The organism is Streptomyces venezuelae (genome assembly GCF_008642335.1).
Taxonomy (GTDB): domain Bacteria; phylum Actinomycetota; class Actinomycetes; order Streptomycetales; family Streptomycetaceae; genus Streptomyces; species Streptomyces venezuelae_F.
The window spans coordinates 6,359,396-6,474,738 of sequence record NZ_CP029191.1; the positions used below are offsets into that span (position 1 = coordinate 6,359,396).

A 115,343-nucleotide genomic window follows, 5' to 3' on the forward strand; every position below is an offset into this window, starting at 1 on the left:
CGTCGCGTGCCAGAGGGAGGCGAGCAGGTGGGTCTTGCCGACGCCGTACCCGCCGTCGAGGTAGATGCCGCGGGGGCCCGCGGGGGCGGCCGCCTTCTTCTGGAACCAGCGGCGCTTGCCCGCGCCGCTGGCGTGCGCCCCGCCGAGCCCCGCCGCGAAGCCGCTCAGGACGCGGACCGCCTCGGTCTGGCTCGGCTGGTTAGGGTCCGGGATGTACGTGTCGAAGCGGGCCGTCTCGAAGCGCGGCGGCGGCACCATCTCGGCGACCAGCCGGTCGGCGGGGACGTGGGGCTCGCGGGCGCACAGCGACAGCGGAGCCACTTCGGCTATGGGGTGGTGCCCGGAGGCGGCGGAGGACGACACGGTTCCCCAGTTTAGGGGGCGTGCAAGACTGCGGACATGCGACGCCTGTTCCCTGTGACCGACCAGACAGCCGACGTGACCGACCGGACACATGATCGGACAGCCGACCGGACACATGACCGGACGTCCCCTCGGACGGGTGATACGGACGACCGGGAGTGGAGCCTCGACGAGCTGGCCGAGGCCTACGCCTACCCCGCGGGGGAGACGACCTGGCTGCGCGCCAACATGGTGTCCACCCTCGACGGCGCGGCCCACCACGACGGCCGTTCCCACCCGATCTCCGGCGCCACCGACATGCGGATCTTCGGCACCCTGCGCGGCCTCGCGGACGTCGTGATCGTCGGCGCCGAGACCGTCCGGAAGGAGGGCTACCGCCCGGCGAAGGCACGCGAGGTCTTCGCGCGCCACCGTGCCGACGCCGGACAGACGGAGGCGCCCGCCATCGCGGTGGTCAGCGCCGGGCTCGACCTGGACTTCTCGGTTCCGCTCTTCACCTCGCCCGTGACGCCCACGCTCCTCGTCACCGGGGCCGCCGCACCGGCCGACCGCATCGCCGCGGCGGAGCGCGCGGGCGCCGTCGTGGTGGTGGCGGGGGAGGGCGCGACCGTGGAGCCGGAGCGGGTGGCGCCCGCCCTCGCCGAGCGCGGGCTCACCCGGCTGCTCACGGAGGGCGGGCCCCGGCTGCTCGGCCAGTTCGTGGCCGCGGGGGCACTGGACGAGCTCTGCCTGACGGTGTCGCCGATGCTCACCGCGGGGGACGCGCAGCGGATCGCGGGCGGGTCCGCCCTGAAGGACCCCGATCAATTCGTACTGACGTCCGTACTGGAGGAGGCCGGGTTCCTCTACACCCGATACCGTCGAAGCTGACAATCGGCGGAATCAGCCGTTCCGTTTGGCTTCGGCTGGGCACACTAGATCTCGCAGACCCCGTGCGGGCACGGGGCAGGATGGTTTCCGCAAGGGCCTCAGGAGGGCCCACGGATGAGAAGGGCGCCTGGCGTGTTCACAAGCGTATTGATGATCGAGAAGGCCCTGACGTCCGCCGACGTGGAGTTCGTCACGACCCTGCACGGCGACGAGCCCATCACCTTCCACGTGCTGCTCCAGCCGCGGGGCGACCAGGCGGACCGGCTGCTGCGCGCCATCGACGACGTCGCCCTCGGCGAGCTCGACGAGGCGGCGCGCGAGGGCGAGACCCCGGAGGGGCAGGACGCGGCGGGCTTCGGCGAGCGGGCGCTGCAGGTCTCCCTGACGGCACTGCGGGCGGCGGGCTGCGCGGCACAGGGGCAGCTCATCGAGAACCATCCGCTGGACGCCCTCAAGGCGCTGGTCGCCGAGGCGGGCGCCGACGAGGTCATCGTCCTGACCGACCCGCACTACGTGGAGGAGTTCTTCCACCGCGACTGGGCCTCGCGGGCCCGCCACAAGGTGGGCGTCCCCGTCCTGAAGCTGTTCTCGCACAGCCTGGCGGACGAGAACTAGCCCGGAGCCCGGCGGGGGCCGGGTGCCTCGGGCGTCGTGTGCCGCGGGAGGCAATAGGCTGGGGCCTTCTCAGTCGTCGTACCACCAGGGGAGACACACGCATGGCACCCGGCCTGCCCCAGTCCATGGCCGACATGGACCGACCGCACTTCATCGGCATCGGCGGCGCCGGAATGTCGGGCATCGCGAAGATCCTCGCGCAGCGCGGCTCCCGGGTCGCGGGCAGTGACGCCCGCGAGTCCGCCACCGCCGAGGCGCTGCGCGCGCTGGGCGCCACGGTCCACATCGGCCACGACGCCGCGCACCTCGCGCCCGACGCGACCTGCGTCGTCGTCTCCTCCGCCATCCGCGAGGACAACCCCGAGCTGGCCCGCGCCGCCGAGCTCGGCATCCCCGTCGTGCACCGCTCGGACGCCCTGGCCGGCCTCATGGAGGGCCTGCGCCCCATCGCCGTCGCGGGCACCCACGGCAAGACCACGACGACGTCGATGCTCGCCGTCACCCTCGCCACCCTCGGCCTCGACCCGTCGTACGCGATCGGCGGCGACCTCGACGTGCCGGGCTCCAACGCGCTGCACGGCAAGGGCGACATCTTCGTCGCCGAGGCGGATGAAAGCGACCGCAGCTTCCACAAGTACGCGCCCGAGGTCGCCATCGTCCTCAACGTGGAGCTCGACCATCACGCCAACTACGCGTCGATGGACGAGATCTACGAATCCTTCGAGATCTTCGCGGGCCGGATCGTCCCCGGCGGCACCCTGGTCGTCTCGGCGGACCAGCCGGGCGCCGTCGAGCTGACCAAGCGCGTCCGCGACCTCGGCGGGCTCAAGGTCGTCACGTACGGCGAGTCCGAGGACGCCGACCTGCGCATCCACAAGATCACGGCGCGCGGCCTGACCAGCGAGGTCACCGTCCTCCTGGACGGCAAGCTGCTCACCTTCACGGTCTCCGTGCCCGGCCGCCACTACGCGAACAACGCCGTCGCGGCCCTCGCCGCGGGCATCGCCCTCGGCATCCCGTCCCGGAACCTGGCGGGCGCCCTGAAGTCGTACACGGGCGTGAAGCGCCGCCTCCAGCTCAAGGGCGAGGCCGCGGGCGTCCAGGTCATCGACTCCTACGCCCACCACCCCACCGAGATGACGGCCGACCTGGAGGCGATGCGATCCGCCGCCGGCGACTCCCGCATCCTCGTCCTCTTCCAGCCCCACCTCTTCTCGCGCACCCAGGAACTGGGCACCGAGATGGGCCAGGCCCTCTCCCTCGCCGACGCCTCCGTGGTCCTCGACATCTACCCGGCCCGCGAGGACCCGATCCCCGGCATCACCAGCGCCCTGATCGTCGACGCCGCGCGCGAGGCGGGCGCCGAGGTCACGGCCGTCCACGACAAGGCGGAGGCCGTCCGCGCGATCGCGGGAATGGCGAAGCCCGGTGATCTCGTTCTCACCATGGGAGCGGGCGACGTCACGGACCTCGGCCCGCAGATCCTGGCCGAGCTGTCGAAGTAGGCCGAGCTGTCGAAGCAAGTCGAAGTGAGGGGAAGGCACCATGTCGTACGACGTCGAGAAGCCGGACGAGCAGTGGCGGGCGGAGCTGACCCCTTCGGAGTACGCGGTGCTGCGCCAGGCCGGCACGGAGCCCGCCTTCGTCGGTGAGTACACGGACACCAAGACCGAGGGCGTCTACTCCTGCCGGGCCTGCGGCGCGGAGCTGTTCACCTCCACGGAGAAGTTCGAGTCGCACTGCGGCTGGCCGAGCTTCTTCGACCCCAAGGACACGGACGCGGTCGAGCTGCTCCAGGACACCTCGCACGGAATGGTCCGCACCGAGGTCCGCTGCGCCCGCTGCGGCTCGCACCTGGGCCACGTCTTCGAGGGCGAGGGCTACCCGACCCCGACGGACCAGCGGTACTGCATCAACAGCATCTCGCTGCGGCTGACGCCGAGCGAGGGCTGAGGCGCGAGTGTAAGGGTCGGCGCGCTCCGGGCGCGCCGACCCCCCGACGTTCTAGAACGTCAGCTTCCAGCTGTTGATGTACCCCGTGTCCTGGGACGCGACGTCCTGGGCGCGGAGCTTCCAGGCGCCGTTGGCGGGCTCGCTCGACGCGTTGACCGTGTACGTGGCGATGATGTTGTCCGCCGAGTCGTTGCTGCTCGAGTTCTTCAGGCGGTACGCCGTGCCGTCGGGTGCGAGCAGGTCGAGGACCACGTCGCCGCGCCAGGTGTGCCGCACGTCGACGTCCACCTTGAGGGTGGCGGGGGCGTTGCCGGTGCGTCCCGTGACGTCGACCGTGGAGGTCACCGCGGCGCCGTTGTCCGGGATGGCGACGTCCGTCGTGTTCTCGTACACGTCGCCGGGCGGCACCGTGGTGCCCGCGCCGAGGGTCCAGATCGCGTGGGCGATGGCGTCGCTGTTGCGGTCGAGCGCCGTGTCGTTGATGTTCGACGTGGTGTCGCAGGACGAGTGGTAGCAGCGGTCGAAGGCCTGGCCCGCCGTGCCGCCCCACTTCTGGGCCTGCGCACTGGACTTGGCGCGCTCGGCGCCGGTGAACAGACCGCCGACCGGGATGCCGACGTTCGCGAACGGCGCGTGGTCGGAGCGGCCGTCGCCCTCCGTCTCGATCTCCGTGGGGACGCCGAGCCCCGCGTAGTAGTCCTTGAACGTCTTCTCGATCGTCGGGTCGTCGTCGTAGACGAAGTAGCCCGGGTTCGGCGAGCCGATCATGTCGAAGTTCAGATAGCCGCTGACCTTTGAACGGTCCGCGGCGGGCAGGTTGTTGACGTAGTACCGCGAGCCGACCATGCCCAGCTCCTCGGCGCCCCACCAGGCGAACCGCAGGTGCTTCGTCGGCTGGAGCTGCGCCCGTGACACGGCGAGCGCGGTCTCCAGGATGCCTGCCGAACCCGAGCCGTTGTCGTTGATGCCGGCTCCGGCCGAGACGCTGTCGAGGTGCGCGCCGGCCATCAGGACCTGGTTGGCGTCACCGCCCGGCCAGTCGGCGATCAGGTTGTACCCGGTGGCGCCGCTGGACGTGAACTGCTGGATGCGGGTGGTGAATCCGGCCGCGTCCAGCTTGCCCTTCACATAGTCGAGCGAGGCCTTGTATCCGGCGCGCCCGTGGGCCCGGTTGCCGCCGTTGGCCGAGGCTATGGACTGGAGCTGGGAGAGGTGCGCCTTGACGTTGGCGAGCGGTATGTCGGGCGCCGCGAGGGTGGGCGAGGGGGCGGCGGGCGTGGCGATGGCGGGAGCGGCGGTGGCGAGCAGGCCGCCGATGGCCAGGGCGGCGGCACCGACGGCCGCACGTCTGAACAGGTTCATGTGTGGGGCTCCGTATTCCGAACAGCGTGAGGGACGGAACGTGCGAGGCGCCCTGCGACGCGGGTTGCCGCGGGGCGCCTTTGGAGCTGTGCGTGCTGTGCGTTGCCTGATGTTGAGGGGCGGACGACCCACGGTCAAGGGCGGAATCCGGTCACATGACGGTCAGCCACGTCCGTTTTCCGGACACCTCTGCGGGGGTGCGGTTCGGCCGACGGCCGTCAGAAGAAGACGCCGCACCTCAGCAGCACATTCGCGTACGGCCGTGCCTCACCGGTCCTGACCACCAGACGGGCACCCGCCGAGAGCCCCTTGAGCTCCTCGTGCGGGACGAGGGCGAGCGACGGGAGGCTGTCGCGCAGCAGCCGGTCCGTTTCCGGATTCGCCTCGCGTACTTCCTGTGCCGCCGTCCCGCCCTCCACCACCAGCTCGTCGAGGAGCCCGTCGAGTACCTCCGCGAACGACGGGACCCCGGCGCGGAACGCCAGGTCCACGACGCGCGGGCCCGCAGGGATCGGCATGCCCGCGTCGCAGACGAGCACGGTGTCGCTGTGGCCCAACTCGGCCAGCGCGCCCGCGAGATGGCGGTTCAGGATGCCCGACCTCTTCACCGGGACGGGCCCTCCTCCGGAACGGCCTCGGCGAGCTCCGCCGCGGTCGGGTAGGAGTCCTGCGCGCCCTTGCGCGTGACCGCCGCCGACCCCACGCGGACCGCGTACGCGACCGCCGTCGGCAGGTCCTCGCCGAGGCCGAGGCGCCAGCCGAGCGCCGCGGTGAAGGCGTCGCCCGCGCCGGTCGTGTCCACCGCGTCGACCTTCGGGCTCGGCACCCGTACGGCGCTCCCGGCCGAACCCTCCGCGGCCAGCGCGCCCTCGGCGCCCAGCGTGATCACCACCGAGCGCGGGCCCAGCGCGAGCAGTCCGCGCGCCCACTCCTCGGGCGAGTCACCCGCGTCGTCACCGAGGATGACGCGGGCCTCGTGCTCGTTCACCACCAGCGGATCGCACGCCGCGAGGACCTCGTCGGGCAGCGGGGCGGGCGGCGACGGGTTGAGGACGAAGCGGGAGCCGGGGCGCAGGGCGCGTACCACCTCGGCGACCGTCTCCAGCGGAATCTCCAACTGGGTGGAGACCACCCGCGCCGCCGACACCAGGCTGCCCGCCGCGCGGATGTCCTCGGGGGTGAGGCGCCCGTTGGCGCCGGGGGAGACGACGATGCTGTTGTCGCCCGACGGGTCGACCGTGATCAGCGCGACGCCGGTGGGCGCGCCGCCCACGAGGACGCCGACGGTGTCCACGCCGGCCGCCCGCTGCGCGTCCAGGAGAAGCGTGCCGTGGGCGTCGTCGCCGACCCGCGCGAGCAGGGCGGTGCGGGCGCCGAGGCGGGCCGCGGCGACCGCCTGGTTGCCGCCCTTGCCGCCGGGGTGGACGGCCAGGTCGGAGCCGAGGACCGTCTCGCCGGGCGCGGGGCGGCGCTCCACGCCGACCACCAGATCGGCGTTGGCGGAGCCCACGACCAGCAGCTCGTAGTCGTCGTTCATGGGTAATTGTTCCTGCTTTCGTACGATGAGGTGCCGATGTGACGGTACTCGGTGTGACCCCCGATCGGTGGACGGCGGTCAGTGGCCGTCCATCAGTGGCCGTCCGTCAGTGGCCGTCGGTCAGGAGAAGTCCTTCACGTTCTTCGACGTGACGACCTTCACCGGCACCTTCACCGTCCCCTGGACCTTCTTGCCCTGCGAGGCCCGCACCGCGTTGCGCACGGCGATCTTCCCGAGCTCCTTGGGCTGCTGCGCCACGGACGCGTACAGCGTGCCCGCCTCGACCGCCTTGAGCCCGTCCGGGGTGCCGTCGAAGCCGACGACGGGGACGGACTTGCCCGCCTTGTCGCCGAGCGCCTTGACCGCGCCGAGCGCCATCTCGTCGTTCTCGGCGAAGACGCCGGTCACGCCCTTGTTGGACTGCAGGAGATTCGTCATGACGTCCAGGCCCTTGGTGCGGTCGAAGTCCGCGGGCTGCTTGGCGACGACGTCGATGCCGGGGTACGCCTTGATGCCCTCGGCGAAGCCCTGTCCGCGCTCGCGGCTCGCGGAGGTGCCGGGCGTGCCCTGGAGGACGACGACCTTGCCCTTGCCGCCCAGCTTCTCGGCGAGCGTCTTCGCCGCCAGCCTGCCGCCCGCCACGTTGTCGGAGGCGACGAGCGTGGCGGTCTCCGCCTTGTTCACGCCGCGGTCGGCCGCGACCACCGGGATGTCCTGCTTGTTGGCGCCCCGCACGGCGGGGCCCGCCGCGTCGGAGTCCACCGGGTTGACGATGATCGACTTCACGCCCTCGCCGGTGAAGTTCTGCAGCTGGTTGGACTGCTGCGACGCGTCGTTCTGCGCGTCGGTGACCGTCAGGTCGACGCCCGCCTTGTCGGCCTCGGCCTGCGCGCCCTCCTTCATCTGCACGAAGAAGGGGTTGTTGAGCGTGGAGAGCGACATGCCGATCTTCGTGCCCGTGCCGGAGGAGCCCGAGTCGAAGAAGGAGACGGCGCCGACGACGGCCGCCACGACCACGGCGGCGACCGCGTACTTCACCGCCTGCGGCCCCTTGCCGCGTACCCCTCCCGCCGTGCCCGACGAGGCCCCCGGCGTGGCCCCGGCCCGTCGCCGCAGCGTGTCGAGGAGGACCGCGAGCGCGATGACCACACCGATCACGACCTGCTGCCAGAAGGCGGACACGGAGAGGAGGTTGAGGCCGTTGCGCAGCACCGCGAGGATCAGTGCGCCGATGAGCGTGCCGGACGCCTTGCCGACGCCGCCCGCGAGGCTCGCGCCGCCGATGACGACCGCGGCGATCGCGTCGAGTTCGTAGCCCTGCGCGGCCTGCGGCTGCGCGGAGACGAGGCGGGAGGCGAGGACGACACCCGCGACGGCCGCGAAGAGACCGGCGAGTGCGTAGATCACGAGCTTCTGCCGCTTGACGCGCAGCCCGGACAGGCGGGCCGCCTCTTCGTTGCCGCCGATCGCGTACATGGAGCGGCCGATGAACGTACGCCCGAGGACCAGCGCCGTGACGAGACCCATCGCGACCATCACGATCACCGGGACGGGCAGCCAGCCGCCGATGGTGTCGCCCAGGTGGGAGACCGAGTCGGGGAACGCGATCGGGCTGCCCTGCGAGATCACCAGGGAGAGGCCGCGGGCCACCGACAGCATCGCGAGCGTCGCGATGAACGGCGGGAGTTTCCCGTACGAGACGAGCAGGCCGTTGACGAACCCGCACGCCATGCCCGTGGCGACGGCGAGAACGACCGCCAGCCACACCGGCAGGCCCTGCGACGTCGCCGTCCAGGCGAGGACGGTGGCGGACAGCGCCGCCACCGAGCCGACCGACAGGTCGATGCCCGCCGACACGATCACGAAGGTGACACCGAACGCGAGGATCGCGGTGACCGCGGCCTGCACGCCGACGTTGAGGAGGTTCTGCGTGGTCAGGAAGTCGCCGGAGAGCAGCGACATCGCCACGACGAGGACGATCAGGGCGCTCAGCGCGCCGTTGTCGAGCAGGACGCGGCGGAGCGAGGCCGTGCCACCCGCGTCGCGCTTCAGGGTTTCAGTGGCCACGGGAGCCCTCCGCCTCTTCTTCGTTCCGTACCGCCGCGGTGCTGACGGCGAGTGCCATCACGGCGTCTTGAGTGGCCTCTTCGGCCGTGAGTTCACCGGCGATCCGGCCCTGTGCCATGACGAGGACCCGATCGCTCATGCCGAGCACCTCGGGCAGGTCGCTGGAGATCATCAGGACCGCGTGCCCGGACGCCGTCAGTTCGTTGATGAGCTGGTAGATCTCGACCTTCGCGCCCACGTCGATGCCGCGCGTCGGCTCGTCGAGGATGAGGACCCGGATGTCGGCGAGCAGCCACTTGCCGATGACGACCTTCTGCTGGTTGCCGCCGGACAGCGTGCGGACGTGCTGGCCGAGCCCGGCCATGCGCACCCCCAGTTGTTCGGCGATCCGCGCGGCCGCCCGCTCCTGCCCCTTGAGGTCCACGAGCCCGGCGCGCGTCGCCGAACGCAGCGTCACCAGGCCGAGGTTCTCCCGCACGGAGGCGTCGAGGACGAGCCCCTGCCCCTTGCGGTCCTCGGGGACCAGGCCGATGCCCGCGCCCATCGCCGCGTTCACGTCGTGCCGGGGCAGCCGCTCGCCGTCCACGTCGACGGAGCCGCCGTCGTACGGATCGGCGCCGAAGACCGCGCGCGCCACCTCGGTGCGGCCCGCGCCGACCAGGCCCGCGAGACCGACGACCTCGCCGGCCCGCACCTCGAAGCTGACGTCGTGGAAGACGCCGTCGCGGGTCAGTCCCTCGACGCGGAGCAGCGGCGGCCCGGTGGTGTCCGCGTCCGGGCGTTCGCGCGGATACTGCTGCTCGATGCTGCGGCCCACCATGAGGCGTACGAGCTCGTCCTCGTCGGTCGACGCGGGCACCTGGTCGACGCTGCGGCCGTCGCGCAGGACGGTGACGCGGTCGCCCAGCGCGGCGATCTCCTCCAGGTGGTGGGTGATGAAGACGATGCCGACGCCGTCAGCGCGCAGGGTGCGCACGATGGCGAAGAGCTTGTCGACCTCCTCGGAGGTGAGGACGGCGGTCGGCTCGTCCATGATGAGCACCCGCGCGTCCAGGCTCAGCGCCTTGGCGATCTCGACCATCTGCAGCCGGGCGATGCCCAGTTCGCGCACCGTGGCGCGCGGCGAGACGTCGACGCCGACCCGCTGGAGCAACTCGTCCGCGTCGGCCTCCATCTTCTTCCGGTCGACCAGGCCGAAGCGGCGCGGCTGCCGTCCCAGGAAGATGTTCTCGGCGACGGTCAGGTCGGGGACGAGGTTGAACTCCTGGTAGATCGTGGCGATGCCGAGCCGCTCGGCGTCCTGCGCGCCGTTGATGCGGACCTCGCGGCCCTCGGCGAAGATCCGTCCGCTGTCGGGGCGGTAGGCGCCGGAGAGCATCTTGATGAGGGTGCTCTTTCCCGCGCCGTTCTCGCCGAGCAGCACGTGCACCTCGCCGCGGCGCAGGTCGAAGTCGACGGAGTCGAGCGCGACGACGCCGGGGAACGTCTTGCGCATCGACTCGATGCGCAGCAACTCGTCCTGGTCGCTCACGGGTTGCTCCTTCGTGCGGGGGTGGTCTCGCCGGGCGCGTCGCCGCGGCCGGACGGTGCCTCGCCGCAGGAACGGCGGACGACGAGACGGGCGGGCAGGGTCACGGACCGCGGGCTCCTGCCCTCGATCCGGTCGATCAGCGCGTGCACGGCGGCGCGGCCGAGGTCGGCGGTCGGCTGGGCGATCGCGGTGACCGGCGGGTCGGTGTGCACGAACCACGGGATGTCGTCGAACGCGGCGAGCCCGATGTCGTCCGGAACGCGCAGGCCGTGGGCGCGCAGGGCGTCGAGGGCGCCGAGAGCCATCAGGTTGTCGGCGGCGAAGACGACCTCGGGCGGCTCGGGCAGGGCGAGGAAGCGCTCGGTGGCGCGGCGGCCGCTGTCCGCCTGGAAGTCGCCCTGTCCGATGTAGGCGTCGGGCAGCGCGACGCCGTGCTCGCGCAGCGCTTCGCGGAAGGCCTCGACACGCTCGCTGCCGGTGGTCGTGGCGGCCGGGCCCGCGATGATGGCGAGCCTGCGGTGGCCGAGTCCGTGCAGGTGGGCGACGAGGTCACGGACGGCCTGCCGGCCGTCGGAGCGGACGACGGGGACGTCCACGCCCGGGATCCACCGGTCCACGAAGACCATCGGGGTGCCGGCGCGCACGGCGTCGAGCATCAGCGGGGACCCGCCGTCGGTGGGGGAGACGAGCAGGCCGTCGATCCGCCGGTCGAGCAGGGTCCGTACGTGGTGGTCCTGCAGCTCGGGGCGTTCGTCGGCGTTGCCGATGATCACGCTGTAGCCGAGCGCGCGGGCGGCCTCCTCGACGGACCTGGCCAGCTCCGTGAAGTACGGGTTCAGGACGTCGCTGATGACCAGGCCGAGGGTGCGGGTCTGGTCGGTGCGCAGGGAGCGGGCGACGGCGTTGGGCCGGTAACCGAGCGCCTCGACGGCGGCCAGGACCCGGGTGCGGGACGCGGGGCTGACGGAGGGGTGCCCGTTCAGCACGCGCGACACGGTGGCGACGGACACGCCGGCCTCGGCCGCGACGTCCTTGATGCCCACCGAACTCGGGGTCATCGTCGGTCCACCTCCTTGTGGAATCGATTACACGGAGGATTGGAAACGATTACACGGGGGCGTGACAAGGGGTGGACCGGGCGGAAAGTGCGAGTGAGACCTGATCGTGATGATCGACGGGAACGGGTCGGGAACGGTCGGGAACGTTCGGCCCTACTGGAACGGCACCGTCAGCCAGGGGCTGTCCGGGTCCGTGGTCAGGGCGCGGTGGGCCCGCAGCACGTCCGTGTACCAGGAGCCGAACGACTCCTCGTCGAAGTGCAGGCACCGGCCCAGGACGTAACCCGCCGAGAACCCCTCCCAGGAGGTGTACGTGGCACGGGCGGCCTCGGAGGCGCGCTCCAGAGCCTTGATCATTTCCGCGTGCGTGGCGTACCGCGCGCCCCTGCCCCAGCGCGCCATCTTCGAGGCGCGCCCGATGTCCCACGCCGCGACCGTGCCCACGTGCCCGTCGGGCGGCAGTAGTTCGTCGGCGCGGAACCGCGCCTCGTAACGGAGCACCTTGCCGACCAGACCGCGCAGGTGCGCCACGAACTGGTCGAGCTCAGGGTCCTCGCCGGGCCGGTGCGGCTCGCCGGGCCCGCCGGTCTCCACCACGCGATGCCGGAGCGCCGCCTCGACCCGGTCGCGCCACAGCTCGGCGTCGACCCGGGGGCCGTACCGCCGCGCCAGGGCCGTGCGGGCGTCCAGGACGAAGTCCCAGTACCAGGGGCTGACATCACGGGTGAGCAGCCGCTCCTGGAGGGACAGCCAGTCGTCGCGGTCGTGCACACCCCACCACTCCTCCAGGCGGCCGATCTCGTTGTGGTGGCCCGCGCCGTGCCAGTCGACGGTGTTCCAGGCGTCGCCGTTGGTGAAGCACAGGTGCGCCCCGCACGCCAGGCCGTGCAGGAGACGACTGCCTGCCTCGGGCGCGCCCGTGCGGCGGGTGTCGATGCGGTTCCCCAGGCCGTCGGCGCGGTGGTACTGGTCGTGCAGGTCCGACCAGACCTCGCGCTCGTCGTCGGTGGTCAGGAAGAACTGCTGGCACGGTGTCGCCGCGTTGACCACGAGCAGGTCGACGTCGTCGGGGCAGCCGTGGGCGAGCGAGTCCAGCGTGACGTACTCGTAGACGACGGCGGGGTGCGGGCGGGGCAGCACTCCCGCCGTGTAGACCTGCGCGACCTTCCTGCCGTCCGGCAGGTCGACGGTGAGCAACTCGCTCTCGCTGTCCGTGCGTTCCGTGCGGCCCGCCTCCGTGACCGGCACCGGGCGGTACAGGCCCTCGACGGCTATCGCCCGCAGATAGCCGTACGCGTCGTCCTCCTGGCACAGCTCGTACAGGTGCTCCTCCAGGTCGGCGGGCGCCTGCCAGGGGCTGCCGTCCGCCGGGGCCGGGAAGTCGGGGAAGACCTCGTCGTGGAGTTCGGCCTCGATGTCGTACGCGCCACCGGGGGCGGCGTGCTCGTCGTGCAGGGGGTCGTGCATGGTGTGTCTCTCCGCTCGGGCGCTGCGAGGTTCTCGCGATCTTGCACCCTACGCGGGCGCCTCGACCCGTACCGACTTCAGGCCGTTGATGAAGTGCGAGACCAGACGGCGCGGCGGGGCGGCGAGGCGCAGGACGGGCAGGGCGCGGGCCACCTCCTCGTGGAACACGCGCAGTTGCAGCCGGGCGAAGTGTGCGCCGAGGCAGACGTGCGGTCCTTCGCCGAACGCCACGTGGGGGTTGGGCGAGCGGGACAGGTCGAGGCGGTGCGGGTCGGTGAAGACGCGCTCGTCGTGGTGGGCGGACGCGTGGAACACGACGACCTTGTCCCCGGCCGCGATGCGCGTCCCCGCAAGCTCGGTGTCGCGGGCCGCGGTGCGCCGGAAGCTGAGCACCGGCGGGTGGCGGCGCAGGAGTTCGTCGACGGCGGCCCTCACGCCGACCGCCCCGGTCCGCAGCCGCTCGTACTCGCCGGGGCTCTCCGCGAGCGCGACCAGGCCGCCGGGCGCGGCGCTGCGCACGGTGTCGTTGCCCGCGACGGTGAGGAGGAAGAAGAACATCTCCAGTTCGGGGACGGTGAGTTCGGGGTCGTGGGCAAGAGTCGTGAGGACGTCGTCGGCGGGGTGGTCGCGTTTGTGCGCGGCCAGCGCGCGGGCGTACGCGAACATGTCGGCCAGCATCGCGGGCGAGCGCGGGTCGACCGGCTCGCCGTCGGGGCCGAGCACGGGTGGCGGTGCCTCGTCCGGGTCCTGGTAGCCGATGACGCGCTGCGTCCAGTGCAGGAGCAGACCGCGGTCGGCGGGCGGGATGCCGAGCAGGTCGGCGAGGTTGAGCAGGGCGTAGTCGTCGGTGACGGCGGTGACGACGTCGAAGGTGCCGTCGCCGGCGCGTGCCTGCTCCACGGCGGCGGCGATGAGCGTACGGGCCCGCTCGCGCACCCGGGCCTCGAAGCGCTCGACGAGGCGGGGGGTGAAGGCGCGGCTGACCAGCCTGCGCAGCCGCCCGTGGTCGCCGGCCCCCGCGACGGGGGCGGTGGCGGTCGCCGTCGCGGGGTCCTGGTTGAGCATCATGCGCCGGATGAACGGCAGATCGTCCGGGGCGGGGTCGCGGATCTGGGTGGCGCCGAGGTACGAGGAGTACGTCGCCGCGTCCTTGAGGACACGCACGACATCGGCGTGCCGGGTGACCGCCCAGAACCCGGGCCCCGCGGGCCAGCCGAGCACGGAGGGCTCGTGCTGCCGGGCGACGGGGTGGTGGTCGCGGAGGATGCGGTAGCGGTCGTGGGGGACGCCTGAGGCGTAGAGGCGGGGGTCGAAGACGTCGGGGACGGCGGGGTCGTCCGGGGCGCTGGGGGTCACGCGACGCCGCCGTCCCCCTCCGTGAGGTCGTCCTCGCCGGTGAACCCCTCCACGCCCTCGCTCACCTCGCCCTCCGCGCGCAGGAAGTCCTCGACCGTGCGGAGCAGTTCGAGAGGCACCTCGTCCATCGCGTAGTGCCCGGCCCCCGGCAGCTCCGCCAGCTCGCCCTGCGGGTACGAGCGCAGCCAGGTGCGGCGCATCAGGTCCGCGGAGAGCGCGGGGTCGAGCGCCCCGGTGACCGCGAGCGCCGCCACGGGCGAGCCCTCGACCTCGGTGTGGAAGTCGTCGCCCGCCCAGGAGTCCAGCCAGGCGCGGAACGCCTTCGCGTCGCTGACGGCGAGCGAGCGGCGCACCATCCGGTCGAGCCAGGCCCGGGGACGTACGCCACCCGTGGTGATGTCGATGATGGTGCGGCGGCTCTCCGGGGTCTGCGCGGCCGAGGCGAACAAATCCCACTGTTCGGGCGGCAGTTGCAGCCCGGACGCGGGCACGGGCGACACGCCGACCAGACGGCGCACCCGATGCGGTGCCACGGCCAGGACGCGCTGGGCGACGCTGCCGCCCATGGAGTGCCCGATCAGCGAGAACCGCTCCCAGCCGAGGTGGTCCGCCAGGTCGAGGACATCGGCGGCGCCCTCGCCCGTGGTGTACGCGCCGGCCGTGTCCTTGGCCTCGCCGTACCCGCGCAGGTCCACCACCGCGTATGTGAACGCGTCGGTGTCGAGGTCCGCGAGCACCGGCCCGTACGCCGACCGGTCCGCGAACCAGCCGTGGACCGCGATCACCTGGTGCGGTCCTTCGCCGAGCAGGGTGTGGGGCAGCAGAAACGAGTTCACAGCGGCTCCGATCGCCGACGGGGTCCGGGGCGGCACCGGGCGGTGCGGGACGTGACCACGGTGTCCCGGGCCGCGGTGTCGCGCAAGGGTGCGCGCGTCGTCCGTTCCCGTGTTCGAGCAGGGGCGAGGGGTGCGTCGGGCGTGTTGCCGGGGCGGGGGTGAACTTGGCGGACGGCCTGCGGTGCGGTGCCGCGGTTGGTCAGAATGTGGCATGGCCATCCGTCGCCTCAGCTACCGGCTCGGCAAGGAGCCGGACACCGGAGCCGTCAGTCTCTTCCCGCCGGACCCGGACAACCCACAACTGTGCCCGCACGAAGGTCAGTTGCGAGGCGCCGTCGCGCGTGTCATGGGTGCGCCTCCCCCCTCCGGGGAGGCGGGGTCCGAGCTGAGCTACAGCCTGCTCCCGGACGGCGGCCGCCTCCTGTGCGCGGCGCTCCCGGGGCAGCGGGTGGAGGCGCTGCACCTGAGCGCGGACACGCCCGGCCCGGGGCCCGTCTGGCCCATCGACACGTGGCGCTCCGAGTCGTGGGCGGGGGAGCGGACCGAGTCCGAGTCGCTGTCCCTGGGCTCCGGCTTCGTCGAGTCCGAACTCCCCGTGCCGGAGGCCCACTTCGACCGCGAGCTCCTCGTCACGTTCGCGCGGGAGCGCGCCGACCGTGTCGCGCCCTTCCTCGCCGACGTGCGCCGGCTCTTCGAGGACCCGGCGGGGCGGCAGATCGTCCTCGTCGAGGACGACTCCGAGACCGTGGCCCGGTGGATCGCCCTCGCCTGCGCCTCGCTTCCCGAGGCGTACGTCTCCGCGCTGACGTTCACCACCTGGACCGCCGACCCGCGCCGGGCCCCGCAGCGCATCATCGGCATCGGACCGGACGCGGAGTTCGACCGGTCGGACGACGCGGTGGTGGAGTACCTGTACCGCGTCCACGACGGTACGGGGGTCGGCCCGGAAAGCCCACCCACCGAGCCGGACGCGTGGGCCCGCCTGACAGCCGAACGCTGGCTCACCGGAAACCCACCGCGCCCCCCGCGCGGGGCGGTGACGGGGCCCGAGGGCCCCTTCGCCCTCATCCCGCTGGTCGCGGGGGTGTTGGGGGAGTCCGTGCGTCCTCATGACGGCGTACGTACTCGGAGTGTCGAGGACGCCGAAGGTGCCGGGCGTACTGCGGGCGACGCGACTCCTGATGGTGACGGACGCGCTGAGGGTCCCGACGGCCCCGAACCCGCCGCGAACGCCGCGAACGCCGAAAACGCCGAAAACGCCGACTTCGCCACGAACGCCGCATTCGCGGGACTCCGTGGCGACACCCTGCGCGCCGTCCTCGAAGCCTTCACGCACTCCGTGGCCAGGGGCGAGGCCGACGACCGTACCCTTGCGGAGCTCGACCGGCTCTGCCGGGGGCTCGACGGGGATCAGGCCCTCGCGGCGCGGCCGCTCGCACTCGCCCTCGTCAGGCACCGGCTCGACGCGTGCCGAGGGAGCGGTGCCCTTCCCGATCTGGCCGCCTTCGAAGGGCTGCCGCTCGGGCAGGAGGCCTGGCGGAAGCTGCGCGAGGAGTACGGCGACCGCGCCGACGACGCCCTGCGCGCCCGGCTCCGCGACCCCGTCAGCACCTGGACGGAGCCACTGCGCCTCGCCCTCGCCGTGGGTGCCGACGGCGGGCCGGGGCTCGACAAGGCCATGGAACGCCTCGCGGACGCCCTGCTGCACCCGGAGCGGCGCGACTGCGCGCAGGCCGTCCAGGTGCTGGCCGAGCTCGACCACACCCCCCTCACCCGCCGCGTGCTCCGGCTCCTCATCGCGAACTTCACCGAGCGCAAACTGGACCGCCTGCGCGCCCTCGCCGACTCGCCCCAGGGCGACTGGCTGCGACGCAACATCGACGACGCGCCGCTCACCGTCCGCCTCGCCGCGGCCGCCGCGTACTGGCACGGCCCGCCGGACCGGCTGCGGGGCGTCGAACTCTTCGAGCGGCTCACCGAATTCCTCCCCGCCCGAGGGATCGAGGACGTCAGGACGCTCAACCTGCTGTGGCGCCTGGTGTGGCGCAACGACCCGCCCGACCGCGCCGAACAGCCCCGCGTGGCCCGCCTCTGCACCCCGCGCCTGATCATCGAGGCGGACCTCGGCCGCCGCGTCATGGGATGGCTCAAGGAGCCCGACCGCTGCGACCGCGAACTCGTCGACTTCGCACGGGCGATGTGCGAGGACTCCAAGCTCGGCGCCCAGGACCGGGACACCGCGGAACTCCTCGTCATCGCCCAGGACCTCGCCGACGGGCGGCTGGCCGTCGGCAAGCTCTCCGTCGACCGGCTCAGGGAACTGAAACGCAAGGTGTCGCCGCTCGGCATGGTCCTGCGCAAGGGCGTAGAGGAACGAGTGGGCCGTGCCCTCGCCGGGGCCAACCCGCTCGACGTGTGCGAGGCCCACGGCCTGGACATCCTCGTCGCCGCGGGCCCGGACCTCCTCGGCGCCTACCGCGCCCACCTCCTGGCGGAGCCGACGCGCGACCGTCTGGAGCGTGAGCTGCCCAACTGCCCCGCCGAGCTGGCCGCCTACTACCACGTGTGGCGGCCCCGCCGACGGCACGGCGTCTGCGCCGGCTGGCGTGACGTCGCCGCCGAACTCCTCGACCAGGTCCTCGCACCCGTCCTCGCCCATCTGGACGACCACCGCCTCGGCCAGGTCGCCACCGTCCTCCAGCGGGAGGGCCAGGACGTACAGGAATGGACGGCGTGGCGGCACCGGGTCGCCCAGGAGCAGAGCTGACCGATGACCAAGAGCACTTCCCCGCGCATTCCCACGAAAGGACCAGCGTGAGCGACACCAGCGAGACCGTCGTCGACAACTTCCCCGGCGGCAGCATGGCGAGCCGCCCCGTGCACTTCATCTGGATGCTCGACTGCTCGGGCTCCATGGGCGTGAACGGAAAGATCGGCGAGCTGAACTTCGCCATCCGTGAGGCCATCCCCGAGATGCAGCAGGCCGCCCAGTCCAACCCCGCCGCGTCCCTGCTGGTGCGCGCCATCACCTTCGCCAGCGGCGCGAGCTGGCACGTCGGCGAGCCCACCCCCGTCGACCGGTTCTCGTGGGAGGACGTGCACATCTACGGCGGCACCGACATGGGCGCCGCGTTCAAGCTGGCGGCCGGCGCGCTGCAGACCCCGCCGATGCCGCAGCGGGCCCTGCCCCCCGTCCTCGCCCTCGCCTCCGACGGGCAGCCCACCGACGACTGGCGGGCCGGGCTGCGTGCCATCGACGGCACCCCGTGGGGCAAGCGCGCCGTGCGCGTCGCCGTGGCCATCGGCGACGACGCGGACAAGAGCATGCTCAAGGAGTTCCTCGGCAACCCCGAACTGGAGCCCCTGCAGGCGAAGAACCCGCGCCAGCTCGCCGCCGCGATCCGCTGGATGTCCACCGCCGTCGTCAAGGACGCCTCCACCCCGAAGGTCGACGACGGCGCGAAGCCCGCGACGCCGATCGACGTGCCGTCGCTGACCAAGGGCGAAGACGACATCTGGTGACCGGGCCGGAGACGACCACCGGACCCGGACCCGGACCCGCGGCGGCCGGGCCCTGGGCGCTGCTCAGCGGCGCGGTCAAGGGAGTGGCCAAGAAGTACAGCCAGGACCGCAGCGCCGCCCTGCCCGTCGCGGGCGGCCGCGCGGTCGTTCTCGCGGTGGCCGACGGGCACGGCAGCGCCGCGCACTTCCGCAGCGACCTCGGCGCGTACTGGGCGGTCGAGGAGTTCACCGCGTGCGCGGCCGCGTTCGCGCGCGAGGCCGCACGGGTCGGCGACGACGCGGCGGGCTGGACCGCACTGCGCGAGGAGGCGCGCCGCCTGCCGCAGCGGGTGGCCCACCTGTGGCACGAGCGCGCCCTGTACCACGACGCCAACTCGCCCGCACACGGCGTACGTTCACGGCGGTCCGCTGACCGTACGGGACACGGCGACCGACCCGACGTACCGGATCTGGCCGCCTACGGAAGCACCCTCATCGGCGCCGTCCTGACCGAACACACGCTGTTCTGCTGGCAGCTGGGCGACGGCGACATCGTGCTCGTCGACGACGGCGGCGCCCCGCACACCCCGCTGTCCACCGGGCCCGACATGGGCGACGAGACCGACTCGCTCTGCGAGCCCGAGCCCTGGCGCAAGATGCGGGCGCACTGGCAGCCGTTCACCGGCGGCGCGCCGCCGTGCGTCCTGCTGTCCACGGACGGGCTCTCCAAGAGCTTCGCCGACCACCAGGGCTTCCTGGACTTCGCCACCGGCCTCGGCGAGCGCGCCGCCGGCCAGGGCGTCGATGCGGTCCAGGCGCAGCTGCCGGACTGGCTGGCGCGGGCCGCCAAGTACTCCGGGGACGACACGACGCTCGTGGGCGCCATAGCGGTACCCGCACAGACGCAGCAGACGCAGCAGACGCAGAGAGGAACAGAATGGTGAACGGCATGCTCGCCGCCGGAAAGACCCTGGTGGCCGAGTCGGGGGAGAAGCTCAAGGTCGCCGAGCTCTTCGGCTCCGGCGGCCAGGGCGAGGTCTACCGCGTCCAGACGCCCACCGGGGACCGCGCGGTCAAGTGGTACTACCCCCAGCTCGCCGACGCCCGGCAGCGCGAGATCCTCGAAGGGCTCATCGCCAAGGGCTGGGACGACCCCCGCTTCCTGTGGCCCCGCTCCATCGTGATGGACCCCGAGGGCAAGCAGCCCGGCTTCGGCTACCTCATGGACGTACGCCCCGCACGCTTCTGCGATCTGCCCGCCCTGTTCCGCCGCGACCCGTCCGTGGCGTCCGCGACGATGCGGACCCTCGTGACCGTGGCCCTGCACACCGTCGAGGCCTACCGCGCCCTGCACTCCCGCGGCATCGCCTACCGCGACATCAACTGGGGCAACATCTTCTTCGACCCGCGCACCGGTGACGTCCTGATCTGTGACAACGACAACGCCGTCGTCGAGGGCGCCGAGGCCGGCGTCGCGGGCACCATGGACTTCATGGCGCCCGAACTGGTCCGCGGCGACAAGGGCAAACAGCCCGGCACCCAGACCGACCTGCACTCCCTGGCCGTGCTGCTCTTCCTGCTCCTGATGAACGACCACCCGTTCAACGGCGCCCTCGCCCTGAACATCCGCTGCATGGACGAGGCCGCCAAACGCAGGCTGTACGGCACCGACCCGGTCTTCGTCTACGACCCGGCCGACACGCGCAACCGCCCGGTGCCCGGCGAACAGCCGACCGTCGTGGCGACGTGGGGCGCGTTGCCGCAGATCCTCCGCGATCTGTTCGTCCACACGTTCACCAAGGGGCTGCGCGACTCCGCGCAGCGGGTGCGCGAGACGGTGTGGCGCGACGCGCTCAGCCAGGTCCTCGACGCCATCACACAGTGCGGCGCGTGCGGCAAGCAGAACCTCACGCAGCCCGACGGTGCGCCGCCCACCTGCTGGAAGTGCCGCACCGTCCTCACGCTGCCGCCCCGCCTCGAACTCGTCACCGGCACGGGGAGCCTCCGCACCAGGCGCGGCATCCGGCTCGCGCCGAGCGCCCGCGTCTACGCCCACCACCTGAGGGACGATCCCGAACGCCACGACTTCTCCGCCGTGGTCGGCGAGGTCACCGAACACCCGCAGCAGCGCGGCAGGTTCGGCCTTACCAACCGAACCAAGTCGGTGTGGACGGCCCGCAAGGACGACGGGACGGTACGAGACGTCGACCCGGGCAAGACGATCGCGCTGCGGTCGGGGCTGCTGATCGAGTTCGGCGGCGGGACGGAGGCGGTGGTCAAGGAGTAGCGGGTCCTTGCGCGCCGGCAGCGCGACCCCGGCCCGCCTCCGTCCCGGCGTGTCCGTTCAGGCCCACCAGGTGCGCCAGCGCCGCCACCACGTGCCCCAACGGGTCGGCGCGGGCGGCGCCGGGGGTGGTGGGGGCGGGGGCGCGGCGGGCAGGGTCGCGCGGGCCGGGCTCGGGTCGATCGACACGGCGTCGGGGCGGGGGAGCGGTGTCACGGTGATGACGCACTCCTCGGCCGACACGGGAAGGTCGACGGGGCGTCCCGCCCGGTGCGCGCTGCGGGCGATGCGCCGTTCGCCGCCGTGCCGTCCGTCGGTCCATGCCGCGCGGACCAGGACCGCGGGCTCGGGCCAGTCGAAGCGCAGCTCGGCGCGGTCCGCGCCGACCCGGCGTACCGACAACTCCCTTATGGCGGCCGGGTGTTCGATGACGAGACTCGGACCGGACACGGCGCGCCCGCCCAGCACGCTCACCGCGGTGACCCGCATCCGCCGCTCGGGTTCCGGCGTCAGCTCGGCGTGCGACTCGGCGCCGACCGCGGTCGCCGGGATCCGGTCCACGCCGCCCACGACGTCGGACACGTCCGTGCCCGGCGCGACCGGCGCCGTCGTCCACGGCAGGAGCAGCCCGTCGCCGAGCGCGGGCGGCCGCCACGCGATCGTCACCCGCTCGCCGTCCGCGTGCCGTCGCACGCTGAGCTCCTCCACGGGCGACGGCCACTGCTCGGCGCGGGCCGTGACGGTCACGCCGCGCGACCAGACGAGGTCGCCGTCCGGATCGCGGTAGCCGCAGCGCACTTCGTAGGTGTACGTCCCCGGGGCGAGCGGCGCGTCGAGGACCCTGTCGTGCTCGCAGGGGACCCGGACCAGCGACGACTCGCCCCAGCCGCCGGTGTCCGCCCCCGTGCCGGACCGTGTCACGCGCACCTCGGCCGCCGCCGGGTCGGGCCGCCAGCGCAGACGCAGCCCGCCCGGCACGACGGTGCAGCGCAGTTCCGTCACCACCGGCGTGAGCAGCACCGGAGCGGTGACGCGCGGAACGCCCGCGACGCGGTCCCGGCCCCGGTCCCGGTCCCGGTTCATGGGGACGACGGCGTACCGCACCGGGCGGCCGACGGGGGCGTCCGGGTCGACGGACGCGGGCCGGGGCTCGGCCGCCGCGGTCTCCACGGCCAGTTCGGGGGCGCCGTCGGGAAAGCGCAGGACGCGGTACGTGACGTCGGCCCGACGCGCGGGCGCGCACCAGGACAGGCGTACGGCGCGGTCGTCGGGGACGGCCGTCACGGCGGAGTCCGCGCGCGTGCCGGCGTCCCGGCTCTCGTCGGCGAGGAGCGCGGCGACGCGCAGCAGGCCCGTCTGGGCCGCCGGGTCGTCCCGGGCGAGACGGAGCGCGCCCAGCCAGGCGCCGGCCGCGGTGCGCAGCGCGCCGCCGGCCTCCGCGGCGGAGCCGTCGGCGGTCAGGCGGCCCACCTCGGCGGACCGGGCGCGGATGCCGTCGACGAGCGCGGCGAGGCGGTGGTCGTCGGGGCCGTCGGCGTACTCGGAGGCGCGCGGAAGCCGGGCCGCGAGCCGCTCGGCCTCGCGCAGTCGCACGCCCGGCCAGACGTCGTTGAGGGTCTCGGCGGCGTGCCGGGCGGGTCCGGTCGCGGGGAATCCGGCGGCGACGGCGGAGGCGAGCAGTCCCGCTTCGCTGCGGTGCACGCCGAGGGCGACGGCGTCCGACTCGCCGGGCCGCTCGCCGCCGTCCCGCAGCAGGCAGCACACCTCCCACAGGACGAGCCGCCGCAGTCCCTGCGCGTCGTCCCGTACGAGGGTCTCCAGGGTGTCGACCACGGCGGCGGCGGAGTCGGCGCGCGGATCCGACGAGGACAGCCACCGGCCGCGGGCCCGCCGCACGTACGCCAGGTCGACGCGGTGCCAGATGCCCCCGCGCCCCGGGAACCAGAGCCCGTCGAGGACACGGAAACCGTCGTCCGTGGTGACCTTCGGCAGCGTGCCGAAGACGGCGTCGTGGGCGGGGGCGGGTTCGGGCGCGCGAAGGGCATCGGCAGCATGCCGAAACCGCAACGCCCTCACGTTGTCGTGCAATTGCCGGTACCCCCGCAGACCGGGGCAGCGGGGGAGGGCGGGCAGGGGAGGCCGCCCGCCGCTCGCCTTCGGGTGTTCGCCGGGACGCAGGACGGCCATGGCTCAGCCGCCCGGCGCGGTGTAGAAGTAGACGCGGACCACGGCGGTCTCCGCGCGCTTGCCGAGGGCGTGGTAGTCGTCCGTCGCCGTCTTCTCGGTGAACATCTCCGGACGGGCCTCACCGAGGAGCCCGTTGACGCGGTGGGCGTACACCGTGCCGTTCGAACTCCCGCCGAAGGTGAGGACGAGCGCGGCCTCACGCCCCGACCACTTGCGGGTGTCCTTCGCGATCTGCTTCACGAGGTCACCCTTCTTCCGCCCGGCGACCGTGAACTCCTGGGGGTGCCGGTCCACGGAGCGCGGCGCGGTGGGGGCGGGTGGTTCGGTCGTCTCGGTCTTCGACGGCTCGGGAGTGGGCCGGTCGTTGGCCTTGGGGTCCGGCCGGTCGGCCATCGACACGAGCGCGAGCACGAGCAGCAGATCCGCGAAGAGCCACCCGGCGAGCACGACGACCCCGGGCCGCCCCCCGCGCCGCCCCCGCCCACGACTCACGCGCCCCCTCCACTCCGCGGCCGAGGCGGTGGCAACCGCGTGGTCGGCGCGTCGAGGGGCGTGCCTTGATCGGCGGCGGGGGTGTCCGCGGAGGGCTCATGGGGCGGCCCCCCATCGCTCACGGCGCTGCTGCCACTGTCGTACGCACCGTCTGCGGAACCACTGTCCGTACCGTGCCCACCGCCCGGAGAACCGTTCCCCGCACCGGACCCGCCGGCAGCAGCGCCGAAGAGGCCACCGGCGGAACCACCACCCGCGCCGTACGCCCCGCTCACGGACCCACTACCCGCGCCGTACGCCCCGTTGGAAGAGCCGCTTCCCGTGTCGTACCCACCGGCGGACGAGCCACCATCCGTGCCGTACGCCCCGCTCCCCGAACCACCACCCCCGCCGTACCCACCGGCCGCACTGCCGTACGGGCCACCCGTGGCCGCGCCGCCCGCGCTATAGGCCCCGCCCCCGCCATACGCCCCGTTCGCCGAGCCGTACCCGCCGCCCACCGGCGCCGGAGCCGGAGCCGGAAGTGCGCCCGTCAGGGTGGCCAATCTCGCGTCCAGGCGGGCTGCCGCGTCCTGCCAGTGGGCCGCTGCCGCGTCCCAGCGTTCCGTGGCCTCTCGCATGCCGTCCACCGCGTCGCCCGTGCGGCCCGCGCTCGTGACCAGGGCCTGCGACGCCAGTTCCGTCGCCTTCGCCACTGACTCGGACCTGGTCACGAGGGACTGCTGGGCCGCGACCAGGGCCTTCAGGGACGCCTCGACCGTGTCACCCGCCGTCTTGACGTGGTCGACGATGCCGCGCGCCGCCTGCGCGTTGGCGCGGCCCGCCTTGGCGGTCTCGTGCGTGCCGTCGCGCAGCGTCGTGTTGATGCGGTCCGTCGCGTCGCCGAGCTTGGGCACCTCCTTCGTGAGGGCCCTGGCCGCCTGCCGGAGCGCCTCCGTGGCCTGGCTCACCGACGCCGTCGCGCCGGTCAGCGCGTTGTGGCTGCGCTCCGCCTTGGTCGTCACCTGCTGCATCTTCAGCGCGGCCTTCGTGAGCTCCGCCGTGAACTGCTGCGGCGAGGCGCTGCGGTGCGACGCCAGCAGCATCTGCGTGCGCGTCAGGACCGCCGCCAGCTCCGCGAGGAGCCGGTCCTGCTCCGCCTCCCGTGCGTCCTCGGCGCGCTCGGTCCGGACCCGCACGCGCGCGTGCCACACGGAGAGCCCCACGAGCAGGGCGATCAGGAGCACCGCCATCAGGGCCACGTTCTCGAAGCGCCCGAGCGACGACAGATGGCCGCCGAAGCCCGACTGCCAGAGCTGGAGGAAGGGCCGTGTGGCCTGTTCGGGGTTCTCGTCGGCCAGTTCCCCGTAGGCCCGCACCGCCTCCCGCAGGCCGAACCAGGTGATCAGCAGGGGAATGAAGACGAGGACCCCCAGGGCGGCTTCCAGCAGGCGGTCGTGCCTCCCGGACGTCCTGTCCTGCGACGTACGGACGCTCTCCGGGCGTACGTAGGCCTGGACGAGGTCGATCTCCGCCCATCGGTCGAGCTGGTTCGAACCGCTCAAGTCCTGGTGCAGCACGGTCAGTTCGGCCGAGCGCGGCGTCAGCGCGGGCAGGGCCGCCAGCCGCCGCAACTCCTTGACGATCAAGGCTTTGTCGAGCAGTTGTGCGGGCGTCAAACGGTTCCCTCCCTGACTCGCGGGATGCTTCACGGGGGCGGTTCGAGTGACCTCTGTCCGAGGACGTCCCCCCTGCCGCGCCGGTTCCTTCCGTCGCGGTTCAATCGCCGCAACAGCGCATCCGCCTCGGCGTGTTCAGGGTCCCACGTGAGGCACTTCCCCAGGGCCTCAATCGCCTCATCCCGCTCCCCGCGCCGGTCCAGCTCGACGGCGTGCCGGAACGTGCGCTCGGCGAGCAGCCCGCGTACCCGTACGTTCGTCGGATCATGGTTGTACGCACAGTTGAGCCACTGCTCCGCGTCGGCGAAGTGCTCGGGCGACATGTCCGCCATCGCGGCCGCGCAGTGCACGTCGATCATCGCGTCCAGCATGTCGGCCCCCGCGGGCCGGGTCGCCGCGTCCTGCCAGGCGATGTGGGAGGCCTGCACGGCGTGGTCGTACCGGCCGAGCGACAGCAGGGCCCGCGCCCGGGCGATCTGCCGCCGTGAGGTGTAGTCGAGCACGGGGGCGGGGGTCGGACCCGCCGTGGGGGGAGGCGGGGACGACGACGACCGTTGACCCGGACCCGGACCCGGACCCGGACCCGGAGCCGCGGCCTCGGCCGGAGGCAGTGAGCGCGGCTCAGCCCCCCTCCGCTCCAAGCCGTCCAACAGCGCCTGCGCCTCCGCGATCACCCCCCGCAGCACCGCCGCCGCCTCCGCCTCCCGCCCCTCCCGTACGAGCCGCCGCGCCCCCTCCACGTCCCGTGAAACGTCCCGTGACCAGTCCCGCGAGATCCCGCCCCCCTGTTCCTCCGCGCCCACCAGCGTCGCCGTGAGCGGAGGCGCGTCGGAGAGGGTGTCGTGGGCCGTGGCCGCCGGTTCCAGCGGGCCCTCCTCCAGGGCCGCGGGGCCCGAGGATGCCGCGCCGCCCGCGAGGCGCACCGCGTGCTTGAGCGCGCCGAGCGCGAGGAGCTCCGGCGGCGCCTGCACGCACCGCCCGCCGCCCAGCGCCGTGACGCGCGAACGCACTTGCTCCATCCGGGTGTTGCCGCCGACGAGCAGCAGCGTGTCGACGTCCGCGGGGGTCATGCCCGACTGGTCGAGCAGCGCCCGCGCCCGGTCGAGCGTGCGCCGCACATGTCCCTCCAGGAACGCGTCCAGGTCGGGCCGCGCGATCCGCACCCAGAGCGCGGGCCCGGCCCCCAGTTCGAGATCGAGGACCGCCGCCTCGGGGCCGTCCGGCGCCCCGAGCGCCTCGCGCGCCTCCTGCCCCCGCGCGCGCAGGCCCTGCCACACCGCCGCGTCGATCCCGTGCACCGAGCCCGCGCCGCGGTGCCTGCGCAGCAGCCGGACCGCCGACGACAGCGTCGCCGTGTCGAACGCCCGCCCGCCCGACGTCGCCCCGCCCTCGTAGCCGAGCGACCTGAAGTGCCCGCGGACGCTGCGGACCAGGCCGATCTCGAACCCCTCGTACCCCATGCCGTAGACCAGGCACGTGCCGCTGTCCCGCTCCGTCATATGACCGATGACCGCGGCCATCGAGTCGCTGACGAGCCGCGTCGGGTCGAGGCCCGCCTCCCGCGCCGCGTCCCGCAGCGCCGCCCGCTGGGCGGACCCGAAGCGCGCGGGCACGCTGATCACCGTCTGCGCCACCCGCCCCCGCGTCGCCGCCTCGACGCGTTCCCGCACCGACCGCAGGAGGCGTACGACGACCCGGTCCGCGTCGACCGGTTTGCCCCCGAGATGCACCGGACGCCCGCTGCCCACCCGGCTCTTGAGGCTCGGGAACGTCACCGGGAGCTCGCCGGTCTCCGCCTGCTCGCACAGCAGCCACGGCCCGTCGCCCCACTCCGCGTCGAGGCGCCGGCCCGGCCCGTCCGGCGGCGCGTAGAGCGCACGGATGCCCGTGGCGCCGAAGTCGATGCCGAGGCTGACGGGGACCGGAGCCCCCCGCGCGGGCCCTGCCTGTGTCATCCGCCCGCCGTCTCTTCCGCGAAGCGGAGGATGCCCTCGTAGTCGGGCCGGTCGGGGAGCGTCGGCACGGCCCGCTCGGACTGGGCGACCGCCACCAGGTTCACGAGGTTGCGCGCCTGCTGGGCGGTGCCGATGCTGTTGCCCTGCCGGTGCGCCTGCTTCACGTACTCGACCGCTTCGTTGATCCGCCGGACCGTCTCCGGCGGCGCGCCCTCAGAGGCCAGCTCGGCCTGCCGGAACTGGCTCGCGAGGCCGCACTGCCGGTACATGTCGTCGAGCAGCAGTTCGGTGAGCCGCTTGTACTCGCCGCTGTCGCCCATCGCGGCCGCCCGCTGCGCCTGCTCGATGTCGCGGCGCACCTTCATCGCCTGCACGGGCTCGATGTAGGGCCCGTACCGCTTCAGGAAGTGGTCGGCCTCCCGCTCGGCGTAGCCCAACTGCTCGCGCAGCGAGGCGCTGTCGAGGACCTCGACGGGCTCGGGCGGCGGCGTGCGCGGCTTCTCCCGGTTGGGGGTCGCCTCCAGGACCATGTCCGTGCCACGCACGGAGATCTTCACCGTGATGATGCGGTCCGCGGAGTAGTTGAAGGAGACGTCGACCTGGCGGTTGATCTCGATCTCCTGCGGCAGCTCGAACTCGACGACGCCCTGTTCGTGGTTCTCGCTCGCGACCTTGCTGTCGCCCTCGTAGACCGGCACGCGGATGCGGCGGCTGTCGGTGGTGTGGAAGGTGCGCTGGCGCGGCTCGGAGAGCGGGTAGGGCGAGCCCGCCTCGATGATCTCGACGAACACGTCCCGCTGGCTGCCCTTGATCGCCGCGATGCCCATCGCCATCGGCGTCGACTCGTACAGCCCCGTGTCGCCCTTGGAGCGCCCGTCGGCGAGACTGCGGCCGCACTCCGTGCAGGAGTCCGCCCCGTACTCGTTGACCTTCGCGCACTCCGCGTCCGAGCACTCCACACCGCGCAGCGTCTCGGCGAGCACCCCCGCGCCGAACGCCACGCACTCCATCGGGTTGATGTTCCTGCGGACCTTGTCGGCGCCGAAGAACGCCTCGACGGCCTCGTACACCGGCCGGGTGAGGGTGCCGCCGCCCACCAACAGCACGTCGGAGATGTCGTCGGTGGAGAGTTCGTAGCGGGCCAGGGACTCCTGGACGAGGTTCATGGTCCTGGCCACCAGCGGCGCGATCATCCCCTGGAACTCGCCGCGCGTCAGCTTCATCTCGACGTCGAGGACGCCGTTCTCGCTGCGGTACGCGGCCGGGATCACGATGTACGTCTCGGGCAGGTCGTTCAGCTCGCGCTTGGCGCGCTCGGCGGCCTTCTTCGCCTGGAACAGGAACGCCTTGTCGCCGGCCGGGTCCACGTGGTGCTGCTCGCGCATCCACCCGATGATCCGCTCCACGATCGCCAGGTCGAAGTCGTCGCCGCCCAGCCAGATGTCGCCCGCCGACCGCAGGACCTGGAACTGGCTTCTGCCCTCCTGGTCCTTCACGGCGTTGAGGATCGAGATGTCGAAGGTGCCGCCGCCCAGGTCGTAGACGAGGACCCGGCTGCGGGCGCCGCCCGGCTTGTGCAGGCCGAAGGCGACGGCGGCCGCCGTCGGCTCGTCGACGATCTTCTTGACCACGAGCCCCGCCTGCTCGGCGGCCTCGCGCGTCGCGGCCCGCTGCGCGTCCCTGAAGTACGCGGGCACGGTGATCACAGCGTGCGTCACGGGCTCGCCGAGGACACGCGACGCGTCCCTGACCAGCTTGTCGAGGATGACGCTCGAGATCTCCGCCGGGGTGCGGGCCCGGCCGCCGAGCAGCACGTGCGCGCGCGGGTCCTCGTCGGGCCCCGCCACGATCTCGTAGCTCATCCGGTCGCGCGCCTGCACCACCGACGCGTCCGCGAAGTCCCGCCCCATCAGGCGCTTCACGGAGACGATGGTCTCCTTGGGCTGCCTGATCGCCCAGTTCAGCGCGTCCTCGCCGACCAGCGGCTGGTCCTTGCCGTCGCGGCGCACGACCCCGACGACGGACGGCGTGAGCCGCTCGCCCTTGCTGTTGGTGAGCACGGCGATGTCCGCGCGGTGCGGATCGTGGGCGGCCACCGCGCTGTTCGTGGTGCCGAGGTCGATGCCGATGGCCTTCATTCGCGTACCGTCCCTTGTTCCGTGCCGCCGTCGACGGCGACGACCACCCGGGCGGCGCGCAGCACTTGCCCCCGGTATCGATACCCGCGCTGCAGGATCTCAAGGACCTCGTCGCCGGCCGCGCCGGGCGGTGCGGCGCGGACGGCCTCGACGTGGTGCGTGGCGGGCTCGGCCCGCTCGCCGACGCGCCCGACCCGTTCGAGCCCCTCATCGGCGAGGTCCCTCTCCAGCTGCCCGGCGATCAGCGCCAGACTCCCGCGATACGTGTCCACGTCGCTCGCCGCGCCCTCGGCGAGGAGCCGGTCGAAGGAGTCGAGGGCGTCGGCGCAGCGCAGCAGCAGGCGCTCGGTGAGCGCGCGGTGGACGGAGTCGCGGGCGGCCAGGGCGCGGGCGTGCTCGTAGGCGAGCCGGGCGGCCGCGTCAGACATCGAACCGGATCAGGTCGACGAGACCGGCCGCGGGGACCGCGGTGCCGTCCTGCGGCGCGTCCGGTTCCGGCTCGGCGGCGAGCGCGCGGTCGATGTCCTCGACGGCCGCGGGGAGTTCCGCGGCGAGGTCGACGTCGTAGAGCATCAGGTCGACGAGGAGCCTGCGGCGTACGCTGCGCAGCTCGTCCCAGGCCTGCTGGGTGACCGGCGTCATCAGATGCCGGGCCAGCAGCTCGAAGGACACGTCCTGCATGTCCTTGTGGGACGTCCAGGGGGTGACCCCGGCCGGGGCGAGCAGCTCGTAGGGGGAGAGGCCGGAGGGTCCTGTCCCACTCGCGGAAGGGTCCTTGATCACGCGACGCCGCCTCCTGCTTCATCGTCTGGGTCGTCTTCGGTGTTCTCGGCGTTCTCGGCGTTCTCGGTGTTCTCGGCGTTGTCGTCGGGCGTGAGCTCGGCGAGCCAGCGGTTCACCGCGTCGAGGAGGGCCTGTCTGATCCGGCTGTCGGTGGGCTCCGCGCGGGTGGCGCGGATCAGATGGTGCAGCGCCCACAGGATGTCGCCGTCGAGCAGCGCGCGTTCCGCGCGGCGCGTCAACTCCTCGGCCCAGGAAGCGAGGTCGGCCTCGTCGGGCGGCGGCTCCCGGCCGTCGCTGCGGATCAGGTCGCCCATGCCCTCGACGCCGAGGTGCCGGGTGAGCAGCTTCTCCATCTCGTCGAGCGCCTCGGCGAGCGTCTCGCGGTACCGGTGCGTCAGCGCCTGGCCCAGGCCCACGTCGAGGAGGCCGAGCGCGTCGTGGAGCAGCTTCAGGCGTGCGGGCACCTCGTACGTCCGCTCGTCGAGCGTGAACACGAAGGCGCGGGCGAGGTTGTCGCGGGCGTGGCTCGACTCCGGGTTGAGGGCCAGGGCCCTGCGCAGGTCGGTCTCGGCGCCGTACATGTCGGAACGCATGCCGTGCTTGGTGCGGGTGTAGCCGCGCCACACGCCGCGCATGGACAGCAACGCCGAGAGCTTCGCGTTCAGTTGGCTCAGCAGCTCACGGTCGAGCGGGTGCAGCGCGGTGATCACGGACTCGACGAGCGTGACGGCCTCGTCGAGACAGCCGCCGAGCTGCACGCCCTCCTCGTCGGCGAGCGCCTCGACGCGGCCGAGGACGGTACGGATGACGGCCTTCTTGGAGCGGGCCTGCATCCCGGCGTTCCGGGACACCTTCACCAGCTCGCCCCAGTGGGCCAGGGCCTCGTCGAGCCCGCCGTCGCCGCGCGTCAGGGCCGTCCTGGCGAGCGCGAGACGGACCTGCACGGCGAGCTCGACGCCGTCCTGGAGGAGCCGGGCGTGCCGTCTCGGGAGGCGTAGGTACGCGGGATTGCGCCGCAGGAAGTCCTGGCAGGGGACGCACCCCCGCGTATGCGCGGGCTGCTCGGCGGGTCCGTCGCAGTCGTCCGGCAGGGTGGTCAGCGTCGGAAAGGCGGGGAGCGCGCTCACCGCGGCCTCGAACTTCCGCACCTCCGAGAGGGCGAAGCTCCGCGCCAACTCCGAGAAGGCCCAGCGCAGTTCCCGTACGGCGTACTCGCCCGGGTCCTTGCCCTGCTGGGCCGCGGCGTCGAGCGCGGCGGCGAGCTCGGCGAGCGGCTCCTGCAGACACAGCAGCCGCAGATACCGCGGGCCGCACGCGAGCGTGCCGCCCGAGCCCGGCACGGACGGCAGCCCGCCCACGTCCTTCAGGACGCGCGCGCCACCCAGCTCGGATTCGAGCAGGGCGGCCAATGCCTGGTACCCGGCGGCCTGTTGGGGGCGGTCCTGCTCGGTGTGGCGCTGTTCGTAGGCCGACAGCTGCCCGAACAGATGCTGGCTGAGCTCCCAGCGCAGCGACGCCATGTCGTCGTGCGTCAGGTCGCGTTCGTAGGCGGCCGCGCGCTCGGCCCGCCAGCCGTCCCAGTACTCGTCGTCGCTGAGCAGCGTCGCCCAGTACGCGAGCGCCGACTCCCAGGCGTGCACCGCGTGTTCCCACGCGCCGCTCTGCTCCAGCTCCTGCGCCTGCCACAGCCGGGCCACGGCGAGTCCGTGCACCACCGCCATGTCGCCGGGCGCCTCCTTCAGGCGCCGCTCCCACTCCGCGGCGGCGGCCTCCCGGCCCCGCGCGAGGAGCAGCAGCAGCGGGGCGTCCTGCGGGGAACGCGCGCACAGGGCGTCCAGGAGCCCCGGGCCCTCGTCCGGCGAGAGCGCGGACAGGGCGTCGCGCAGGGCGGCGGGGGAGTGCAAGCGGTAGAGCAGCGCGTCCAGCTGGAGGCGCCGCCCCGGCAGCCGCAGCCGCTCCAGGGCGACGCGCTCGTGCCAGGACATGGTGCCGCGTTCGAGGAGCGCGTACGAGGCGTTCTTCACGACGTCCATGGAGGCGCCGGGGTCGACGCCGGCGTCACGCAGGGCGAGATAGGGGAAGGCCTGGTCCCGGACGGCGAAGGGGTCGGCGACCAGCGGAGCGCCGGTCAGCCCGTCCGCCCACGGGAGCAGCCCGATGAGCCGCCGCAGCCTGCGGCACCGCACGTCGGCCCGGTCGAGCACGCCGCCCGCCTTCTCGTACGCGGCGACAGCGGCGCTCCACCTCCCCGCCGCCTCCAGCAGCCTGCCCTCCGCGTACGCGAGATGGGCGTCGGCGTCCCGGTGGCCCGTGCACTGCCGGAACGCGTCGGCGGCGCGCTCCCACTCCTGGTGCGCGTCGGCGAGGCGGCCGCGGGCGTACGCGGCGACGGCGGGCGCGTCGCGGTGCGCCCCGAGCGCGTCGGCCTCGGCGGCGACGCAGGCCCAGTCCCCTTCGGCCTCGGCGACCCGCACGCGCGCGTACCGCCCCCGCGCCGCGACATCGAGCTCGCCGGACACGCCCTGCCGCTCCAATTCCTCGTACGCCTCGACGACACGCCGCCAGTCCTCGCCCTCGACGGCGCACCCCTCGTCGACCCGGGCCTGCACATAGCACCGCCGAACACTGACGTCGCCCCACGCTTCGCCCTCGACCCCGATCAGCCGGTAGATGTCGGCGGCGTCCTGCCACTGCTCACGCTGCTCGTGGGAGCGCGCGAGGGCGTAGTGGTAGAGGGCGGCGGCCTCGGGATCGCCGTCGACGGTGCCGGTGATCGCCTCGGTCGGAGGGGCGCCCCCCGGGAACGCGCGGGCGTAGGTCGCGACGGCCGCGCTCCAGTCGCCGGTCTCCTCCGCGCGCCGACCCTCGGCCTTGCGGCGGAGCGCGCCGACCGCGCCTTCGCGCGCCGCGTCCGGTACGCCGGTGAGGAGGCTGAGGACCGCCGCCCAGTCGCCGCGCCGATCGGCGGCGACGCGTGCGCGCGCGTAGAGGCGCCGGACGCCGACCTCGCCGCCCGCGTAGCCGTCGGGCAGCCGGCCGAACCCGTCGATGACGCCGTCCCACTCGCCCCGCGTGTCGGCGGCGCGCCCCCGCGAGTACAGCACCCGATCGGCCACGTCGCCGCCCCCGCCCGCCACCCCGCCGAACAACACGAGCGCGTCCTCCCACAACCCCCGCTCCTCACAGAGCCGCGCCCGCGCATACGCACAGAGATCCCCGGCATCGCCGGGCACATCACCCATGACATCCCGAGGCGACCTCGCACCGACGAACACGCCACCCGCCGCGCCGCCCGCCCCAACGACCCCGCCCGCGCGGTCGGGCACGTCGCCGGGGGGCCGCTGTGGAACTTGTGGGGTCGTGCCCGTGGTCGGGCGGGGGGTGGCTGTGGGTGTGTCGTGGGGTTCAGTGGCGTCGGCTGTCCGGTTCGGCACGGCGCAGGGTGCCTGCTGCTGGACGTGTGGGGTCGTGTCCGTGGTCGGGCGGCGGGGCGTGCCTGAGGGTGCGTTGCGCGGCACAACGGTCCCGGCCGCGCGGGCCGGCGCGTCGCCGGGTGCTCGTCGTCGGGGCTCCGCGGGCGCGCCCAGGCCCCAGGCGTCCTCGGGTTCACCCCCCGGCCCACCGGCCGCCCGGTCCTCCGTCTCCACGGACCCCCGCGTCCGGCCCCCGGCCGGTACGTCCGCGCCTGAGCGGGCCCCGGCCCCTGCCCCGTACTGCCCGGCGTCCCGGCCGTCCCCGCTCCCACCCCCCACACACTCCCCGAACGCCTCCGCCGCCGACGCCCAGTCCTCCGCCGCTGCCGCCAGGCGGCCCTCCGCGTAGCGTCTGAGCAGGTGTGTCGCCCGGAAGTCGGGTGGGAGGGGGGACAAGTTGGCCAGTGCCGCCGGCCAGTCGGCGGCTTGTGTCGACGTCAGGGCCGCCTCGTACAGCCCGCGGCGCAGGTCGCTCAGCCACGGTTCCGTGTCCCAGCCCTGCGCGGCCGCCGCGGACAGAGCCGTCAGCGCTTCGGCGTGGCGGCCCGCCTCCGCCGCGTCGCGGCCCCGCGCGAAGAGGAGGCGGACCGCGCTGTCCAGGAAGCCGCCCGCCGCCTCGTACGCCTCCGCCGCCGCGCCCCACGCCCCCACCGCGTCCGCGGCACGGGCCGCGCCGTACACCTGCCAGGCACGGCAGTCGGGACCGGCCTGCGCGAAGGCGTCCCGCGCCGCCGCCCACTCCCCGTCCTCCGCCGCCGCGCGCCCCCGCGCGTACGCCGCCCGCGCCGCCGCGTCGTCGAGGCCCGCGCACCCCGCGTACGCCGCCTCGGCCGCGGGCCAGTCCTCCCGCGCCTCGGCGGCCCTGCCGGTCACGTACGCGGACCGGGCGAGGGCCGTGCCGTGGCCGGGGCGGAGCGCGAGGACCGCGGCGTAGCCGTCGGCGGCCGCGGCCCAGTCGTCCGCGGCCCGCGCCCGCTCCGCCGCCTCGCACACCCGCGCCACATGCAGCTCGTCGCGCGCAGCCGCGAGCCGTTCCGCGACGTCCCGCAGCCCGCCGGGGCGGACGGCGAGCACCTCCTCGTAGCGGTCGATGGCCGTCGCCCAGTCCGCACCCGCCTCCGCCGCCCGCGCCTCCTCGACGAGCGAGACGAGCCGCCGCAGCCCGGCGACCTCCGCCGCGAGCGCCCCGGGCAACGGCCCCGGCAGCAGCTCGCGCACCACGTCGAGCTGCGCCTGTGCCCCCGCCGCGTCCCGCTCCCCGGCGAGCAGCGCGCACAGCTTCTCCAGCTCGGGCCAGGCCAGCTCGAACGCCGCCTCGGCCCGCATCCGGCGCCGCTCATCGGCGTAACTCTGCGTCGGCGTACGCAGAATGCGCTGCACCTGCGTCCAGTTCCCCAGGTCGCGCTGGAACCGCGCCGCGCCGATCAGCGCCGCGGAGCCGACGTGGCCGACGGGGCTCTGGAAGGTTCGCAGCGCGGCCTCGCCCTCGCGCAGCGGGTCCGCGACGGCCGCGCCACCCGCCCCAAACTCGTCGTCCCGGACCTCGCGCGCCTTGAACAGCCAGCCCTGCCTGCACCCCTCGTGCAGGAACAGCGCGGGGGTCGCCCACTCCACCGCCGTGTGCTCCGGCTGGTGCGAGATCCGCAGCCGCGCCGCGGCCACGGCCTCGTCGACGGTCTTGTTCGCCGCGATGCCCTTGAGCAGCTCGGGCCCGAACGCGCCCGCCGACACGTCGCTCACCCGCCCCCGCATCGCCACCACCGCGGGCACACCCCCGCCGATCAGTGCCTGCGCGAGCCCGGAGAAGGGTTCCAGGTGCGACGTGTCGGCCCCGGCGCAGAGGTTGAGGGCCACGAACCTGAGTCGCTGCGCCTTCAGGAGGATCCCGGCGAGCAGGTCCGCCGGCACGCGGTCGGTGTCCCCGCTCTCCGTCTCCAGGGCCACCACACCCTTGCCGATCTCCCGGTCGTACGCTCCGTGCGCGATCACCAGGACGGCCGTGGGCAGTTCGGAGTGGACGCCCAGCGTCTCCTCCAGGCTCGCGCGCGTCGCCCGCTCCACCACCACTGTCTGCACGGCCACTTCGGGCAGGTCGTTGCGGATCGCCGCGACCTCCGGAGCCGTCCGCAGCGGCTGAAGCCCGCGCGGCGACGCGCACACCACGACGAGCCGGATCACGCTCGGCTCGTCCGCAGGTTCGGGCAGCCGCTGCCCGAGGGGCCCGCCCGCGAGGGAACGCACCAGGGAATAGCCGTGGTTGAGGGCGAGCGACTGCTGCGGGCTGCCGGCCGGCGCGCACAACGACTCCAGGGGCAGGTCGCGCAGCTCGGGCGGCAGGTCGAAGCGGAGCCGCAGCCCCCGCGCGGGACGCATCCCCTGCGCGCGGTCGAGCGCGGTGTCGACACACGCCCCCACACGCCCGCCGACCACGTCCTCACCGGAGCCGTCCGCGTCCGCGCGCTCGCCCTCCGCCGACGCCACGTCCCCGAACAGCAGCCGGAAGACGCCCCGCCCCAGCGCCCGCACCTGCGCCACGGTGTGCTGCTCGCCCATCGACGCGTACCCGAGCTCCGCCGCGATCAGCCGGTCCCACTGCTCCCGGAACGCCTCGGGCTCCCCGTCGACCGCCACCACCTCGGCCGCGCACGCGGGCCCGCCGGCCGTCACCAGGTAGCGGGACCCGCCGACGCGGCGGACCCGGATGCGCAGTTCCTCGTAACCGAGCACGGGCGTCACTGCTCGCTCTCGTCGGGCTGCCACATGACGTGGTCGAGGTCGGCGACGGCGGCTTCCCGCAGCTCCTCGAGGTCCGGGTCGTCCGGGAAGAGGACGAGCGCGGCGGTGAGCCGGTCGACGGCCTCGCGCAGGGTGGCCCGCGCGCCCGACAGGCTGCCGGAGCTCCAGCGGGCCGCGGCGAGCCCGCGCAGCACGATGCCGAGGCTGACCTGCGCGCGCAGCAGATGCGGGTTGAACGCCACGGAGCGGCGCAGGTCGGCGGCGGGCCGGTCGAGCAGCTCCTCCTCGTCGTTGGCGACGGAGATCCCGCGGTCGGCGAGCACGCGCGCCAACTGGCCCTCCAGCCGCGCCCGTTCGTTCGCGCCGATCACCGAACGCGTCGCGTCGAGCGTGGCCACGGCGAGGCTCAGCCGCCCGTCGCGGTGCGCGTCCCGCGCCGCGCCGAGCGCCATGTCGACGATGGCGGTCTGCGTCTCGCGGTAGCGGTCGATCTCCCTGCTGTGCACCAGCGCGCGTCGCCAGTACGCGGCTGCCGCGCCGAAGTCCGGTCGCGCGGACGTCAGTTCGGTCCGTCCCATGCTGAGCCGTGCCTCCAGGGCGAGGCCGCGCGCGTCGAGGGCGAGGCGGAGGTGTTTGTCCGGAACCCCGGCGTACCCGGGGTTCAGCTCGTCGAAGCGCCCGCACGCCGGTTCGCACACGGCCGCCGCGCCCGGCCCGCCGCGCGCCCGGCAGGCGGGGCAGCGCAGTTCGGAGAGGGCGGCGAGGGCGTCGGCCGGCTTGTCCTGCCCCAGGAGGAGCTGGGCGAAGCCGAGTTCGGAGAAGGCGTAGGTGAGGGAGGTGTGGGCGACCGGGGTGGCGGGGACCGTCGCTCCGGTGTACGTGGAATGCTGCGCGGCCCGCGCGTCGGCGAACGACCGTTCCCACGCCGCCGCGAACGCGCCGAACTCCGCCGCCCTGCCGAGCTCGGCGATGCGCAGCGGCCCGCAGAACAGCGGCGCTCCGGCACCCTCCGCCGCCGGGAACCCCCCGACGGCCGCGAGCAGCTTCGCCGCGTCGGCCTCGCGCTGGAGCAGGGGCCCGGGCGCGACACGGGTGCCCGCGTCGTCGGGCAGGTGCCGTTCGAGCACCTCACGCAGCCCGGCGCGCAGGACGGGCACGAGGGAGGGCTCGACGGTGACGCCGTACCGCCGGGAGGCGGAGGTCAGGACGTGCGTCCAGAACGCGGCGTCGTGCAGCAGCGCGGCCCACGCGGCGACACACGCCTCCCACTGTGAACCACCCTGCTCCGTGGCCGAGTTGAGCAGCCCCACCGCGAAAGCGTGGGTGACCCGGTGGTCGGCGGGGTCGTTCCGGACGGCATCGTCCAACAGCGCGAGGGCGGCCGCGCGGCGCCCACCGCGCACCAGTGCCACGGCGTACACCTGGGAAGAGGGCCAAGGCCCCGGGTCGACCCCCCGCGCGGCGTCCACGAGCTCCCCGGCCCGCCGCCAGCCGACGTCGCCCCCCGCCACGAAGCCCCCGTGCGGGGCGAGAGGGGTGAGCGCGGTGAGGGCCGCCCGGCGCAGCCGCAGCGCCACCTCGCGCGCGGAGCGGCCGGAGAGCGCGGCGAACACCCAGCGGGCGTCGTCGTCCAGTGAACCGGCCGACGCCGCGGCCCGCAGGTCGTCGAGGGCGGCGTCCGTGCGGCCCGCGCGTACACGCACGTAGGCGCGCTGGACGAGGCTGCGGCGGTGCGGCACCGCGCAGGCGAGGGAGGCGGTGAGGTGACGCTCCGCCGTCACGAGGTCGCCGCGGTGCGCGGCCGCGCAGCCCAGCCAGTGCAGCGGACCCGCCGCCGATGGCCGCAGCGCGTGCGCCCGCTCGAACACGGCCTCGGCGCCCTCGATCTCCCCACGAGCGAGCCACACCCGCCCGGCCCCGGTCCACGCCCGCGCGACAAGGCGCGCGACGCCTTCAACGCCGCTTCCGCCTCCAGAGCCGGGGCTACACGCGTCGGGCCTCCACGCACGGCTCCCGGTATCGGGGCGATGCGCGTCACCTCCGGCGTCGGGACCGCATGCGCCGCCTCCGGTGTCGGGGTGATGGGCATCGGCTTCGGTGTCGGGGCCGTATGCGCCGCCTCCGGCGTTGGGGTGATGGGCATCGGCTTCGGTGTCGGGGCCGTATGCGCCGCCTCCGGTGTCGGGGTGATGCGCGTCGGCTTCGGTGTCGGGGCGGCGGGCGTGGCTCCCGGTGTGGGGGTGATGTGCGTGGGCTTCGGTGTCGGGGCCGCATGCGTGGCTCCCGGTGTTGGGGTTATGGGCGTCGCTCTCGGTGTCGAGGCGGCACGCGCGGCCTCCGGCGTCGGGGTCATGCGCGTCGGCTTCGGCGCCGGAGCGGCGGGCACGGCCCCCGGTGTCGGGGTTATGCGCGTGGGCTTCGGTGTCGGGGCGGCACACGGGGCTACGCGCGTCGGGGCGCCACGTGCGGCTCCCGGTGTGGGGGTCATGTGCGTGGGCTTCGGTGTCGGGGCCGCATGCGTGGCTCCCGGTGTCGTGGTCGTGCGCGTCGCCTTCGGTGTCGGGGCGGCACACGCGGCCTCTGGCGTTGGGGGCATGCGCGTCGCTCTCGGTGTCGGGGCGGCGGGCGCCACCTTCGGTGTCGGGGGCATGCGCGTCGCCTCCGGCGTTGGTGCCATACGCGTCGCCCCCGGCGTCGCGGCCGCACGCGCCGCCCCCGGCCCCGCCGTCCACCCCGCTGTCCGCCCCCGCGAGCCGCAGCGCCTTCGCGAAAGAGTCCTCCGCGGTGGCCGTGTCGCCGCGTTCCAGGGCCGATTCGCCCTCGGCGCACGCCTGTTCCGCCTGGGAAAGGTCCTCGTCCCTGGGCTGCGTCGTCACAGTCGGCCCCCGATTCCGGTCCGTGGCGTGCGGGTCAGTCGGTGGCCTCGTCGAGGAGCGAACGCCAGCGGCCCCGGTCGCGGTCGTAGTGGAGCGGGCCCACCGCGAACTCCGTGAGGTCGAGTGCGGTGAGCCGCTCGTACGCCTCCGCGGGCAGGTCGGGCTCCAGCACGATGTCGAGGCCGGTGGACGCGTCCTGCAGCACGATCGGCCGGGCCACCGCTCCCTCCGGACGGGCTTGCCGCGCCCCGGGCGGGGCGACGGGAGTCCGCGGCTCGGGGCGCGCTGTCCTTCGTACGACACCCTTGAACGCGTCGTACGCGTCCTTGACGGCCTCCGCCCCCAGGCCCGTGAGGAACGCCTGCAGCGGCAGCGAGGCGAGGACGATCCACGGGATGTCGGCGGCACCGCGGTGGTCGACGGTGTGCCGGACACGGACCGGCGGGGCGCCGAGGCCTTCGAAGGCGGCGACCAGCTCGCGGCGCAGTTCTTCGGGGACCTCGCGGTCCAGGAGCAGCTCCGCTCGCAGCGGCGCATCGGTCATCGACGTGCTTCCTTCCGACGGCGTCGTCGGCAGCCTAGAGGCGTGAACGGTACGCACGCGGGGAAAACCGGGATTCGCGGGCAGGGAACGTGCGGGGATCGTGCGAGGAACGTGCGGAGCGGCGGGTGCGGCCCGGCCGGTCCTTCGCACGCCCTTCCGTCTTTCGAAGGCGAAGTGACCCCGGTTCACGCGATGGTGCGATCATGGGGCGCCGCACGGATGCCCGCCCGGAGCGCCGGGTAGGGCCGGGCACATGACCCAACCGTTCGAACTGCCGCGCTTCTACATGCCGTACGCCGCGAGACTCAATCCGCACCTGGACGAGGCACGCGCGCACTCCACGCGCTGGGCGCGGGACATGGGCATGCTGGAGGGCAGCGGTGTCTGGGAGCAGAGCGACCTCGACGCGCACGACTACGGCCTGCTGTGCGCGTACACGCACCCCGACTGCGACGGTCCGGCGCTGTCACTGATCACCGACTGGTACGTGTGGGTGTTCTTCTTCGACGACCACTTCCTGGACATGTACAAGCGCACCAACGACCGCGCGGCCGGCAAGGCGCACCTCGAACGCCTGCCCCTCTTCATGCCGATGGACCTGTCGGCCGCCGTGCCCGAGGCCCGCAACCCCGTGGAGGCGGGCCTCGCCGACCTGTGGGCGCGCACCGTGCCCGCGATGTCGAAGGACTGGCGCCGCCGCTTCGCGGAATCCACGGAACACCTGCTCAACGAGTCGATGTGGGAGCTCTCCAACATCGACGAGGGGCGGATCGCCAACCCCGTCGAGTACATCGAGATGCGCCGCAAGGTCGGTGGCGCACCCTGGTCCGCGGGGCTCATCGAGTACGCGACGGCGGAGGTGCCCGCGTCGGTCGCGGGGGCGCGGCCGCTGCGCGTGCTCATGGAGACGTTCGCCGACGCCGTCCACCTTCGGAACGACCTGTTCTCGTACCAGCGCGAGGTCCAGGACGAGGGCGAGCTCAGCAATGGAGTGCTCGTCCTGGAGACCTTCTTCGCATGCACCACCCAGGAGGCGGCCGACACCGTCAACGACGTGTTGACCTCGCGCCTGCACCAGTTCGAGCACACGGCGGTCACCGAAGTGCCCGCTCTCGCCGTGGAGAAAGGTCTCACCCCGCCCGAGGTGGCGGCTGTCGCCGCGTACACGAAGGGGCTGCAGGACTGGCAGTCGGGCGGCCACGAATGGCATCTGCGCTCCAGTCGGTACATGAACGAGGGCGCCCTCACCGGCTCACCGCTCGCCGGCCCCACCGGCCTCGGGACCTCGGGGTCCGGCATCGCGTCGCTGCTCTCCGCCGCGGGGGCGGAACGGGCGCGGTCCTTCACGCACGTGCCCTTTCAGAAGGTGGGCCCTTCCCGCATTCCCGACCTCTACATGCCGTTCCCGCTCCGGCTCAACCCCGGCCTCGACACCGCGCGGCGGCGCATCACCGGGTGGGCGCACGAAACGGGTGTCCTGGAGGAGGGCGTCTGGGACGAGGACAAGCTCGCCGCGTACGACCTGCCGCTGTGCGCCGCGGGGCTCGACCCGGACGGCACACAAGAGGCGCTCGACCTCAGCACGCAGTGGCTCGCGTGGGGCACCTACGGCGACGACTACTACCCCCTCGTCTTCGGCCGCCGCCGCGACGTCGCCGCCGCGAAGCTCTGCACCGAACGCCTCTCCGCCTGCATGACGCTCGCCGGCGAGCCCGTACCGGTGCCCGCGAACGCCCTGGAGCGCGGCCTCGTCGACCTGTGGTCGCGCACGACCCGCGACATGACCGACCGGCAGCGCGGGGTGCTGCGCGAGGCCGTCGATGTCATGACGGAGAGCTGGGTGTGGGAGATCTTCAACCAGCTGCACCACCGCGTCCCCGACCCGGTCGACTACCTGGAGATGCGCCGCGCCACGTTCGGCGCCGACCTCACGATGAGCCTGTGCCGGATGGGTCACGGGCCCGCCGTGCCGCCCGCGCTCTACCGCAGCGGTCCCGTCCGCTCCCTGGAGAACGCCGCCGTCGACTACGCCATGCTCGTGAACGACATCTTCTCGTACCAGAAGGAGATCGAGTACGAGGGCGAGTTCCACAACGCGATCCTCGTCGTGCGGAACTTCTTCGGCTGCGACTACCCGTCGGCCCTGCGGGTCGTCCACGACCTCACGACACAGCGCATGCGCCAGTTCGAACACGTCTGCGCCAACGGATTACCCGCTCTGTACGAGGACTTCGCGCTCTCACGCGAGGGCCGCGCGGCCATGGACGGCTACGTCGCCGACCTGAAGAACTGGATGGCGGGCGTCCTCAACTGGCACCGCGGCTGCCGGCGCTACGGCGCGCAGGACCTCGCCGGGCGCGCACACGGCTTCCTGCCCGATCGTGCGCCCCGCACCGCTCTCACGAGCCCCCTTCGGATGGTTTCATCCGGAATGGAGGATTCGTGGAACTTCGGTGAGGCGCCAGGAGTCTTCTGAAGTGAAGGCGGCCGTCGATCGGCCGCGAAACGGGGGATGGACACGGGGGTGTTCGATCTTGACCGACATCATTGAACGCAGCAGCACGGAAGAGCCGACGGGCGTGGCGGACGCCGGCGCGGAAGCGGCGGGGAGGGCTCCCGCCGACGGTGAACTGGCGCCGTTCGTGGCGCCGTTGACCGTTCCGCCGGTCCTGCGGCCCGACTCCGCGGACGTGCTGGAGGAGACCGAGATCGCGTTGCGGCCGACGTGGGTGCGCCTGCACCCACAGCTCCCGCCGACGCTGATGTGGGGGTATGACGGCTCGGTGCCGGGCCCCACCATCGAGGTGCGGCGCGGGCAGCGGGTCCGCATCGCGTGGACCAACCGCATTCCGCAGGGCGAGTATCCCGTGACGGCCGTCGAGGCTCCGCTCGGCGACCCGCGGAAGGACCCGCTGCCCACCACCCTGCCGGGCCGCGGGGGCATCGAGCCCAACAAGGACGTCGCGGCGCTGCCCGCCTGGTCCGTGACGCACCTGCACGGCGCGCAGACGGGCGGCGGCAACGACGGCTGGGCGGACAACGCCGTGGGGTACGGAGACGCCCAGCTCTCCGAGTACCCGAACGACCACCAGGCCGTGCAGTGGTGGTACCACGACCACGCCATGAACATCACGCGCTGGAACGTGATGGCGGGTCTCTACGGCACGTATCTGGTCCGGGACGACGAGGAGGACGCGCTGCAACTGCCCTGCGGCGAGCGGGAGATACCACTGCTCATCGCCGACAGGAACCTGGACACGGACGAGGGCGACGGCCGGCTGAACGGCCGCCTCCTGCACAAGACCACCGTCGTCGACCCGAAGAACGCGGAGACGGGCAAGCCCGTCACGCTGCCCTTCTCGGGTCCCTACACCACGGTCAACGGCCGCATCTGGCCGTACGCCGACGTGGACGCGGCCTGGTACCGCTTCCGCCTGGTCAACGCGTCGAACGCGCGCATCTACGACCTGGTTCTCGTCGACGAGGACAACAACCCCGTGCGGGGCGTCCTCCACCAGATCGGCAGCGACGGCGGGCTCCTGCCGCGCCCCGTGCCGGTCGACTTCGACGGGGCGCTGCCCACGCTCACCGTCGCCCCGGCCGAGCGCATGGACCTGCTCATCGACTTCCGTGCACTCGCCGGGCAGCGGCTGCGGCTGGTCAACAAGGGGCGCGGGCAGGCGCCCGGCGTGCCCGACGTCGCGAACGACGTGCGTTATCCGCAGGTCATGGAGTTCCGGGTGGGCGAGTGCGCCGAGCCGGACGCGTTCGAACTGCCGGAGGTCCTCTCGGGCTCCTTCCGCCCGCTCACGCACGACATCGCGCACGGCCACCGGCTGATCGTGCTGACCCCGCCCGCCACGAAGGGTGGCGGTGGCCACCCGGAGATCTGGGAGATGGCGGAGGTCGAGAAGCCGGGTGACATCCAGGTGCCGACCGAGGGGATCATCCAGCTGCGCGGGGGCGACGGCAAGGTCAAGACGTACCGGAGGATCGCCCGCACGTTCAACGACGGCCTCGGCATCACCATCGCCGAAGGCTCCCACGAACAGTGGACGTTCCTGAACCTCGCCGCGAACCCGCCGGTGCTCCACCCGATGCACATCCACCTGGCGGACTTCCAGCTCCTCGGCAGGGACACCTGCGACGTCTCGGGCTTCGACGTCACCATCGGCGGCACCCTCGCGCCCATATCCGTCGACCCGCAGCGGCCCGTACCGCTGGCCCCGAACGAGCGCGGCTGGAAGGACGTCTTCCGGGTCCCCGGCGGGCAGATGCTGCGCGTCATGGGCAAGTTCGACGGGGCGTACGGCCGGTTCATGTACCACTGCCACTTCCTCGAGCACGAGGACATGGGCATGATGCGGCCCTTCGTCGTGATGCCCAAGGAGGCGCTGAAGTTCGACCACGGCGCGGGGCACGGGGGTGGTCACGGGGGCCACGGGGGCTAGGGCCTGTGTCTGTCGGCCGGTGATCTGTCGGCCGGTGAAAGTCAGGCCGGCACGCCCGCGTGCCGGACGGCGGCTCGCGCCAGGGCCCGCACGATCGGGTGCGGGCGTGAGCCGTCGCCGGCCAGCTCGGGCTGGAAGAGGGAGGCCAGGAAGAAGGGGTGGCCGGGCAGTTCGGCCATGCGCACCTGGCCCTCCTCGTCCTCGCCGGAGAAGCGCAGACCGTGCGCCCGCAGCGTGTCGAGGTGGGCGGTGGGGCCGTACGAGCAGTGGTAGCGCTCGAGCGACGTGCGGGCGCCCACGACGGACTCGGCGAGCGAGCCCTCCGCGATCGTCACCGTGCCTTCGTGGCCGACCAGCGAGCAGGCGAGAGGAGTGAGGAGCAGGTCGTCGGCGTCGGGGTCGTTCTCGGCGTGCGCGACGTCGGTCAGGCCGCACACGTTGCGCGCGTACTCCAGGAGCGTGTGCTGGAAGCCGCCGCACGTACCGAGGAAGGGCACGCCGTCCTCGCGCGCCGTGCGGATCGCGGCGAGCGCGCCGGCCTCGCTGCGGTACGGGCTGCCCGGCACCACCCACACGGCGTCGAAGCCACGCACGGCGCCCGGCTCCTCGGCGTCCTCGGTCGGTATCCAGTACGCGTCGAGGACGAGGCGGTCCTGGGTGGCGAGGGCGTCCAGGAGGAGCGGGATCCGGGTGTGGGAGGTGACGTTCGGGGAGCGCTCGCCGACGAGGGCGAGGCGGGCGGCGCGGGTGTCTGTGGTCATGCGGGTCATCCTGGTCGGGGCCGTCAGTTCACGTCCAACGATGATTGCTGCACGGTGCATAAGCGTTGCTGATGTCGGATTGCTGATGTCGGTGGCCGGACGTCCACACGCCGACGGCCGGGCGCCGCCCCGGATGGTGGTGGCCGTGCCGTCGGCCGCGCCGGGGCATCCTTGCGACCATGGATCCGCACCTCCTGCGCACGTACGTGACGGTGGCCCGTCTCGCCTCCTTCTCGGAGGCGGCCCGCGAACTCGGCTACACCCAGTCCGCCGTCTCCCAGCACATCGCCGCCCTGGAGCAGGACCTCGGTGCGGCACTGCTCACCCGGCGGCCGGTGGCTCCCACCCCGGCGGGGGCGCGTCTCCTGGAGCACGCGGGCCCGCTGCTGCTGCGTCTGGACGCGGCCCGCGCGGAGGTCGTCCGCATGGCGGCCGCTCCCGAACAGGGGCTGACGCTCGCGGCGACGTCGACGGCGCTGACGCCGCGTATGGTCCGGGCGCTCCCGGTCGCGGGCGTCACCCTCGCCGTGCTGCCGCGCGACGAGGTCCCCGCGGCGGTCGCGACGGGTGCGGCCGACCTCGGCCTGGTCGACGGTCTCGCGGCGCCGAGTGACCCCCTGCGCCTGCCGGACGTCGCCCCGCTGCGCGTGCGCGGTCTCGCGGAGGAACCCGTCGCCGTGCTCCTCGCCGGGGACCACCCGCTGGCCCGCCGCACGGGGCTGCGCCTCGGCGACCTCGTGGACGCCCGCTGGATCGACGCGCCGGACACGGGGCTGCCGCTGGCACAACTCCGCGCCGCGTCCGGCACGTCGGGCTTCCGCCCCGCGCTGCGCTACGACGGCACTGACCTGCGCACCCTGACCGCGCTGGTCGCCGCGGGCCACGGTCTCGCCCTGCTGCCGCGGTGGGCGGCGGAGGAGGCACGGGGCACGGTCGCCGTACCTCTGACGGCACCCCGCGTCGTCCACCGCACGGAACTCCTCCACACCGGCACACTGCGAGGCCCCGCCCGCACCCTGACCGGCCATCTGGACATCACCCGTTCGTGAGGCGTCGACGCGGGGTCACTCCGGGTAGAGCTGTGGCCGGAGGCGAGCCATGGATCACACCACGTTGCGTCCCAAGCCGATGCCGGGCCAGACCCCGGGCCCGGGCCCTGCCCAGGACCCGGGCGGGGTCCCGGGCCGGCCCTTGGGCGGGGTTCCCGACCGGGACCCGGACGGGAACCCCGACCGACACGCCGCCCCGGTCCCGAGCGAGGTCTTCCCCGAAGACGGTGACCAGACCCGACGCCGCACCCAGGTCCAGGAGGAGGACTGGGGCCCGGGGGGTAGCCCTGGCGGGGGCGGCGGTCCGGATCTGGGCCGGGGTACGGGTGGGCGTCCGGGGCGGGGGCCTGGGGGTGAGGCCGGTCGGGGTGCTGGTGGGGGCGGTGGCCGGGAGCGGGGGTGTGACCCTGCGCGGGAGGGCGATGGGGGTTGGGGCGAGAGGCCTGGCGACAGCGTCGGGCAAGCCCTCGGACGGGAGCCCGGCCAAGGGGCGCGCCAGAGCGCCGGCCGGCACGCCGCCCCGATTTCCGGCGAGTACACCACCCCCCGTTTCGGTGAGCGCACCGCCCCCAACTCCCGCGACCACGCCACCCCGAGCTTCGGCGAGCACCTCGCCCCCAGCTCCGGCGAGTACGTCACCCCGAGTTTCGGCGAGCCCGCCGCCCCCGGCTCCGGCGAGTACGCCAACGCGGCCTCCAGCCCCGCCGAGTACGCCACCCTCCCCCCACGCTCCGGCGAGCACAGCACCGTCCCCCCACGTTCCGGCGAGCACGCCACCCTCCCCCCACGCTCCGGCGACCCCCTCGCCCCCCTCGACCCACTCGCCCCCCTCGACCCCCTAGGCCCCCCGCCGCCCCGCCCCCCTCGCCGTCGCCGTCGCGGTTCAGCTCCAAAATCAGCGCGCCCGGCGCCTGGCGATCGTCTCCGCTCGCCGGTCAAGCCCCGCAAAACTCGCCGCCCCCGCCCCCACGCCGCCCGGCGTCGTCCCGGTAGGCGGTGGGGGACGGTGGTCTTCGGTGGGCTTTGCGCTGCCGTCCTCGTGTTGTCGGGGATCGGCATCGGGACCGTGGGTGCCGGCGTCATCGGGATGAGCAAGCTCGCCGGGGCGGGGGAGACCGTGGCCGGGTCTGCCGGGGCGGTGTCGGCCCACGGCTCCGGCGTACCCGTGACCGGGCCGAAAACGCCCGCCCCCAGCCCCCGCAACACGCTCCCCCCACAGCCACGCCCACGCCCTCCCGCCGCCACCCTCGGCATCGAGGCCGTCGACGCGCCCCGAAGCGCGGGTGCGGGTGCCCTGCTCGTCGGGGTGCACGTGCCGGGGCCCGGGCACGCCGCGGGGCTCGTGCGCGGCGACACCGTGGTCGTGTTCGGCGGAACCCGCATCGGCTCGGCCGCCGAGCTCGCCGCGCAGGTCGGCCGCGCGCGGGCCGGCCGGACCGTGACCCTGACGGTGCGCCACGAGAGCGGCGCGCGGCAGGTCCTGGCCGCACGGCCCGGCGTCGTCACCTGACCCGGGCTCGCGGTCGCGTGCCGGGAAGGGCAGGATCTCCGTGGACAACAGGAGGTCATCATGAGCAGCGCGCCCGCGCCCTTCACCGCCGACGACTACCGAGCACGTATGGAGCGGGCCGCCGCCGCGGCCTCGGACGCGGGTCTGGTGGGCGTGCTCGTCGCCCCGGGCCCCGACCTCGTCTGGCTCACCGGCTACCGGCCGACCGCGGACACCGAACGCCTGACGCTCCTCGTGCTCGCGGCAGGACAGGACCCCGTCCTCGTCGTGCCGACCCTGGAGGCCCCGGACGCCGCGCGCGCCGTCGGCGCCGACGCGCTCATCCTGCGGGACTGGACCGACGGCAAGGACCCGTACGCCGTCACCGCGCCCCTCCTGGACCTGTCCGGCCGCTTCGGAGTGAGCGACAACGCGTGGGCGATGCACCTGCTCGGCTTCCAGCAGGCGCTGCCCGACACCTCCTACGTATCGCTCACGCAGGCCCTGCCGATGCTCCGCGCGGTCAAGGACGAGGCCGAGCTGGAGCGCCTCGCGGCGGCGGGCGCGGCGGCCGACGCGGCGTACGAGGAGATCCAGAAGGTGCCCTTCGCGGGGCGCAGGGAGACGGACGTCGCCGGCGATCTCGCGGACCTGCTGCGGAGGTTCGGGCATTCGCAGGTGGACTTCACCGTCGTCGGCTCGGGGCCCAACGGCGCCAACCCGCACCATGAGGCGGGCGACCGCGTCATCGAGCGGGGCGACATGGTCGTCCTCGACTTCGGCGGACTCCTGCACGGGTACGGCTCAGACACCTCCCGCACCGTCCACGTGGGGGAGCCGACCGCCGAGGAGCAGCGCGTCCACGACGTGGTGCGCGAGGCGCAGGCGGCCGGCTGCGCGGCGGTGCGGCCCGGCGCGGCCTGCCAGGACATCGACCGCGCGGCCCGCGACGTCATCACCGAGTTCGGCTACGGCGAGTACTTCATCCACCGCACCGGCCACGGCATCGGCGTCACCACCCACGAACCGCCCTACATGATCGAGGGCGAGGAGCAGCCCCTCGTGCCCGGCATGTGCTTCTCCGTGGAGCCCGGCATCTACCTGCCCGGCCGCTTCGGCGTGCGCATCGAGGACATCGTGACGGTCACCGAGGACGGCGGGCGGCGGCTCAACACCACCGCCCGCGAGATGGCGATCGTCGACTGACGCCAAGGGGCAGAGAACAACCGCCCTAGGGCCTGTGTCGAAAGTCCCGCCTGCCCGGCGGCGTCCGGCACGCGCCCTCGCGGCGTTGTCGGGTCGCCCCGATACAACCAGTATCGGGGCGACCCTCCGCCTTGCGATCGCACGCGCCGGACGCCGCCGGGCCCGCCCTCCGGGCGGACGACGGGACTTTCGACACAGGCCCTAGCCGACATCTGTGCGCGGGCCGGTGCGCGGCTCGCGCCCCGGATAGTGCGCGAGGACGTTGTACGGGTACGGCAGCGGCCGCGCGCTCGCCTCGGTGAGCCGGTCCCGCTGCCCGGCCGTCAGCTCCCAGTCCACGCAGCCGAGGTTGTCGGTGAGCTGCTCGACGGAGCGCGCCCCGACGATCGGCGCGGTCACACCGGGCTGCTGGAGGAGCCAGCGCAGTGCCACCTGTGCCGGGGACCGCCCGGTCTCCCGGGCGACCTCCAGGACCGCGTCGACGACCCGCCACGTGTCCTCCGTGGCCCGCTCCTCCCAGCTGGCCGCGCCCCGCGTGCCCTCCGGCGGGGCCGCCATGCCCCGCCGGAACTTGCCGGAGAGCCAGCCGCCGTGCAGCGGGCTGTACGGGATGACGCCGACGCCTTCCGCCTCGCTGAGCGGCAGCAGCTCCCATTCGATGTCGCGCCCGAGCAGGTTGTAGAACGGCTGCAGGGACGCGTACGGCTCCCAGTCGTGCGCCCGCGCCACGTCGAGGGCCTTCTGCAGCTGCGCCCCGGAGTGGTTGCTCGCGCCCAGGTAGCGCACTTTGCCTGCCTTCACGAGGGTGTCCAGGGTGGACAGGGTCTCCTCGACGGGCGTCGTCGCGTCCCACACGTGCGTCTGGTAGAGGTCGATGTAGTCCGTGCCGAGCCGCCGCAGACTCGCCTCGACGGCCGACACGATGTGCTTGCGGCTCAGGCCGCCGGCGTTAGGCGCGTCGCTCATCGTGGCGAACACCTTGGTGGCGACGACGAGTTCGTCCCTGCGGCGGCCCTTGAGCCAGCGGCCGAGGATCTCCTCCGACAGGCCGCGTCCGTACATGTCGGCCGTGTCGATGAACGTGCCGCCGGCCTCCGTGAACGTGTCCAGCATGCGGTGCGACGTCGCCTCGTCCGCGCCGCTGCCGAACGTCATCGTGCCGAAGCAGAGTTCGCTGACGCGCAGACCGGTCCGGCCCAGAAATCGTTGCTTCATGATCCGCCTCCCGAGGGTGGGCCCCGACGTTACGCGGTCGTCGGGTTCACGGGGTCGTCGAGTTCACGCGGTCGCCAGGATCACGCACGATTCGGCCGGCAGCCGCACCACCCCGTCCGCGCCCGGCGCCTCGACCCGCTCCCACGCGGCGAGCACGCGCGCGTGGCGCCCGTCCAGCGGCACGGTGACGGGCTCCTTGCCGAGGTTCACGGCGATCCGCAGATCCCCGCGCCGGAACGCGAACCAGCGTGCCCCCTCGTCGTACGCGACGCGCACCGCCGCCAGATCGGGGTCCGTCAGGTCGCCGCGGGCGCGCCGCAGGGCGATGAGTTCCCGGTGCCAGGCGAGAAGCCGCGCGTGGTGGCCCTCCGCGGGCTCGGACCAGTCCAGGCAGGAGCGGTCGCGGGTCCCGTGGTCCTGCGGGTCGGGGATGTCCTCCTCGGCCCACCCGTGCGCCGCGAACTCCCTGCGCCTGCCCCGGCGTACGGCCTCGGCGAGTTCGGGGTCCGTGTGGTCGGTGAAGAACTGCCAGGGCGTCGCGGCGCCCCACTCCTCGCCCATGAACAGCATCGGGGTGAACGGGCTCGTGAGGGTGAGCGCGGCCGCGCAGGCGAGCAGGCCGGGGGAGAGGGAGGCCGAAAGGCGGTCTCCCAGGGCGCGGTTGCCGATCTGGTCGTGCGTCTGCGCGTAGCCGAGGAAGCGGTACGCGGGTGTCCGCGCGCGGTCCACGGGGCGTCCGTGGGCGCGGCCGCGGAACGTCGAGTACGTCCCGTCGTGGAAGAAGCCGTGCGTCAGCGTCTTGGCGAGCGCGGCCAGCGGGGCGCGCGCGAAGTCTTCGTAGTAGCCCTGCGCCTCACCCGTGAGGGCGGTGTGCAGCGCGTGGTGGAAGTCGTCGTTCCACTGCGCCTGGAGGCCGAGTCCGCCCCGCCCGCGCGGGGTGACGATCCGCGGGTCGCCCAGGTCCGACTCGGCGATCAGCGAGAGCGGCCGGTCGAGCTCGGCGGCCAAGGAGTCGACGGCGACGGAGAGTTCCTCCAGGAAGTGGTATGCGCGCGTGTCCACCAGCGCGTGCACCGCGTCGAGGCGGAGGCCGTCGATGCGGTAGTCGCGCAGCCAGGCCAGGGCGCTGCCGATCAGGTACGCGCGCACCTCGTCCGAGCCGGGCGCGTCCAGGTTGACGGCGGCGCCCCACGGTGTCTGGTGCGTCTCGGTGAAGTACGGGCCGAAGGCGGGCAGGTAGTTGCCTGACGGGCCGAGGTGGTTGTGGACGACGTCCAGGACGACGCCGAGGCCGTGCGCGTGCGCCGCGTCGACAAATCGTTTCAGCGCCTCGGGCCCGCCGTACGGCTCGTGCACCGCCCAGAGCGACACCCCCTCGTACCCCCACCCGTACCGCCCGGGGAAGGGGCACAGCGGCATCAGCTCCACGTGCGTGATGCCCAGCTCCGCGAGGTGCCCGAGCCGCTCAGCCGCCGCGTCGAGGGTCCCTTCGCGCGTGTACGTCCCCACGTGCAGCTCGTACAGGACCGCGTCCCGCACCCCCCGCCCGGCCCACGGCGTGCGCCACGCGTACCGGTCGTGGTCGACGACCGCGCTGAGCCCGTCGGGGCCCTCCGGCTGGCGGCGCGAGCGTGGGTCGGGCAGGACCGGGCCCCCGTCCACCGAGAAGCCGTAACGGGTGCCGTCCTCGGCCGCCGCCTCCCCGGTCCACCATCCCGCGCGGTCCCCGTCGCGCTCCAGCGCGCGCGTGGCTCCCGCGCACTCCAGGACGACCCGCTCGGCCTCCGGCGCCCACACTTCGAACCTCACCGACGGTTCTCCCTCGTCCGCTGTCCGTCACACCGTGCGTCCCATGGTGCGTCAGAAACCCGCGGTCCGTGGGGGGATCCGGCCGGGAAGCGATCGAACGCCGCTCGAATCACCCGTTCTGGACACCCGGGCGGCGAGTGACGGACAATTCCCTGGTGACATCCTCTTTCGAGTTCTCCACGTACCCCGCGCGGGTGACGGACGCGGAGCGCGACCGGGCGCTGGACGCACTCAAGGAGGGCGCGGCCGTCGGCAGGCTCTCGCACGACACGTTCCTGCGGCGCATGGAGCTCGTGCTCGCCGCCAGGCGGCCCGACGAACTGGCCGCTCTCACCGACGACCTGCGGACCGAGAACCGGTGGTCCCGCATGGTGCTCGGCGGTGTGGGCGCGGTCTCCGGGTTCACGATGAAGCTGCGCAGGGCCTGGCAGGCCGAACGCCTGCCCAAGCTGCTGCTGCCCTCGCCCGACAGCGCCTTTCCGCTGCGGATCGGCCGCGACCCCGCCAACGGCCTGCGGCTGAGCCACGACACGGTGTCCCGGGTCCACGCCGAGCTGCGGCGGCAGGGCGGTGTGTGGGTGCTGCGCGACCTCGGCTCGACGAACGGCACGTCCGTGAACGGCCGCAGGGTGACCGGTGCGGCGATCGTCCAGGACGGTGACTCGGTGAGCTTCGGCCGGATGGCGTTCCGACTCTCGACCAGCTGAGCGCCTCCTGCGGGCTCGGGCGGTCAGCCCGTCGCGCGGTCGCCGTCGGCTTGTACGCGCGCGTGCCGCGCGGCCGCGACCGTCGTGCGCGACTGGTGCTCCACCTGATGCTCCAGCGGCACCCAGCGGGCTCTGAACCGTTCGGCGAACGCCTCGCTCCACTGCGCCACGAGCAGTTCCAGGCGCGGCGCCGCCCGGTCGCCCGCCTCGTCCAGGACCCGCAGCAGCATCGCCGCGGCCCGCAGCGGCAGGCGCCTGCCGAAGGCGTCGACGCTCCCGATGTACGCCCGGGACGTCCCCGCGGGCGGCAGCCGCCGCCAGTCGTCGGCGAGACCGGGCACCAGCGCGAGCGCCCACCGCACGGCCCGCAGCAGCGGCCCGTCCGGGACCCCGCACGCGCCGTTCCGGGACAGCCGCGGCAGGGCGTCGGCCAGGATGTCCTCCACGAGCCGTGCGTCGCGCCGCAGCCGTCCCGCGAGCGCCCGCATCGCCAGGGTCGGCGTCGGGTGCGGCTGCGGGTCGTCGACCAGATCGCTGGCCCACATCGGGACCTCGATGATCGCGGTGCGCCCGCCGTAGCGGTGGATGTGGTGCCAGGTGGTGCGCCGGGCGTCCTCGGGCAGGCTCGGGTACGCCGCGTCCGTGCCGGGCCGGGGCAGCACGTGGACGCCCGGCCCTGACACCGGCCAGCCCGCGGCGTCCGACGCCCCCGTCTCCACCGGGATGTGCAGTTCCGCGGCCGACTTGACGAAGGGCTCGGCGAGGCCGGGGATGTCCTTCGTGAGCTGTATCCAGCTGCCGCCCAGGTCGGTGCCGTGCAACGACACCTGCAAGTAGGGGCGCAGTTCGTCGATGACGGCGGTCAGGGCGCGGGTCTCGGGCGGCAGCCGGTCGGGCGGCAGGACGGAGGGCGACCACTCCGGCTGCTCGGGCCCCGCCGGGCGGAAGAAGTTCCGGTGATAGTCGAGGAGCGTGCGCGGGGCGGGTGTGCGGTGCAGGCTCGCGCCGTCCGGGTCCGCGCAGAGCAGGAAGTGCCACGAGGTGTCGCTGCGCAGCCGTGGATCGCGCAGGGCCCGTTCCGCGAGGTGCAGCAGCGTGGAGCCACCGGCCGGCTCGTTGGCGTGCGCGCCGGCGACGACGAGGACGGCGCGCGGCCGGTGCCCTATGGAGAGCAGGTGCAGGGGCCGCCCCGCACGCGAGGTTCCCACTTCGCGAAGGGAGGCCAGATCGGGGCGGTGTGCTGACAACTGCCGCGCGGAAAGGACGAGTTCAGGAACACTCGGATAGTGCTGCACCGCCAGTTGGCCCCCCGTCCGGTTCACCCCTGAGGCAATCGCAGTACCCCATGCCCCGGGAGACGTGTCAAGGACGCGTCCGCCCGCCCGACGTGACGGCGGCCGTCACTCGAACGGCCGTACGTGGCCTGCGACGGAGACCGCCCAGTGGTCCTCTGGAACACACCCGCGCGGCCGTTCGCCGCGCCGACGCACAGGTGGGAGCCCCGCGGTGCGCTGCCCTCCCGTCCCGCCGGACGGTCCGATACCCCCGCCGGAAACACGTCCCGCCCTGCGCGTGCCGTCCGCGTTGAACACCGGCTCCGCGTCGGCCGAGGTGCGCCCCCCGCCGTTCATGTCGTGCGCCCCCGCGGACACCCGGCCCCGCACACCGCGGCTGCCCAGGGCGGTGCCGCCCAGCCTCGTGTCGCCCGGTGTCGCGACCGACCCGTACCCCGTGTTCAGGGTGTTGCGGGAGGGCTTCCCGCTGGTGCGGGACGAGCTGCTCGGGGCGTGGGTCGTGAGCCGGTACGCGGACGTGTGCGGGGCCCTCGGCCAGGAAGGGCTCGTCGCGGTGCCGCCGGGCCGGACCCTCACCCACATGGAGGGCGCCACGCACCGCGCCCACCGCGCCCTGGTCGAACCCGCGCTGCGGGGCCGCGCCCTCGCCGCCCTGGCCGCGGGCGCCTCACGCACCGCCTACGTCCTCGCCCGCCGTATCGCCGCCCGCGAGGAGGCCGACCTCTTCACCGAGTTCTGCCAGTGGCTGCCGACCGCCGCGGTCATGGCGGCCCTGGGCCTGACCTACGAAGACACCGCCCGCGTACAGGAGTGGTGCCGCGGCGGCCTCACCCACCTCGGCGGCCACCACCACGAGCTCGACGCCTGCCTGCGCCCCCACCTGGCGCGCCGCAGGGCCCACCCGGGCACCGATCTGCTCTCCGTGCTGTGCGGCGCCGAGGTCGACGGCAGGCCGCTCTCCGACGAGGCCGTGTGCGGACTCGTCGGCTCGCTGCTCGGCGGGGGCGGAGAGGCCACCGCCCTCGCGTTCGCCTCGTTCCTCGCCAACCTTCTCGACGACCCGCACCAGCTGGCCCTCGTCCGCGACGAGCGCGCACGGATCCCCGCCGCCTGGGCGGAGTCCCTGCGCCGCGACCCGCCCGCACCCGTCGTCCTGCGCCGCGCGGCCCGCCAGGTCACCGTCGCCGGTGCGCCCCTGCCCGCGGGGACCGTCGTGGCGTGCCTGGTCGGCGCCGCCAACCGGGACCCCGCCCGGTTCGCCCACCCGGACCGCTACGACATCCACCGCTCCGACCCCGGCCGCCTCGCCCTCGGCACCGGCCGCCACGCCTGTCCGGGCGCCGAGCTCGCCGCCCGCACCGCCGAGTACGGCCTGCGCGCCCTGCTCGACGCCCTCCCCGGCCTGCGCTGGGCGCCCGGATTCAGACCGGCTCCCCGGGGACTGCTGACCCGCGGTCCGCGGACTCTTCTCGTACGTCCCCGGTAGGAGGCGCCCCGGCCTCCTCGGCTCCGGAGGCACGCGCGAGGAGCGCCACAGGCGACGAGGCGAACAGCTCCTCCACGCGCGCGTGCCCCTCGAACTCCCTCCCCGGAGCGAGCAGATCGGCCCACCGGCCCGGCGGGAGCGCGAGCTCCGTCCCGCGCCAGCCGCCCGCGTCCGCGAGCCGCAGCGACAGCCGTGTCACGGCGGTCACGATCTCCCCGGAGCGCGCGAACGCCACACAGTGCCCGGCGCCGGGCCCCTCCGCGGTCAGCGGCTCGTACGTCGCCGCACCGCCGAACAGCTCGGGCCTTCGCCCGCGCAGCCGCAGCGCCGTCGCCGTGAGCGCCAGCTTCTCCTCCGAGAGGTCCCAGCGTTCCCGCTGCGAGTCGAGCCGCTCCAGGACGTGTGGCTGGAAGCGGGCGGGCCGCCGGTTGTCCGGGTCGACCAAGGCGCGGTACTCGCCCTCCGTGCCCTGGTAGACGTCGGGCACGCCGGGCATCGTCAGCTGCAGCAGCGCCGCCCCCAGGACGTTCGCCCGCACATGCGCGTCCATCTCCCGCGCGAAGGACGCCACCGCGTACAGCGGCGGCCCGCAAGGACCCGCCTCCACGAACGCGGCCACCGCCTTCTCGTACGCCTCGTTCTGCTCGGTCCAGCTCGTGTGCAGGCCCGCCTCGCGCACGTGCTTCAGGAGGGCGTTCTGCAGCCGCTGGTCGTAGGGGAACCCGAAGCCGACGGCCGTCTGCCAGGCGGCCCAGGCCAGTTGCGGGTCGGGCGCGCCCGTGCCGCCCATGCGCGAGGTCTGCTCGGTGACCTCGGCGAGGAGGTCGGCCCACCGGCCCGGGCACTGCGTGAGGACGGAGATGCCCGCCCGTACGTCCGCGCTGCGCTTGGTGTCGTGGGTCGTCAGGACCGTGCCGGAGTAGGGCCAGTCGCGCTGCACGCGCGCGCAGTACGCGTGGAACTCCTCCACGGGCACCGCGGGCCGCTCGGGGGCGCCGCCCACCTCCGCCGCCGAGAGCAGTGGCGCGTGCCGGTAGAACGCGGTGTCCTCGACGGCCTTGGCGCGCAGCGCGGACGCGGTCTGCGCGAACCGCGCACGGAACTCCGCCATGGCGCCGGCGGCCTCCGCGGCCTCTCCGACGGCCCTGACGCGGCCAAGGGCCAAGTCCCGTACGACATCGACCGCGCGGGCCTCCTCGGGCACGCTGAAGGCCGCCCTGGCCTCTTCGGCGGCCTGCTCGGTGAGGACCGTCTCGGGTGCGTCGCCCCCGGAGACGTACGGCCGGTAGACGGGAAGCCGGACGAGCAGCTCCCTGAGGGCGGTGCGCAGCGTCCACGGGGCGTGGTCGCGCAGCGCGGGGACCGTCGCGCAGATCGCGCCCGCCGCGCGCGTGAGGCGGGCCACCTCCGCGGCCAGTTCGCGCGTGACGACCTTGTACGCGGCGCGGCGCACCGTCGCCTCCCAGTCGCCGCCCCGGTCGGCGGGGGCCGCGGCGAAGCGCCGGTACTGGCCGAGGAGTTCACCGGCGCCCGCGGGGTCGGCGAGGACGCCGTCGATGTGGCGCAGGGCGTCGTACCCGGTGGTGCCGGCCACGGGCCAGGCGGCGGGCAGGCGCTCCCCGTCGGCGAGGATCTTCTCGACGACCGTCCACCGGCCGCCGGTCGCCTCGTGCAGCTTCTGGAGGTACGCCCCGGGGTCCGCGAGACCGTCCGGATGGTCGATCCGCAGCCCGTCGACGACCCCCTCGCGCAGCAGCTGCAGGATCTTCCCGTGCGTCGCGTCGAAGACGTCCGGATCCTCGACACGCACCCCGATGAGATCGGAGATGGTGAAGAAGCGGCGGTAGTTGAGCTCGGTACGAGCCAGCCGCCACCAGGACAGGCGGTACCACTGCGCGTCCAGGAGCTGCTGGAGCGGCAGCTCCGCCGTGCCCTCCCTGATGGGGAACGCATGTTCGTGATAGTGCAGTACGTCCCCGTCGACCCGCAGCTGTCCCAGCTCGTCGCCCAGCCTGCCGCCGAGGAACGGCATCAGGACGCGCCCGCCGCCCGCGTCCCAGTCGATGTCGAACCAGCGCGCGTAGGGCGAGCCGGGGCCCTCGCGCAGCACCTCCCACAGCGCGTGGTTGTGGCGCGGCACCGCCGCCATGTGGTTCGGCACGATGTCCACGACCAGACCGAGCCCGGACTGCCGCGCGGTGCGGGACAGGGACCGCAGCCCGTCCTCGCCGCCGAGTTCGTCGCGCACGCGCGCGTGGTCCACGACGTCATAGCCGTGCGTGGACCCGGGAACGGCTTCGAGCACCGGTGACAGGTGCAGATGCGAGACACCGAGCGAGGCCAGATGGGGGACGGCCGCCTCGGCGGCCGCGAAGGGGAAGTCCGGTTGCAGCTGCAGCCGGTACGTGGCGGTGGGCGGCGGCGGTACCGCGGGGCCGGGGCGCTCCGGCGTCATGCGCGTCATGCGAACGTACGTACCCGCTCGGGAGGCTTTCGTGTCATCGACTCATGCGTGCGGGGACGACGGCGTCGTTAGCGTCGGACGATGGCTGAGAACACACGGGACGCGTACCGCACGGTGCTTCGGATGACGGGGGCGCCGCTGCCGGTCGTCTCGTTCCTCGGCAGGCTCCCCGTGGCCATGATCCAGTTCGGCAGTGTGCTGCTGGTGACCGAGACCAGCGGATCGCTGGCCACCGGCGGGATCGTCGCCTGCGCGCTCGCGCTCGGCCAGGTGACCCTGGGCCCGTTCGTCGGGCGCCTCGCGGACCGGCGCGGCCAGCGCTCCGTCGTCCTCGCCTTCTCCCTCGTCAACGCCGTGGCCATCGCGGCGTACACCCTGGGCGCCCTCGCCGACCTGCCGACGCCCGCGCTCGTCGCACTCGGCGCGCTGGCGGGCGCGACGATCCCGGGGATCGGCCCGCTGGCGAGGGCCCGGGTCGTCCCGCTGGTCCGCGCCAAGGGCGGCGACGACCGGCTCGCGGGGACCGTGCTGTCCCTGGAGAGCACCATGGACGAGCTGTCCTTCGTCCTCGGCCCCGCCCTGGTGGGCCTCGCGTCCGTCGCGGGCCACCCGGCGTACGCCTTCGGCCTCGCCTCGCTCCTGGTCGCCGTCTGCGGCACGGCCTTCGCCCTGCACCCGACAGGACATACGCCCAAGGCGGTCGCCGGGAACCCGGCACGCGCGCGTGGCGGACGCCCGCGGCTTCCGCGCTCCGTGTACGTGGTGCGGGTGGGGCTCCTGTTCCTCGGGGTGCTGCTCGGCGCCTGCGGTGCGGGCATCACCGCGCTCACCGACGAGCTCGGCCGGCCAGGGCAGGCGGGCCTCGTGTACGCGGCGATGGGCGTCATGAGCGCGGTGGTCGGCCTCTCCATGGCCGCGCTGCCCGAACGCTTCGGACTGATCGCCCGCTGGCGCGTGGCGACGGCCGCGGCGGCGCTCCTGTCGCTGCCCCTGGTGTGGACGGACAGCCTGATCGGCCTCTACGTAGTGGTCACTCTGTTCGGCGCGATCTACGCCCCGAACCTCATCACCGGCTTCGCGCTGACCGAGCGCGCCGTGCCGCCGCAGCGGCTCGCCGAGGGCATGACGTTCGCGGCGAGCGCGTTCGTCGGGGGCCAGGCGGTGACGTTCGCGGTGGCCGGGCGCCTGGCGGAGTCGCACGGCGCGGGGGCGGCGTTCGCCCTCGGCAGCGCGGCCGCGGCGGTCGCGTTCGTGATCGCGCTGATCGCCCGCCACGACCCGCACCGCCACGACCCGCACCGCCACGACCCGCACCGCCACGACCCGCACCGCCCCGGCCCGTCGCACGACCCCTATGAGGAGCCCCGCACGGCCACGGCCACCGCCACCGTCACGCCGGACGCTGCAGCACCGTGAGACTCCGGTCGGCCAGCGTGAGCCGGTCGCCCGCCCGCACCTTCGGCCCCGGCTCCGGCGGCACCCCGTCCTCGTGCGCCGTGTCGATCACGAGCTGCCACTGACGGCCGTGGTTGACCGGCACCACGAACTCGATCGCCTCCGGGGACGCGTTGAACAGCAGCAGGAACGAGTCGTCGGAGATCCGCTCCCCGCGTGGCCCGGGCTCCGAGATGGCGTTGCCGTTCAGGAACACACTGAGCGCCCGCGCCTGCGACGAGTCCCAGTCCGGCTGCTCCATCTCGTCCCCTTCCGGGGTGAACCAGGCGATGTCGGACAGTTCGTCGTGCGTGCCCTGGACCGGCCTGCCGTGGAAGAAGCGGCGCCTGCGGAAGACCGGATGGTCGCGCCGGAGCATCGCCATCGTGCGGGTGAAGGTGAGGAGGGAGTTCTCGCCGTCCGGCCAGCGCACCCACGCCAGTTCGTTGTCCTGGCAGTACGCGTTGTTGTTGCCGGACTGCGTGCGCGCGAACTCGTCGCCGTGGCTGAGCATCGGCACGCCCTGGGAGAGCATCAGCGTGGCGGTGAAGTTCCGCATCTGCCGCGCCCGCAGCGCCAGGATGTCCGGATCGTCCGTCTCGCCCTCGGCGCCGCAGTTCCAGGACCGGTTGTGACTCTCGCCGTCCTGGTTGTCCTCGCCGTTGGCGTGGTTGTGCTTCTCGTTGTACGAGACGAGGTCGTGCAGGGTGAAACCGTCGTGGCAAGTGGTGAAATTGATGGACGCGAGCGGGCGCCGCCCGTCGTCCTGGTAGAGATCGGACGAGCCGGTGAGCCGCGACGCGAACTCCGCGAGGGTGCGCTGTTCGCCGCGCCACAGATCGCGGACCGTGTCGCGGTACATGCCGTTCCACTCGGTCCACAGAGGCGGGAAGTTGCCCACCTGGTAGCCGCCCTCGCCGACGTCCCAGGGCTCGGCGATCAGTTTCACCTGGCTGACCACCGGGTCCTGCTGCACCAGGTCGAAGAAGGACGACAGCCGGTCCACCTCGTGGAACTGGCGGGCCAGCGTCGCCGCGAGGTCGAAGCGGAACCCGTCCACGTGCATGTCCTGGACCCAGTGCCGCAGCGAATCCATGATCATCTGGAGGACGTGCGGCGAGCGCATCAGGAGCGAGTTGCCGGTCCCCGTGGTGTCCATGTAGTAGCGCGGGTCGTCGGTCAGGCGGTAGTACGAGGCGTTGTCGAGGCCCTTGTAGGAGAGCGTCGGGCCCAGATGGTTGCCCTCGGCGGTGTGGTTGTAGACGACGTCGAGGATCACCTCGATGTTCGCCTCGTGGAGCGCCTTCACGGCCTGCTTGAACTCCAGGACCTGCTCGCCGCGGTCGCCCCAGGAAGCGTACGCGTTGTGCGGGGCGAAGAAGCCGATGGTGTTGTAGCCCCAGTAATTGTTCAGGCCCATGTCGACCAGACGGTGGTCGTTCACGAACTGGTGGACCGGCATCAGCTCCAGGGCGGTGACGCCGAGACCGGTGAGGTGTTCGATGATCGCCGGGTGCCCCAGCGCCGCGTACGAGCCGCGGAGCTCCTCCGGAAGGTCCGGATGCAGCATCGTCAGGCCCTTGACGTGCGCTTCGTAGAGCACCGTTTCGTGGTACGGGGTGCGCGGGGGTCGGTCGTCGCCCCAGTCGAAGTACGGGTTGACCACGACCGACGTCATCATGTGGGGCGCCGAGTCCATGTCGTTGCGCTCGTCGGGCTCGTCGAAGTGGTAGCCGTACACCTCCTCCCCCCAGTCGATGCGCCCGCTCACCGCGCGCGCGTAGGGATCGAGGAGCAGCTTGGCGGAGTTGCACCGGTGCCCCTGCTCGGGTGCGTAGGGACCGTGCACGCGGAAGCCGTACCGCTGGCCCGGCATGATGCCGGGCAGGTACGCGTGCCGCACGAACGCGTCGGACTCGCGCAGCTCGACGGCGGTCTCCGAACCGTCGTCGTGCAGCAGACACAGCTCCACTCGCTCTGCGGCCTCGGAGAAGACCGCGAAATTCGTGCCCGCTCCGTCGTACGTGGCACCTAAGGGATACGCCTGCCCAGGCCAGACCTGCATGTATACGACTCTTCCACTCACGCCCCCTCGACTTGGGGCCACTTCGGCCAGAGTGTGCCCGAAAGTGGGGCAACCACCCAGGAGTTGTACCCGTCTAACCGTCTGACCACATACTCGGCATGCCCATGAATGGGGCGCCAGGGGAGTAGGGGGAGTAGTGCGAGACATAGTCAGACGCCACCTGGGGAAGGTGGTGGCCGGCACGACGGTCGCGGTCGCCGCGGCAGCCGTGCTGGTGGGCGTCAATCTGTCGGGGTCCGAGGCGGGCGGCTCGGGGGACCGTCAGGCCAACGCGGCGGCGGCGCAGCAGGACGCCGTGGCGAAGGATGGTGTCGTGGAGGCGGCGCCCGAGGAAGGCGCGAAAGGCGTCGGCAGCGACCCGCTGACCGATGAGGAGATCGAGCGGGCCGAGAAGGCCTCGGTGTCGGGCCCGCTGCGCTCCAGCGCCCGGGACGTCGAGGGGGACCGCGGGCCGCAGCTGCTGTCCACCAACCTCAGCGAACCGGACCCGAACGGCGGCGACGCGCCGCGCAGCGCCGAGGTCGTGTACTACGACTACAAGAAGGACACCGTCATCACCAAGACGGTCAACCTGGAGACCGGCAAGGTGGCCGACACGGTCACCACCAAGAACGTGCAGCCACCGCCCAGCCAGGAAGAGCTGGCCGAGGGCGCCAGGCTGCTGATCGCCGACCCGCTCGGCAAGGGCCTGAAGAAGGACTTCAAGCACGCCACGGGCAAGGCGCTCACCGGCCCCGACCAGCTGCAGCTGAGCGGCATGGTCTTCCGCAAGGAGACGGTGAAGCGCGTGCCGTCCAGCCTCGGCGACTGCGGCAAGAACCGGTGCCTGCAGGTCGTCACCAAGGTCAAGAGCGGCCCGTGGATCGACACCAGGGCCCTCGTCGTCGACCTGAGCACCCGCACGGTGGGCCGCCTCGGCTGATCCCGGCCACCCGCTCACGACACCACACGCCACCTTCTCCTCGGACGAGGGAGTCCACTTCACCATGCACGTCAACAGACTTTCGCGCGCCCGAAAGAGGGCCACGATGGCCCTCGCGGTCTCCGCGCTCGTCGGCGGCGCCGTCACCGTCGCCGGACCCGCGACTGCGGCCCCGCGGGCCCCGCAGGCGCCGACCGCCGCGGCCGACTGCAGCGACGCGTACAAGATCGAGCAGACCGTCGACGGCGGCACGACCTGGCGCATGTGCTGGCACTACAACACGCTCTCCGGCCTGATCCTCGACAAGATCAGCTACCAGCCGAAGGGTGAGGCGAAGCCCATCCCGGTCCTCACCAGCGCCCGGCTCGCCCAGGTCCACGTCCCCTACGACGACGGCCAGGCCGAGTACGACGACGTCACCGGCACCGACTTCGGCCAGGCCCTGCAGAACCTCAACCCCGGCGAGTGCCCCGGCGGCACCATCAAGACCGTCAAGGTCCCGCACCGCGGCGACGTGAAGGGTCTGTGCGCCACCACGCGCGCGCGTGGGCACGCCTACCGCCTCAACGACGACGCGAGCACCGGCGGTACCGGAAAGACCTACACGGGCCAGGGCAAGGACCTCCTCGTCTACACCGTGAACAAGGCCTCCTGGTACGAGTACATAACGGAGTGGCGCTTCTCCTCCGACGGCACCATCACCTCCAACGTCGGCGCCACCGGCAGTCTCTCGCCGTACGACTACGACGGCGGCGACGACCGCGGCTGGCCGATCGGCAAGGGCGACCAGGCCAAGGCCGAGAGCCACGCCCACAACGTCTTCTGGCGCCTCAACTTCGGCCTCGACGGCTCCCCGAAGGCCAAGGTCGAGCAGTACGACTCCAAGGTCACCCCGCCCACCGGCGACGGCAGCCCCACCACGAAGACCACCCGCACCAAGGTCACCAAGGAGCTCGCCGGCGACCGCAAGGACATGCGCTGGTGGCGTGTGGTCAGCAACACGGGCAAGAACAAGGACGGCCACCCGCGCTCGTACGAGATCGTGCCGGGCCCCAGCAACAAGCACGCGGGCCGCGAGTTCACCAAGCACGACGTGTACTTCACCCAGTACAAGAAGTGCGAGCAGTACGCGAGCAACAACATCGGCTGCCCCAACGGCACCCCGGACAGCGTCGACAAGTGGGTGAACGGCCAGGCCATGGACCACCCGGTCACCTGGGTCCACATCGGCTTCCACCACATCGCGCGTGACGAGGACCAGCAGCCGATGCCGGTCCACTGGCAGGGCTTCTCGCTGGCCGCGCGCGACGTGACCGCTATGAGCCCGCTCACTCCGCAGGATCTCGCCAACCAGAACGGCCAGCCGCCGCTGGGCGGTTGAGAAACTGCCCGGCCCATCGGGCTGCACCGCCCGCCGCTCCCGGAGTACCCTTCCTTGATCGTTGACCGGGGGAGTGTTCGCGGGAGCGGAAGGCGGTGCGCGGGTGAGCTCGGGCGGGCGGGAGCTGCCCCCTGGTGACGAGGGTCACGAGGGGAGCTCCGCGGACGTACCCCCTGGAGCGGTGTCCCTGGCCCGGCCGATGGAGATGGAATCTCAGATCGGACCGGAACTGGACTGGGACGCCGACGCCTGGCGCGAGGTCCGTACGCGCGCGCAGCGCGCGGGGCGGGCCTACATCTGGCTGAACCTGGTGGAGCAGCGGCTGCGCGCGGTCGTGGCCGCTGTTCTGCGTCCCGTCTACGAACCCGTCCACGCCGACGACTGGGTCGTCGCCGCGGCGGGCCCGGCCGGGCAGGAGTGGGTGCAGCGGGCCGTCGCCGTGCGTGAGGTGAGCCGCCGCAAGGGCTATCTGCTCGACCCCGCCGACGACAACGTCCTCAGCTTTCTGACACTGCCGCAGCTGCGTGAGCTGATGGTGCAGCACTGGCCGTGCTTCGAGCCGTACTTCGACGACCGGCGCGACGTCGAGCTCGCCCTCGACGAGCTGGAGGTCACGCGGAACGTCGTCTCCCGCAACCGCGCCCTCTCCGAAACGGTCCTCGCCCAGGCCGAGCGCGCCTCCGCCCGCCTCCTGGACATGCTCGGCTCCGGCACCGACACGCCCTCCGCGCGGCGGCTGCCCGTCGACGCCGTCGAGGATCTGGTCGGCGACCGGTACGCGGACGTGGTGGCCGTGCACTCGGACCGGGTGCGGCTCCTGCGCCGGTTCCCCGCGGAGGACATGTTCGGCGGCGCCCGCAGGCTCGACGCCATCGGGATAGGGCTCAACCTCCTCGTGCAGAACTTCTCCGGGCGGCGGCTGGTCCGGCTCGCCGAGTCCGGCTGCCGGACGCGGCTGCTCTTCCTCAATCCGGCCAGCAGCGCGGTCAAGCGCCGGGAACGCGAACTGGGGATAAAGAAGGGTGAGTTGAGCCGGTCCGTCGAGATGAACATCCTGCACATGCGCCGGGTCAGGGCGCGGCTCAAGGACCCTGGCGCGTTCGAGATCCAGGTGTTCGACGAGACGCCGCGCTTCACCGCCTATCTGGTCGACGGGGACGGTGCGGACGGCATCGGTGTCGTCCAGTCGTATCTGCGCAGGACCCGCGGGATGGAGGCGCCGGTGCTCGTGTTGCGGGGCGGCAGCCGGGTGGTCAAGTCGGGCGATCCGGGCGACGGCGGCCTTTTCGCCACATACCGCGAGGAGTTCGAGGTGGCCTGGGCGGACTCGCGCCCGGTGTCCTGACTCCGCCCCCCGGATTGTCAGTGGCGCATGGGATCGTGGTGGTCACTGGGGGAAAGCACCACGAAGAAGGGGGCGGCCATGGGCTGGCACCAGGAGCTGCTGATCGGTTTCGACCTGGAGACGACAGGGACGGATCCGAACGAGGCGCGCATCGTCACCGGCGCGGTCATCGAGGTCAAGGCCGGCGAGACGCTGGGGCGCCGCACCTGGCTCGCGGACCCGGGAGTTCCGATCCCGCCGGACGCGGTGGCCGTGCATGGCATCACGAACGAACGGGCGGCGGCCGAGGGCAGACCCGCCGCCGAGGTCGCGGACGCGCTCGCCGACGTCCTCACGTCGTACTGGCTGTCGGGCGTCCCGGTCGTCGCGTACAACGCGGTCTTCGACCTCAGCCTGCTCTCCGCCGAGCTCCGCAGGCACGGCCTGCCGTCCCTGCGCGACCGGCTCGGCGGCATCGCCCCCGGCCCGGTGATCGACCCGTACACGATCGACCGCACCGTCGACCGCTACCGCAGGGGCAAGCGGAATTTGGAGGCGGTCTGCACGGAGTACGGAGTGCGGCTCGAGTCCGCCCACGACGCCGCGGCCGACGCCCAGGCCGCCGCCCGCCTCGCCTGTGCGATAGCCGACCGCCACCCGAAGGTCGCGTCCCTCGGCCCCGCGGACCTGCACCGCAGCCAGATCGGGTGGTACGCGGAATGGGCGGCGGACTTCCAGGACTTCCTGCGCAGGAAGGGCAACGCGGACGCGGTCGTGGACGGGGTGTGGCCGCTGCGCGCGGAGAGCTGACCGTCCCGATCGGAAAGCCGACGGCTTAGAAGGGGTACCAGCGGACCTCCGCGTCCCCGTCCCTGAGCGACGCCACCCGCCTGCGGAACTCGACGAGCGCCTTGGGGTTGGACGGCGCGTGCTGCGCGACCCACGCGCAGCTGGCCGTCTCGCGCGCGCCGCGCAGCACGGCGCACCCCTCCCACTCCCGCACGTCCCAGCCGTACGTCGACACGAGCCCGTCGTACGCCTCCGGCGCGAGCCCGTACCGGTCGCGGGAGAGCGCCATGACGACCAGGTCGTGCTCCCGCAGGTCGAAGGAGAAGGTCTCCAGGTCCACGAGCACGGGGCCGTCCGGACCGACCAGGACATTGCGGGGCAGCGCGTCCCCGTGGATGGGCCCCGGCGCGAGACGGGGCGTCAGCGCCGCCGCGGCCGCCGCGAACCCGTCCCTGCGCTCGCGCAGATAGTCCGCGTCGGCCGGATCGACCGCGTCACCCGCGAGCCGTAGCCACCGCTCCACGCCACCGAGCAGTTCACGGCGGGGGAGCTCGAAGGAGGGGGAGTCCAGATCGTGCACACGACGGATCAGCGCGGCGAGATCGCGCGGCTCGGCGGGGCGCACCGCCTCCGGCAGCCGGTGCCAGAGCGTCACCGGATGGCCGTCCACCAACCGAGCCTCGGACTCGGCGGCCCGCACGGCAGGGACGCCCGCCTCTTCCAGCCAGCGGGCGACCGCCGTCTCGCGCCGCGCCCTGGCCAGGAGCTCGGGGGCTGCCCGCCCCACCTTGACGACCAGCTCGCCGACGGCGAACACCGCGTTCTCGCCGAGGGCGAGGAGCCGGGCCCCGCCCGTCGGCACCGGCAGATCCGCCGCGTCCAGTACGTCCCGCGCCCGCGCCTCGTCCATCCCGTGCCTCCCGCACCTGTTGCCCCGTTCGCCCGACAGTCTCGCATTCGCACAGGCCAACCGGTCTGCGAGGGCGCGCAGCTGCTTGACGTATCAAGATCACATCAGCACGATGACGGAGGCCGCCGGGGCGGCCGCATCCGCACGAGCCGCCCGAAGGAGCCGATCCCGTGACATTGGCGACCGCAACGAAGCGGTCAGCGAGAGGGAAGCCGGGACGCGGCGTCGCGGACCACGGCGCGTGGTTCCTCGTGCTGCCCGCCCTCATCCCCATTCTCGTCCTCAGCGTCGGACCGCTCCTCTACGGCATCGCGCTGGCCTTCACCGACTCCCAGTCGGGCCGCACCGAACCCACCCAGTGGGTCGGCGCCCTCAACTTCCAGGACCTGCTGCACGACACGCTGTTCTGGGACTCGTTCCGCATCGGCCTGCTCTGGGCGTTCGGCGTCACCGTGCCGCAGTTCTTCCTCGCGCTCGGCCTCGCCCTCCTGCTCAACCAGCCGCTGCGGATGCGCTGGCTCGCGCGGGCGCTGGCGATCATCCCGTGGGCGATGCCCGAGGTCGTCGTCGGCATCATGTGGCGGCTCGTCTACCACCCGGACGCGGGCGTGCTCAACGAAACGCTCTCCGATCTCGGCCTCGGCGACGGCAAGGACTGGCTGACGGGCACGGCCACCGCGCTCTTCGCCGTCATCGTCGTCGGCGTCTGGGCCGGCATGCCGCAGACCACCGTCGCCCTGCTCGCCGGACTGCAGAACACCCCGCGCGAACTGCACGAGGCCGCCGCGATGGACGGCGCGGGCGCCTGGCGTCGGTTCACCACCGTCACCTGGCCCGCGATCAAACCGATCGCCCTCGCCATCACCGCGCTGAACTTCATCTGGAACTTCAACTCGTTCGCCCTGGTCTACGTCCTCACGCAGGGCGGCCCCGGCGGCCGCACCCGCCTCCCCATGCTCTTCGCCTACGAAGAGGCGTTCCGCTACGGCCAGTTCGGCTACGCGGCGGCCATGGGCTGCGTGATGGTCGCGGTGATCTCCGTCATCCTGTCCGTCTACCTCGTGGGCCGACTGAAGGGAGGCGACGAGGCATGATGCGCACGACAAAGCCGGCGCGCGCCGCACAGTACGTGGCGCTCGCCGCCTACCTCGTCTTCCTCGCCTTCCCGTTCCTCTGGCTGATCTCCACGGCGTTCAAGCCCGCGCGGGAACTGGGCAGCCTGCACCCCACCTGGATCCCCAAGGACCCGACCCTGGACAACTTCCGCCAGGCCTTCGACGAGCAGCCGCTCCTGCGGGCCGCGGGCAACTCCCTGATCGCGGCGCTCAGCGCGGCCCTGATCGCGGTCGTCATCGCGACACCGATGGCGTACGTCATGGCCAGGCACCGCAACCGCGTCGCGAAGGCGGCCACCGGCTGGGTGGTGATCAGCCAGGCGTTCCCGTTCGTCCTGATCATCATCCCGCTGTTCCTGATCCTGAAGAACCTGCACCTGATCAACTCGCTGCTCGGCCTGATCATGGTCTACGTGGTGTGGTCGCTGCCGTTCGCGCTGTGGATGCTCGTCGGGTACGTCCGCGCGGTCCCGACCGAGCTGGAGGAGGCCGCAGCGGTGGACGGCGCGAGCAAGGTGCGCACCTTCGTCTCGGTCGTCGCGCCGCTGCTCGCCCCCGGCATCGTGGCCACCGCGATGTTCGCCTTCATCACCGCATGGAACGAGTTCTTCTTCGCGCTCGTCCTGCTCAAGACCCCGGAGAAGCAGACGTTGCCGGTCATCCTCAACCGCTTCATCGGCACGGAGGGCGTCGCCGACCTCGGGCCGCTCGCAGCGGCGGCGTTCCTCGCGACCATCCCCTCGCTCGTCATCTTCGCGATCATCCAGAAGCGGATCACGGGCGGCATGCTGGCGGGGGCGGTGAAGGCCTGATGCGCAGGGCACCGCGCATGGCATCGCGCAGGGCACCTCGCCTGGGAGCCGCCGTCGCCGCGCTCACGCTGCTGCTCGCCGGATGCAGCGGTGACTCCGGGGACGACGACGGGAAGATCACCCTCCAGTTCCAGTCCCTGGCGTGGCAGAAGGAATCCGTCGACGCCAACAAGGCGCTCGTCGAGGAGTGGAACGCCACCCACCCGGACGTGCGTGTCGAGTACATCCAGGGCAGCTGGGACAGCGTCCACGACCAGCTGCTCACCTCCTTCGAGGGCGGCGAGGCGCCGGACATCATCCACGACGCCTCGGACGACCTCGCGGACTTCGCGTACGGCGGGTATCTCGCGGACATCGGCGACCTCCTGCCCGAGCGCCTCAAGGCGGACATCCCGCAGCGCAGCTGGGAGACGGCGACCTTCGACGGGAAGATCTACGGAGTGCCGTTCCTCCAGGAGCCGCGCGTCCTGATCGCCAACTCCAAGTGGCTGAAGAAGTCGGGGGTGCGCGTCCCGACGCCCGGGAAGCCGTGGAGCTGGCCGGAGTTCCGGAAGATCACCAAGGAGCTCGGCGACGGCACGGACGGGAAGTACGGCGTCGCCTGGCCTCTCAAGGAGCCGGTCTCGGCCACGCTCAACCTCTCCCTGTCGACCGGCGGGAAGATGTTCCACCGGGGCGCGGACGGCAAGGTCGACGTCCGCTTCGACGCGCCCGACCAGGTCATGCCACGCACGGTCCACGACCAGGTCAACGTCGACAAGAGCGCGTCCGGCAGCACCCTCGGCATGGGCGGCTCCGACACCCTGCCCGGCTTCTTCGGCGGCAAGTACGCGATGGTCCCGCTCGGCTTCTCGTACCGCCAGCAGATCGTCCAGCAGGCGCCGAAGGGCTTCGAGTGGCAGGTGCTGCCCGCCCCGGCGGGCGAGGAGGGGCTCGCGCAGGGCGTCAGCCCGCAGACCCTGTCCGTCTCTGAGGACAGCGCCCACAAGAAGGAGGCGGCCGAGTTCATCGACTTCTTCCTCCAGCCGAAGAACATGGTGAAGCTCGCGCGCGGCGACTGGATGCTGCCGACGGGCGAGGAAGCGCTGCAGGACCCCGCCCTGCGCACGGAGAAGAACGGCTGGTCCGCGGGCACGGCCCTCTCCGAGGACCTGCGGCCGGCGCCCGCCCAGTCCGTGCGCGGCTACCCCGAGTGGAAGGACAAGGTCGCCACCCCGGCGCTCCAGGAGTACTACAGCGGGGCGATCGACCTCGACGAACTGGAGAAGCGGCTGGTGAAGGACGGGAACCTGGTGCTGGCGCGGTACCAGCGCTGAAGGTCTGGGGGCGGGGGTGTCACAGCCCCGCGCCGGGCTGTCCCGCGCCGGACTGTCCCGCCCGTACAAGGCCCGACTCGTACGCCGCGATGACCGCCTGCGCGCGGTCGCGGACGCCGAGCTTGGCGAAGATGCCGGTGGCGTGGTTCTTCACGGTCTGGACGCCGATCGCCATCTGCTGTGCGATCTCGGCGTTGTCGAGGCCCGCGGCGATCAGCCGCAGCACCTCCACCTCGCGTGGCGTGAGCCCGGAGAGGTCGGCGCCGGGCGGGGCGGGCGCCGGGGCCGGGGCCACGAATGTGGCGAGCAGCCGGGTCAGGAGCCGGGGCGCGACGACGGCCTCGCCGCGGTGGACGGTGCGCAGCGCGGCCACGAGTTCCTCGGGGGAGACGTCCTTGGGCAGGAACCCCGACGCGCCCGCCCGCAGGGCGCCGACCACGTGCTCGTCCATGTCGAAGGTGCTGAGCGCGAGGACCCGGCACCCGGGCAGCTCGGCGCTCAGCCGCTCGGTGGCCCTGACCCCGTCGAGCACCGGCATGCGGATGTCCATCAGGACGACGTCCGGGCGGAGTTCGTGGGCCGCGGCGACGGCCTGCGCACCGTCGTCCACCTCGCCGATGACCTCGATGGCGGGGTCCGAACGCAGGATGAGGGAGAGACCTCGGCGTACCAGGGGCTGGTCGTCGGCGATGAGCACGGTGATCCGCTCGGGCGACATGGCAGAGGTCATCGGGGCGTCTCGTCTTTCTCGTCGTTCGAGTCGAGTTCGTACGTATCCGCGGGCAGCGGCACTTCCGCGGTCACCGCGAAGCCGCCTTCCGGACGGTTGCCCACGTGCAGGGAACCGTCGTGGAGGGCGATGCGTTCCCGCATGCCGAGGAGACCGTATCCGCCTCCGGTGCGGTTCGTGCCGGGGTCCCCGCCGCCCGCGCCGTCGTCGGTCACCTCGACGGCGACCCGGTCCGGGAGGTAGGTGAGCCGGACCGTCGCGCGGGCGGGCCCCGCGTGCTTGCGGGCGTTGGTGAGGGCTTCCTGGACGATGCGGTAGAGCGTGAGGCCGACGGTCATCGGCAGCGGCCGGGGCCGCCCGGTGACGTGGAGTTCGACCGGCAGACCCGCCGCGACCGAGTCGGCGACGAGCCGCTCGATGTCGTTCACCCCGGGCTGAGGTTCCGACGGCGTCTCGTCCGGAGTCTCGGTGCTGCGCAGGACGCCGAGGAGCTGCCGCATCTCGTGCAGGGCCGTGCGGCCCGACTCCTCCAGGGTCACCAGCGCCTCACGGGCCGTCTCCGGATCGCGGTCCAGGGTCGACCTGGCACCGCCGGACATCAGGTACATGGTGGTGATGTGGTGGGCGACGATGTCGTGCAGCTCCCGCGCGATGCGGCGCCGTTCCTCCGTCACCGCCCGGTCGGCGAGTAGCCTGCGGTTGATGTCCAGCTGCTGCTTCCACTGCCGCACGGCCAGACCTATGGCGACGAGCAGGCAGGGCGTGACCACCACGTCGGTGATGCCGATCCCCAGGACAGCCTGGTCGGTGTTCAGGTACCGCAGGACCTGCACGGGCGCGGCGGCGACGACGGAGAGCGCGACGGCCCGCCGCTCGCTGTACCGGGCGACGGTGTAGAGGGCCACCGACACGGCGGCGCCGTAACTGTTGGACATGGCCACACCCGGGTCCACGACGAGCCCCGTGTTGACGGCCAGCTGCACGCCGAGGACCGCGCCGAGCACGGGCACCGGGTGCTGACGCCGGAAGAGCAGCGGGACCACGGCGAGGCAGATCAGCAGGACGCCCGGGACGGTGACGCGCGCGCCGGTCCCCTCCTCGCCGGGCGCGAGATAGGACAGTACGTCGAGCGTCACCGCGGCAACGGCGAGGACCACGCCGCCCACGGTCGGCCGCGCGCTCTCCGCGGGCGGTACCGGAGGGAAGAAGTCGCGTCCCATCCGGGCGCCTCCACATATGCACTCATCGAACCGGCTGATCCGGGTCGTCTCTCTTCCGCACCATTACATCCCGGTCCGCCGGGCGGTGAATCGGCGCGGGGGCGGTTCTTGTGCCCAGTACCGGAGTACTGGGTGCGGCGGAACGCCGGACCCGGGTCCCGGGTGCGTCCCCTTCCCGCGGCCGACGTGTTCAACGGGCCCGGCGTGATGACCTTTTGGCATGATCCGCAAGCTGACCTCTTTCTCCACCCGACATCGATGGATGACGGTCGTCCTATGGACCGTTCTCGGGACGGCGCTCACTTTCGTGGGCGGCGCGATGATGTACGACGTCACCGATTCCCAGGCGGGTGACTTCCTGCCCAAGAAGTACGACTCGGCCGTGGCGCTGCGCATCGCGGAGGAGGATTTCGGCACCAAGCCCGACCCCAACGCGCTGACCGTGCTTGTCGCCAGGGACGACGGCGGGAAGCTGACCCCCGCCGACCAGCGGCACATCACCGGCACGGCGGCCGACCTGGGCCGGGAGCGGGTCGTCGGACCGAAGCCCGAGCCGCTGATGAAGGACCACTCGCAGACCCCGCGGGTGTCGCCGGGCGCCGTGGCACCGGACAAGAGTTTCCGGCTCCTCACGGTGTCGCTCGACGGAAATCCGAATGACCCGGGCCTGCAGAAGGTCTACAAGGAATTCCGCGACCACGCGGAGGACGCATTCGCCAAGGAGGACCTGCGCGTCGGATTCACCGGCGGAATCGCCTCGACGGTCGACGACGTGGACGCCGAGGAAACCACCGGGAAAGTCGTCTCGGCCCTGACGATGGGCCTCATCGTCCTTCTGAACGTGCTGGTGTTCCGCAGCGTGGCGGCCGCGATCGTGCCGCTGATCGCGGTGGGCCTGATCGGCGGTGTGGCCTCGGGAGCCGTGGTCGGTGCGGCGAAACTCTTCGGGATCGACCTCGACGCGTCCACGCCCTCACTGATCAGCGTCGTGCTCCTGGGAATCGGCATCGACTACTTCCTCTTCCTGATGTTCCGGTTCAGGGAACAGCTGCGGAACCGTCCCGACCAGGACGCCCGGGAGGCCGCGGCCGAGACGACCGGGCGGGTGGGCAGTGCGATCACGTCCGCGGCCCTGACGATCGTGGCGGCCTTCGCGACGCTGGGTCTCGCCAGCTTCGGCCAGTTCCGGGTCCTCGGGCCCGCGATCGCGATCTCCGTGCTCGTGATGCTCCTCGCGAGCCTCACCCTGATGCCCGCCCTCCTCGCCGTGTTCGGACGCGGCATGTTCTGGCCCGCCCGCGCCTGGAAGAAGGAGCACACCGGCGGGATCGCCGCCCGCCTGGGCCACGCCGTGAGCAGCCGACCGCTGCGGTACGCCCTGGGCAGCCTGGTGCTGCTCGGCGCGCTCGGCGCCGGTGCCGTCGGCATCAAGATGAGCTACGACCAGCAGGGACTGCACGAGACCGCCGCCGTGCGGACCGCCGAGCAGATCTCCCGCAGCCTCCCCGCGGGGGTCTCCGACCCGCACACCGTCTACGTACGGAGCACGAACGGCACCGCCATCAAGGCGGGGGCACTCGACGACATGACCCGTTCCCTGGGCAAGGCCGAGGGGGTCGGCGAGGTCGGCAAGCCCGTCCTGAACAAGGACCGGACGGCCGCGCGGGTCGACCTGTTCCTGAGCGTCAAGTCCGATACGCAGAAGGCCCGCGACCTGGTCTCGGGACCGGTCAGGGAGACGGCCGCGCGCACGGCCCCCGAGGGCACCAAGGCGTACGTCACGGGAACGGCGGCCGTCTTCGCCGACATCGCGACGGCCGTGGAGAAGGACCTGCGGCTGGTGTTCCCGGTCGCGGCCCTGCTCATCGCGGTCATCCTCTTCCTGCTGCTGCGCTCCCTGCTCGCACCCGTCGTCCTGATGATCGCCGTGGGGCTCGGCTTCGTGGCCACGCTCGGCGCGAGCACCCTGCTCTTCCAGCATGGACTCGACCGGCCCGGGGTGTCGTTCACCCTGCCCCTCGTCCTTTTCCTCTTCGTCGTCGCCCTCGGCACCGACTACAACATCCTGATCACCGACCGGATCAGGGAGGAGATGGAGAAGCCGGTCTCGGCCCGGCACGCGGTCGCCGAGGCGGTACGGCACACCGCGCCCGCCATCGCCACGGCCGGCGTCGTGCTCGCCGGATCCTTCGCCAGCCTCGCCGCGAGCCCCGCGACACAGGAGATCGGCTTCGCCACGGGCCTCGGCATCCTCCTCTCCTCGCTGGTGCTCTCCCTCGTCCTGGTCCCCGCGCTGGCCGCGCTCCTCGGCCGCGGACTGTGGTGGCCCCGCAGGTCACGCCGGGCGCCGGAACAGCAGCACCATCCCTACCCCGTGAACCACCAGCAGCCGTACGCGACCACCCCGGCGCGTTTCGCACAGCACGCACAGCACGCACAGCACGATCAGCAAGGACGCATATGAACACCGCACCTGGCACCACCCGCACCGCCCTGTCCGCCTTCGCCGCCACCCTCGCCGTCGCCGCCGCGGTGACGGGCTGCGCGACGAGCGCGGCCGACTCCCCGACAAAGGCGGGTGCACAGGCGAACACGTCGGCCGACAACGCCGCGTACACCGCCACCCTCAAGGGACTCGACCGCTACTACCACCAGCGCCTGGACTGGGGGCCCTGCAAGGACCCCGAGCTGACCAAGACCGGCACGCAGTGCGCGAAGGTCACCGTCCCGCTCGACTACGCCGCACCGAAGGGCTCCACCCTCTCCCTCACGGTCTCGCGCATGAAGGCCACCGGCTCCGACCGCGAGCGCCGCGGCATCATCCAGACCAACCCGGGCGGCCCCGGCGGCCACGGGCTCGGGATGCCCGCGCAGCTGCGGGCCAAGATGACGCCGCGGGTGGCGGCCGCGTACGACGTCATCGGGATGGACACCCGCGGCCTCGGGGAGAGTTCGGCGCTCGACTGCGGCCTCGACAGCATCTCCTGGTTCCGGGGCGCGGGCTTCGACCGTGCCTCGTTCGACCGGGTGGCGAAGAAGTCGGCCGACGACGCGCGCAAGTGCGGCAAGAAGTACGGCGACCGGCTCGCCCACTACTCCACGCGCAACATCGCGCGGGACGTGGACGTCATACGCGGCGCGCTCGGCGAGCGCAAGACGTCCTGGTTCGGCCAGTCGTACGGCACCTACCTCGGCGCGGTCTACGCGAACATGTTCCCCGACAAGGTGGACAGGCTCGTCCTGGACAGCGCCATGAACCCCCGTGACTACGGCCTCAAGATGTTCCAGGCCATGGGCCCCGCCAACGAGAAGGCGCTCGACGACGTGGCGCGCTGGGCGGCGCCGCGCGACGCCGAGTACCACCTCGGGAAGACGCCCGCGGCCGTGCGGGCCACCGTCGAGGGTCTGGTCCGCCGGGCCGCGCAGCGGCCGATCGAGGTCGGCGGCGACCGGCTGGACCACGAGTCGCTGCCGTTCGTCCTCTACTTCCTCGGTACGGACGACGTCGACAACGCCGAGTACGCGAAGACGGTGCGCATGCTGCTCGACGCCGCCGCGGGGCGTGCCGTCGAGCCGTCGGAGCGCGTGGCGGGGCTCCTCGGCGCCATGTTCCGCACGGGCCCGGACGAGACGGGGACGGGCAAGGACTACGCCTCCACCCTCGCCGTCCTGTGCGCGGACACCACCGCGCCGGGCAACGCCGAGTGGTACCGGAAGGCCATCGAGAAGGCCCGGCCGAAGCAGCCGGTGTTCGGCCCGTTCCACAACGCGCCGATGCCGTGCGGCTGGTGGAAGGCGAAGCCGAGCGAGGCGCCCACCAAGATCTCCAGTGACCTGCCGGCCCTGCAGATCCAGGCCACGGGGGACACCCGCACCACGTACGAGCAGGGGCTCGGCATGCACAAGGCGATGCGCGGTTCCAAGCTGGTGACCGTCCCGGTCCGCACCCACGCGGTCTACGTCGGCTACGCCAACGCCTGCGCCGACAAGGCGGTCAACGACTATCTGCTGACCGGCGAGCTGCCGGCCAAGGACTACACCTGCCCGCGCGACCCGCAGAAGGACGGTCGCTGAGTCAGACCGCGACCGACTCCTCCATCTCCTCTTCCTGGGCCTCGGTCTCCCGGGCGCCGACAGCGGCGTCCGGGAGACCGGGGTCCCGGCGTTCCCACAGGGCCGCGACGCCGACGGTCAGCAGGCCGGCCACCAGCCAGCCGGCCAGCGTCCAGACGTGCTGTCCGAGGTCGTGACCGCCGAAGTACAGGTGGCTGCGGATGCCCTCGACGAAGCCCGCGCCGTTCCAGAACGCGTGCAGGGACCCGAAGAAGCCGTTCTGCAGTTCGGGCCTGAAGAGCCCGCCGGACGTCGTGAAGTTGAGCATCACGAAGAGCACCATCATCGCCAGCGTCGTCCAGCGCTTCAGGAACGTGTGCAGTCCGACGCCGATGAACAGGATGCCCGCCGCGTACAGCCAGGCCATGGCCCACACACCCCACAGGCCCTGGTGCACCAGGTGGAAGATCGGGCCCGCGAGCGCCGCGCCGATCAGGCTGACGGCGAAGGAGACACCCACGACGAGCCCCGCCCTGGCCCGCATCCGCAGACCCGCGCCCGCCGCGCCGAGCACGGCGACCGACGCGTACGAGCCGATGCTCACGGCGACGAGCAGGAAGAAGAGGCCCTGGCCCGTGGGGTCGTCCTCGACGGGCGGCGCCACATCGGTGACCTTGAGCGGCAGGCCCTGCTTCGCGGCGACGGGCGTGAAGAGCTTCTGGGCCGCGGTGGCGCTCATGTCGGATCCCGCGGTGGCCACGATCAGTTCGGGCGACTTCGCGTCGGGGACGTAGGCGCCCGCGATGTCGAGGGACTTGAGCGCGTCGACGGCCTGCTCGCGGTCGGCGAGCGTGCGCACGTCCAGGGCGTCGCCCGCCTTGTCCTTGATGTTCTGCGCGAGGACCTGGGTCTGCTGGCCCGACCCGACGACGGCGACCGGCATGTCGTTCGGCTCGGGCGTCACGAAGGCACCCATGTACGCCAGGCCCATGCCGAGGCACATCAGCAGGGGTGTGACGAGGTGGAGGAGGACGTGGCGCAGGGCGTCGCGCAGTCGGGGGGCGGATTCCGCGGTGGCGGACATGGGAGGGCTCCGGGGGTCGGGACGACAGGGGGCGCCTAGATAGTTGGCATATACAACTCTGAGCGATGTTGTACTCTACAACCATTCGCGGAGAGGGAGAAATCGTGACCGATCGAGACGGGGACAGGCCCGGCGTCCGGGATGCGTCCATCGAGGTCATCCAGCGGGAGATGACCGCGTTCGCCCGGCGGGCGCGCGCCACCGCCGCACGCATGCACCCCGAGCTCTCGCTCGTGTCCTTCACCCTGCTCAGCCATCTCGAGCACCAGGGCGGCTGCCGCGCCACCGATCTGGCCGCGCACTACACGCTCGACAAGTCGACGATCAGCCGGCAGGTCGGAGCGCTGGAGAAGGCCGGGCTCGTCGAGCGGCGGCCCGATCCGGCCGATCAGCGCGTGCACGTGCTGCACCTCACCGAGCAGGGCAATGAGGTCCTGGCCCAGGTCGGCGAGGCGCGGCGGGTCGCCTTCCGGGGGCGGCTCGCGGGGTGGAACGAGGCGGATCTGGAGCGGTTCGCCGACTATCTGCTCCGTTACAACGAGGCGGCCGATGGCGGCGAGGTGCAAGGTCTGGTGTAGAGGTTCCGGCGAAAGGTTGCACGAGACGTCTCGTCTCGTTTAGTGTTCCGGCATGACCTCATCACGGCCTGCCCACATCGCCATGTTCTCGATCGCCGCCCACGGGCACGTCAACCCGAGCCTCGAAGTGATCCGTGAGCTGGTCGCGCGCGGCCACCGCGTCACGTACGCCATTCCGCACGCCTTCGTGGAGAAGGTCGCCGAGACCGGCGCCGAGCCCCGGCCCTACACCACGACCCTGCCCTCCCCGGACGCCGACCCGGAGGCGTGGGGCACCGAGCTGATCGACAACATCGAACCGTTCCTCACCGACGCGATCACCGTCCTGCCCGAACTGGCCCGCGCCTATGACGGCGACGAGCCCGACCTCGTCCTGCACGACATCACCTCCTATCCGGCCCGCGTCCTCGCCCGCCGCTGGGGCGTCCCCGAGATCTCGCTCTCGCCGAACCTCGTCGCCTGGGAGGGGTACGAGGAGGAGGTCGCCGAGCCGATGTACGCGGAGCTGAAGAAGACCGAGCGCGGCCAGGCGTACTACGCGCGCTTCCACGCCTGGCTGGCGGAGAACGGCATCACCCAGCACCCCGACCCGTTCGTCGGACGGCCGCCGCGCTCGCTCGTCCTCATCCCGAAGGCACTGCAGCCGCACGCCGACCGGGTCGACGAGAGCGTGCACACGTTCGTCGGCGCCTGCCAGGGCGACCGGGCGGCGCAGGGGGAATGGGAGCGGCCGGCCGACGCCGAGAAGGTGCTGCTCGTCTCGCTCGGCTCGGCCTTCACCAAGCAGCCCGGCTTCTACCGCGCGTGCGCCGAGGCCTTCGGGGGCCTGCCCGGATGGCATGTGGTGCTGCAGGTCGGCCGGCACGTCGACCCGGCCGAGCTGGGGGAGCTGCCGGGGAACGTGGAGGTGCACCCGTGGGTGCCGCAGCTCGCGATCCTCCAGAAGGCCGACGCGTTCATCACGCACGCCGGTGCGGGCGGCAGCCAGGAGGGGCTCGCCACCGCGACGCCGATGGTGGCCGTGCCGCAGGCCGTGGACCAGTTCGGCAACGCCGACATGCTCCAGGCGCTCGGCGTCGCCCGGCACCTCCCGATGGAGGAGGCCACCGCCGAGACGCTGCGCGAGGCCGTCCTCGCGCTGGTGGACGACCCCGAGGTGGCCCGCAGGCTCGGCGAGATCCGAGGCATGATGGCCGCGGAGGGCGGCACGAAGCAGGCGGCCGACCTCATCGAGGCGGAACTGCCGAAGGGCTGACGGGGCGTAGCCGAAAGGTGCCTCAAAGGGCAGTGGAAGCGCTGCCCCCAGGGGCATAAGTAACGCTCCGTGACGCGATTGGGTAACGGAGCGGTCATTCGGTAACGCTCAGGTAACGCGCCACCATGCTGGAAGGGCCATTGACTCGCCCTGAAAGGTTGACTGTTACCCCCGGCCAAAGGTTGTACACGTCAGATCTTGTACGTTGCCCGAACCACTTCCTAGCGTGAGATGAACTTTCGCCGAACGCCAGGAAGTTGAACCCCCATGCGCCGAGACATACCGCCCCTCGCCGAGGTGCGCCGCATCACCGAGAAGAAGCGCGACGCGTGGTGGACCGTGATGCTGGTCGATCCGGTCGCCACGCCGCTCGTGCGGTTCACCGCGATGCGGACGCGCGTCACGCCCAACCAGATCACCTGGGGGGCGTTCATCCTCGGCCTGGGCTCGGCGGCGTGCTTCGCGTTCGGCGACTGGAAGTGGCTCGCCCTCGGCGCGGTCATCTACCACTTCAGCTTCATCTTCGACTGCATGGACGGCAAGCTCGCCCGGCTCACCGGGCAGGGCTCCGTCTTCGGCGCCTGGCTGGACTTCGTCTTCGACCGCATCCGCGTGATGGTCTGCGGTGTAGCCCTCATGTGGGGTCAGTACGACCGCACCGGCGACACCTTCTACATATGGCTCGCCCTCGCCGTCGTCGCGCTCGACACCCTGCGCTACATCAACTCGCTGGAGATCTTCAAGATCCGGCACACCATGCGCAAGCAGATCAAGGCGCGCATGCGGGCCGCGAAGCGCGCGCAGAACGAGGCGGAGCTCGCCTTCATGGAGGACCTGCTACGGGACAACCCCTCGGCGGACATCGAGCAGGACCTGCAGCGCGCCGCGGGCGAGGCGGGCGCGGGCTACGTCACGCAGCCGTCGGACGAGACTTCTGGCGCCGAGGCGGACGCGGGAGCCGCGCCGAAGCCCAAGGCGCAGGTGATCGACCTCCACCAGGAGTTCCGGCAGAAGTTCCCCGCGTACCTGCGGATGCGCTCCTTCCTGCTGCGCCACCGTATTCGCGCGCACCTGGTGAGCGGAATCGAATTCCAGATGGGCGTCTTCATGATCGGCCCGCTCTTCGACGCGGTGATGCCGGTGACGATCGTCTCCGGGGCGCTCCTGCTGGTCTTCGAACTCGCCATCATCTACAAGCTGCTCCTCTCGACGCGTGACTTCACGCGGACCATCGATTCCTTCGAGGAACAGAAAGTCGTCACCGCGGCTTGAGCCGCGTACGCGCGAATCCGACGCCGGGCGGGCTGGACACTCCAGCCCGCCCGGCGTTGCGCGTGTGGCGCAAAGTGGCTTGTGTTACCGCGAGTTGGGGCCCTTGTGGGCCGGGATGTCCGTTCCGTCGCCCCAGGGCCGGTTTGTTATTACGGAACCTTGTTGAACAAGTCACAGCTGTATGTAGGTATTGATCTGCGCGCGTCAATCGGACAGTGTTTCGTCCCAACACCCGGAGATCTTCCGGGCCGCAAGGGCTGTCGCAACGAACTTGTTGTCACGGCGGCGCCTTGGGTGACAGCTGAATAAATCCCCCCACATCCCCCCACACAGCACTGAGGAGACCCCTCTTCATGGCAACTCACAAGCGTGCCCGCACGATGAAGCTCACCGCCGCGATAGCCACCGCCGCCACCGCGGTCGGTGTCACCGTCTTCGCGACCTCCTTCGCCGGCGCGAGCACCCCCGCCGAGGGCAAGGTGTACGGCCTCGACGCCAAGGGCGCCGTCGCCGGCAGCTACATCGTGATGCTCGACGAGAAAGCCGACAAAAGCGCCAAGTCCGACCTCGCCGAGGAGTACGGCGGCGAGCTGAAGCGGAACTACTCCTCCGCGATCAACGGCTTCTCCGCCAAGGGCCTGACCGAGACCGAGGCCAAGCGCCTCGCCGCCGACCCGACCGTCGGCAAGGTCGTCCAGTCGAAGAAGTTCACCATCGACGCCACGCAGGACAACCCGCCGTCGTGGGGTCTCGACCGCATCGACCAGGCGGACACCGCCGGGGACAAGAAGTACACGTACCCCGACGCCGCCGGTGAGGGCGCGACCGCGTACGTCATCGACACCGGCGTCCGCGTCAGCCACAAGGACTTCGGCGGCCGCGCCACCTCCGGCTTCGACGCCATCGACAACGACGACAACGCCGACGACGGCAACGGCCACGGCACGCACGTCGCCGGCACCATCGCCGGTGACGCGCACGGCGTCGCCAAGAAGGCGAAGATCGTCGCCGTCCGCGTCCTGGACGACCAGGGCTCCGGCACGACCGAGCAGGTCGTCGCGGGCATCGACTGGGTCACCAAGAACCACAAGGGCCCCTCGGTCGCCAACATGAGCCTCGGCGGCGGCGCGGATGAAGCGCTCGACGCGGCCGTCCAGAAGGCGATCGACTCCGGCGTCACCTTCGCGGTGGCCGCGGGCAACGAGTCGACCGACGCCTCCCAGGGCTCCCCGTCCCGCGTGAAGGACGCCATCACGGTCGCCTCCTCCACCAAGGACGACGAGCAGTCGGACTTCTCCAACTACGGCTCCGTCGTGGACATCTACGCCCCGGGCTCGGACATCACGTCCGCCTGGAACACCGGTGACGACGCCACCAACACGATCTCCGGTACGTCGATGGCCACCCCGCACGTCGTCGGCGCCGCCGCCGTCTACGTCGCCGCCCACCCGGACGCCAAGCCCGCGGACGTCGCCAAGGCGCTGACCGACGGCGCGACCCCGGACAAGATCTCCAACCCGAGCGAGGGCACGCCCAACAAGCTCCTGAAGGTCGTCGAGTGATCTCGCCGCCCCACTGAGCCGCGGCCGCCGTGCCCACCCCCACGGGGCACGGCGGCCGCTTCGCCGTACGCGTCCGGCATATCGTGTGCGCATGGCGATCAAGACCTACGCGGCGCTGCTGCGCGGCATCAACGTGAGCGGCCACAAAAAGGTGCCCATGGCCGAACTGCGCACCCTCCTCGAAGGGCTCGGGCACGGCGGCGTACGGACGCATCTGCAGAGCGGCAACGCGGTCTTCACGGCGGAACACGGCGACGAGGAGTCCCTGGCCGCGGCCCTGCGCGCGGCGATCGAGGAGCACTTCGGCTTCGCCGTCGACGTCCTCGTCCGCGACCACACCTACCTGAAGGCGGTGGTCGACGCCTGCCCGTTCCCCGCGGCCGACCTCGAACCGAAGCAGCTGCACGTCACGTACTTCTCCGGTCCCGTCGACCCGTCCCGCTTCGCCTCCGTGGACCAACCCGCCTACCTGCCGGAGGAGTTCAGGCTCGGCGACCGCGCCCTCTACCTGTACGCCCCCGACGGCCTCGGCCGCTCCAAGCTCGCGGAGGTGCTGTCACGGCCCCGCCTGACCGCAGGCCTCATCGCCACCAGCCGCAACTGGAACACCGTCACCCGGCTGGAGGAGATGACCCGTGCCTGACTCCCCGTCCGACCGCACCCCCGCCGTCGAGGCGGCCATCGAGGCCGAACTGCGGCTCCTCGACCCCGACGTGCGCGTCTCGCCCGAACTCTTCGGGGCGCTCCTGCACCCGGAGTTCACCGAGTTCGGCGCCTCGGGCACGCGCTGGGACCGCGCGTCGATCGTGCGGGTCCTCACGGAGTCCAAGGACCCCGGCACCGCCCCCCTCACCACCTCCGGCATGCGGGGCGTCCAGCTCGCGGACGACCTGGTGCACCTGACGTTCGACACGGCGGGCGGCGGCCGACGCGCCCACCGCAGCTCCCTGTGGCGGCGCACGGACAACGGCTGGCAGCTCTGGTTCCACCAGGCCACGCCGTTCAGCGACGCAGCGGAGTGACGGGCGGCGCGGGGCGGCGGGAGACGAGGTGGAGGGTGATCCTGCCGTCCTCCTCGGGGATCTCGCGGGCCTGTACGTAGCCGAGGCGGGCGAGGACGGAGAGGGAAGGGGCGTTTCCGGCGTCGACCGTCGCGTGGACTTCGGCCAGGCCCAGCGTCTCGTGCCCGTACGCGGTGAGGAGCTCCGCCAGTTCCGTGCCGAGTCCGTGGCCCCAGGCGTCCCTGGCCAGGCCGTAGACGATCTCGGTGCCGTCGAGCCAGGTCTCCGGGGACGGCTTCACCTCGGCGTGGCCGACGTACCGCCCCTCGTACCGGACCGCCCAGACGGGGAAACGCTCCTCGGCGTAGATGAGGGTGAAGATCCGGCCGAACAGGGCGCGGTCCTCCGCCTCGCTCTGCACCCCGTCCCCGAACCAGCGCCCCACGGCCTCGTCCTGGAAGAGCGCGACGAAGTCCGCCTCGTCGGAGGCGACGTAGGGGGAGAGCGAGAGGCGTGCGGAACGCAGTTCGGGCGTCATCCGCGTGACGCTAGGGCCGCCGCCGCGTCACGACAAGCGAATTCGGGCCCGCTCTCACCCCGCCACCCGCGGCAGTCCGATCGGGTTCGGGAACGGCAGGACGTCCGAGTCCAGCATGCGGCGGGTCGCCGGTTCCAGGGCGGTGAGGAGTGCGTCCGCCTCGCCCCTGGCCAGCGGGCGGAGCAGCCGGGACGAGAGGCGGTCCGTGTCCTCCTCTATCAACTCGCGTTTCGTGACGCCGTGTTCCGTGACACGCCCGGCCGCATCGAGCAGGCCGAGGACGCGCATGCGGTCCACGGAGGCCGCCCACTCCTCTTCGCTCCAGCCCCGGTCCTGGCGGATGCCCGCCGTGTCCACGCGGTCCGTCGCCGCCGCGAGGACGAGGCTCTCGCGGGCGTCCAGGCCGTGGTCGGCGAGGACCGCGACATGCGCGTCGCCCCGGAACTCGCGGATACACGTCGCCAGTTGCCAGAGGCGCTCGACCGGATCCGAGCGGTGCGCCAGGTCGCGGTTGGCGGCGAACAGCGGACGCGCGAGTGAGGGGGCGTCCTCCACCATCGCGAGGAGCGGATCGTTGACCTTGGCCGCCAACGCCTCGACGGTGGGCACCAGTTGGCGCAGTGCGGCTGCCGTGACGCGGGCGCGCTCCTCGACGACCCGGTCCGGCGACGCGTACTCCCACGCCGACGGCAGGGACCGCGCCACCATGTTCGGCGCGAAGACACCGAGCGCCGCCGTCGCCACCCCAGGGCCGACCCGTCCCATCGGCGCCGTACGCGCCGCGAAGTACCCCATCCAGAAGCCCTTGAGGCCCACGGCCCTGCCGAGGCCGCGGCAGCGTTCCTCGAAATAGACCACCGCGTGCAGGGGTTCGGTGCGCAGCCACAGCGTGCGGGATCGGCTCGGGGTCATGAACCCACAAGCTAGGCCAGAGCGGGAATCCGCGCCAGGGGAGCAACAGGGCACGTGTCGGGCGCATACGCCTCGTCGTAGCGCCGTACCAGCAGACGCGCCACTTCCGGCGCGGGACCGAGGACTTCGGCCAGTACGTCGGCGTCGGCGGCGCCCCGCGCGATCCGGTCCGGCAGGAAGCCGGGGGCCAGGACGTAGGGCGCGACGGCCACCCGCCGTACCCCGTCCACGTCCCGCAGCGCGCGCACGGCGTCCTCCGTGCGCGGCAGCGAAGCGGAGGCGAACGCAGGCCGCACGGCGCACCAACCGGTACGCCGCCACTCCCGCGCGATGTCAGCGATCACTGCGATCGCCTCCGGGTCCGACGACCCCGCCGAGGCCAGCACGACCCCGGTCGAGGACTTCTCGGCGGGGTCGAGCCCCGCCTCGTACAGCCGCCGCTCCAGCGCGGAGACGAGCAGCGGCGAAGGGCCGAGCACCGCCGCCAGCCGGATGCGCAGCGCGGCGGGCGCCTCCCGCAGCACCGCGGGGATGTCCGTCTTGGCGTGGAACGCGCGGGTCAGGAGCAGCGGCTGCGCCACCACGTCCCGCACGCCCTCCGCCGCGAGCCGCTCCAGGGCGCCGGAGACGGTCGGGGTGTCGAAGTCGAGAAAGCCCGTCTCCACCCGCAGTCCGGGACGCAGCGACCGCACCCGGCGCACCAGCGCGCGCACGGTCGCGGCGTGCCGCGGGTCACGGCTGCCATGGGCGACGACGAGAAGGACGGGACGGTGCACGACGGTTCAGCTCCTCGCGAGGAGACCGCGGCTGCGCAGGACGCGCCGCTCCAGCGGACTGAAGATCAGCAGGTCGATGGCGATGCCGACGATGAGGATGAGGAAGATGGCGAGGAAGACCATCGACATGGAGCTGGCGTTGCGGCCGTTCTCCAGGAGGCTGCCGAGGCCGACGCCGAGGTCCGGCGAGGACGCGATGATCTCCGCGGCCATCAGTGAGCGCCAGGAGAACGCCCAGCCCTGCTTGAGGCCCGCGAGATAGCCGGGCAGCGCCGCGGGGAGCACGATGTGCCAGGTGTGCCGCAGGCCCGTCGCGCCGAGCGTGCGGCCCGCGCGCAGGAACAGCGGCGGCACCTGGTCGACGCCCGACACGAGACCGTTGGCGATGGACGGCACGGCGCCGAGCAGGATCACCGCGTACATCATCGAGTTGTCCAGGCCCAGCCAGATCACGGCCGGCGGCACCCACGCCACCGAGGGCAGCGACTGCAGGCCGGACAGGATCGGGCCGATCGCCGCCCGCACGAACCGCACCCGCGCCACGATCAGCCCGAGCGGCGTCCCGATCACCAGGGCGAACAGGAAGCCGAGCAGACCGCGCGAGACGGACGTCCAGATGTAGTCGAGGAGGTTGCCCTGCAGCCACGCCTCGCGCACCTCGTCCCACACCGCGGACGGCGGGGGCAGCTTCGACGGGTCGTCGACGATGCCGAAGGAGACGAGTCCCTGCCACACGAGGAGCACCAGCAGCACCGCGGTGACCGGCGGCACCACCTTCTGCACCAGGACCTGGCGCACGGGTGTGCGGGTGGGGCCCGCGTGCGACTCCAGCGCGTCGAGGCCCGCCTCCAGACCGGCGAGGTCCTGGCTGGTGCCGGACTCCTTGACCGGGCCGGTCGAAGTGTCAGTGCTGGCCATGGCGGCGGATCTCCCCACGCAGTTGTTCGGTGATCTCGACGGACAGTTCCGCCACGGCGGTGTCCTCGATGCGGCGCGGGTGCGGGATGTCGACCCGCCACTCGTGCGCCACCCGGCCGGGGCGCGACGAGAGGAGCACGACGCGCTGGGCGAGGCGCACGGCCTCGCGCACGTTGTGCGTGACGAAGAGGACGGAGACGTTCGTCTCGCGCCAGATGCGGGTCAGCTCGTCGTGCAGGACGTCACGCGTGATCGCGTCGAGCGCCGCGAACGGCTCGTCCATCAGCAGCAGCCTGCTGTCCTGGGCGAGCGCGCGGGCCAGCGCGACCCGCTGGCGCATGCCGCCGGACAGCTCGTGCACCCGCTTGCCGTACGCGCCCCGCAGCCGGACGAGCTCCAGAAGCTCCTCGGCCCTCGGGCGGCGGTCCGCCTTCGGCACGCCGCGCAGCTTCAGGGCGAGTTCGATGTTCTTGCCCGCGGTCAGCCACGGGAACAGCGCGTGCTCCTGGAACATCAGGGCCGGGCGGCCGTCCGTCGCGATCGTGCCCGCGGACGGCTCGTCGAGCCCGGCCACCAGGTTGAGCAGCGTCGACTTGCCGCAGCCCGAGGCTCCCAGGAGGGTGACGAACTCGCCGGGCGCGACATCCAGCGTGATGTCGTCCAGGACGAGCTGGGGTCCGGCGGGGCCGCCGAACGACTTCGAGACGTGCTCGATCCGTGCGGCGTGCTCGGCCGTGGGGCGGGTGTCCTCCGCGGCCTTGGCGAGGGTCGTCACCATGGTCGTCACCTCCTGGGAACTGGGAACGTCGGCTGCCGGGTTACTTGACGCCGAGTCCGGCGTCGTCGACCGGGGACTCGCCCTCGGCCTTGAGGACCTTGTTCAGCGGGCGGAGGTCGTAGATGCCCTTGAGGTCGGGCTTCTCCAGGAGGCCGGCCTTGACCGCGTGGTCCGCCTCGGCGTCGAGCGTCGCGGCCAGCGGGTCGTTCGTCGTCTGGATCGACTTCCACGCCGGGTCGAGCACCTCGGCGGGCAGCGGCTTCCCGGCCTCGGCCTTCAGCCGCGCGTTCGCGGCGGCCTTGGCCTTCTCCGGGTTCTTCGCGATCCACGCGTTGGTCTTCACGGCACCGCGCAGCACCGCCTCGACGACCTTCGGATGCTCCTTCAGGAACTCCTGCCGCACGATGATGTTCGTGATCACGAACTTCTTGTCCGGCCACAGGTCGGACTCGTCGAGAAGCACCTTCGCGCCCTCGGCGACCAGCTTGGACGCGGTCGGCTCCGGCACCCACGCGCCGTCCAGGGCACCGGACTTGTAGGCGTCCGGGGTGACCTTGTTGTCGCTGCGGACCACCGACACGTCGCCCTTGCCGCTCTGCGCGTCGACCTTCCAGCCCTTCTCGGCGATCCAGTTGAGGAACGCCACGTCCTGGGTGTTGCCGAGCTGAGGCGTCGCGATCTTCTTGCCCTTGACGTCGTCCAGAGACTTGATCTTCTTCGGGTTCACGACGAGCTTCACGCCGCCGGACGCCGAACCACCGATGATGCGCAGGTTCTTGCCCTGCGACTTGGTGTAGCCGTTGATGGCGGGCGAGGGGCCGATCCAGCCGATGTCGATCGATCCGGCGTTCAGCGCCTCGATCTCCGAGGGGCCCGCGTTGAACTGCGCGTACTTGGCCTCGGTGCCGCCGAGCTCCTTCTGGAACAGGCCTTCCTGGTTGCCGACCAGGGCGGTGGCGTGGGTGAGGTTCGGGAAGTACCCGATCTTCACGGCGTCCAGGTCTTCGATCTTCTTCGCGCCCTCGGCGACCTTCGCCTTGCCGTCCTCGTCGGAGGAGTCGGAGCCGTAGCCGCAGGCGCCGAGCGTCAGGGCGAGGAGGGGCAGCGCCGCGAGTGCGGCGAGTCGGGTACGTGGAGCAGGCACGGGAGGTGTTCCCCTCGTCGGCCCGGGCGCACGCCGTCAGGTCGTGGCCGGGTGATCGGCAGGTCTTCGTTTACGTGGTTTCCGCACACAAGGCGCGGGTGCTGCGGATACGGGGAGAACGGGGGCGCACACGTGGTGCGCGCGCCCCATGCCCGCCGGAGGCCTTACACCGCACATCGCGCGACCCCGCCCTGTCCGCTGCCGAGGGCGCCGCTGCCGATGCGGCCGCCCTCCTTCGCGAACGTCGCGTAGACGTCTACGTAGGTCATCTTCAGAAGTCCCATCCGTCGTCACTGCCGTCGGTGGCGGCGTCCGCCGCGGGCTCGTCGGCGGGCGTGGCGAACGCGTCGCCCGCCATGCCGGCAGCGAGCGTCGTGCCGTCCGACGGGTCGATCAGCAGGAAGGAGCCGGTGCGGCGCGAGTCCGCGTACGAGTCGAGGGCGAGCGGCTCGGCGGTGCGGATCTTGACCCGGCCGATGTCGTTGGCGACGAGCCGGCCGGGCTCCGGGTGCTGGGAGAGGTCGTCGAGGGTGAGCCGCGACGGGATCTCCTTGACGATCGCCTTGACCGTACGGGTGGTGTGCTTGAGCAGCACCCGCTGGCCGACGGAGAGCGCGGTGTCCGCGACGTGGCAGACCGTCGCCTCGACGTCCTGCGTGGTCGCCGGGGCGTCGCCGCTCGGCACGATCAGGTCGCCGCGCGAGATGTCGATGTCGTCCTCGAGGAGCAGTGTGACGGACTGCGGCGTCCACGCCACGTCCACCGGCTGCCCCAGCAGGTCGATCCCGGCGACCTTCGAGGTGCGGCCCGACGGCAGCACCGTCACGGACTCGCCGACCCGGAAGGCTCCGGCCGCGATCTGGCCCGCGTAGCCGCGGTAGTCGGGGTGCTCGGCGGTCTGCGGACGGATCACGTACTGCACGGGCAGCCGCGCGTGGCAGGTGGCGAGGTCGTGGCTGACCGGGACGGTCTCCAGGTGCTCCAGGACGGTGGGGCCGCCGTACCAGTCCATGTTGGAGGACGGGTCCACGACGTTGTCGCCGGCCAGTGCGGAGATGGGGATGGCGGTGATCTCCGGTACGCCCAGTTCGCCCGCGTACGCGGTGAACTCCTCGGCGATCTTCGCGAAGACGGTCTCGTCGTAGGCGACGAGGTCCATCTTGTTCACGGCGAGGACGACGTGCGGGACACGCAGCAGCGCGGCCACGGCCGCGTGCCTGCGGGTCTGCTCGATGACGCCGTTGCGGGCGTCGACGAGGACCACGGCGAGGTCGGCGGTGGAGGCGCCGGTGACCATGTTCCGCGTGTACTGCACGTGGCCCGGCGTGTCGGCCAGGATGAACCGGCGCCGCGCCGTCGCGAAGTAGCGGTACGCGACGTCGATCGTGATGCCCTGCTCGCGCTCGGCGCGCAGGCCGTCCGTGAGCAGCGCGAGGTCGGGGGCGTCGGCGCCCCGGCTCGCGGAGGCGCGCTCGACGGCCTCCAGCTGGTCGGTGAGGACCGACTTGGAGTCGTGCAGGAGGCGGCCCACCAGGGTGGACTTGCCGTCGTCGACGGAACCGGCGGTGGCGAACCGCAGCAGGGTGGTGGCCGACAGCTGCTCGGTGGAGAGCGGCTTGACCGGCTCGGCGGTGCTGTTGCTCATGGTTAGAAGTACCCCTCGCGCTTGCGGTCTTCCATCGCGGCCTCGGACATCTTGTCGTCGGCGCGGGTCGCGCCGCGCTCGGTGAGGCGGGACGCGGCGATCTCGGTGATGACGGCGTCCAGCGTGGTGGCGTCGGAGTCCACCGCGCCGGTGCAGGACATGTCGCCGACCGTGCGGTAGCGCACGAGCCGCGTCTCGACCGTCTCGCTCTCCTTCGGGCCGCCCCACTCGCCCGCGGTCAGCCACATCCCGGAGCGCTGGAACACCTCACGCTCGTGGGCGAAGTAGATGCCGGGCAGCTCGATGTCCTCGCGGGCGATGTACTGCCACACGTCCAGCTCGGTCCAGTTGGAGAGCGGGAACACGCGGACGTGCTCGCCGGGTGCGTGGCGGCCGTTGTAGAGCTGCCACAGTTCGGGGCGCTGGCGGCGCGGGTCCCACTGGGAGAACTCGTCGCGCAGGGAGAACACGCGCTCCTTCGCGCGGGCCTTCTCCTCGTCCCGCCTGCCGCCGCCGAAGACGGCGTCGAACCGCTCGCTCTGGATCTTCTCGGTGAGCGGCAGCGTCTGCAGGGGGTTGCGGGTGCCGTCCGGGCGCTCCTTGAGGACACCGCGGTCGATGTACTCCTGCACGGAGGCGACGTGCAGCCGCAGCCCGTGCTCGGCGACGACGCGGTCGCGGTACTCCAGGACCTCGGGGAAGTTGTGCCCGGTGTCGACGTGCAGCAGCGAGAAGGGGATCGCCGCGGGGGCGAACGCCTTCAGCGCCAGGTGCAGCATCAGGATGGAGTCCTTGCCGCCGGAGAACAGGATCACCGGGTTCTCGAACTCGCCCGCCACCTCGCGGAAGATGTGCACGGCCTCGGACTCGAGGGCGTTCAGGTGGCTGAGCGCGTACGGGCTGTCGGTGCCCTCGTCGGTCACTGTGGCGACGGTCGTCATGCGAGACCCCTTTCGCTGAGCAGCGCGTGAACGGCCGCCGCTGACTCCTGCACGGTCTGGTCCTGCGACTCGATGCGCAGATCGGGCGACTCCGGCGCCTCGTAGGGGTCGTCGACCCCGGTGAGGCCGGAGATCTCACCCGCGGCCTGCTTCGCGTACAGGCCCTTCACATCGCGTACGGAGCAGACCTCGACCGGCGTCGCGACGTGCACCTCCAGGTACGCGGTGCCGCCGGCCTGGTGGCGCTTGCGCACCGCCTCGCGGCTGTCGGCGAACGGCGCGATCACCGGCACCAGGGCCAGCACGCCGTTGCGCGCGAGCAGCTCGGCGACGAAGCCGATGCGCTGCACGTTGGTGTGCCGGTCCTCGCGGCTGAAGCCGAGGCCCGCCGAGAGGAATTCGCGGATCTCGTCGCCGTCGAGGACCTCCACGCGGTGGCCCTCGGCGCGCAGCCGGCCCGCCAGTTCGTACGCGATGGTGGTCTTTCCGGCGCTGGGCAGGCCGGTGAGCCAGACGGTGGCTCCGGTCGTCACGTGGTTCTCCCGGGTCTGTCGCTGCGGTGTCCGCGTGCGCTGCTGCGTCTGCGGCGCGGTCATCAGTGGATCCCGCACTCGGTCTTGGCGTTGCCGGCCCAGCGTCCCGCGCGGGCGTCCTCGCCCTCCAGGAGGCGGCGGGTGCAGGGGGCGCAGCCCACCGAGCCGTAGCCGTCCATCAGGAGCGGGTTGGTGAGGACGCCGTGCTCGGTGACGTACGCGTCGACGTCGTCCTGGGTCCAGCGGGCGATCGGCGAGATCTTGACCTTGCCGCGCTTCTCGTCCCAGCCGACGACCGGCGTGTTCGCGCGGCTCGGCGAGTCGTCGCGGCGCAGCCCGGTGGCCCACGCGACGTACCCGGCGAGGCCCTCTTCCAGAGGCTGGACCTTCCGCAGCTTGCAGCACAGGTCGGGGTTGCGGTCGTGGAGCTTCGCGCCGTACACCGAGTCCTGCTCCGCCACGGACTGACGGGGCGTCAAGGTGATGACGTTGACGTCCATGACGGCCTCGACGGCGTCGCGGGTGCCGATGGTCTCCGGGAAGTGGTAGCCGGTGTCCAGGAACACCACGTCGACGCCGGGCCTGGCCCGTGAGGCGAGGTGGGCGACGACCGCGTCCTCCATCGAGGAGGTCACGCAGAAGCGTGCCCCGAAGGTGTCGGCGGCCCACTGGAGGATCTCCAGGGCGGAAGCGTCCTCCAAGTCGCGCCCGGCCTGCTCGGCGAGTGCCCTCAACTCGTCGTCCGTGCGCGCTTTCTGATCCTGAGCAGTCGTCATATCTGGTTCTCTCCACTGCTGGTGTGCTGAACGCCCCGGGCGAGCAGCCCGAGGAACTTCAGCTGAAAGGCCCGGTTGCAGGCTCCGCATTCCCACGCGCCGTGTCCGGCCTCGTGGGGGCGCAGGTCCTCGTCGCCGCAGTAGGGGCAGTGGAAGGGGGCGGCACGCTCGCTCACTTGAGGGCCTCCTCGGACGCGCGGGCGGTCCACGTGGCGAAGCGCTCGCCGTCCTCGCGCTGCTCCTGGAAGCGCTTGAGGACCCGCTCGACGTAGTCGGGGAGCTCGGTGGCGGTGACCTTCAGGCCGCGGACCTTGCGGCCGAAGCCGGCGTCGAGTCCGAGGGCGCCGCCCAGGTGCACCTGGTAGCCCTCGACCTGGTTGCCCTCGTCGTCGAGCATGAGCTGGCCCTTGAGGCCGATGTCGGCGACCTGGATGCGGGCGCAGGCGTTGGGGCAGCCGTTGATGTTGATGGTGATCGGCTCGTCGAACTCCGGGATGCGGCGCTCCAGTTCGTCGATGAGCGAGGCGCCGCGCGCCTTGGTCTCGACGATGGCGAGCTTGCAGAACTCGATGCCGGTGCAGGCCATGGTGCCGCGCCGGAACGGCGAGGCGTTGACGCGCAGGTCGAGGGCTTCGAGTGCGGAGACGAGCGAGTCGACCTGGTCCTGCTCGACGTCGAGCACGATCATCTTCTGCTCGGCGGTGGTGCGCAGCCGGCCCGAGCCGTGGGCCTCGGCGACCTCGGCGATCTTCGTGAGGGTGGTGCCGTCGACGCGTCCGACGCGGGGCGCGAAGCCGACGTAGAAGCGGCCGTCCTTCTGCCGGTGGACGCCCAGGTGGTCGCGCCAGGTGCCCGCGGGCTGCTCGGGGGCGGGCCCGTCGACCAGCTTCCGCTGGAGGTACTCGTCCTCGAGGATCTGCCGGAACTTCTCCGGGCCCCAGTCGGCGACGAGGAACTTCAGGCGGGCGCGGTTGCGCAGGCGGCGGTAGCCGTAGTCGCGGAAGATGCCGATGACGCCGCCGTACACGTCCGGCACCTCGTCGAGCGGCACCCAGGCGCCGAGGCGCACGCCGAGCTTGGGGTTGGTGGAGAGGCCGCCGCCGACCCAGAGGTCGAAGCCGGGGCCGTGCTCGGGGTGGTCGACGCCGACGAAGGCGACGTCGTTGATCTCGTGGGCGACGTCGAGCTGCGGGGAGCCGGAGATCGCGGTCTTGAACTTGCGCGGCAAATTCGAGAACTCGGGGTTGCCGATGAAGCGGCGCTGGATCTCGTCGATGGCGGGGGAGCCGTCGATGATCTCGTTCTCGGCGACGCCCGCCACGGGGGAGCCGAGGATGACGCGGGGCGTGTCGCCGCACGCCTCGGTGGTCGAGAGGCCGACGGCTTCGAGGCGGCGCCAGATCTCGGGGACGTCCTCGATGCGGATCCAGTGGTACTGGATGTTCTGGCGGTCGGTGAGGTCTGCGGTGCCGCGCGCGAACTCCTGCGACACCTCGCCGATCACGCGCAGCTGCTCGGTGGTCAGCCGCCCGCCGTCCACGCGGACGCGGAGCATGAAGTACTCGTCGTCCAGCTCCTCCGGCGCGAGGACCGCGGTCTTGCCGCCGTCGATCCCGGGCTTGCGCTGGGTGTAGAGCCCCCACCAGCGCATACGTCCGCGGAGGTCGTTCGGGTCGATGGAGTCGAATCCACGCTTCGAGTAGATCGTCTCAATACGTGTCCGCACATTGAGACCGTCGTCGTCCTTCTTGAACTGCTCGTTCCCGTTGAGCGGCGTGAAGTGACCGACGGCCCACTGGCCCTCGCCGCGGTGACGGCTCACCTTGCGGCGGGGCGTTGCTGGGGCAGGCTTCTCTGGCGTGGCGGCCATGGCGGTACGTCCTTCGGGGCAGCGGGAAAAGCGGCTCTGACCTGCGAAATCGGCACGTCACTACGCATGGTGAACGCATGCGGGGACGTGCGCGCGGCGCTGCGCAGGGAGGGGGTTCAGTGGATGGGGAGCGGCTGTGCTGAGCTGATCAGCAAGCCGGACACATGGCGCTGGACATGCGGCCGAGGTCGACGTGACGTCGACTCACCAAGGCGTTTCCAGTGCGATCCATGCCGGAAGCGTGTCACGGGACTTTCGGCCCAGTCCAGCATTATCCAAAATGCGGACACCCTTGTCCCGTATCGTGGACAAGGGTGTCGTCGGTCACAGCGTGGCGCGGAGGGCTCAGGGGGCGCGGAGGGCGCAGAGGGTTCAGTCGCCGTCGGCTCCCGGCCACGGCCCCGGAGTCGGCACGTCCGCCTCCTCCTCGACCTTCGTGTCGAAGAGCCGGAACCCGCGCCGCCGATAGTTGTCCATGGCGTGTTCGCCGTCCTTGGAGCACGTGTGCAGCCAGACCCGCTCGGTCGGCGCGAGCCCCGGCCACCGCTCGGCCAGGTCCCAGGCGCGCGCGACGGCGTACGACAGGAGGTGGCCGCCGATGCGGCGCCCCCGGAAGGCGGGGAGCAGCCCGAAGTAGACGATCTCGACGACGCCCTCCGCCGCGTCCCCGTTCTCGCCGCGCGCCGCCAGCTCCACGTACCCCGCCGGCGTCCCCTTCTCGTACGCGACCCACGTCTCCACACCCGGCCGGTCGAGGAGCTTCTGCCACTCCGCGTACGTGAGGGAGAGCCGGTCGGACCAGCGGATGTCCCCGCCGACGGAGGAGTACAGGAAACGGCTGAACTCGGGCGAGGGGATCTCGGCGCGCACGATCCGGACGTCGTCCCCTTCGGGCGCGGCGGCCGGGCGCAGGTCGGCCGGAGACGTCTGTTCGAGGGACCAGGTGGTGACAGTGATGCTCATGGGGCTCAGAGAATCATGTGCGCCGCGCGGCGCACACCGCGGGCGCCATCGAGTGCGGCAGCAGGTCCGCGGGGCGCTCCGGCATGATCACGTCCACGTCCACGTCCTCGTGCAAGCGGTAGGGGCGATGGGCGAGGAGGCCGCCCAGATAGCGCCGGACGCGGGAGAGCTCGGCGCGCACCGTCACCGTGCGCGCCGCGTCGCCGAACATGTCCTCGGCGAGCCCCGAAGCGGTGCGTCCCGTGCGGTACGTACAGAGGAGGTAGAGGAGCTCGGCGTGGCGCGGGCTCAGCTCGTGCGTCCAGTCGTGGGCGCCGCCGAGCACCGAGAGCGTCCACCGGCGCGGACTGCTCACGTCCAGGACGAGACGGGTCGCGGCGACCGGCCGCGGCACGTCGCCGGGATCCTCCGGGCGCAGCAGCCACCCGCCGGGCAGCGGCTCCACCAGGCACGGCCCCAGCGACGGCAGCCAGGTGCGGCCCGCGCCGAAGGACTTGGGGAGCGTGAGGCGGCCCGCCGGGGGCATGCCCGTCACCGCGGCCGTCCAGCCGTGCACGTCGACCGCGAGCGCCCGCCCGTCGAGCCGCGCGAGGACGGGCGCCGCCACCGCGCGCAGCCGGTCGAGGGCCGTCACGTGCCGGTCCCGCAGCCGCGCCTCCCCGAGCTTGGCGACCGCGTCGACCAGGGCGAGCGTCGCGGGATGGATGGTCCGCAGCGGGCCGCTGACGTCGACCACGCCGAGGAGCCTGCCGTCGCGCGGATCGGTCAGGGGGGCGCCCGTGCACGTCCACGGATGGTGGGTCCGCACGAAGTGCTCGGCGGAGAACACCTGCACGGGGTGGCGCACCACCAGCGGCGTCCCTATGCCGTTCGTGCCCACGACGTTCTCGCTCCAGTCCGCGCCCGGTTCGAACCCGAGCGAGTCCGCCTTGCGCAGCACGGCGGCGCTGCCCTCGCGCCACAGCACACGCCCGTCGGCGTCGCTGACGACCATGATGTGCTGCGCCGCGTCCGCCACGGACACCAGCGCGTCGCGCAGGACGGGCATGATCTCCCGGAGCGGCGAGGCCCGGCGGCGCTCCTCCAGCTCCTCCTCGCTCAGCAGCCGCGACCGGACGTCATGGTCCGGGTCGACCCCGCGGAGGATCATCCGCCCCCACGAGTCGCCGATCACCGGACGCGGCTGGACCCTGGGCCGCTGCCCGGACAGCGTGGCGTCCCGCACCCCCTTCAGGACGCGTGCGGCGTGCGCGAGGTCCATGGCGGACAGGCGCGCGAGGTCGATCGTCGACGGGGCGTTCATGACCACGGGGTCCTTTCCGGCCAGACCGGGGCGTGCGGGAGCATCCCCTCATCGTGCCCCCTGCGAGGCCTGCCCGGGTGCCGCATCGTCGATGAACCGGCACGACGGCACGTCGAGTTGCAACCTCCTGCAACCCTGGCCAAGGCCCTGACGGGGCCCGAATCTGGACAGCAACGCCGCCCGTGCGGTGTTCACGCTCCTCAAGGGGCCTGAGTGACGGGGGTGGTGCCGTGTCGGCGCAGCACCACCTCCGTACCAACCGGGCCGATGTCCAGCACAGGCCCTAGACGCCGGGAGCGGCCCGCTCCACCACCGACGCGAGATCGAGACTGTGCGGCAGCGTGCCGAACGCCGCGCCCCAGTCCCCGCCGAGCCGTGAGGCGCAGAACGCGTCGGCGACCTCGGGCGGCGCGTACCGCACGAGCAGCGACCCCTGGAGCACCAGCGCCATCCGCTCCACGAGCCGTCGCCCGCGCCCCTCGATGCCCTCCAGGTCGGCCAGTTCGGTCAGCAGGTCCTTGATCGCGGCGTCCAGGCGGTGGTCGGCGCCCCGCGCCGTCCCGACCTCCTGGAGGAACGCGTTCAGGGCCTGCGGCTCGCGCTGCAGCGCCCGCAGCACGTCCAGGGCCTGTACGTTCCCCGACCCCTCCCAGATGGAGTTGAGCGGCGCCTCGCGCAGCAGCCGCGGCATGCCCGAGTCCTCCACGTAACCGTTGCCGCCCAGGCATTCGAGCGCCTCGCCGGCCAGCGGCGTGCAGCGCTTGGTCACCCAGTACTTCGCCGCGGGCACCGCGAGCCGCAGGAACGCCCGCTCCTGCTCGCCCCCGTCGTCGTAGGCCGCGGCGAGCCGCAGCGCCAGCGTCGTGGCCGCCTCCGACTCCAGCGCCAGATCGGCCAGTACGTTGCGCATGAGCGGCTTGTCGACGAGCCTGCCGCCGAACGCCTCGCGGTACGTGGCGTGGTGCACCGCCTGCGCGACGGCCTGCCGCATCAGCGCCGCGGAGCCGGTCACGCAGTCCAGCCGGGTCGCCGCCACCATCTCGATGATGGTGCGCACCCCGCGCCCCTCGTCCCCGACCCGCCGCGCCCACGTCCCGTCGAACTCGACCTCGCTCGACGCGTTGGACCTGTTGCCCAGCTTGTCCTTGAGCCGCTGGATGGCGAAGACGTTCCGCGAGCCGTCCTCGAGGACGCGCGGCACGAGGAAGCACGTCAGCCCCTGTTCGGCCTGCGCGAGGACCAGGAACCCGTCCGACATGGGCGCCGAACAGAACCACTTGTGCCCCGTGAGCGCGTACGTCCCGTCCTCGGCGAGGGCCTGCGCGCGCGTCGTGTTGGCGCGTACGTCGCTGCCGCCCTGCTTCTCCGTCATGCCCATCCCGAAGACCGCGCCGGCCTTCTGGGACGCCGGGCGCATCCCTTCGTCGTACACGGTCGACGTGAGGCGCGGCTCCCACTCGGCGGCGAGCGCCGGGTCGGCGCGGAGCGCGGGCACCGCCGCGTGCGTCATCGAGACCGGGCAGCCGTGACCCCCCTCGACCTGCGTCCACACCAGGAACCCGGCCGCCCGGCGCAGATGCCCGCCGGGCCGCGCCCAGGCGGCGGTCAGGCCCGCGGAGACCGCCTTGCCGAGCAGCCGGTGCCACGCCGGGTGGAACTCGACCTCGTCGATCCGGTGGCCGTACCGGTCATGTGTGTGCAGAACCGGAGGATTCGTGTTTGCCAGATCTCCCCACTTCTGTGCCTGGGCCGAGCCCGCGGCCCGGCCGAGCGTCGAGAGCTCGTCGCGGGCGGAATCGAGGAGCGCCGGATCGAGGTGCCGCTCGACCCCTTCCACGAGGGCCCGGTCGGACGTGAATACGTCATATCCCACCAGGGGCGGAGCCTGGTTGGTCACTGTGTGGGTGCTGGCTGCCATGCCGCTACGGTAAGGAGGTGCACCAGGCAAAAGAAACACCCGGGCGGCCGTCGGGCCGCTGGAACCGGGCCCGCGCTCTCTACCGGAACGTCTCCATGCGCAGGACCGCCTGGCTGCTGCTCAAGGACACCGTCAACTCGTGCATCGAGTACCGCATCCTGGGGCTCGCGGCCGAGGCGGCCTTCTTCACGCTGCTCTCCGTCCCGCCGCTGCTGCTGAGCCTCATCGGCCTGCTCGCGTACGTGGACCGGTGGACGGGCGCGGACACGATCGCCAGCGTGCAGAACAACATCCTGGAGGCGTCCCGCACGGTCCTCTCCGACCGGGGCGTCCACCAGATCGCCGAACCGATACTGGACGACGTGATGCGGGTCAGCCGTCCCGACGTCATCTCCATCGGCTTCCTGTTCGCCCTGTGGTCGGGCTCGCGCGCCGTGAACGTCTTCATCGACACCATCACGGTGATGTACGGCCTCGACGGCGCGCGCGGCATCGTCAAGACCCGGATGCTCGCCTTCGGCCTCTTCATCGTGGCCCTGCTCATCGGGTCGGTGGCGCTGCCGCTGATGGTGGCGGGGCCGGACGCGGTGGTGAACCTGTTGCCGGGCTCGACGACGGTCGTCCAGATCCTCTACTGGCCGGTCGTCGTCATCCTCTCCGTGGTCTTCCTGACGACGCTGTACCACGTGTCGGTGCCGGTGCGTTCGCCGTGGGTGGAGGACATGCCGGGCGCGCTGATCGCCCTCGCCATGTGGGTGCTCGGCAGCTTCCTGCTCCGCATCTACCTCACCAGCACGGTGGAGGGCCCCACCATCTACGGCTCGCTGGCGGCGCCCGTCGCCGTGCTGCTGTGGATCGGCGTCTCCGCGTTCGCGGTCCTGGTCGGCGCCGCCGTCAACGCGGCCATCGACCGGGTCTGGCCGTCCGTCGCCACGGCCGCCGCGCGCGCCGCGAACGACCGCATAAGGGAGGCGCAGGCCGCGGAGGTGGTGGCCCGCGCGGCCGCGGCGCGGGAGGCGATGGCGGACCCCGACGACCCGGACGACCCGGAGGACCGCGAGATGCCGTCCGAGTTCCCCGAGCGCTGGTCGCGCTTCCTGCCGCCGGACGACGTGTCGTCGCGGCTGCGGGCCCCCGCGAAGCAGCCGAAGCACGCGAAACGGAACGGGACGGGGCCCGAGAATAAGAGCCCCTCCGGCGATTGAGGAGCGGGGTCCGGGGCAGCGCCCCGGGGCGCTGCCCCGGGAAACGTGAAGTCAGCTCTTCCAGGTGCCCGCCTCGGCTTCCTCCCTGGCGAAGTCCGCGAAGTCCCTGGGCTCCCGGCCCAGGACCTCCCGCACCCCCTCGGAGAGCTTCGCGTTGCGCCCGTCGAGGTTCGTCTCGAACAGCTCGATCAGGAACTCCACTTCCTCGGCGGGCACCCCGAACCCGGCGAGCGCCGCCCCGTACTCGCGGGCGGACACCGGCACGTACGTCATCTCGCGCCCGGCCGCCGCCGCGACCTCCGCGACCGCCTGCCGGAACGACAGGAGCCGGGGGCCCGTGAGGTCGAGGGTGCGGCCGGCGAACCGGTCGCCGCCGGTCAGCGCGGCCACGACCACGTCACCGATGTCCCGTGCGTCGATGAACGGTTCGAGCACCTCACCGGCCGGGAACACCAGCTCCCCGCCCCGCATCCCGTCCAGCAGCGGACCCTCGCTGAGGTTCTGCGCGAACCAACTGGCCCGCACGACGGTCCACTCGGCCCCCGAGTCCCGTACCGCCCGCTCGGTCGCGTGCGCCTGGTCCTCGCCCCGCGCCGAAAGCAGCGTCAGCCGCCGTACGCCGGCCGCCACCGCCTCGCGGGCGAACGCGCCGACCGTCTCGGCCGCGCCGGGCGCGCCCACGTCCGGCAGATACGCGAGGTGCGCGGCGTCCGCGCCCCGCAGGGCGTCCGCCCACGTCGACCGGTCCGCCCAGTCGAACCGCACCGCGCCGGACCGCGAGGCGGCCCGCACGGTGAGCCCGGCCGCCTCGGCGGACTCCACGACCCGGCGCCCCACGCGCCCGGTCGCCCCCGTCACCAGAACCGTCATGTCCGTGCCCGTCGTGCCCGTCGTGTTCTTCGTGTTCGTCGTCATGCCCGTCAGTCAACTGCCGGGCCCGCCCGGGAACCATCGCCGAGGAGCTCAGGGCCATACGCGTACGTCTACGCTTCCGCCATGGACGTACTCGCCGGACTGCTGGAAGGCCCCCGCGCCCGAGGGGCCTTCATGATCCGCGCGCTCTTCGACCCGCCCTGGTCCGTCCGCATCGCCGACGAGGCGCCCCTGTCCGTCATGGTCATGGTGCGCGGCGACGCCTGGATCACCCCCGCGGACGGCTCGCCCGCCCAGCGCATCCGCCCCGGCGACCTCGCGATCGCCCGCGGCCCCGACCACTACACGTGCGCCGGGGAGCCCGCCACCGCGCCCTTCGCCGAGATCCTGCCGGGACAGCGCTGCGTACCGCTCGACGGCGCCCCCGTGGCCCGCTACCGCGACCTCGGCCCGCGCGCGTGGGGCGAGCGGCGCGAGGGCTCCGTGGAGATGCTGATCGGCACGTACCAGATGCGGGGCGAGATCACCGGACGGCTCCTCGACGCGCTGCCGCCGCTGCTCGTCCTGCCCGGCGAGGTGTGGGAGTGCCCGCTCACCCCGCTCGTCGCCGACGAGATCGGCAAGGACGAGCCGGGCCAGGCCGTCGTCCTGGACCGGCTCCTCGACCTGCTCCTGATCGCCGCCCTGCGCGCCTGGTTCTCCCGTCCCGAGGCGGCGGCGCCGGCCTGGTACCGGGCGATGGGCGACCCGGTCGTCGGCCGCGCCCTGCGCCTGCTCCAGGACGACCCGGCCCACCCCTGGACGATCGCGCACCTCGCGGCGAAGGCGGGCGTCTCACGGGCGGCCCTCGCCCGCCGCTTCGCGGAGCTCGTGGGGGAGCCCCCGATGACATATCTGACGAACTGGCGCCTGGCACTCGCCGCGGACCTGCTCCGCGACACGGACCTGACGATCGCCGCGATAGCCCACCGCATCGGCTACGGCAGCGCGTTCGCCCTGTCCGGCGCGTTCAAGCGGGTGTACGGGGTGAGCCCGCAGGAACACCGGGGGAGTGCGGCGTGACCGGGAGCCACGTCGCGTCCCGCGACTACCGGGAGCGGCCGTCCCGGCTGACCGGCGCGGTCGTCTGGACGCGCGTGGCCACGGGCGGGCCCGGTGACGCCCGGCCCGTGCTGCCCGACGGGTGCATGGACCTGTTGTGGACCGAGGGCAGGCTGTTCGTCGCGGGGCCGGACACGCGGGCGTACGTTCCGCAGAACATGGAGCTCGTGCCCGGCAAAGCGATCGTCGGGATCCGGTTCCGTCCCGGCGCCGCGCCCGCCTTCCTCGGTGTGCCGGCGCACGAACTCCGGGATCAACGCCAGGAGCTGGCGGACCTGTGGAGCGCCGCCGAGGCGCGGCGGCTCACCGAGCGGGTGGACGACGCGGACGATCCCGTGGCCGTCCTGGAGGCCGTCGCCGCGGAGCGTGCCGCCCGCGCCGAGCCGCCCGATCCCGTCCTCGCCCACGTCGTCGCCTCCCTGGAGGCGGGCCACTCGGTCGCGCGCACCGCGGCGGTCCTCGGCATCAACGCCCGCCAGCTGCACCGCCGTTCGCTGCCCGCCTTCGGCTACGGACCGAAGACGCTGGCCCGGGTGCTGCGCCTGCAGCGGGCGCTCGCGCTGGCCCGCGACGGCATGTCGTACGCGGACACGGCGGCCGTGGCCGGGTTCGCCGACCAGGCCCATCTGGCGCGTGACGTGAAGGAGCTGACCGGCGTGCCGCTCGGCACGCTACTCGGCGGCTGAGCCCAGCGGTGCGAACAGGTCGACGCCGTTGCCGTCCGGGTCGAGCACGACGGCGTACCGCTGACCCCAGGGCGCGTCGAACGGCTTCAGCTCGCTCCCGTGCCCGGCGCCCGTCATGTCCTCGTACGCCGCGTCGACCCCGGCGGGCGTCCCGCAGTGGAAGGCGAGCCCGATCCGTCCCGCACCCGCGGGCGGCTGCCAGGCCGGGTGGAAGGACCGCACGGTCGCCTCCGTGTCGAAGGCGATCCGCAGACCGCCGGGCAGCGTGGCCTCCACGTGCGGCAGGCTCTCGGCGCCCTCGGGAAACTCCAGGCCCAGACGGCGGTAGAAGGCGAGCGAGGCGGCCAGGTCGGCGACGACGAGACCGATCAGGTCGAAGCGGGGAGCAGGTGACTTTGGAGTCGGTGAGTTCGGAGTGCTGTTCATGCCCGCAGCGTAGGCAGCGGGCCGGTCGTCGGTCTTGAAGGAATCGGACAAGGCACCTCCGGCCGACCGTCCCGTCGGCGCCCCGCGGGGTCTGTGCTCGCGCGTATACGTGCTGTAGGCATGAACTCGACGTACGCGTATGGCACTTGAGACGAGACGAAAGGGAGTGGGCGCTGTGCCCGGTTCGGAAGCGAAAGAACCGAAGGAACCGAAGGGACCGAAGGAACCGTCCGCGGACCTCACCGGATGGACCGCGTCCCCCTTCACGGGAGCCGGTCTCACCCATGATGTCCTTGAGAAAGGGACAGGACCCGGTGTCGTCCTGGTTCCCGAGATCCCGGGCGTGCACCCCGGCGTCCTGGGCCTCGGCGAGCACGTGGTGAAGCAGGGCTTCACCGTCGCGATCCCGTCGCCCTTCGGCGAGCCGGGCCGCCCCATCTCCGCACCGTATGCCCTGGGCGTCTTCGGCCGGGTCTGCGTCGCCTCGGAGTTCCGCGCCTTCGCCACCAACGCCCGGCGGCCCTTCGCCGACTACCTGCGCGCCCTCGCCCGCGACCTGGCGTCCCGCACGCCAGGCCCGGGCGTCGGCGTCATCGGCATGTGCTTCACCGGCGGTTTCGCGCTTGCCGCCGCCACGGACCCGGCCGTCCTCGCGCCCGTGCTCAGTCAGCCCTCGCTGCCGCTCCCGGTGAGCGCCGCCCGCCGGGTCGACCCTGGCCTGTCCCGTGCCGAGTTCGACACGGTCGTCGCCCGCACCAGGAACGAGGGCCTGTGCGCGCTCGGCCTGCGGTTCAGCGAGGACAAGCTGGTCCCGCGCGACCGCTTCGCCACGCTGCGCCGCCACTTCGGCGACGCGTTCGAGGTCATCGAGCTCGACTCGTCGCCCGGCAACGAGGCCGGGTTCGCCAAGTCGGCGCACTCCGTCCTCACGGAGGAGGTGCGCGAGGTGCCGGGGCACCCCGCGTACGCCGCGCGCGAGCGGGTCGTCGAGTTCCTGCGGGAACGGCTGGCCCCCACCGGGTAGCCCCGCGCGCCCTCAGCCCTCGGCCACCACCGAGAACACACAGCTCAGGGACGACGGCCAGGGGGTGGCGCGGAGTTCGTACTGGGGCAGGACGCCCGGCCCGCACGACTGGGTGCCGATGCCGTGCCGGTCGATGTCGAGGTTGACCCAGACCGTGTCCCCGGGGACGAGGTCGGTGCGGTGCCGGGCGGCGTCGAGCTGTTCGGTGGTCCAGCGGCGGGCGGTGAACGCGGGCGCGCCGTCGCTCTCCACGCGCAGCCCGCCCACCTCCGCCCAGCGGACGGCCGCGCGTGCCCCGTTCTCCTGCGGGCGCACGTACGGCGTCTGGAGCGCGTCGACGTCCGACTCCCAGACGCCGATCAGCGAGGCGGCCGCGGTGTCGGGGTAGGCCTCGCCGGGCCCGCCGCCGAACCACCGCACGCGGGTCCCCGCACCCGCTCCCGGCAGCCCGAACCGGATGCCGAGGCGCGGCAGCGGCACGGTCCACTCGCCCTCCGGCGTCACCGACATCCGCAGCAGCAGCTTGGGTCCGTTCGACGCCCAGTGGTACTCCGTGCGCAGCGCCAGGTCGCTCGCCGCAGGCGCCACCCGGGTACGCACGGTGAGCCCCTGGCCGGTCAACTCGACGTCGTCGATCCGGTGTTGCATGCGGTGCAGGCCGAGGGCGCGCCAGCGGTCGGCCACGGACGGTTCGGGGCGCCAGGGCATGCCGTTGTCGTTGTCGGTGGGTGCGCGCCACACGTCGAGGCGCGGGCCGGTGATCTCGCGGTCGTGGAAGGCGACGAGCGTGCCGGTGCGGGCGTCGAAGGTGGCGGCGCCGAGTGTGATGTGCCGTCCTCCCGCGTCCGTCGTCGGCGTCGCGCCGCCCGGCACGGGCAGGATCATGCCGTACTCGACGGGGAGTTGGGCCCACGCCACCAGATGGCCCTTCGGCGCCCACGTCGTGTCATCGGCGAGCGAGGCCCGTACCGTCCACTGGGTCTCGGCGTCCGGGTCCCGGCGCGGCGGGGGCGGCAGCGAGACCTCCACGCGCTCGCCCGGACCGGCCTGCGGCACCGCGAGGGTTCCTTCGGCGACGGTCGTGCCGTCCTTCTCGTACGACCAGGTGAAGGCGAGGTGGGAGAGGTCGGCGAAGTCGTGGAGGTTGGTGACGGTGACCGTGCCGGCGGGGCCGTCGCCCTCGATGCGGACCGGCTCGATCACCTTCTTGTACTCGACGAGTCCGGGGGACGGCGTCCGGTCGGGGAAGACGAGGCCGTCGCAGACGAAGTTCCCGTCGTGCGGTTCCTCACCGAAGTCGCCGCCGTACGCGTACTCGTACGCGGGGTGCGCGATGCCGTGGTCGATCCACTCCCAGACGAAGCCGCCCTGCAGCCGGTCGTACGTCTCGAACAGCTGCTGGTACTCGCCGAGTCCGCCGGGGCCGTTGCCCATGGCGTGGGCGTACTCGCAGAGGATGAACGGGAGCCTGCGCCGCCGCTCGGGGCCCTCGTCCTCGCCCCGGCCGATGCGTTCGACCTCGGCGTGGTCGGCGTACATGCGTGAGTAGACGTCCGTGTCCGCGCAGGACCGGTCGCCCTCGTAGTGGAGGAGGCGGCTGTCGTCGCGTGCGCGGATCCAGTCGGCCATCGCGGTCAGGCCGCGTCCGGTCCCGCACTCGTTGCCGAGCGACCACAGGATGACCGAGGGGTGGTTCTTGTCGCGCTCGACCATGCGGGCCGCGCGGTCCAGGAGCGCGGGCGTCCAGCGGTCGTCGTCGACCGGGTTGGCGCGCCAGCCGACGGCCCCGAAGCCGTGGGTCTCCAGGTCGCACTCGTCGACGACCCACAGGCCCAGTTCGTCGCAGAGGTCGAGGAAGGCGGGGTGGGGCGGGTAGTGGCTGGTGCGGACGGCGTTGATGTTGTGACGCTTCATCAGCAGCACGTCGGCGCGCATGGTTTCGAGGTCGACGGCCCGGCCCGTCTCCGGGTGGAACTCGTGGCGGTTCACGCCACGGAAGAGGAGGGGGCGGCCGTTGACCCTGATGGTGCCGTCCTCGACGGCGACGGTGCGGAAGCCGACGCGCAGGGGGACGCGCTCACCGGGTGTGGCGAGTGTCGCGTCGTACAGGCGTGGCGTCTCGGCCGTCCACGGTTCCACGGCCGCGACGGCGTCCTCGCCGGTCGCGATGTCGATGCCCAGCTCGGGCACGGTGACGCGTCCTTCGATGTCCGAGTCGACCCGCAGCGTGCCCGTGCCCGTGCGGTGGTCGTAGGCGGCGTGGACGAAGAAGTCGCGGGCGCAGCCTTCGGGCCGGTGCAGGAGCGTCACGTCACGGAAGATGCCCGGCAGCCACCACTGGTCCTGGTCCTCCAGATACGAACCGGCGGACCACTGGTGGACGCGGACCGCGAGGACGTTGCCCGCCGGGCGCAGCAGCTCGCCGACGGCGAACTCGTGGGGGAGCCGGGAGCCCTTGAAGTCGCCGAGCTCCGTGCCGTTCAGCCAGACGCGGGCGCAGGACTCCACGCCGTCGAAGCGCAGGACCGCGGTGCCGTCCGCCGGCCAGGCGGCGGGCAGGTCGAAGGTGCGCAGGTGGTCGCCGGTGGGGTTCTCGGTGGGGACGCGCGGCGGGTCGAGCGGGAACGGGTAGAGCATGTTGGTGTAGTGGGGCGCGCCGTGGCCCTGCAGCACCCAGTGGCCGGGCACCGCGATCTCGTCCCAGGCCGTGCTGTCGTACCCGTCGGCGGCGAAGGCTTCGTCCTCGGTGCGGGCGGTGGGGGAGAGGCGGAAGCGCCAGGGGCCGTTGAGGGAGAGGGTGGCGGCGTCCGACGACGCGTACCACGCGCGGGGCGGGAGACAGCCGTTGCCGGGGGACACGTCCTCGTGGTGGGGAAGCTCCATGGGCTCCATCAGATCGTGCGGGGGCGGGGGCCCGCCATCCTCCAGGGGTGGGAGTCGTTGGATTCTTGCGGGCAGGCTTGGACGGGCGGCGCGGGTAAAGCGCATATCGTCGTTGAAGAGGTCGTTGGCAACGAAATTCGTTGAACTATGGCCATCGGTGCGCGATATCGGTAACTTTTCGCCGCATGAACAGTCATCCCGAGCGGTACGGCGACGCCCCGCCCACCCCACCGGCCCCGCTCTCCGCGACCCTGCCCGTCACCGACCGCACCCGCCACCGCCGCCTGCGCGAGCAGGGGAGCCTGGACCGCGCCGACCTGGAGGCGGTCCTCGACGCGGGGTTCGTCTGCCACCTGGGCGTCGTCGTCGACGGCCACCCGATGGTCGTCCCCACCGTCTACGGCCGCGACGACACGAACCTCTACCTGCACGGCTCCGTCGCCAGCCGCAGCCTCGCCGCCGACCCCGGCGCCCCGGTCTGCGTCACCGTCACCCACATCGACGGCCTGGTCCTCGCCCGTTCGGTGTTCGAGCACGGGGTCAGCTATCGCAGCGCGATGATCCACGGCGTCCCGCGCGTGGTGACCGACCCCGAGGAGAAGGTGCGCGGCCTGCGCCTGCTCACCGAGCACGCGACCCCCGGCCAGTGGGAGTACGCCCGCAGCCCGAGCCGCAAGGAGCTTGCCGCGACCACCCTGCTCGCCCTCTCCCTGGCGGAGGCCTCGGTCAAGACCGCGGCGGGCCCGCCGGACGACGGCACGGGTCCCGACGCCGAACTCGGCATCTGGGCGGGCAACCTGCCGCTGACCGCGACGTGGGGAGCGCCGGTGCCGGACCCGCTGCTGCCCGCGGGCATCGCACCGCCGCGGCACATCGCGGAGCGGACCGGGACCCGGCAGGGCTGAGCGCCGCCGTCCCCTGTCCTCCCACCCCACCAGGGGTCATCATGGCGAGGCACGCCCGGGACGTGCCGGGGCGGGGCCCGGCGGGTTCGCGACCGCCTATTCGGTGGGCGGGGTCTGGCTGTTCCTGCGCGACGACACGGTCCTCGCCCACCAGCGCTCCGTGTACCGCCTGTACGCCGAGGAGGAGGCGAACCGGCTCCTGAAGCGGTGTGGTTTCGACCGCGCGGGCACGGACCCGGACGGGCTGTTCCGGCGCTGCGTACGGACGTGACTCAGGAGAGCTCCGGCGCATCGCAGCCGTGGGCCCGCGCCGAGCGGCGCGCGAACTCCTCCAGCGCCGCGCGTTCGTACGCGCGGTCGGCCGCCGACGGCTTCGCGCGGTGTCCGTCGTACGTGCTCGACCTGTCCTCGCGCCACGCCCCTTCGTCCCGGACCGTGAACAGCGCGGGCCCGCTCCCGTCCCGGCAGACCGCGCTCGCCCAGCGGCCGCCGCCCGCGAGGGGCCCTGCCGGGGCATCGGCGGGGCCGGGCTTCTCCGTGTACTCGCCGTGGTGTCGCGTGTAGTCGCGGCGTTCGGAGTCCGCGTACGGGCCGTAGAACGCGGTGAGGTGGTAGCGGGGTGACTCGTCCGACGGTTCGCGGGCCGGGAGTTCGGGGCGCTCGCCCGCCACGACGCACACCTCGACGGGGCTGTCGGAGCTCGCGCTCTCCCAGGCCCGGGCGATGCGCCCGCCCCGGCCGGGGACGCCCTCGCACGTTCCGGACGCGTCGGCGAGCGGCACGCTTTCGTCGGCGTTCACCGGGAGCGCGACCGTGCGGAGCGGCTTGCCCGGCTCGGCGTCGCAGCCCCACTTCTCCGACGCCTTCGCGGCCGTTCCCGTGGCGATCCGCGCGAAGGCGGCACGGCGGCGCGGGTCGTCCAGGGTGACGTCCTCGTCCTTCGCGTCGACGGTGACGAGGAGGCCGCCGCGGTCACGGGCGCAGTCCAGGAGCGTCACGACGGTGGCGTTGCTGCTGTCGGCTCGGCCCGTGTCGGTGGCGGACTCGCCGGTCGTGAACAGGCCGCGCCAACCGCCGCCGAGCCCGACGGGCGGAAGCTCGGCCGCGGGGCGCGGGTACAGCGGGTCCGTGCCGCGGGCGCGCACCGACGCGCGGTCCACCGCGAAGTCGTCGCCGCGCCGCTGCGGCACGCGCTGCACGGTGACCTGGACCTCGGCCGCGTTCCCGTCGTCGCCCGCGACGGGCACGCCGTCGCCCGTGACGGTGCAGGTGACCGTGCGGCCCTTGTCGCGGGCGTGGTCCGCGTCCTCCCCGGACAGCAGGACGTCCACCCGGCCGGGCCCCTTCTCGAACGGCCCGCCCCCGAGCACGTCCCGCATCGCGCGCGAGGGCAGTACGCCGTCGCACGCCTCGTCGAGGACCTGTTGTGCCGCACGGTGTTCGCGCGGACCGCCCCACCAGTAGTAGCCGCCCGCGATCAGGGCCAGGGCGACGAGCGCCCCGCAGGACGACAGGACGACGCGACCCGTCCTCGTCCGCCAGGTCAGTCGCGCCCGCGCCACTCCGCCACCTCTCCCACGATCTTCGTCCCGCGGCAGTGCGAACGCTTCGGCCAGCCGTCGGGCGCCGACAGGTAGCGGTCGAGAACCGTGCGCACGTGCCGCGAGAGACGCCGCTGGTCCTTCGGTTCGAGGACGACCTCGCCGTCCTCGATGCCGTGGTCGAAGTCGAACTCGGGGGTCACCGAAACACGGTGGTACGTCGGTCCCGCCACGCACTCGGACCGGGCCCACAGGGCGAGTTGCAGGTCGTTGCCCGTCTGCTCGACGGTGAGAGCCTTGTCGTGGGCGGCCGGGGCCTCGGGGTCCGGCACCAGCGCCTTGCCGGCGTACTCCTCGTACACGCCCGCCGCGAGCACGCCCGACCAGCTCTGCGCGCCCGCCGCCCGGACCGTGAGGTGGCCGGGAGAACCCGCCGTGTCGTCCCACCGTCCGCCGCACGTGCCGGTCCGCCGGTTGTACGTCGTGTCGTTGCCGTCGAAGCTCCACTTGCCGGGAGTCGACCCGAGCCCCTTGGGGGAGAGCCAGGCGCAGAGCCCCGGAGTCTTCGCCGGGGCGGCGCCGGGCCCGGTGCGCAGCGGCTCGCTCCCGCACCCCTGCTTGCGGGACACCCAGTTGGTGACCTTCGCAGCCGTACGGGCGACCGCGAGCCGCTCGGATTTCGGTACGCCGTACACATCGGCGTCGTCCGCGCCGGACGGCAGCTCCACCGACACGAGGAGGTCCCGCGTCGCGCGGCCCCGCCCGTGCAGGCCCTTCGGGCAGTCGACGAGCAGCGACGCGGTCGCCACCGCGCCGCCGTCCCGCCGGTCCGAGGTGCCCGTGCTGCCCGTCGCGCTCGGCGGCAGGGGCAGCCCGAAGTCGCCCGTCACGGGGCCGGGAGACGTGCGGTCGGGAACCGCCTCGGCCCGCACCCGCGCCCGTACGCCCGCTGCCGTGTCCCCGTCACCGTCGCCCCAGGCCAGCGTGCAGTCGAGCAGCGCACGGCTCTCCTGCCCGGGCCGCAGCAGGGTCCCGTACGCGTCGAGTACGCCCCGCGTGTCATCCGGCGCCGAGGCGTACATGTCCTCGCGGAGCAGGCCCGCGCAACCGCGCGCCACCAGTTCGCGGTTGGCGTCGAGCCGGTCCTCGCGCTCCTCGGCCCGCGCCACCGCGAACCAGGTCACCGACGACGCGGCCAGCAGGGTGACCGCCAGAGCGGCCACCAGCCAGGTGCGTCGTCGCGTGGGCGGCGCGCCCACCGCGCCCTTGTCAGGCATGGCGCTCCCCTTCCCCCGTACACACCCGGCTTCCCCCGTACACACCCGGCACCATGATCGAAAGGGACGCTATCAACCGGCCGGGACGCGCCGGGGGCGGGAACCCTTGTCGCCGGTCGGGCCGTCTGCTTGACTCCGCACGCCCCCGAATGCTCCCCCTACGCCCCCGGAGCGCTGCCCGACGCCCCGCGATCCGCCCCCCACTCCCGGAACGCCCCGCACGTCACCGTTGGAGGCCGCCATGGAGATCACCCGCAGAGGCCTGTTGTCTGCCATGTCTGCTATGTCCGCCCTCTCGGCCGCCGGTCTGATGGCGGTGGTCCCCGCGGGCCCGGCGTCCGCCGCCGCGGGGGCGGAGGGCCGGGCCCGCCTCCTCGCCAACACCGTCGCCGTCTTCGCCGGCACCGCCGAGTCGAACGCACGCCCGGAGACCGCCGCGAAGCTCGCCGCCATGGAGCGGACCGCGCGGGCCGACCTGAAGGCGATGGACGACGCGCGGGAGGGCGAACTCTTCGCCGGACTCGTGCTCGGCACCGACGAGGCCAACCTCAACACCGCCTACCGCAAGCTGTACGAGATCGCCCTCGCCACCCGCACCCCCGGCCTCCCCGCCGATCTGCATGGCAGCACGACCGTGCAGCACCGCGTGCTCGACGGCCTCGCGTGGCTGCACGAGCGCTACTACGGCGACCAGTCCAAGGGGTACTACGGCAACTGGTTCCACTGGGAGATCGGCATCTCCCAGCACATCAGCAAGACCCTCGTCCTGCTCGCCGACGCCGTCGTGGACCACCGCCCCGACCTGCTGCCCACCTACGTCGCCTCCATGGACGCCTATCTGCGCAACGGCACCGACGGCGACGTCGACCTCGACTCGCGCTTCCACACCGGCGCCAACCTCGCCGACATCACCACCAACCGCATCCTCCAGGGCGCCCTCCTGGGCGAGCCCGGCGAGGCGCGGATCCGCAAGGCCCTCACCGATCAGCTCACGGTCTTCGCCACCATCGACCCGTACCACCTCGACCACGGGGTCACCGACGGGCATTACGCGGACGGCTCCTTCATCCAGCACGCGTCCGTCGCGTACACCGGCTCGTACGGAAAGGGCCTGCTCACCCGCGTCGTGCAGACCCTCAAGATCCTCGACGGCACCGGCTTCGCGCACGGCGAGGAGCTCGTGCCGACCGTGCACGGATGGGTGCGGAACGGTTTCGCCCCGCTGATATTCGAGGGCTGGATGATGGAGATCGTCAAGGGCCGCGCCGTGGCGCGCCCCGACTCCGGCTACACCGACGTCGCAGTCGTCGTCGAAGCCGTCGTCGACCTCTCCTCGCTCGCCTCCGGCGCCGCGGCCACCGCCCTGAAGGCCTACGTCAAGCACGTCAGGGCCACCTCGCGCGCGCCCCTCGACCCGGCCCGCTTCGTGTCGCCCGTCAGCGTCGTGCGGTACGCCGACATCCTCGACGACGACGCCGTACCGCCCGCCGACCTCAACCCCGCCGCGCGCAGCGTCGCGTTCAACGCCATGGACAAGACGGTGCACCGACGGCCGGGCTACGCCTTCGCGCTCGCCCGCAGCTCGGACCGCATCAGCAAGTACGAGTACATGAACGGCGAGAACCTCATGCCGTGGTTCCAGGGCGACGGCGCGTACTACCTCTACCTGTCGGGGCAGGACCAGAGCCGGGCGTACGGCGTCGACTACTACACGACCGTCTCGCCGTACGGTCTCGCCGGCGTCACCGCCCCCGTCGAACAGCGCCGCACCGTACCGGAGTTGTACGGCAAGGCGTACTACGACAACCCGGGCCACCCCCTCAACTTCACCTCGTCGTCCGAGTCGCAGAACAAGTACGTCTACTTCCCGCGCGGCACCAACGGGTTCTCGGGCGGCGCCGTCCTGGGGGAGTACGGCGCGGCGGGGATGGTGCAGTCGAGCGACGTGGCGTACGACGACCGGGGGCTGCTGCCCGGCGACTTCGTGGTGTACCGGGCGGCGACGGCGACCAAGTCGTGGTTCCTGTTCGACGACGAGATCGTGGTGCTCGCCGCCGACGTGGGCGACGCGGCGGGGCGCGCCGTCACCACGACCGTCGACGCCCGCACCGCGGATCCCGGCGACCGGATCTACCTCACCGGAGTGCTGCGCGACGGCCGCCCCTGGACCGGCCCCGGCACCGCCGACCTGCACTGGCTGCGCTACGCCAACACCACCGAGGGCACCGCCGTCGGATACGTCTTCCTCGACACACCGCAGGTGCGGGTCACCCTGGACGAGGTCACCCGCAGCCGCCGCGTCGTCCGCACCGCCAACTCCGATGCGCCGGTGACCCGTTCGGTCCTCGGTGTCACCGTCGACGGGGCGGCGGGCGCCCGGCCCGCCCGCCTCGCTTACGCGCTGGTGCCGAACGCCGGCGAGGCCAAGCTGCGCGCCCACCGCCATGGGCCGCTCAAGGTCCTCGCCAACACCCGCCGCCTGCAGGCAGTCACCCACACAGGACTCGGCCTGACGGCCGCCAACGCCTTCACGGAAGGCCGGCACGAGGCCGGGGAACTCCGCGTGCACGGCCCCGCCTCCGTCCTCGTCCAGCGCGCGGACCGCCGCGGCGGCACCGTCCGCGTCGCGGTGTCCGACCCGACGATGGGCCGGGACACCGCGACGGTCCTGCTCCGCGGCCGCCCCCTGCGCAGGACCACCGGGGACCCGCAGGTGCGGGTGGACCGGGCCCCGGGCGGCACGCGCATCGAGGTGAACACGCACCACGCGTACGGAAGGAGCTTCACGGTCACGCTGGCGGAGTGAACTCTGATGCGTGCTCCGCTAACTGATGAGCCATCAGCTCAGTTCTGCCGCTGCACGCTGATGGCCTGCACGGGACACGCCCGCGCGGCCTCCCGTACGAGCGGATCGCCGCCGCCGTCCTGACGGCCGGGCAGCACCTCGCTCAGGCCGTCGTCGTCCTGGGTGAAGACGCCCGGCGCGGTGAGCGCGCACATGCCCGCGCCCACGCACCTGTCCTTCTCGACATGGATCGCCATGTGCTCCACGCTGGCTCCTCCGCTCCTCACCAGGTGACGGGGAGTTCGAGCATCCCCTGGATCGTGTCGCCCGGCTTGAACGGGATGTCCTGCGCAGGCGCCGCGAGCCGCAGCCCCGGCAGGCGCGCGAAGAGGGTGCCGAGCGCGATCTCCAGCTCGGCGCGGGCGAGGTTCTGGCCCAGGCACTGGTGGATGCCGAAGCCGAAGGCCAGGTGGTGACGGTCCCGGCGGTGCCAGTCCAGGTCCTCGGGGCCTTCGAAGACCGTGTCGTCACGGTTGATGAGGGACGTGGCGAAGACGACGCCGTCGTCGACGCGGATGGTGCCCGCCGGCGTCTCGATCTCCTCCTTCGCCACCCGCAGCAGCCCGTCCGCGATCGACAGGAAGCGCAGCAGCTCCTCGACGGCGCCCGGCAGCAGCGGGGGATCAGCGCGCAGCCCCGCGCGCAGTTCGGCCAGCCGGTCGGGGTGCTGGAGCAGGGTGAACGTACCCAGCGAGATCATGTTCGCGGTGGTCTCGTGCCCGGCGATCAGCAGGATGGTGGCCAGCCGGACGAGCTCTTCCGGGTCCACCGCGCCGGAAGCGAGCTGTTCCGCGATCAGCTCGTCGAGCAGCCCCTCGCCGGGTTCCGCGCGCTTCTTCTCGATCAAGTCGTAGAAGTAGGCGTCCATCGCGTCCCGCGCCGCCTGGGTGTCCTCGGCGGTGGGTCCGCGCAGCAGCCGCCTCGACTGCTCCTCGAAGAACTCGTGGTCGCTGTAGGGCACCCCCAGCAGGGCGCAGATCACCATCGAGGGGACGGGCAGCGCGAACGCGCTCACCAGCTCGGCGGGCGGCCCCTGTTCGACCATCGCGTCCAGGAGCAGGTCGACCGTCGCCTGGATCTGCGGGCGCAGGGCCGCGATGCGCTTGACGGAGAAGCTGGGGATCAGCATGCGGCGCTGTACGTTGTGCTCCGGGTCGTCGACGCCGAGCAGGGCGATGCGGCGGTCGCGGAGCCGGGCGAACCGTTCGGTCGGAGCGGGGAAGGCCTCGTTCTCGCGGTCGGCGGAGAGGCGCGGGTCGATGAGCAGCTCACGCGCCGCGGCCCGCCCGGTGACCAGCCACACGGAGCGGCCGTCGAACAGCCTGACGCGGGAGAAGGGGAAGTCCTCGCGGAGGGGTGCGTACGCGGTGGGCGGGTGGTACGGACACGTGCGGTCCTGGGGGAATTCGATGGATTCGGTGGACTCGGTAGGGGTCGTTGTCTCCGTCATGGAAGTACCTCGCAAGCGCAGTTCGTCCCTGATCCGCTCACCATTGGATGGCTGAGGCAACTAATTCGTCCACGACAAGACCGGCCAGATCGCCGACTGCGGGGAGTTGTCCGGAACCGCACCCTCCGCTCAACCGGCCTGCGTCCGAGGGCGATGACGGCCCGGCGCGGGCGACGCGACGGCTTCCGGTCGGCCGACGACCCCCGCCACTACCCCGGCAGACGCCGTGGACCGGCCCCTGAAGGAAGAATTCCGGCCGAGTGAGCGGACCGCCGTGCGAAGATCCGCATCGACCGCGTGACCACTGTGGAGGACGAGGATGTTCGCGATATCCCTGGGAGACGGAGCGGAACTGCGCCCGCTGGAACCGTGGCAGGCCGAGGAGTTCCTCGCCCACATGGACCGCGGCCGCGACTACATCGGCCGCTACGTCGGACTCCCCGACATCACCGCCGACCTGGACTCCGCCCGCGCCTGGCTCCAGGTGTTCGCCGACAAGGCGGCCGCCGACACCGGCCGCCTCTACGGCATCAGACTCGACGGACGGCTCGTCGGCGGCGTCCTCCTCCGGGCGTTCGACGCGGCGTCGGGCACGTGCGAGGCGGGCTGCTGGCTGGAACCGGACGCGTCGGGGCGCGGCCTGGTCACGCGTGCGGTACGCGTCGTCATCGACTGGGCGATCGAGACGCGCGGCATGCACCGCGTGGAGTGGCGGGTGGCCCCGGAGAACACACCGAGCATCAACGTCGCGAAGCGCCTGGGCATGACCCGCGAGGGCTGCCTGCGCGAGGACGACCCCTACCGTGGCGTACGACAGGACACGGAGATCTGGTCGGTACTGGCGCGGGAGTGGCGCGCGGGGAGTGACGCGACGTGACGCCGGCAGACGGCACGGACGCGACCGATGTGGGCACGACCGACGCGGAGACGACCGACGCGGAGACGACCGACGCGGAATACGCACACCCGCGCCTCGCCGCGCTCTACGACGTGCTCGACCCCGACCGCTCCGACCTCGACGCGTACGTCGCCATGGCGGAGGAGTTCGGCGCGCGCCGGGTCCTCGACATCGGCTGCGGCACCGGCGTGCTCGCGCTGCGGCTGACCGGGCGCGGCGTCGACGTCGTGGGCGTCGACCCGGCCGCCGCGTCACTGGACGTCGCCCGCGCCAAGCCCGGCGCCGAACGCGTGCGCTGGATCCACGGCGACGCGTCGTCACTCCCGCCCCTCCAGGTCGACCTGGTCACCATGACGGCGAACGTCGCCCAGCAGATCACCGCCCCGGACGCATGGCGCGAGACCCTGCGAGCCGCCCGCGAAGCACTGCGCCCGGGCGGCCGCCTGATCTTCGAGACGAGGGTCCCCGCCCGGCGCGCCTGGAAGAACTGGACCCGCGAGGCCTCGCACCGCGTGACCCGGGTGCCGGGAACGGGTGCGGTCGAGAGCTGGGTCGAAGTGACGGCGGTGGACGGCCCGTTGGTGTCGTACCACTGGACCTACGTCTTCGAAGCGGACGGGCAGGTCATGACATCGGACTCGACCCTGTGCTTCCGCGAGCGCGCGGAGGTGGAGACGGAACTGGGCGCCCAGGGATACGTGGTGGACGAGGTCCGCGACGCCCCGGACCGGCCGGGGCGGGAGTACGTGTTCGTGGCGCGGCGGCCGGGGGGTCGGGAGCGGCCCATGTCCGCGTA

General features: G+C 72.6%; 93 protein-coding genes (2 of these 93 running past the window's edge). 40 read left to right on the plus strand and 53 right to left on the minus strand.

Annotation, left to right across the window (positions count from 1 at the left end; genetic code table 11):
• Positions 1–363, minus strand: partial view of a cell division protein ZapE gene (gene zapE / locus DEJ49_RS28630; RefSeq protein ID WP_223833027.1) — the 5' end (the start) only. It extends 726 nt beyond the left edge of the window; only the first 363 of its 1,089 coding nucleotides appear in the window; the start codon lies at positions 361–363; its stop codon lies beyond the left edge, outside the window.
• A 36-nt stretch (positions 364–399) separates the two neighbouring features.
• Here zapE and DEJ49_RS28635 point away from each other — a divergent pair, with 36 nt between their 5' ends.
• The 4 genes from DEJ49_RS28635 (at position 400) to msrB (ending at position 3,801) form a co-directional block, all read left to right on the plus strand.
• Positions 400–1,233 (plus strand): pyrimidine reductase family protein, encoded by an 834-nt coding sequence (locus DEJ49_RS28635; RefSeq protein ID WP_150186771.1) that lies wholly within the window; start codon positions 400–402, stop codon positions 1,231–1,233.
• A gap of 132 nt (positions 1,234–1,365) precedes the next feature.
• Complete coding sequence (locus tag DEJ49_RS28640) at positions 1,366–1,848, plus strand: indole-3-glycerol phosphate synthase (RefSeq protein WP_150186772.1); 483 nt, start codon at positions 1,366–1,368, stop codon at positions 1,846–1,848.
• Between the two features lie 101 nt (positions 1,849–1,949).
• Complete coding sequence (murC, locus tag DEJ49_RS28645) at positions 1,950–3,353, plus strand: UDP-N-acetylmuramate--L-alanine ligase (protein ID WP_150186773.1); 1,404 nt, start codon at positions 1,950–1,952, stop codon at positions 3,351–3,353.
• A gap of 40 nt (positions 3,354–3,393) precedes the next feature.
• Positions 3,394–3,801 carry a peptide-methionine (R)-S-oxide reductase MsrB gene (gene msrB, locus DEJ49_RS28650; RefSeq protein ID WP_150186774.1) on the plus strand — a complete coding sequence of 136 codons (408 nt, stop codon included), beginning with the start codon at positions 3,394–3,396 and terminating at the stop codon, positions 3,799–3,801.
• A 51-nt stretch (positions 3,802–3,852) separates the two neighbouring features.
• Here the strand turns inward: msrB and DEJ49_RS28655 are convergent, their stop codons facing one another.
• The 9 genes from DEJ49_RS28655 to DEJ49_RS28695 form a co-directional block, all read right to left on the minus strand.
• Positions 3,853–5,163 carry a M28 family metallopeptidase gene (locus tag DEJ49_RS28655; protein WP_150186775.1) on the minus strand — a complete coding sequence of 437 codons (1,311 nt, stop codon included), beginning with the start codon at positions 5,161–5,163 and terminating at the stop codon, positions 3,853–3,855.
• A 218-nt stretch (positions 5,164–5,381) separates the two neighbouring features.
• Positions 5,382–5,771: a D-ribose pyranase gene (rbsD, locus tag DEJ49_RS28660; protein WP_150186776.1), complete on the minus strand. Its 390-nt coding sequence runs from the start codon at positions 5,769–5,771 to the stop codon at positions 5,382–5,384.
• Positions 5,768–6,700, minus strand: coding sequence for a ribokinase (locus tag DEJ49_RS28665; RefSeq protein WP_150186777.1), 933 nt, complete (start codon positions 6,698–6,700; stop codon positions 5,768–5,770). Before DEJ49_RS28665 ends, rbsD begins: the two co-directional genes overlap by 4 nt.
• Positions 6,701–6,820: 120 nt before the next feature.
• The gene (locus DEJ49_RS28670; protein ID WP_150186778.1) at positions 6,821–8,767 is read right to left on the minus strand and encodes a substrate-binding domain-containing protein; all 1,947 of its coding nucleotides are present in this window, start codon (positions 8,765–8,767) and stop codon (positions 6,821–6,823) included.
• Complete coding sequence (locus tag DEJ49_RS28675; protein ID WP_150186779.1) at positions 8,757–10,298, minus strand: sugar ABC transporter ATP-binding protein; 1,542 nt, start codon at positions 10,296–10,298, stop codon at positions 8,757–8,759. The genes DEJ49_RS28670 and DEJ49_RS28675 overlap by 11 nt, the downstream gene beginning before the upstream one ends.
• Positions 10,295–11,356: a LacI family DNA-binding transcriptional regulator gene (locus tag DEJ49_RS28680; protein WP_150186780.1), complete on the minus strand. Its 1,062-nt coding sequence runs from the start codon at positions 11,354–11,356 to the stop codon at positions 10,295–10,297. Before DEJ49_RS28680 ends, DEJ49_RS28675 begins: the two co-directional genes overlap by 4 nt.
• A 153-nt stretch (positions 11,357–11,509) precedes the next feature.
• Positions 11,510–12,823, minus strand: coding sequence for a DUF1266 domain-containing protein (locus tag DEJ49_RS28685; protein WP_150186781.1), 1,314 nt, complete (start codon positions 12,821–12,823; stop codon positions 11,510–11,512).
• A 48-nt stretch (positions 12,824–12,871) separates the two neighbouring features.
• A complete protein-coding gene (locus tag DEJ49_RS28690) occupies positions 12,872–14,179 on the minus strand; it encodes a cytochrome P450 (protein ID WP_150186782.1) in 1,308 nt (435 codons plus the stop codon).
• A complete protein-coding gene (locus DEJ49_RS28695) occupies positions 14,176–15,015 on the minus strand; it encodes an alpha/beta fold hydrolase (protein WP_150186783.1) in 840 nt (279 codons plus the stop codon). The genes DEJ49_RS28690 and DEJ49_RS28695 overlap by 4 nt, the downstream gene beginning before the upstream one ends.
• A gap of 211 nt (positions 15,016–15,226) precedes the next feature.
• On the opposite strand from DEJ49_RS28695, the gene DEJ49_RS28700 reads away from it, so the two are divergent.
• The 4 genes from DEJ49_RS28700 to DEJ49_RS28715 all read left to right on the plus strand — a co-directional run bounded on the left by DEJ49_RS28700 (position 15,227) and on the right by DEJ49_RS28715 (position 20,803).
• The gene (locus DEJ49_RS28700) at positions 15,227–17,782 is read left to right on the plus strand and encodes a GTPase-associated protein 1-related protein (RefSeq protein ID WP_150186784.1); all 2,556 of its coding nucleotides are present in this window, start codon (positions 15,227–15,229) and stop codon (positions 17,780–17,782) included.
• Between the two features lie 95 nt (positions 17,783–17,877).
• Positions 17,878–18,537 carry a vWA domain-containing protein gene (locus tag DEJ49_RS28705; protein WP_150188529.1) on the plus strand — a complete coding sequence of 220 codons (660 nt, stop codon included), beginning with the start codon at positions 17,878–17,880 and terminating at the stop codon, positions 18,535–18,537.
• Positions 18,534–19,460, plus strand: a complete 927-nt coding sequence (locus DEJ49_RS28710; protein WP_190329469.1) for a protein phosphatase 2C domain-containing protein — start codon at positions 18,534–18,536, stop codon at positions 19,458–19,460. The genes DEJ49_RS28705 and DEJ49_RS28710 overlap by 4 nt, the downstream gene beginning before the upstream one ends.
• Positions 19,457–20,803, plus strand: a complete 1,347-nt coding sequence (locus DEJ49_RS28715; RefSeq protein ID WP_150188530.1) for a serine/threonine protein kinase — start codon at positions 19,457–19,459, stop codon at positions 20,801–20,803. Before DEJ49_RS28710 ends, DEJ49_RS28715 begins: the two co-directional genes overlap by 4 nt.
• 57 nt (positions 20,804–20,860) lie before the next feature.
• On the opposite strand, the gene DEJ49_RS28720 is transcribed toward DEJ49_RS28715, so the two are convergent.
• From DEJ49_RS28720 to DEJ49_RS28770, 10 genes are all read right to left on the minus strand, one after another.
• Complete coding sequence (locus tag DEJ49_RS28720; protein WP_150186786.1) at positions 20,861–22,867, minus strand: hypothetical protein; 2,007 nt, start codon at positions 22,865–22,867, stop codon at positions 20,861–20,863.
• A 123-nt stretch (positions 22,868–22,990) separates the two neighbouring features.
• The gene (locus tag DEJ49_RS28725; protein ID WP_223833028.1) at positions 22,991–23,479 is read right to left on the minus strand and encodes a hypothetical protein; all 489 of its coding nucleotides are present in this window, start codon (positions 23,477–23,479) and stop codon (positions 22,991–22,993) included.
• The gene (locus DEJ49_RS36075) at positions 23,476–25,137 is read right to left on the minus strand and encodes a hypothetical protein (RefSeq protein WP_190329471.1); all 1,662 of its coding nucleotides are present in this window, start codon (positions 25,135–25,137) and stop codon (positions 23,476–23,478) included. Before DEJ49_RS36075 ends, DEJ49_RS28725 begins: the two co-directional genes overlap by 4 nt.
• Before the next feature lie 29 nt (positions 25,138–25,166).
• Entirely contained in the window at positions 25,167–27,092 is a 1,926-nt protein-coding gene (locus tag DEJ49_RS28735) for an Hsp70 family protein (RefSeq protein ID WP_150186787.1), read from the minus strand.
• The gene (locus DEJ49_RS28740) at positions 27,089–29,230 is read right to left on the minus strand and encodes an Hsp70 family protein (protein ID WP_150186788.1); all 2,142 of its coding nucleotides are present in this window, start codon (positions 29,228–29,230) and stop codon (positions 27,089–27,091) included. The genes DEJ49_RS28735 and DEJ49_RS28740 overlap by 4 nt, the downstream gene beginning before the upstream one ends.
• On the minus strand, positions 29,227–29,658 hold the full coding sequence (locus DEJ49_RS28745; protein WP_150186789.1) for a nucleotide exchange factor GrpE: 432 nt from the start codon (positions 29,656–29,658) through the stop codon (positions 29,227–29,229). Before DEJ49_RS28745 ends, DEJ49_RS28740 begins: the two co-directional genes overlap by 4 nt.
• Entirely contained in the window at positions 29,651–30,013 is a 363-nt protein-coding gene (locus DEJ49_RS28750) for a hypothetical protein (RefSeq protein ID WP_150186790.1), read from the minus strand. Before DEJ49_RS28750 ends, DEJ49_RS28745 begins: the two co-directional genes overlap by 8 nt.
• Positions 30,010–36,213, minus strand: coding sequence for a CHAT domain-containing protein (locus DEJ49_RS28755; RefSeq protein ID WP_190329472.1), 6,204 nt, complete (start codon positions 36,211–36,213; stop codon positions 30,010–30,012). The genes DEJ49_RS28750 and DEJ49_RS28755 overlap by 4 nt, the downstream gene beginning before the upstream one ends.
• Positions 36,214–36,218: 5 nt before the next feature.
• Entirely contained in the window at positions 36,219–38,129 is a 1,911-nt protein-coding gene (locus tag DEJ49_RS28760; RefSeq protein ID WP_150186792.1) for a hypothetical protein, read from the minus strand.
• 1,003 nt (positions 38,130–39,132) lie between these two features.
• Positions 39,133–39,642: a hypothetical protein gene (locus tag DEJ49_RS28770; RefSeq protein WP_150186794.1), complete on the minus strand. Its 510-nt coding sequence runs from the start codon at positions 39,640–39,642 to the stop codon at positions 39,133–39,135.
• Between the two features lie 253 nt (positions 39,643–39,895).
• Between DEJ49_RS28770 and cyc2 the strand changes: the two genes are divergently transcribed.
• Positions 39,896–42,118, plus strand: coding sequence for a germacradienol/geosmin synthase Cyc2 (cyc2, locus tag DEJ49_RS28775; RefSeq protein WP_150186795.1), 2,223 nt, complete (start codon positions 39,896–39,898; stop codon positions 42,116–42,118).
• 58 nt (positions 42,119–42,176) lie between these two features.
• On the plus strand, positions 42,177–44,093 hold the full coding sequence (phsA, locus tag DEJ49_RS28780; RefSeq protein ID WP_190329473.1) for an O-aminophenol oxidase PhsA: 1,917 nt from the start codon (positions 42,177–42,179) through the stop codon (positions 44,091–44,093).
• 41 nt (positions 44,094–44,134) lie between these two features.
• Here phsA and DEJ49_RS28785 read toward each other — a convergent pair whose 3' ends face one another.
• Positions 44,135–44,854, minus strand: coding sequence for a glutamine amidotransferase-related protein (locus tag DEJ49_RS28785; protein ID WP_150186796.1), 720 nt, complete (start codon positions 44,852–44,854; stop codon positions 44,135–44,137).
• 179 nt (positions 44,855–45,033) lie between these two features.
• Between DEJ49_RS28785 and DEJ49_RS28790 the strand changes: the two genes are divergently transcribed.
• The 3 genes from DEJ49_RS28790 (at position 45,034) to DEJ49_RS28800 (ending at position 48,598) form a co-directional block, all read left to right on the plus strand.
• A complete protein-coding gene (locus DEJ49_RS28790; RefSeq protein WP_150186797.1) occupies positions 45,034–45,903 on the plus strand; it encodes a LysR family transcriptional regulator in 870 nt (289 codons plus the stop codon).
• A gap of 1,087 nt (positions 45,904–46,990) precedes the next feature.
• Positions 46,991–47,413 (plus strand): PDZ domain-containing protein, encoded by a 423-nt coding sequence (locus DEJ49_RS28795; RefSeq protein ID WP_223833029.1) that lies wholly within the window; start codon positions 46,991–46,993, stop codon positions 47,411–47,413.
• A 60-nt stretch (positions 47,414–47,473) separates the two neighbouring features.
• Positions 47,474–48,598 carry an aminopeptidase P family protein gene (locus tag DEJ49_RS28800; protein ID WP_150186799.1) on the plus strand — a complete coding sequence of 375 codons (1,125 nt, stop codon included), beginning with the start codon at positions 47,474–47,476 and terminating at the stop codon, positions 48,596–48,598.
• A gap of 201 nt (positions 48,599–48,799) precedes the next feature.
• Here the strand turns inward: DEJ49_RS28800 and DEJ49_RS28805 are convergent, their stop codons facing one another.
• Positions 48,800–49,813 carry an aldo/keto reductase gene (locus tag DEJ49_RS28805; RefSeq protein ID WP_150186800.1) on the minus strand — a complete coding sequence of 338 codons (1,014 nt, stop codon included), beginning with the start codon at positions 49,811–49,813 and terminating at the stop codon, positions 48,800–48,802.
• 63 nt (positions 49,814–49,876) lie between these two features.
• Positions 49,877–51,622, minus strand: coding sequence for a malto-oligosyltrehalose trehalohydrolase (treZ, locus tag DEJ49_RS28810; RefSeq protein ID WP_150186801.1), 1,746 nt, complete (start codon positions 51,620–51,622; stop codon positions 49,877–49,879).
• Between the two features lie 155 nt (positions 51,623–51,777).
• Here treZ and DEJ49_RS28815 point away from each other — a divergent pair, with 155 nt between their 5' ends.
• The gene (locus tag DEJ49_RS28815) at positions 51,778–52,329 is read left to right on the plus strand and encodes a DUF1707 and FHA domain-containing protein (protein WP_150186802.1); all 552 of its coding nucleotides are present in this window, start codon (positions 51,778–51,780) and stop codon (positions 52,327–52,329) included.
• Positions 52,330–52,352: 23 nt separating this feature from the next.
• Here DEJ49_RS28815 and DEJ49_RS28820 read toward each other — a convergent pair whose 3' ends face one another.
• Entirely contained in the window at positions 52,353–53,630 is a 1,278-nt protein-coding gene (locus DEJ49_RS28820) for a M14 family zinc carboxypeptidase (RefSeq protein WP_150188533.1), read from the minus strand.
• Positions 53,631–53,901: 271 nt separating this feature from the next.
• Between DEJ49_RS28820 and DEJ49_RS28825 the strand changes: the two genes are divergently transcribed.
• Positions 53,902–55,110 (plus strand): cytochrome P450, encoded by a 1,209-nt coding sequence (locus DEJ49_RS28825; protein WP_223833030.1) that lies wholly within the window; start codon positions 53,902–53,904, stop codon positions 55,108–55,110.
• On the opposite strand, the gene treY is transcribed toward DEJ49_RS28825, so the two are convergent.
• Positions 55,046–57,565 carry a malto-oligosyltrehalose synthase gene (gene treY, locus DEJ49_RS28830; protein ID WP_150188534.1) on the minus strand — a complete coding sequence of 840 codons (2,520 nt, stop codon included), beginning with the start codon at positions 57,563–57,565 and terminating at the stop codon, positions 55,046–55,048. The genes DEJ49_RS28825 and treY overlap by 65 nt on opposite strands.
• Positions 57,566–57,655: 90 nt before the next feature.
• Between treY and DEJ49_RS28835 the strand changes: the two genes are divergently transcribed.
• Entirely contained in the window at positions 57,656–58,990 is a 1,335-nt protein-coding gene (locus DEJ49_RS28835) for an MFS transporter (protein WP_150186803.1), read from the plus strand.
• Here the strand turns inward: DEJ49_RS28835 and glgX are convergent.
• Positions 58,965–61,073, minus strand: a complete 2,109-nt coding sequence (gene glgX / locus DEJ49_RS28840; RefSeq protein WP_150186804.1) for a glycogen debranching protein GlgX — start codon at positions 61,071–61,073, stop codon at positions 58,965–58,967. The two genes, DEJ49_RS28835 and glgX, sit on opposite strands and share 26 nt — an antisense overlap.
• A 193-nt stretch (positions 61,074–61,266) precedes the next feature.
• Here glgX and DEJ49_RS28845 point away from each other — a divergent pair, with 193 nt between their 5' ends.
• The 4 genes from DEJ49_RS28845 to DEJ49_RS28860 all read left to right on the plus strand — a co-directional run bounded on the left by DEJ49_RS28845 (position 61,267) and on the right by DEJ49_RS28860 (position 65,531).
• A complete protein-coding gene (locus tag DEJ49_RS28845; protein ID WP_223833031.1) occupies positions 61,267–62,016 on the plus strand; it encodes a Tat pathway signal sequence domain protein in 750 nt (249 codons plus the stop codon).
• A 64-nt stretch (positions 62,017–62,080) separates the two neighbouring features.
• Positions 62,081–63,397, plus strand: a complete 1,317-nt coding sequence (locus DEJ49_RS28850) for a copper amine oxidase (RefSeq protein ID WP_150186806.1) — start codon at positions 62,081–62,083, stop codon at positions 63,395–63,397.
• 103 nt (positions 63,398–63,500) lie between these two features.
• Positions 63,501–64,742: an SAV2148 family HEPN domain-containing protein gene (locus DEJ49_RS28855; RefSeq protein ID WP_150186807.1), complete on the plus strand. Its 1,242-nt coding sequence runs from the start codon at positions 63,501–63,503 to the stop codon at positions 64,740–64,742.
• 78 nt (positions 64,743–64,820) lie between these two features.
• Complete coding sequence (locus tag DEJ49_RS28860; protein WP_150186808.1) at positions 64,821–65,531, plus strand: 3'-5' exonuclease; 711 nt, start codon at positions 64,821–64,823, stop codon at positions 65,529–65,531.
• 25 nt (positions 65,532–65,556) lie between these two features.
• On the opposite strand, the gene DEJ49_RS28865 is transcribed toward DEJ49_RS28860, so the two are convergent.
• Positions 65,557–66,420 carry a phosphotransferase enzyme family protein gene (locus tag DEJ49_RS28865; protein ID WP_150186809.1) on the minus strand — a complete coding sequence of 288 codons (864 nt, stop codon included), beginning with the start codon at positions 66,418–66,420 and terminating at the stop codon, positions 65,557–65,559.
• Between the two features lie 170 nt (positions 66,421–66,590).
• Here DEJ49_RS28865 and DEJ49_RS28870 point away from each other — a divergent pair, with 170 nt between their 5' ends.
• The 3 genes from DEJ49_RS28870 to DEJ49_RS28880 are packed head-to-tail and all read left to right on the plus strand — an operon-like array spanning position 66,591 to position 69,663.
• Positions 66,591–67,514, plus strand: a complete 924-nt coding sequence (locus DEJ49_RS28870) for a carbohydrate ABC transporter permease (RefSeq protein ID WP_190329474.1) — start codon at positions 66,591–66,593, stop codon at positions 67,512–67,514.
• A complete protein-coding gene (locus DEJ49_RS28875; RefSeq protein WP_411757207.1) occupies positions 67,511–68,347 on the plus strand; it encodes a carbohydrate ABC transporter permease in 837 nt (278 codons plus the stop codon). The genes DEJ49_RS28870 and DEJ49_RS28875 overlap by 4 nt, the downstream gene beginning before the upstream one ends.
• Positions 68,348–68,364: 17 nt before the next feature.
• A complete protein-coding gene (locus tag DEJ49_RS28880) occupies positions 68,365–69,663 on the plus strand; it encodes an ABC transporter substrate-binding protein (RefSeq protein ID WP_150186810.1) in 1,299 nt (432 codons plus the stop codon).
• A 19-nt stretch (positions 69,664–69,682) separates the two neighbouring features.
• Here the strand turns inward: DEJ49_RS28880 and DEJ49_RS28885 are convergent, their stop codons facing one another.
• A complete protein-coding gene (locus DEJ49_RS28885) occupies positions 69,683–70,393 on the minus strand; it encodes a response regulator (protein ID WP_223833032.1) in 711 nt (236 codons plus the stop codon).
• Positions 70,390–71,613 carry a sensor histidine kinase gene (locus DEJ49_RS28890; RefSeq protein ID WP_150186811.1) on the minus strand — a complete coding sequence of 408 codons (1,224 nt, stop codon included), beginning with the start codon at positions 71,611–71,613 and terminating at the stop codon, positions 70,390–70,392. The genes DEJ49_RS28885 and DEJ49_RS28890 overlap by 4 nt, the downstream gene beginning before the upstream one ends.
• Positions 71,614–71,833: 220 nt before the next feature.
• Here DEJ49_RS28890 and DEJ49_RS28895 point away from each other — a divergent pair, with 220 nt between their 5' ends.
• Positions 71,834–74,077 (plus strand): MMPL family transporter, encoded by a 2,244-nt coding sequence (locus DEJ49_RS28895; protein ID WP_150186812.1) that lies wholly within the window; start codon positions 71,834–71,836, stop codon positions 74,075–74,077.
• Positions 74,074–75,687, plus strand: coding sequence for an alpha/beta hydrolase (locus DEJ49_RS28900; RefSeq protein WP_150186813.1), 1,614 nt, complete (start codon positions 74,074–74,076; stop codon positions 75,685–75,687). The genes DEJ49_RS28895 and DEJ49_RS28900 overlap by 4 nt, the downstream gene beginning before the upstream one ends.
• 1 nt (position 75,688) lies before the next feature.
• Here DEJ49_RS28900 and DEJ49_RS28905 read toward each other — a convergent pair whose 3' ends face one another.
• Entirely contained in the window at positions 75,689–76,750 is a 1,062-nt protein-coding gene (locus DEJ49_RS28905; protein WP_190329475.1) for a hypothetical protein, read from the minus strand.
• Between the two features lie 170 nt (positions 76,751–76,920).
• On the opposite strand from DEJ49_RS28905, the gene DEJ49_RS28910 reads away from it, so the two are divergent.
• From DEJ49_RS28910 to DEJ49_RS28935, 6 genes are all read left to right on the plus strand, one after another.
• Positions 76,921–77,328 (plus strand): MarR family winged helix-turn-helix transcriptional regulator, encoded by a 408-nt coding sequence (locus DEJ49_RS28910; protein ID WP_223833240.1) that lies wholly within the window; start codon positions 76,921–76,923, stop codon positions 77,326–77,328.
• Positions 77,329–77,380: 52 nt separating this feature from the next.
• A complete protein-coding gene (mgt, locus tag DEJ49_RS28915; protein WP_150186815.1) occupies positions 77,381–78,583 on the plus strand; it encodes a macrolide-inactivating glycosyltransferase in 1,203 nt (400 codons plus the stop codon).
• 267 nt (positions 78,584–78,850) lie between these two features.
• Complete coding sequence (locus tag DEJ49_RS28920; protein WP_150186816.1) at positions 78,851–79,855, plus strand: CDP-alcohol phosphatidyltransferase family protein; 1,005 nt, start codon at positions 78,851–78,853, stop codon at positions 79,853–79,855.
• 353 nt (positions 79,856–80,208) lie between these two features.
• Positions 80,209–81,417, plus strand: a complete 1,209-nt coding sequence (locus DEJ49_RS28925) for a S8 family peptidase (protein ID WP_150186817.1) — start codon at positions 80,209–80,211, stop codon at positions 81,415–81,417.
• A gap of 91 nt (positions 81,418–81,508) precedes the next feature.
• Positions 81,509–82,060, plus strand: a complete 552-nt coding sequence (locus DEJ49_RS28930; protein WP_150186818.1) for a DUF1697 domain-containing protein — start codon at positions 81,509–81,511, stop codon at positions 82,058–82,060.
• On the plus strand, positions 82,053–82,439 hold the full coding sequence (locus DEJ49_RS28935; RefSeq protein WP_150186819.1) for a DUF4440 domain-containing protein: 387 nt from the start codon (positions 82,053–82,055) through the stop codon (positions 82,437–82,439). Before DEJ49_RS28930 ends, DEJ49_RS28935 begins: the two co-directional genes overlap by 8 nt.
• Here DEJ49_RS28935 and DEJ49_RS28940 read toward each other — a convergent pair.
• From DEJ49_RS28940 to DEJ49_RS29010, 16 genes are all read right to left on the minus strand, one after another.
• The gene (locus tag DEJ49_RS28940) at positions 82,420–82,956 is read right to left on the minus strand and encodes a GNAT family N-acetyltransferase (RefSeq protein WP_150186820.1); all 537 of its coding nucleotides are present in this window, start codon (positions 82,954–82,956) and stop codon (positions 82,420–82,422) included. The two genes, DEJ49_RS28935 and DEJ49_RS28940, sit on opposite strands and share 20 nt — an antisense overlap.
• Before the next feature lie 54 nt (positions 82,957–83,010).
• Positions 83,011–83,868: an SCO6745 family protein gene (locus tag DEJ49_RS28945; RefSeq protein WP_150186821.1), complete on the minus strand. Its 858-nt coding sequence runs from the start codon at positions 83,866–83,868 to the stop codon at positions 83,011–83,013.
• An 11-nt stretch (positions 83,869–83,879) separates the two neighbouring features.
• Positions 83,880–84,644, minus strand: coding sequence for a sirohydrochlorin chelatase (locus DEJ49_RS28950; protein ID WP_150186822.1), 765 nt, complete (start codon positions 84,642–84,644; stop codon positions 83,880–83,882).
• Positions 84,645–84,650: 6 nt separating this feature from the next.
• Positions 84,651–85,562, minus strand: coding sequence for an ABC transporter permease (locus DEJ49_RS28955; RefSeq protein ID WP_150186823.1), 912 nt, complete (start codon positions 85,560–85,562; stop codon positions 84,651–84,653).
• Positions 85,549–86,340, minus strand: coding sequence for an ABC transporter ATP-binding protein (locus tag DEJ49_RS28960; RefSeq protein ID WP_150186824.1), 792 nt, complete (start codon positions 86,338–86,340; stop codon positions 85,549–85,551). The genes DEJ49_RS28955 and DEJ49_RS28960 overlap by 14 nt, the downstream gene beginning before the upstream one ends.
• A gap of 40 nt (positions 86,341–86,380) precedes the next feature.
• Positions 86,381–87,484, minus strand: a complete 1,104-nt coding sequence (locus DEJ49_RS28965) for an aliphatic sulfonate ABC transporter substrate-binding protein (protein ID WP_150186825.1) — start codon at positions 87,482–87,484, stop codon at positions 86,381–86,383.
• A gap of 271 nt (positions 87,485–87,755) precedes the next feature.
• Positions 87,756–89,129, minus strand: coding sequence for a sulfate adenylyltransferase subunit 1 (locus tag DEJ49_RS28970; RefSeq protein WP_150186826.1), 1,374 nt, complete (start codon positions 89,127–89,129; stop codon positions 87,756–87,758).
• A 2-nt stretch (positions 89,130–89,131) separates the two neighbouring features.
• On the minus strand, positions 89,132–90,070 hold the full coding sequence (cysD, locus tag DEJ49_RS28975) for a sulfate adenylyltransferase subunit CysD (protein ID WP_150186827.1): 939 nt from the start codon (positions 90,068–90,070) through the stop codon (positions 89,132–89,134).
• Positions 90,067–90,666, minus strand: coding sequence for an adenylyl-sulfate kinase (gene cysC, locus DEJ49_RS28980; protein WP_150186828.1), 600 nt, complete (start codon positions 90,664–90,666; stop codon positions 90,067–90,069). Before cysC ends, cysD begins: the two co-directional genes overlap by 4 nt.
• A complete protein-coding gene (locus tag DEJ49_RS28985) occupies positions 90,666–91,379 on the minus strand; it encodes a phosphoadenylyl-sulfate reductase (RefSeq protein WP_150186829.1) in 714 nt (237 codons plus the stop codon). Before DEJ49_RS28985 ends, cysC begins: the two co-directional genes overlap by 1 nt.
• On the minus strand, positions 91,376–91,555 hold the full coding sequence (locus DEJ49_RS28990; RefSeq protein ID WP_150186830.1) for a hypothetical protein: 180 nt from the start codon (positions 91,553–91,555) through the stop codon (positions 91,376–91,378). The genes DEJ49_RS28985 and DEJ49_RS28990 overlap by 4 nt, the downstream gene beginning before the upstream one ends.
• Positions 91,552–93,249, minus strand: a complete 1,698-nt coding sequence (locus DEJ49_RS28995; RefSeq protein ID WP_150186831.1) for a nitrite/sulfite reductase — start codon at positions 93,247–93,249, stop codon at positions 91,552–91,554. Before DEJ49_RS28995 ends, DEJ49_RS28990 begins: the two co-directional genes overlap by 4 nt.
• Before the next feature lie 148 nt (positions 93,250–93,397).
• Positions 93,398–93,481: a putative leader peptide gene (locus DEJ49_RS36890; protein ID WP_317850486.1), complete on the minus strand. Its 84-nt coding sequence runs from the start codon at positions 93,479–93,481 to the stop codon at positions 93,398–93,400.
• 140 nt (positions 93,482–93,621) lie between these two features.
• Positions 93,622–94,212, minus strand: a complete 591-nt coding sequence (locus DEJ49_RS29000; protein WP_150186832.1) for a GNAT family N-acetyltransferase — start codon at positions 94,210–94,212, stop codon at positions 93,622–93,624.
• A gap of 13 nt (positions 94,213–94,225) precedes the next feature.
• A complete protein-coding gene (locus tag DEJ49_RS29005) occupies positions 94,226–95,515 on the minus strand; it encodes a GAF domain-containing protein (protein ID WP_150186833.1) in 1,290 nt (429 codons plus the stop codon).
• A 283-nt stretch (positions 95,516–95,798) separates the two neighbouring features.
• Entirely contained in the window at positions 95,799–97,433 is a 1,635-nt protein-coding gene (locus DEJ49_RS29010; RefSeq protein WP_150186834.1) for an acyl-CoA dehydrogenase family protein, read from the minus strand.
• 17 nt (positions 97,434–97,450) lie between these two features.
• On the opposite strand from DEJ49_RS29010, the gene DEJ49_RS29015 reads away from it, so the two are divergent.
• Positions 97,451–98,638, plus strand: coding sequence for a YihY/virulence factor BrkB family protein (locus DEJ49_RS29015; RefSeq protein WP_190329476.1), 1,188 nt, complete (start codon positions 97,451–97,453; stop codon positions 98,636–98,638).
• Positions 98,639–98,689: 51 nt separating this feature from the next.
• On the opposite strand, the gene DEJ49_RS29020 is transcribed toward DEJ49_RS29015, so the two are convergent.
• Positions 98,690–99,553, minus strand: a complete 864-nt coding sequence (locus tag DEJ49_RS29020; RefSeq protein ID WP_150186835.1) for an NAD(P)H-binding protein — start codon at positions 99,551–99,553, stop codon at positions 98,690–98,692.
• An 81-nt stretch (positions 99,554–99,634) separates the two neighbouring features.
• Here DEJ49_RS29020 and DEJ49_RS29025 point away from each other — a divergent pair, with 81 nt between their 5' ends.
• Both DEJ49_RS29025 and DEJ49_RS29030 read left to right on the plus strand, forming a co-directional pair.
• On the plus strand, positions 99,635–100,573 hold the full coding sequence (locus DEJ49_RS29025) for an AraC family transcriptional regulator (protein ID WP_150186836.1): 939 nt from the start codon (positions 99,635–99,637) through the stop codon (positions 100,571–100,573).
• Positions 100,570–101,298 carry a helix-turn-helix domain-containing protein gene (locus tag DEJ49_RS29030; RefSeq protein WP_150186837.1) on the plus strand — a complete coding sequence of 243 codons (729 nt, stop codon included), beginning with the start codon at positions 100,570–100,572 and terminating at the stop codon, positions 101,296–101,298. The genes DEJ49_RS29025 and DEJ49_RS29030 overlap by 4 nt, the downstream gene beginning before the upstream one ends.
• On the opposite strand, the gene DEJ49_RS29035 is transcribed toward DEJ49_RS29030, so the two are convergent.
• Positions 101,284–101,724 (minus strand): VOC family protein, encoded by a 441-nt coding sequence (locus DEJ49_RS29035; protein ID WP_150186838.1) that lies wholly within the window; start codon positions 101,722–101,724, stop codon positions 101,284–101,286. The genes DEJ49_RS29030 and DEJ49_RS29035 overlap by 15 nt on opposite strands.
• A 175-nt stretch (positions 101,725–101,899) precedes the next feature.
• Here DEJ49_RS29035 and DEJ49_RS29040 point away from each other — a divergent pair, with 175 nt between their 5' ends.
• Positions 101,900–102,748: a dienelactone hydrolase family protein gene (locus DEJ49_RS29040; RefSeq protein ID WP_223833033.1), complete on the plus strand. Its 849-nt coding sequence runs from the start codon at positions 101,900–101,902 to the stop codon at positions 102,746–102,748.
• Positions 102,749–102,760: 12 nt separating this feature from the next.
• On the opposite strand, the gene DEJ49_RS29045 is transcribed toward DEJ49_RS29040, so the two are convergent.
• A complete protein-coding gene (locus DEJ49_RS29045) occupies positions 102,761–105,631 on the minus strand; it encodes a glycoside hydrolase family 2 TIM barrel-domain containing protein (protein WP_150186840.1) in 2,871 nt (956 codons plus the stop codon).
• A gap of 185 nt (positions 105,632–105,816) precedes the next feature.
• On the opposite strand from DEJ49_RS29045, the gene DEJ49_RS29050 reads away from it, so the two are divergent.
• Together DEJ49_RS29050 and DEJ49_RS36080 are read left to right on the plus strand one after the other, a co-directional pair.
• Positions 105,817–106,536: a pyridoxamine 5'-phosphate oxidase family protein gene (locus DEJ49_RS29050; RefSeq protein ID WP_150186841.1), complete on the plus strand. Its 720-nt coding sequence runs from the start codon at positions 105,817–105,819 to the stop codon at positions 106,534–106,536.
• Between the two features lie 103 nt (positions 106,537–106,639).
• Positions 106,640–106,807 carry a hypothetical protein gene (locus DEJ49_RS36080; RefSeq protein ID WP_190329477.1) on the plus strand — a complete coding sequence of 56 codons (168 nt, stop codon included), beginning with the start codon at positions 106,640–106,642 and terminating at the stop codon, positions 106,805–106,807.
• A 1-nt stretch (position 106,808) separates the two neighbouring features.
• Here DEJ49_RS36080 and DEJ49_RS29055 read toward each other — a convergent pair whose 3' ends face one another.
• Positions 106,809–108,098 carry a hypothetical protein gene (locus tag DEJ49_RS29055; protein ID WP_150186842.1) on the minus strand — a complete coding sequence of 430 codons (1,290 nt, stop codon included), beginning with the start codon at positions 108,096–108,098 and terminating at the stop codon, positions 106,809–106,811.
• A complete protein-coding gene (locus DEJ49_RS29060; protein WP_150186843.1) occupies positions 108,080–109,354 on the minus strand; it encodes a hypothetical protein in 1,275 nt (424 codons plus the stop codon). Before DEJ49_RS29060 ends, DEJ49_RS29055 begins: the two co-directional genes overlap by 19 nt.
• A gap of 241 nt (positions 109,355–109,595) precedes the next feature.
• Between DEJ49_RS29060 and DEJ49_RS29065 the strand changes: the two genes are divergently transcribed.
• Positions 109,596–112,160 carry a polysaccharide lyase family 8 super-sandwich domain-containing protein gene (locus DEJ49_RS29065; RefSeq protein WP_150186844.1) on the plus strand — a complete coding sequence of 855 codons (2,565 nt, stop codon included), beginning with the start codon at positions 109,596–109,598 and terminating at the stop codon, positions 112,158–112,160.
• A 38-nt stretch (positions 112,161–112,198) separates the two neighbouring features.
• On the opposite strand, the gene DEJ49_RS29070 is transcribed toward DEJ49_RS29065, so the two are convergent.
• Together DEJ49_RS29070 and DEJ49_RS29075 are read right to left on the minus strand one after the other, a co-directional pair.
• Positions 112,199–112,396 carry a ferredoxin gene (locus tag DEJ49_RS29070; protein WP_150186845.1) on the minus strand — a complete coding sequence of 66 codons (198 nt, stop codon included), beginning with the start codon at positions 112,394–112,396 and terminating at the stop codon, positions 112,199–112,201.
• A gap of 26 nt (positions 112,397–112,422) precedes the next feature.
• Positions 112,423–113,649, minus strand: coding sequence for a cytochrome P450 (locus DEJ49_RS29075; protein ID WP_150186846.1), 1,227 nt, complete (start codon positions 113,647–113,649; stop codon positions 112,423–112,425).
• Between the two features lie 319 nt (positions 113,650–113,968).
• Here DEJ49_RS29075 and DEJ49_RS29080 point away from each other — a divergent pair, with 319 nt between their 5' ends.
• Together DEJ49_RS29080 and DEJ49_RS29085 are read left to right on the plus strand one after the other, a co-directional pair.
• Positions 113,969–114,526, plus strand: a complete 558-nt coding sequence (locus DEJ49_RS29080; RefSeq protein WP_150186847.1) for a GNAT family N-acetyltransferase — start codon at positions 113,969–113,971, stop codon at positions 114,524–114,526.
• A gap of 29 nt (positions 114,527–114,555) precedes the next feature.
• On the plus strand, positions 114,556–115,343 hold the 5' portion of the coding sequence (locus tag DEJ49_RS29085) for a class I SAM-dependent methyltransferase (RefSeq protein ID WP_223833241.1). It continues 1 nt past the right edge of the window; the window shows 788 of its 789 coding nt (coding positions 1–788); the start codon lies at positions 114,556–114,558; its stop codon straddles the right edge of the window (only 2 of its three bases are visible, at positions 115,342–115,343).

Excerpts from the sequence above, each read along its gene's own strand:
- DEJ49_RS28635 (WP_150186771.1), top strand. The coding sequence starts at position 400 with ATGCGACGCCTGTTCCCTGTGACCGACCAGACAGCCGACGTGACCGAC.
- murC (WP_150186773.1), top strand. The coding sequence starts at position 1,950 with ATGGCACCCGGCCTGCCCCAGTCCATGGCCGACATGGACCGACCGCAC.
- msrB (WP_150186774.1), top strand. The coding sequence starts at position 3,394 with ATGTCGTACGACGTCGAGAAGCCGGACGAGCAGTGGCGGGCGGAGCTG.
- DEJ49_RS28655 (WP_150186775.1), bottom strand. The coding sequence starts at position 5,163 with ATGAACCTGTTCAGACGTGCGGCCGTCGGTGCCGCCGCCCTGGCCATC.
- DEJ49_RS28665 (WP_150186777.1), bottom strand. The coding sequence starts at position 6,700 with ATGAACGACGACTACGAGCTGCTGGTCGTGGGCTCCGCCAACGCCGAT.
- DEJ49_RS28680 (WP_150186780.1), bottom strand. The coding sequence starts at position 11,356 with ATGACCCCGAGTTCGGTGGGCATCAAGGACGTCGCGGCCGAGGCCGGC.
- DEJ49_RS28685 (WP_150186781.1), bottom strand. The coding sequence starts at position 12,823 with ATGCACGACCCCCTGCACGACGAGCACGCCGCCCCCGGTGGCGCGTAC.
- DEJ49_RS28700 (WP_150186784.1), top strand. The coding sequence starts at position 15,227 with ATGGCCATCCGTCGCCTCAGCTACCGGCTCGGCAAGGAGCCGGACACC.
- DEJ49_RS28705 (WP_150188529.1), top strand. The coding sequence starts at position 17,878 with ATGGCGAGCCGCCCCGTGCACTTCATCTGGATGCTCGACTGCTCGGGC.
- DEJ49_RS28735 (WP_150186787.1), bottom strand. The coding sequence starts at position 27,092 with ATGACACAGGCAGGGCCCGCGCGGGGGGCTCCGGTCCCCGTCAGCCTC.
- DEJ49_RS28740 (WP_150186788.1), bottom strand. The coding sequence starts at position 29,230 with ATGAAGGCCATCGGCATCGACCTCGGCACCACGAACAGCGCGGTGGCC.
- DEJ49_RS28745 (WP_150186789.1), bottom strand. The coding sequence starts at position 29,658 with ATGTCTGACGCGGCCGCCCGGCTCGCCTACGAGCACGCCCGCGCCCTG.
- DEJ49_RS28770 (WP_150186794.1), bottom strand. The coding sequence starts at position 39,642 with ATGACCGATGCGCCGCTGCGAGCGGAGCTGCTCCTGGACCGCGAGGTC.
- cyc2 (WP_150186795.1), top strand. The coding sequence starts at position 39,896 with ATGACCCAACCGTTCGAACTGCCGCGCTTCTACATGCCGTACGCCGCG.
- DEJ49_RS28785 (WP_150186796.1), bottom strand. The coding sequence starts at position 44,854 with ATGACCACAGACACCCGCGCCGCCCGCCTCGCCCTCGTCGGCGAGCGC.
- DEJ49_RS28790 (WP_150186797.1), top strand. The coding sequence starts at position 45,034 with ATGGATCCGCACCTCCTGCGCACGTACGTGACGGTGGCCCGTCTCGCC.
- DEJ49_RS28795 (WP_223833029.1), top strand. The coding sequence starts at position 46,991 with ATGAGCAAGCTCGCCGGGGCGGGGGAGACCGTGGCCGGGTCTGCCGGG.
- DEJ49_RS28800 (WP_150186799.1), top strand. The coding sequence starts at position 47,474 with ATGAGCAGCGCGCCCGCGCCCTTCACCGCCGACGACTACCGAGCACGT.
- DEJ49_RS28805 (WP_150186800.1), bottom strand. The coding sequence starts at position 49,813 with ATGAAGCAACGATTTCTGGGCCGGACCGGTCTGCGCGTCAGCGAACTC.
- treY (WP_150188534.1), bottom strand. The coding sequence starts at position 57,565 with ATGACGCCGGAGCGCCCCGGCCCCGCGGTACCGCCGCCGCCCACCGCC.
- DEJ49_RS28835 (WP_150186803.1), top strand. The coding sequence starts at position 57,656 with ATGGCTGAGAACACACGGGACGCGTACCGCACGGTGCTTCGGATGACG.
- glgX (WP_150186804.1), bottom strand. The coding sequence starts at position 61,073 with ATGCAGGTCTGGCCTGGGCAGGCGTATCCCTTAGGTGCCACGTACGAC.
- DEJ49_RS28850 (WP_150186806.1), top strand. The coding sequence starts at position 62,081 with ATGCACGTCAACAGACTTTCGCGCGCCCGAAAGAGGGCCACGATGGCC.
- DEJ49_RS28860 (WP_150186808.1), top strand. The coding sequence starts at position 64,821 with ATGGGCTGGCACCAGGAGCTGCTGATCGGTTTCGACCTGGAGACGACA.
- DEJ49_RS28865 (WP_150186809.1), bottom strand. The coding sequence starts at position 66,420 with ATGGACGAGGCGCGGGCGCGGGACGTACTGGACGCGGCGGATCTGCCG.
- DEJ49_RS28875 (WP_411757207.1), top strand. The coding sequence starts at position 67,511 with ATGATGCGCACGACAAAGCCGGCGCGCGCCGCACAGTACGTGGCGCTC.
- DEJ49_RS28880 (WP_150186810.1), top strand. The coding sequence starts at position 68,365 with ATGGCATCGCGCAGGGCACCTCGCCTGGGAGCCGCCGTCGCCGCGCTC.
- DEJ49_RS28885 (WP_223833032.1), bottom strand. The coding sequence starts at position 70,393 with ATGACCTCTGCCATGTCGCCCGAGCGGATCACCGTGCTCATCGCCGAC.
- DEJ49_RS28890 (WP_150186811.1), bottom strand. The coding sequence starts at position 71,613 with ATGGGACGCGACTTCTTCCCTCCGGTACCGCCCGCGGAGAGCGCGCGG.
- DEJ49_RS28895 (WP_150186812.1), top strand. The coding sequence starts at position 71,834 with ATGATCCGCAAGCTGACCTCTTTCTCCACCCGACATCGATGGATGACG.
- DEJ49_RS28900 (WP_150186813.1), top strand. The coding sequence starts at position 74,074 with ATGAACACCGCACCTGGCACCACCCGCACCGCCCTGTCCGCCTTCGCC.
- DEJ49_RS28905 (WP_190329475.1), bottom strand. The coding sequence starts at position 76,750 with ATGTCCGCCACCGCGGAATCCGCCCCCCGACTGCGCGACGCCCTGCGC.
- DEJ49_RS28910 (WP_223833240.1), top strand. The coding sequence starts at position 76,921 with ATGACCGCGTTCGCCCGGCGGGCGCGCGCCACCGCCGCACGCATGCAC.
- mgt (WP_150186815.1), top strand. The coding sequence starts at position 77,381 with ATGACCTCATCACGGCCTGCCCACATCGCCATGTTCTCGATCGCCGCC.
- DEJ49_RS28920 (WP_150186816.1), top strand. The coding sequence starts at position 78,851 with ATGCGCCGAGACATACCGCCCCTCGCCGAGGTGCGCCGCATCACCGAG.
- DEJ49_RS28925 (WP_150186817.1), top strand. The coding sequence starts at position 80,209 with ATGGCAACTCACAAGCGTGCCCGCACGATGAAGCTCACCGCCGCGATA.
- DEJ49_RS28930 (WP_150186818.1), top strand. The coding sequence starts at position 81,509 with ATGGCGATCAAGACCTACGCGGCGCTGCTGCGCGGCATCAACGTGAGC.
- DEJ49_RS28940 (WP_150186820.1), bottom strand. The coding sequence starts at position 82,956 with ATGACGCCCGAACTGCGTTCCGCACGCCTCTCGCTCTCCCCCTACGTC.
- DEJ49_RS28945 (WP_150186821.1), bottom strand. The coding sequence starts at position 83,868 with ATGACCCCGAGCCGATCCCGCACGCTGTGGCTGCGCACCGAACCCCTG.
- DEJ49_RS28955 (WP_150186823.1), bottom strand. The coding sequence starts at position 85,562 with ATGGCCAGCACTGACACTTCGACCGGCCCGGTCAAGGAGTCCGGCACC.
- DEJ49_RS28960 (WP_150186824.1), bottom strand. The coding sequence starts at position 86,340 with ATGGTGACGACCCTCGCCAAGGCCGCGGAGGACACCCGCCCCACGGCC.
- DEJ49_RS28970 (WP_150186826.1), bottom strand. The coding sequence starts at position 89,129 with ATGAGCAACAGCACCGCCGAGCCGGTCAAGCCGCTCTCCACCGAGCAG.
- cysD (WP_150186827.1), bottom strand. The coding sequence starts at position 90,070 with ATGACGACCGTCGCCACAGTGACCGACGAGGGCACCGACAGCCCGTAC.
- cysC (WP_150186828.1), bottom strand. The coding sequence starts at position 90,666 with ATGACCGCGCCGCAGACGCAGCAGCGCACGCGGACACCGCAGCGACAG.
- DEJ49_RS28985 (WP_150186829.1), bottom strand. The coding sequence starts at position 91,379 with ATGACGACTGCTCAGGATCAGAAAGCGCGCACGGACGACGAGTTGAGG.
- DEJ49_RS28995 (WP_150186831.1), bottom strand. The coding sequence starts at position 93,249 with ATGGCCGCCACGCCAGAGAAGCCTGCCCCAGCAACGCCCCGCCGCAAG.
- DEJ49_RS36890 (WP_317850486.1), bottom strand. The coding sequence starts at position 93,481 with ATGGATCGCACTGGAAACGCCTTGGTGAGTCGACGTCACGTCGACCTC.
- DEJ49_RS29000 (WP_150186832.1), bottom strand. The coding sequence starts at position 94,212 with ATGAGCATCACTGTCACCACCTGGTCCCTCGAACAGACGTCTCCGGCC.
- DEJ49_RS29005 (WP_150186833.1), bottom strand. The coding sequence starts at position 95,515 with ATGAACGCCCCGTCGACGATCGACCTCGCGCGCCTGTCCGCCATGGAC.
- DEJ49_RS29010 (WP_150186834.1), bottom strand. The coding sequence starts at position 97,433 with ATGGCAGCCAGCACCCACACAGTGACCAACCAGGCTCCGCCCCTGGTG.
- DEJ49_RS29020 (WP_150186835.1), bottom strand. The coding sequence starts at position 99,553 with ATGACGACGAACACGAAGAACACGACGGGCACGACGGGCACGGACATG.
- DEJ49_RS29025 (WP_150186836.1), top strand. The coding sequence starts at position 99,635 with ATGGACGTACTCGCCGGACTGCTGGAAGGCCCCCGCGCCCGAGGGGCC.
- DEJ49_RS29035 (WP_150186838.1), bottom strand. The coding sequence starts at position 101,724 with ATGAACAGCACTCCGAACTCACCGACTCCAAAGTCACCTGCTCCCCGC.
- DEJ49_RS29045 (WP_150186840.1), bottom strand. The coding sequence starts at position 105,631 with ATGGAGCTTCCCCACCACGAGGACGTGTCCCCCGGCAACGGCTGTCTC.
- DEJ49_RS29050 (WP_150186841.1), top strand. The coding sequence starts at position 105,817 with ATGAACAGTCATCCCGAGCGGTACGGCGACGCCCCGCCCACCCCACCG.
- DEJ49_RS29060 (WP_150186843.1), bottom strand. The coding sequence starts at position 109,354 with ATGCCTGACAAGGGCGCGGTGGGCGCGCCGCCCACGCGACGACGCACC.
- DEJ49_RS29065 (WP_150186844.1), top strand. The coding sequence starts at position 109,596 with ATGGAGATCACCCGCAGAGGCCTGTTGTCTGCCATGTCTGCTATGTCC.
- DEJ49_RS29070 (WP_150186845.1), bottom strand. The coding sequence starts at position 112,396 with ATGGCGATCCATGTCGAGAAGGACAGGTGCGTGGGCGCGGGCATGTGC.
- DEJ49_RS29075 (WP_150186846.1), bottom strand. The coding sequence starts at position 113,649 with ATGACGGAGACAACGACCCCTACCGAGTCCACCGAATCCATCGAATTC.
- DEJ49_RS29080 (WP_150186847.1), top strand. The coding sequence starts at position 113,969 with ATGTTCGCGATATCCCTGGGAGACGGAGCGGAACTGCGCCCGCTGGAA.